We start from the raw sequence: 109,218 nt of genomic DNA on the forward strand, positions 1-109,218 counted from the left end.
TATTTCGGTCTTCGCCAAGCCGCCTTGAAGGATTACGATTTAAGTAAACCACACGAATCTGCTGATAATTCTCTTCTAATTCAGAGAGAATCGTAGTGGTGGAATCAACCGAACCTCCATCCACAACAATAATTTCGAATCGATTATCGACTTGATTCAGTATCGATAGCAATGACTCACGAACCGTATTTTCCATATCTAAGCAACAAACAGTAATGGAATATTCTGGATCTATAGATGTGATTTCCATGTGAAGGTAATTGGTACGGAAGTATTTTGATGATTCGAAAACAAGCGTGAGTATGGTTGGAAGGGGTGCGATGGTAATCTCTCTTGACACGGAACTTAAATGGGGCTATCATGGATTTCCTACGAGAAAGACATGGGAAAGCAGTGGAGAAGAAATTAGGAGGAAGGTAAGCCGATTATTGGATATGTTTAGTGAATTGGACGTTCCAGCCACATGGGCAATTGTTGGCCACTTATTTTTAGATAGTTGTAATGGAGAACATGAGAATATGCCGAAGCCGGAGTATAAGAATCGATCTGGGGACTGGTATGACGAAGATCCTGGAGGTGATTTTGATGAATCAAGCTGCTATTTCGCCCCAGATATCGTAGATAGAATACACTCATCAAACCAAAGCCACGAGATTGGTTCACACACCTTCTCACATATTCTATGTCAAGAAGATGGAATCAGTGCTGGCGTGGTAAAAGAAGAGATTCAAGCGTGTATAGAGATAGCGAGACGCAAAGGAATTGAGATTAGCTCATTAGTATTCCCCCGAAACCAAGTTAATTTCATAGATGAGGTTGGGGAGACAGGCATAGTTGCCTATCGAGGGGTCTCCCCCGAAGAAAGTCTCCGAGACAAAAGGTTTGGAAGATATCGGTCGTTTCTCCGTTATATTCGAAGAAAATCTGCTCCTGTAGTTAAACCAGTGAAAAGGGGACAAGGAATTTGGGAGATCCCAGCTTCACAATATCTTCAAGAAGATCCCGGTCCGAAAGTTGCAAATTGGGGAAGAAGGCGTCACCCTAGAGTCACGCGGGCTATGAAATCGATACGTAAGGCAAAACAGGCAGGCGGAGTATATCACGTGTGGTCTCATCCTCAAGATTTTACTGAGGAAAGCTTTCAAGATTTAAATAATATTATAGAATATGCCAATAACATTTCTCTCCCTGTAATCACAATGAGAGAGGTAATAAACCAGTACCGATAAAATAGTCGCTGAGTACCATGGAGATACCCGTCAGCGAGGATATCAGAAAGAAACTAAAAGAACGTGCACAAAAGAAGGGATTCAGCAGTACCGAAGAGTATTGCTCAGAGATACTGAGAACAGTAATCTTGGAATTAGATAATGAGAAGCATGATCAGAAAGTACAGCAGAGGTTAGAAGATTTGGGATACCTTTAGAGCGGGCTGTCCCTCGCAATATTACGAATGCGAGCGATTTCAGTAATATATTCATAACTATCAGTATATTCGATATCACGATTTGCGAGACCAGATTCAGGAGAAAAAACGTCTTTCCGTACACAACCATCCATGTCAGACGGGATAGGATTCCCGTATAGATGAAGTATTGTCGGAGTGAGATCTAAGATCGAGAGTCCATCAATAGAGCCGCTCCGGAAACTGGGCCCAAGTGCGGCGAACAATCCATTCCGCTTGTTCTCCGCTCTCCAATTACCATCCGAGGGATTAGAAAATATTTCATTTCTTCCGATTCCGCCCTGAATGTGTACACCCGGTGTTTGATTAATACATAAATCAGGGGCTTCATCAAGATAGGGTCCAGAATAGATATCTTCACCTTTAACCACCTCTTTTGCCACAGCGGTCCCAGAAGGCCCACGAATATCAGTTAGTTCATCAATTAGTTTTTCCCGAATTATGTGGTACTCTTTCGAGTCCTTAGGGGCATTTATATAAACAGGCCCTTGCCCACTTGCGAGGGCAAGAGTGTCAGTCCAATTAATGTGGTTGGTTTTTTGTCCACGTTTAAGTTCTCCCTGTTCATCAGGTAATGAATTCAGAAGACGATCTGGAGCGAGATTTCTAGCTAAGTTTCCAACACCGACAGAATCAACAAATTTCCCAATTCGTTCTCGCGATAGGCCTAGCTCTTGTAATTTGGACGAGATTCCAGTGTTGACTGAAAGATAACCATTGTTCGCAAGCCATGTGTTGATATGAAATACTGTGTCTATTTTGGTAGAACCATGGTCACTCATAAGGATAACATCTGTTTCATCATCAAGAAATTCACCAATATGATTGTCAATTATTTTCCACCCTTTCAAAGTATCTTCAGATCTCCAGAGGAAGTGCTGAAGAACATTTATATAAAAAGTGGTTACTTGCAGGAAGGATAAGTCGTACTCATCGGCTAATAGTTTCGCAGCACGGAATCGAGAGTCAATCACATCATATATTTCAGATAAAGACTCTGAGTCACGAGGATTTATACGGTGTTCTGGCATGACGCGATAGTCCAGTTTACGGTCCAATAACTTCTCAACTTCAGGAGGAGAGGCATATCCGGTATTATCTCCATCAGGAGCCCCAGAGACCACAAATCCATTTATTGATTTCGGTGGATGAGTAGTAGGAACACCAATAACCCCAACAGGGGAATCCTGGGCCAAAATCTCCCATAATTCAATCGTATTGTGTTTTCTATCTTCAGGGTAATACACTCGTTTCTCATCAAGGTCGATATTCTCCCACCAAAAAATCCCAAACTTTCCCGGGTTCTTTCCGGTAGAGTAAGCTTTCCAGTTTGGGGACGTTACCGGTGGTAGAACAGACTCAAGATCGCTAGTCAGACCCGATTCGAATATTCTTTGAAGGTTTGGTAGTTCTCCAGCATCAATCCAAGGTTCAAGAATCTCAAAGTGAGCACCATCCAGGCCAACAACAACTGTATTAGGGGAACTCATGATCTGGCAATATGGGTTAGAAAGGTAGTAATGTTTTTGCATGCATAAGAGGAACGGTATAGCGCAGATCTGCCACTAAGTCCAGATAGACCATAATTGCCTCACAACAATTCCTAAGTCGTACCAGAAATCCTGCTTCCGGATATACTCAAGATCGTACCGTAATTTCTGCTCGGGTTCTTCACTGGACACACCGTTAATCTGCGCCAACCCCGTTAGGCCCGGTTTGACGAACCATCGTTTACGCCAAGCCCCAACGTCTCCCTCCAAAACCTCCTCTTCATCGGTCCACGCGGCTCTTGGCCCGACGACGCTCATGTCGCCGACGAGGATTGACCAGAGCTGTGGGATTTCGTCGAGGTGCGTCGACCGGATGAAGCGACCGACACGAGTTACGCGGTCTTCATCCTCGCCGGGGTCGACGTCTTCACTCTCGGGGACCATACTCCGGAATTTGTACACCGTAAACGTCTCGCCGAATTCGGCAGTGCGTTCCTGACTGTACAACACGGGACCGGGTGAGTCCACCTTAATCGCGACGGCGACGACCACCATCACGGGAAGCGCACAGAGCAACGCGAATCCTGCGAACAGAACGTCGAACAGCCGCTTCACGATTCGTTCCTGCCAGTCCCAGGGTTCGAGGTCGACGTCGACGAGGTCCCCGTCGGCACTCGGGGCAGTGAGTACACTATCCGTGTGATTCCGATGCACCTTCACGTCGACGCCGTGGTCGTGACAGTCGGCAAGGGCAGTGAAGAACTCCCCGCGAGATGGTTCGCTGAAGGCGAAGATGGCGGTGTCGACGTCGTGGTCGACAAGGATCTCCCCGAGGGACCGGAGGTCGCCGAGGACGGGGAGCATGCCGAGGGGATGTCCGCCGTCGGCGATCGCGGGTGGGGCGTCGGTGTCGACGTTGTAGGCGCTGGGTGGGGAGACGAAGCCGATGAGGGGGAGGTCGGTGGTTTCGATGATGTCGTGGATCTCCTGGGCGTCGTCGCCGACGACGATGGCGCGCGCCTCGCCGTCGCGGGGGCGGCGGCGGAGCGCGACGAACCACGCGGGGACGGCGATGAAGGTCACGAGGCCGAGGACGATGAGGGTGGCGCGCGGGAGGCGGTAGGAGTAGTCGAAGTACCCGAGGGTGGCGAGCGCGAGAAGCCCCGAGAGGGTGCGACGCGAGGCGAGCGTGAGCGTGTCGAGGACGCGTCGCGGGCGAGGTTTGAACAGCGGGGTGAGGGCGACGAGGAACGCGCCGACGCAGATGACCGCGGACACGACGGCATCGGTACCCGAAAGAACCTGTGGCCGGAGGCGCGCCAGGACGGGAACGGCGTCCGTCACGGCTGCTTGGACCGCCGCGTGGTTCGCGAGGAGGAACGCGAGGAGGACTACGGCGACAGTACCAGACACGCTCGCGAGCCGGTACCGCGTATTCGACGCCATCGAACTACACCTCAGTATGACGACGGCCAGCATAAGGCCTTTGACGTGCACATCCGCCCAACGCGAAACGGAGTCCACTCCGCCGTAAACGAGGGGGCCACGAGCGTCGAACTCTGACGCCCACCGAGCGTCCGGGGGTGAGAGACGTCGACGCCACATTCATGGGCGAATAGGGTGACGAGTCAGTGCACGAGACATGTCCACGGTACTGGTCGTCGTCGGCGTCGTCCTCCTGTTCGTCGCGGCGTTCGCTGGGGTGTACGGTCGACGGCAGCATCGAAAGAGCGCGCTAGTCGAAGGGACCGAGACGACGTCTGTCCGGGACATCGACGAGGAGGGGCGCGTGGAGGTGAAGGGGACCGTGCGCGCGGAGGAGGGGTTCGAGTCACCGATTGCGGGTGAGCGGAGCGTGCTCTCGGCGTGGGAGGTCGAGGAGTGGGACGAGCGCGGGGGGTCCGAGATGTGGGAGACGCGCGCCGCGGGCGTGTACGCGACGCCGTTCGAAGTCGATGACGGGACGGACAGCGTTCGCGTCGACGTCGGTAGTCACGTGGACGATGCGTCGTCGGGGACGGGAATCGACGATGTCCAGGTGGGCGTCGTCGACGTCGACCGATTCCTCTCGAACGGCGTGGCCGTCGACGGGGTGCACGCAGCCCTTGAGGGTTTCTCCGTCGAGGCGAGCGTGCCACCGGACGCGGAGCCGCCCGAGCGAATCGCGGCGTTCGTTCGCGGCGAGACGAGCGTCGAGACACAGACGAATTCGATCACGAACGTCCTGGACGTCGGGACTGTGCACGGCGAGCGACGGTACTACGAGGGCACGCTCACGCCGGGCGACGAGATCTACCTCCTCGGGGAGGTTCGCGCCGCCGAGAACGCGACGTACCCGTTGAAGCCCGACGACGTCACCGTCGCGCCGCCCGACGACGGCCACCTCATCGTCTCGGACGAATCCGAAGCCGAGCTCGTCGACTCCTTCGGGCAGTACACGTACGCGTATGCGGGAGCCGCCGTCGCGGCCGTCGCCGGCGCTATCGCGCTCGCCATCGGAGCCGGCGTCGTATAACTGGAGGATTCGCCGGGCCGCCTCTCGTCGAGCGCTACGAGTCGCGGACGAGGGGTTCGTACCAGTCGCGGTTGGCTTGGTACCAGTCGATGAACTCGCTGACGCCCTCGCGAATCGAATGAGTGGCTTCGTAGCCGATGCGGTCGTGGGCTTTCGAGACGTCGGCGTGCGTGTGTTCGGCGTCGGCGTCGTTGCGCTCGGCGTACTCGATGTCGAGCTCGGGGGCGAGTTGGTCGCGGATCTCGGTGGCGAGTTCGTTGATGGAGATGTTGTCCGTGCTTCCGATGTTCATGATTTCGCCGTCGGCGCTGTCGTCGTCGAGGAGGGTGTCGTTGGCGCGGACGATGTCGTCGATGTAGGTGAAGTCACGGGTCTGTTCGCCGCTCCCGTAGACGACGGGGGGTTCGTCGTTCACGCAGCGCGAGACGAAGTTCGAGATCGCCATGTTGGGGCGCATCCGCGGGCCGTAGACGGTGAAGTAGCGAAGCGCCACTGTGGGAAGCCCGTAAATCTCGTTGTAGACGCGCGTATATTGCTCGCCGGCGAGTTTGGAGACGCCGTACGGGCTCACTGGCGTCGTGGGGTGGTCTTCGTCGTAGGGGAGGTACTCGGGCTTCCCGTACACCGAGGAAGAGGACGCGACGACGACGCGTTCGATGCCCGTGTCGCGGGCGGCGTCGAGGACGTTGAGCGTGCCGTCGACGTTGATGCTGTTCGGCTTCCGTGGGTTGTCGACGCTCGTTCGCACGCCCGCCTGCGCGGCCTCGTGGAAGACGTAGTCGACGTCTTCGACGAGGTCGTAGACGAGGTCCTCGTCGCGCACGTCGCCCTCGACGAGCTCGTACGAGCCCTCGGTCTCCTCGGCCGCCTCGCGGGCGACTTCGACGTTGTGCTCTTTCAGCTGGACGTTGTAGTACGGGTCGAAGTTATCGACGACGACGACGTCGTGGCCCTCCCGCACGAAGTGCTCGGCGAGATGCCCGCCGATGAAGCCAGCACCGCCAGTGACGAGAATGCTCATTACACGATACCGCCCGCGGGAAGGGTAAAAAGACACCGGAGCACGTGCTACTGGAAAGCCAATCACTCCGCAAACGACCGCCTCCGTGCACTCGCCGCAACGGCTTAAGGCCCGCATCGAGTAGACTCAGCGCAGACACGGCGTCCGGCAGCGATTCCGCAACCCCGTTGACGATGAAGGCCGTCAGGTTAGCTCGACGAGCGCTATCAAGCCGCCGAGAGCGACGGGGAGCGCCGCGAGATCGCGCTAGACTAGAGATGGGGGAGCTTGATGGACGCCGCCACGCCGACATCGACGCGGCGCTCGAAGACGGATACCTACAGACGCCTTATTCTGCGGCGCGCGCCGTCCCTTCGAGGCGTTCTTCGGCTTCTTCCTGGTCTTCGGGGTAGCCGACGTCGATGCGCCAGCCCTTCATCCGGATGGCGTCGATGGTGCGGCCGCTCTGAATCAACAGGTCGATGGCCTCGGAGATTTCGTACTCGCCGCGGTTCGACGGCTGGACGAGGTGGCAGGCGTGGAAGATCGCGGGCGTGAACGTGTAGAATCCGGTCATGACGAGGTTCGACGGCGGGTCGTCGGGTTTCTCGACGACGTCCGTGATTTCGCCGTACTTGTTCGTCACGCAGACGCCGTAGCGACTCGCCTCCTCGTAGGGGACTTCCTCGACGAGGAACGCCGCGTCGGCGCGCTCTTCTTCCTGTCGACGCACGACGTCTTCGAGGTTGGCGTCGAAGATGTTGTCGCCGAGCATGAGCATGAAGTCGTCGTCGATGTACTCCTCGACGGTGAGGAGGGCGTGCGCGAGCCCCTTCTGCTCGCGCTGGTGCGCGTAGGTGATGGGGATGCCCTGGAACTCATCGCCGTAGTGCTCGATGATCTTCTCCTTCATGTAGCCGACGACGACGACGAACTCGTCAGCGCCGAGGTCGGCGAGCTGCTCGAAGCAGTGCGTGAGAATCGGCTTCCCGGCGACCTCCACCATTCCCTTCGGTTTGTCCTCCGTGAGGGGGCGGAGTCGCGTTCCTTCGCCAGCCGCGAGGACGACAGCCTGCATACGGGGACCGAACGCACCGAGTGCTAAATACCTTGTACTCTCTCAGACTCGACGCATCGACACACGCTCGGGTCGAAGAGCGGGCTACTTCTCGCGAGTCTCAGGTGGTTCGAGAACGGACGCGATTGCCCGCCCAACCCGAGTCTGCGCGAGACGCGCTCCCTGCCGACCGACCCAGACGAATCCCGAATGGAGCGTCGACCCCATCCAGATCGGGTGGAGTTTCTCGACGACGAAATCGAGGAGTCGGATGAATGGTCCGACAGTGTAGGTTTCGCGGAGGTCGATGACGATGACTTCGGGTTCGGGTTCCGCGGTCAGCCACTGGTAGAGCGCGGACTGCTTCGTCACGGCGGCGACCGCGCTCGCCCACCGATTCAGCGTCGAGACGATGACGGAGCTGGCGATGATGCGTTGGATCACGGACTGCCATCGGTGCTCGCTCATAGCGTTCTCACAGTGCGGTGACGGTCGCGCGAATCGTTATCGTGCCGAGGTCGAGCGTTACGGTGCTCCCCTGCTGGATGGGCTGTCCTTTGAACTGGGTGGTGCTCGCGGTTTCGCGGACCCGCAGGGTCGCCTGCATGGTGACGGTCTTCTTTCGGGGGTTGTCGCGGAGGTAGACGTTCCCGTCCTGACTCACGAGCACCATCTCGGTCGGCTGCACGGACACGGAGTCGATCGTCGCGATGGCTTCACCATCGAACTGTTCGACCATGCCCTCGTGGATGCTGTTCGCGGTCTCGGGGTTCACGTCTTCCAGTTGCAGTGTGACCGAGCGAGTGGCCTCCGTCCCGGCCTGCTGAGCGGCGTTCGTCCGAACCACTTTGCCCGAGAACTCGTAGGAGTCAGTGCGGAACGGGAGGGTCGCGCCGTCCTCGACGACCGTGCCCGCGAACCGGGGAGTGGAGGAGCGCTCGTAGGTCACGTAGGAGACGCCGACGTAGACCGTGTTGACGCTCGGGTTGTCCGTACCGTAGACGGAGACGGATTCGACGGTCCCGAGCGTCCGGTTGTTCACGGTGTACGTGTCGCCGACGTCGATATCCGCGGCAGCCTCAGACGGAACGGTGCTTCGGAGCACAACCTGCGTCTCCGTGAGCGGGAGTTCCGACCCGGCGTCGCTCACGCTCACGATGTTGCCAGCGACCCGGTACTGGGGCGTGGTGAGCGTGAGTTCGCGATTGATTCGGAGTGGCTCGCCGGCGAACTCGAACGGCGACGTCCCGGCGACGTCTTCGAGGGCGACGCGAGCGAGGACGTGCTGGTTCCCGTTCACTTCGGTGGCGTAGACGTCGGTGATGGTGAGTTCCGATTGGCCGCCGAAGGAGATGTTCTCCCCGGGCTCAACGAGGCTCGCGACGTAATCGGGGTGCGTGCCGAGGTCGAGCGTCGCGTACTGAGTCGTCGTCTCCGGTTCCTCCGGCGCGGGCGCAGGACGCAAGACGAACGACGCGCCCGCGACGACGACGGCGAGGACTAACAGAACGACGAGGGCGTCGATAACGTTAACAACGCCGAACAGATTCCCGTCCTCGTCAATGACCTTCATAGCTGTGTGAACCGCTCTTGTTCGAGATGCTCTGACCAAATATTTAAAAAGTGTGCTTCAGCCTGCGTGTTCGACGGATTCCTCATGAACCGCCATGGGACACACGTTCCGTAGGAAGGCGGCTCGCCATCAGATCATTGACTCAGGGATATCAGCCAGACTGGCTCTGTAGAGAACCCGCAGCTACGAACAGGCTAGGTGGGTCTAATCGCTCGGTATCGCGGGCTCGTCTGACGCTCTCGCGTCAATCGCTGTGACCACCGGACTATACAACAAATTGCACCACCAATAGAATTATTAAATTACACCTGGTAGTCTCCTGTATGAACGACGCTCCCGGAGTTGAACGCTGGAAGGAGCACCAGAGCGCGTTCGACCGCGTGCGCTCCATCGCCGTCACGGTCTCCGAGCCGAGATCGGCGGACTGGATAGCCGAGCAAGCCCACGTCGCGGGGAACACTGCCCGCGACCATCTCCAGCGTCTCGTCGAGATGAACGTTCTCCAGACCAGTAGCGGGGAGACCGCGACCCGCTACGCGCCTGACCCGCTCTACACGCGCATGCAGGCGCTTCGGGATCTCCTCGACAGTCGCGACCGCGACGACCTGCTCGAACTACGCAGTGACCTGCAGGAACAGATCGAGGATTGGCAATCCACGTACGACGTAGACAGCCCCGACGACCTCCGCGAGCAAGCCGCACGCACGGACACTGCTGAGCAGACGCGCGAGCTGCGACACACCGCCAACGACTGGGAAATTGTCGCGTATCGGCGGCGGCTCGTCGAGGACGCCATCGAACACTACTCCGACTACGCGGGGAGTGCCCCCGCTCCCGCCTGACGCGATGGTCGCGTTCGACGGCGGTTACGACCCCGGTGAAGCCTCACACACGGTCCTGCTCGAACTCCGTCGCACAGTTACACGCCATCCTGTCGTCCAGCATGCCAGCGGCGAGCCGCCCGGCCAGTTCAGCCGCGTTGTCGCGACACTCGACCCGGTTGTTCTCGGGAGCAGCGCGGACGAGGGAACGCTCACGATTCGGTGGTACGCGGGTGAAACCGCTGCTTCTGAGCCGGAGTTTGCCTTCCACTACAGCGACTCCTCGGGATTCGACTGCGGCTGGCACTACGAACCCAACCCGCACGTCGAAGGGCGGGCGCACTATCAGGAACGCTCGACACCCGATGACGACTACGTCTATGAGGAGATAGCGTTCAGCAGCCTACAGCCGATCCGTCTCCTCTGGGAAATCCTCGAGCGGCTCGAAGACCGACAGAGAGACCACTGAACGCATCGTTTCGTGATCGAGAGATGTGAACCGTCTCGGCGTTAGTGGTTCGAGACGCGGAGCGTCTCGTCAACTCACTCCGTGGCAACTTCTGTTTCAACTGCGGAAGCGAGAAGGCGGCCCCCGTCATCCCCTCCGTCGAAGGCGACGAGATCGCGAAACCATCCTGATCACACTGGCTCTGGCTGGTTCGACGTCGAGACGTGGATCTGAATATCGGGTGTTAGGCGTGAGTGCTCGTGAGTTCGTCGTAGAAGGCGACGGAGAAGACGAGGAAGAAGGTGCTGGCGACGCCCATGAAGAGGGTGAGGACGAGGGCGACGGCGACGAGTGCGGGGAGGGAGAGCGTGGGGAGGCCGATGCCGGCCGCAGCCTGGGGGGAGAGGAGGAGGCTGGCAGCGCCGTAGATGGCTCCGACGAGGAGGCCGAAGACGAGGACGAGCACCATGTAGCCGATGGTGGTGAGGACGTTGGCGCGGACGACGCGGTAGCTGTGTTTGAGGCCGTCGACAGAGCCGTGGCCGTCGACGACGATTGCCTGCGCGTAGAACTGGATGAAGAACGCGAAGACGAGGTAGATGAGGAGGAAGAGGAGGGCGACGACGGCGACGATGGCGATGACGATGGTGTTCGTGCTCGCGAACCCGAGGACGAAGCCGACGCCGCCGATAATGACGAAGGCGAACCCGAGGACGAAGTTCACGGCGAGGATGATGAGGTAGGCGACGAGGAGGGAGACGTAGTTATCCCTGCCGTACTCGACGAAGTGAGAGAGATTGCTCGGGTAGCCGCTGAGGGAGTCGTGGGCCATCCCGATCATCCCTCCCTGGACGAAGGGAATCACGACGAGGAAGGCGAGTGAGAGGACGAGCGAGTAGACCGAGGAGACGAGCGGGTTCGTCGACTGGAGGGCGAGCTGTGGGGCCTGCAAGAGAAAGAGGAGACTCATCGGGATGAAGAGGGCTGGTGAGCGGGCGAGCGCGCTGGGCGACCGACGGATTGCTTGGAGGACCGTCATAATCGAGCCAACACGATACCACGACTTAACAGTGAGTGAGAGACCGTACCACGGAACACGCGTTTCGGACGGAAACGGCTGTTTGAGTCTCCCGAAGGCACTTATTCGTCCGACGGGCACGAGCGAGGTATGGCCGGAGAGTTCATCATCATCCTCCTCTTCATCGTCTTCGTCGTCGTCCTCCCGCTCTGGACGTACAGCGACGCCGCCGAGAACAGCACGCAACCCGCGTTCCTCTGGGCGCTCGTCGTCTTCCTCGCCCCCCTGCTCGGCCTCCTCCTCTACGTCCTCCTCGGTCGGAACAGATGACCAGCGCTGTCGAGGCTGCGCGTCTCAGTCGCTCTCAGTGATCGCCTGCTGGGTCTCGTCGAGGAGGGTGCGAACGCGTTCGGCGAGGTCGCCACGACGGGGGACGCCTCTTCTACGCCTCTGTCGTGGCTTCGAGTTCGTCGAAGAGCTCGCGGACGAGCGCTTCGACCTCGTCTCGAATCCGTGCGGCCTCTTCGACTGATCGGCCGTCGGGGTCGTCGAGGTCCCAGTCGCGGTTCTCGCCCGCCCAGCCCGCGGGGCAGACGTCGTCGGCCGAGCAGCCCATCGTGATGACGATGTCGCTGCGCTGAATCTCCTCGAACGTCACTTCGCGGGGCGTTCGGTTCGCGATGTCGATGCCGACGGCGGCCATGGCGTCGACGACCTCCGGGTGGACGTGATCCGCCGGGTCGGTCCCTCCAGTGACGAGTTCGACCTCGTCTCCGAGGTGTCGCTCGGTGCGTTCGCGTTCGGCGAAGGCGGAGGCCATCTGAGAGCGGCCAGCGTTCTGCACGCAGACGAGAGCGACGGTGGTCGTCATCGGGCGACCTCCGAGCGAGCGTGCAGAGCAAGCGAGACTCGTCTCGCCCAGTTCTGCACGCAGACGAGAGCGACGGTGGTCGTCATCGGGCGACCTCCGAGCGAGCGTGCAGAGCAAGCGAGACTCGTCTCGCCCAGTTCTGCACGCAGACGAGAGCGACGGTGGTTTTCTCGGGCATGGTTAGTCGGTGGTGGTGTAGGTGGGGGTGGTCGTTTCGGCGTCGAAGAGCCGGGTCTTGGTCGCGAGGGCGACGCGGACGAGCGCGAGCATGACGGGGACTTCGATGAGGGGGCCGACGACGGTGGCGAGGGCGACGTTGCTGCCGATGCCGAAGACGGCGACGGCGACGGCGATGGCGAGCTCGAAGTTGTTCGAGGAGGCGGTGAAGGCGAGGCTCACGCTCTCGGTGTAGTCGAAGCCGAGGAGCGCGCTGACGCCGTAGGCGGCGGCCCAGAGGACGACGAAGAAGACGAGGAGGGGGATGGCGATGAGGACGATCTGGCCGGGGTTAGAGATGATGTAGTCGCCTTTGAGCGCGAACATCACGACGACCGTGAAGAGGAGGCCGAGGAGGCCGAGCGGGCCGATGCGGGGGATGAACCGCTCGTAGTAGGTGTCGCGGCCGACGGTGCGGAACGCGACTTGTTGGGTGAGGTAGCCGAGGAGGAGCGGCAGGCCGAGGAAGACGAAGACCATCTGGGCGATCAACACCGTCGAGACGTCGATGCCGCCGCCGCGGAGGACGGTGAGGAAGAAGAACGCGTAGGGGACGAAGAGCGCGATCTGGAGGAGGCTGTTGACGCCGACGCAGACCGCACACATCTCCTGGTTGCCGGCGGCGAGCTCGTTCCAGACGAGTACCATCGCGATGCAGGGCGCGATGCCGACGATGACGAGGCCGGTGACGAACTCGGGGTGGCCGCCGAGGAAGAAGACGGCGAGCCCGTACATGAGGAACGGGGCGATGAGCCAGTTGAAGACGAGGGTCAGCCCGATTTCCTTTCGGGCCGTGCGGGTGACGCGCGGGATGCGCTCGTAGTCGATCTCCGCCATGATCGGGAAGATCATCACGAAGAGGCCGAGGGCGATGGGGAGACTCGTCCCGTGGAACGTGATCGCGTTCAGCGCGTCGGCGACGCCCGGGACGAATCGACCGAGCGCGACGCCGACCACCATCGCGAGACCGATCCAGAGCGTCAGATACCGGTCGAGCACGCCGAGGTCGTCGCTCACGCGAGCCACCTCCCGTCGTGGGCGTGAGTGAGTCGGGCCGACGGTTCGACGCGAATCACGCGTCCGCCCTCCGGTCGTCGGCGGTCGCGAGGAGGTCGTCGGTCAGCGGGGTCGTCGAGTAGTACCGCCAGTTGCCGTCCTTGCGGCGGGTGACGAGACCCGCCTCGACGAGGTCGGCGAGGGCGTGACTGACGGCGCTCTCGCTGACGTCGACGAGGGGTTCGAGCTCGCAGACGCAGAGCTCGTTACCGGCGACTGAGAGGGCGCGGGCGAGGCGGTAGCGCGTCTCGTTCCCGAGAACAGCGAAGACGGGACGGGCACCGTCGTCGGCGAACGCTGTGTCGGCGAGGTCGTTCAGTTCGTCGAGGCGCTGCTCGACGTCGGAGTCACAGCAGTCCCCTAGTTGGTCCGCGAGGAGACGGCGAATGCGGTCAGGAGTCGTCGCCATTACCTGCAGTTGAATCCTCATTCACATAGCTTCTGCGAATTGAATGCGAGTTCAGATACGGTGCTGGCAACGGATCGCACCGCGCAAAAAGCGAGAGAGACGTGATTCGACGGCGTCGACAGGGGCTCAAAAGCCCCAGCGGAGGCCGGACATCGTGCCGAGGACGGCGATCATGAGGACGAGTTCGACCAGGCTCAGCATCCCGTACTTCTTGTTGAGGGAGGCGAGTCGCTCGTGGTCGGTGTCGTCGGCGGCGATTTCGTCGAACATCCCGGCGGTGAAGGTGTGGAGCGGGCCGAATCCGAGGACGAGCAGCGCGATTGCGAGGACGAGCGCGGCCCACAGTGAGAGCGACGGGGCCGCCCAGAGCCCCATCATGCTCGCGAGGCCGATACCGGAGGCGATGACGCCGACCGAGACTGGTTCCATGAGGAGGTTCATCTTCGGGACGAAGCCCCCGGCGAACTCGGCGTTCGCCTCCTCGGAGAGACCCCCCATCACGGGGCCGAGGACGGCCGCGCCGAGCACGGCGGTCCCGAACCAGAACGCCCCGAGGAACAGATGGACCGTGAACAGCACCCGAGAGTCCCCGGAGAGATACCCGAGAACCGGGAGTAGGAGTGGGACGGCGATTGCGCCGACGGCGAACGGCCGAGAGGCCGCGTCCACCATCAGCCGGTAGCGTTCGCGACGGTTCGACGGGCGTCGTGCATCAGCTAACGCCATGCGGTCTCCCCCTTCATCACGGGCGGACCAACTAATGTCACCCGGATAAATGGACGGGGTGGTTAGCGTCGTTGGCCCAGTCAGAAGAACGAGCGGATTGGTTGCGCATCAGTTCGGAGACGCTTCCAGCGCGCGGCCTTAGAGGTCGCGGGCCTGGACGGTCTTGCGGCCGTTGGCGTCGGCGCGTTCCGCGGCGTCCTCGATGAGTTCCTCGACTTCCTCGTCGAGCGCGTCGTAGAAGTCGCCGGCGACGTTCTTCTCTTCCAGTGCGTCCTTGACTGCGGCTTTGACCACGAGGTTTGCCATACGGGATGTCGTTCACCCGTTCGTCACTTATACTTGACTACCGAGTCGGCCGAAATCCGCCCGCCCATGGCGGTTCGCGCGCCTCGAATCCGGAACGACCTGCGAGAGTGAGGAGCAGTGCGCGCGGAGAAGCGACCACAGACGACCGGGTGTGTACACGATTGCTCGGCCGCGAGGCGTCGAGTGGTTAGTCCGCGTGCTCGGGCCGTCCGCGCTCCCCACCGCTCGTGAGTGCGCCTCGAATATCCCGACCGGTTCGGCGGAGGAGGCGCTGGACGCTCCGTCGGCGTTTCGCGAAGAGGACACCGGCGAGGACGAGGTAGAGGACGGTGTACGCGTAGAGGACGGTGATGCTGAGCGCCGTCGCCGTCGCCTCGGGATACGTCTGGATGAGGGAGAACTCGGCAAGGACCTGAGAGGCGAAGAGCGCGAGGAGGAGGAGGGCTTCGCGGGCGCTGATGGAGAAGTTCGCGAGAATCGCGATGGCGAAGAGGCTCTGAGCGGCCGTGATCCAGATCTCGGCGGCCTGTTTCGCGTCGAACGCGAGCGTGCCGATGCTCCCGAGGGAGATGGAGTAGACGACGGCGAGCGTCCCGATAAGGAGCGTCCACTGGTTGAGTTTCGAGGAGATGAGCGCGTTGAATCCCGCCGTCGAGCGCGCCTTGTTCACGAGGTAGGCGACGACGATGAGTTCCGGGCTCTCGGAGGCGAGCGGGGCGAGCCACTGAATCATGAAGAACTCGGGGACGCCGTACTGGAGGCCGACCTGTTCGAGGCCTTCGGCGAACGGGTGGACGGCGGTGAAGATGACCGCGCCCGAGAACACGAAGCCGGCGAGCACGACGGCGGCACGCGGGAGCTTCGGGAGGCCCTGGAAGTACGCGGGGACGCTGCCGTGGGCGTCGGGTTCCTCGACGTCGCCGCGAATGATGACGAGGATGTAGAGGACGTAGAGCCCGACGAGAACGAGGGTGTCGAGCGGGCCGATGCCGCCGCTGAGCGGGACGAGGAAGGCGAACGCCGTGGCGGCGAGTAAGAAGGTGATTTCGAGGGAGATGCCGCGGTCCAGAGTGACGGCGTCCGCGAGGAATCCCTCGCGTCGTTCGACTGCGGAGTCGTGGGTTCGGGCGGCGCGATAGATGCTGAACAGGGCGATACCGGCCCACCCGAGGCCGATGAGGATGCGGTTCGCGCCCGTCATGTTCGCGACGGCGAGGTTCGCCGCCTGCGCCGAGCCCTGTCCGGCCTCCCACGCGTAGAGGGCGTCGACGGCGTACTCGGGCGCGACGGCGAGCACCGCGAGCACCGCAATCGCGAACGCCTGCGGCACGTCTTTCTCCGCGGTTTCCGCCGCCCACGCGAGGATGAACGCCGCCCCGAGAATACTGAGCCCGGCGACGGCGACCGCCGCGGCCGGCGTGATGTTCTCACCCGGATGAACGGCTCCATAGCCGCCGTAAGTCCCGAACACCCACAGCCAGGGCACGGTGAGCAGTAGCGTGACGGCGACCGGAACCAACGGGTGGCGGAGTCGAGAACGCATCGTCTACCAGAACCCCCGCGCGCCCCACGGATAACTCACAAGATACCGGCCAACCGACCGGAATCGACCGGCAGAAGACGCAGAAGCCCGTATCCGCCCGTTAGCGGCCTGCGTCGAATTTCACGGGCGAGAGCGCGCAGGATCGCCGAAAACCACCGGTACGGGGGGTATCGGTGATTCCGTCGAGAAGTCGGCGTGTCAGTCGTCGACGACCTCGACGTCGGCGTCTCCCGCGTTCCGCTTCACGCTCTCGATACCGCGCTCGACGCCCTGTTTCGACTGATAGCCCTCGCCGCTATCCGCGATGATCTTCCCGTTCGACGCGACGAGTCGCCACCGCCACTCGCCCGCTGCATCCTCGAACACTTCGAACGTGGCCATATTCGACACGTCGGCCGCCTCCGACTTACAACTACGCCCTCGTCGACGAGGCGTGCGTCCTCGTGTCGCCGAGGCGATGCTTCGAAGTGGACGGGCGAGAGATCTGGGCGTATGGATGCCTCGCGGCGTCACGCCCTCCAGGTCGCTGGCGCAACGGCGCTCACCGCGCTCGCCGGTTGTTCGGCGAACAGCGCACTCGACGCGTCTGAGCCGGAGACGACGTACACGCTCTCCACCGACTCGGTCGACCGGTCCCCAATCGAACACGCGCTCTACGAACCCGGCGACGACGCCCTCTTCGGCGAGCCGGAACGCACGGCGCTCGACGCCATTCTCCCCGACGGGCGGCACACGACGTACGGCTACCAGCCGCTTCCGGACGACGCCTACGTCGAAGACGACGGCACGTACTATCAGACGAAGCACGTCGTCACCGGGCGAGAGCGTATCGAGCGCCCGCTCGTTCGCGCTGACCCGGTTCCAGAGCAGGAAATCCCGGCCGATGCACTCTCCCTCGACTCGCTCAACCGGCCGAGCGCGCGGGTCGTGAAAATCCTCCACGGCCACAGCCAGTCCGGGGGGCGAACGGCGGGCGACCTCCTTCGCGGCGACGCCTACGTCCTCCGACGGCCCGCGGAACTCGACAGCGAACTCGCCTCGGGCGACGTCGACGGTCGCGTCGTCAGGCTGACCGAAGACGGCCCGTGGGCCTACCGCCTGCACGTGACCCGCGAATCACTCGCTGAGACCGCTTACACCGCCTTCGCCCTCGCTCTCACCGACTCTCGAACCCGCTTCCGAGACATCGTGTTCGCCTCCCGAATCGATACGACGCTCGCTCCAGCAGACCTCTCCGCGGCCGCACGAGACGACCTCACGCAAGCGATTACCGAGGGAACGTACCGTGAGACCGCCGCGCTATCTGACGGGTTCGGCGAGCTCCTGACCGCACTCGACCTCGGCCGCGAATCGACGAACGGCCGGCTCCTCTGGTACCAGAACCGGCTCTACCGGTACGGCCTCTACGTCGACGACGCGAAGTGATCAGACGGGCGAGCGGCTTTCGATCCAGCCGCCGAGGTCGCCGCCGAGCGTCCCGGTCGCCGCTGCGACGAAGCCGATGAAGCCGAGGAAGAGAACGGCAGTCGCGGCCGCCATCCCGAGGCCGGAGACACCGTAGGTTTGCGTGAAGTACCCGGTCGGGGTCGAGAGCGAGGCGACGGCGGGTAGCACGGCGAGCGTTGCGGCAGCAACGCCAGCGGAGCGACTCCGTCCGCCGTGGCGACGAGCGAGGAATCCGGCGAGAAAGCTCGCGGCGAAGACGACACCGAGCGAGTAGGACGTACGTTCCGCGGCGGTCAGAATCCGGTGTGTCTGGAGAGCGAACCCGAAGAGCCCGCCGAGCGCTGCGGCTCTCACCGACGGGTCGTCGCTCAACGCCCGGAGCGTGCGCAGGTCCACAGTAGGAGAGGTGACGGGAGCGGACGTGAAAAGCTTCACCCAGCGGTCGAGGAGGGACGAGCGTCAGAGGGCGTCTCCGCGTCTCACCGTAGAAGGGCTCAACGGCGGACGAGTTCGGAGTCGACGTACGCGGCGAGAGAGACGCGCGTTTCGGCGACGACATCGCGGTCGGTTGTCGCGCGGCCGTAGCGGGTGCCGGCGATGGTGGCGAAGACGTGTTCGGCGACGCGTGTCGTGTCGACGTCGCGGAAGACGCCGTCGTCGACGCCGCGTTGGATGATGTCGCGTATCGTGGCGGCGATCTTCTCGTCGAGGCGCGTGAACTGCTCGCGGAACGCGTCGTTCGAGACCGCTTGTGCGCGGAGAACGACGAGCACCGTGAAGATCCGGTGCGGTTTCTCGTCCTCGCGGAGCGGGAGGAGTTTCTCGACGAGGTGATCGAGGTCGGCCTTCGGGTCGTCGCCGAACTCCGTGTCGATGCTGCGTTCGAACCGGTCGATGGTGTAGTCGAGGAGCGCGACGAGCAAGTCGTCCTTCGAGTCGTAGTAGTAGTAGGTCGCCGCTTTCGACTTATCGAGTTCGTCGGCGATACGCGCCATCGAGAGGTCCGCGTACCCGTAGGAGAGGAGCGCCTGATAGGTCGCCTGCATGATCTCCTCCTCGGCGTCGCTCCACTTCTCCGCCGACGGAGGCGTCGACGTCATCGTCCCCCCACAGGACGGACTCCGCGCGCCTCGAACGCTGCTCGCTCCGAAACCCGAACCATACTGGGAGTAGGGATTCGGGAAGGATATGACCTTTGTCTACGTCGTTCGGCGAGCATCGCCGACACGACCTCCATCACCGCGACTACCGCCGTCGCCTTCCTGTTTGAAGCGGGGCTGGTGAACGCAGAGAAAAACGAAAGAGAACGCGTGAGAGGCGGTTCAGTCGCGGCGCAGCCAGATGAAGCCGCCGATGAGGAGGCCGGCGAGGATGACCGCGCCACCGCCGATGGGGAGGAGGGGGAGTGAGTCGGACTCGGCGATGCGAATCGGGACCGTGTAGTCCATCGTCTGGCGCGTCACGCCGTTCGGCTCCTCGTACGTGACGACCATGTCCAGCGGGTAGGTCGTCCCGCCGGAGGTGGCGGAGGCGCTGACGGCGTACGTGACGGTCTTCGTCTCACCGGGTGCGAGCGTCTCGATGTGGCTCGTGCGGTAGTTGCTCTCGATGGGACGCTGGAAGTACTGCGTCTCGAAGACGATGCTCGGCCGGATGTTGTGCACCGTCTCCTCGCCGTTGTTCGTCACTTGGAGGGTGAGGGGCGTCCAGTCGGAGCCCTTCGGCGTGTCGCCGCGTGTGCCGGACGGAACCGTGCCGACCGCAGTGATGTCGAACTGGTTCTCGTGCGGGGCGACCGGGACGGCGACGGTGTGCCCGTCGCTCGGGTAGCGGTCGCCGTAGTCGTTGTCGTAGTTGACGGTGAAGGTGAGCGGGAGCGAGCTCACGTTCGCGGTCTTCGGGATCGACCCGCCGTTGAACGCGAAGTGCACGGACTCGCCCGCATCGAGTTCACCCAGCGCGTACTGCTGCTGGTCGAACGTCGCGTCCGTCCCCTTCGCCGAGAGGGCGAGCGTCGCGTTGCTGACCCGCTCGGAGCCGTCGTTCACGACGGTGCCGGTGAGCGTTCCGTCCTTGCGGCCGATCCGGAGCGAGGCGTCGACGTTCCGGATCGAGAACGTCTGTTTCGGCTGCGGTCGGAGCGTCGAGACGAGGCGGTTCGACTGGCGCGTGACGCCGTCCGCGTCGTCGAACTCGACGCTGACCGGCACGGAGTAGTTGTGGACGCCGGTCGTATCGGCGACCGCGGCGCTGTAGGTGAGCGTCTTGGTCTCGTTCGGCTCCCAGCGACTCACCGTGGTCGTCGCGGTCTGACCGGATGCGCCGAAGGAAACGTCCGTCGACTGCGAGGCGACTTTCACGACCGCGTTCTTCGCGACTTCGGAGCCCGTGTTCTTCATCGTGACCGAATACTCACCGCGCTGTGCGACGTTCACGTCCGTCCGCGTGTCGACGACTTCGAACGCCGCGCGGTCGGTGACGACGACGGGAATGTTGAACGTCTCCACGTTGTCGTCGTTCTCGTAGCGCAGGTTCTCGCGGCCCTGCTGGTAGTAGACGTCGGAGGTGTGGTCGTAGTGCGCGGTGACCTTGAGGTGGTAGGTCCCGGGCTCCGTCCCCTCAGGTACCGTCACCTCGATGGGGTACGGACCGTTCGAGCCCATGCGGACGGTCCCCGCGGGGTAGTGGTCGGTGTGGACCTCGATCGGCGTCCCGTTGTCGTCGACGTCGAGGGACACCGAGCGGGCGATCTGGACGCGTTGTTCGTACGCGGTCGGGCCACCGCGGTCGAGGTCACCGTTGTTCTGGATGTAGAGGCTGATGGTGTCCTCGGTGCCCGGAACGAACTCGTTGTTCGTCGCCGTGCCGGTGAGTGACGGTCCACCGGAGACGTGTTCGACGGCCGCGACGATACCGGGCGCGGCGCTGAAGAGGAGCAGTGCGATTACCGCTGTCGTTGCGATTTTCGTGTGTTTCATGTCGTGTTGTGGTTAGTCGCTGGTCGGTTGCGTGCCGGTGCTCTCGGAGCCGTCCTCCTCCATCGCTTCGACGTTCGACTGCTCGGACAGCCGAAGCTCGGGGATGAGGATGGCGATGAGGAAGGCGACGACGAGGACGGGAATGACAGAATAAAACATCTTGTCCATGCTCAGCGAGACGGCGCGGATGACTTCCTCACGGAGGACGCGACTGACCTGTGGCGTGTGCAGGGAGACGGGGCCGAGCGACCCGCGGCTCTGTGCGCGCCCCGTGATGCGGACCATCCGACTGCTGAGTTCGTTGCTGTAGATAGAGCCGAAGACGGCGACGCCGAGGCCGCCCGCGAGCGAGCGGAGGTAGGAGAGCGTCGTGGTGACCGACCCGAGGTCGGCGGGGCCGACGGCGTTCTGCGCGGCCGTCGTGAGCACGGGCATGATCATCCCGAAGCCCGCGCCGGTGATGGCGAGATACCCGGCGAGCACGCGGAAGGACGTCCCGCCGTGGATGGTGGAGAGGAAGAAGAACCCGACGCCGGCGAGCACCGACCCGACGACGGGGAACGGCTTGTACCGGCCGGTTCGGGTGAGGAGTTGGCCGATGACGAAGGACATGCCGGTCATGCCGAGAATCATCGGCGCGAGCAGGACGCCCGCGTAGGTCGCGGACACCCCGCGCGTGTACTGGAGGAACGTCGGGACGTAGGAGATGACGAGGAGGCGGCCGACGCCGGCCGTGAAGCTGAGGCCGAGACAGCCCGCGACCACCGGGTTTCGGAAGAGGTGGAGGGGGAGAATCGGCTCGTCGACCGAGTACTCCTGGAAGAGGAAGAGCGCGATCGCCATTATCGTGGCGAACGCGAGCGTGAGGATCTGCCAGGAGAGCCACTCGTAGTCGGAGCCGCCCCACTCGGAGAGGAAGACGATGCCGACGGTCGTGACGAGGAGGAGACAGACGCCGAGCACGTCGATGGTGTGGTCCTCGTCGGGAATCGGGAGGTCGAGTGTCGGCTCGATGACCGCGAGCGACGCGAGCCCGATGGGGAGGTTGATGAGGAAGATGAGCCGCCACGTGTAGTGGTCGGAGAGCCATCCGCCGAGGAGGGGGCCGCCGACGTTCGAGAGCCCCATCAGGATGACGAGGAAGCTGACGTACTTCCCGCGTTCGCGCGGGCTGAAGAGGTCGCCGATGATGGTCATCGCGAGCGAGATGAGACCGCCGCCGCCGATGCCCTGAAGCGCGCGGAAGAGCGTGAGCTGCGTGACGTCCTGTGCGACGCCGCAGAGCCCCGAGCCGACGAGGAACGCGAGGATCGCGAACTCGAAGAGTCCCTTCCGGCCGTACATGTCGCTCAGTCGGCCGTAGAGCGGCATCGTCGCCGCCATGGTGATGAGGTAGGACGTGACGATCCACGTGATCTTGTCCGTGCCCGCGCCGAGTTCGTTGAGGATTTTCGGGAGCGCGGCGGAGACGATGGTCTGGTCGAGCGCCGCCATCAGCACGGCGAGCATGATGCCGATGAGGATGACGAGTCGTTCGCGTCCGATACCGTCGTCCTGTGTCTCACTCATGGCGTCGACGTCCGGGCGGTGAACCGTGGGTGACTGGGAGTGTGACGATACATACGACCTACTGGCTGAGCACCGGGTCGTGTGACGCGGCCCGCAGCGGGCTTTCCACCCCGTTTACTGGCCGTGAGTGGTCGTGAGCCCGCGTCGTACGGTCCGTTCGTGCGTTGCGCTGTCCGCACCACGCGACGGCGTCGGAGCCGGCCGGTGTCTCAGGTGGGGCCTGCGGCGCTCCGGAGTGCCGTGGCGGCGTGGAGAGCGCGTGTTGATCTGGTGGTGCCACGGTTTTAACGAACGTTCAATCAGTCATATGGCTTTTGAAACGGTGATCTCGAGTGAGGATCGCCGAATCCGCGCACAGACCCCGTTAGACGCCTCATCGATAGGTCAAAGGGATTCTTCACCGAACACTCTCCACTGAGAGATAGCCGTTCACTCCCGCTGGACGGCGGTGCGCGTTCCGGGATTTTTCTACCGCTCGGTTAGTAGTGTGGTCGCCTCGGGTGGCCGTCGCGGGGACGCGGCGCTGTGAGAGCGGCGTGCCACCAGAAGGGACGAGGAGGAGAGAGACGGGAGCGGCGGAGAACGACTCGGCGCTGGCGAGGTCGTTTCGCGTTCAGCCCTCGGTGAGTTCGTCGTCGTAGAGGCGGTACTGGAGGGCCTGGCGGATGTGGCGTTCGACCGGCTCGGAGTCGTTCTTCCGGAGCGCGCGCCGGAGGTGTTCTTCGACACTCAGTTCATCGGGGCTATCCGACGTCATGCGCGGGAGTTGTTTTGTCCGGGATAAAGTCGTTCGCAGCGTTCTCAGGGAGTGAAGCAACGGCGAATCGGTGTAACGCACCGAGACACGGGACCCGCGTCGTTCGGCGCGGTTTCGAAGGGAAACCGTGGCGGGGTCGTCGACGACGGTGGCGTCGAGGAGGGGTTCAGTAGCGGGTTTTGCCGGGTCAGTCGCGCGGGCGGGGAGCGTTGGTGGCGTGAGGGCTTCGAAAACGTTTATAGGTAGAGCGCAGTACGATACATCGAAGATACCGTTCGAGCGTTCGCTCTCGCGCGGCTATCGACTTATCGTCCCGACCTCTCGACACCGGGGAGCGTTCGACCTCCCGGTGTGGCGGGTTCGGGCAGTGTAACTCATGAGTACGACCCCACTCGAACGCGTTCGAGCCGACATTGAGGCTGAGACTCCCGACGACATCGACATCTCCAGGGTGACCTTCGAGGGCCCGGAGCTCATCATCTACAGCAGCACGCCGGAGAAGTTCGCGGCGCGGAGCGGGCTCATCGGCGAGCTCGCCGGAACAGTGAGAAAGCGCATCACGGTGCGTCCGGCGGAGGGCGCGCAGGCGAGTCCGGCGGAGGCGAAGCCGAAGATCGTGGAGATGATTCCGGAGGACGCGGGCATCACGAACCTCCAGTTCTACCCGGAGACCGGGGAAGTGCTCATCGAGGCGGAGAAACCCGGACTCGTTATCGGGCGGCACGCGAGCACGCTGCGCGACATCCAGCAGGAGGTCGGGTGGACGCCGGAGGTGCTGCGGACGCCGCCGATGGAGTCCTCGACGGTCGACAACGTCCGGAAGTTCCTCTTGGAGAACCGCGACGAGCGCCGGGAGTTCCTCGAGCGGACGGGCGAGCAGATTCACCGCGAGCCGATGCACGAGACGGACTACGTCCGAATCACGACGCTCGGCTGCTGTCGCGAAGTCGGGCGCGCGAGCTTCATCCTCAACACGCCCGAGTCCCGCATTCTCGTCGACTGCGGCGACAAACCCGGCGCGGAGGGCGAAGTCCCCTACCTCCAGTTGGAGGAGGCGAACCCGATCGCGAACCTCGACGCGGTCGTGCTCACGCACGCGCACCTCGACCACTCCGCGCTCCTCCCGCTCCTCTTCAAGTACGGCTACGACGGCCCCGTCTACACGACGCAGGCGACGCGCGACCTGATGGGCCTCCTCCAGCTCGACTACCTCGACGTCGCCTCGAAGGAGGGGCGGACGCCGCCCTACGAGTCCGAGATGGTCAGAGAGGAGCTCAAGCACACGATTCCGCTCGACTACGGCGACGTGACGGACATCGCGCCCGACGTGAAACTCACGTTCCACAACGCCGGGCACATCCTCGGGAGCGCGGTGTGTCACTTCCACGTCGGCGACGGCTTCCACAACGTCGTCTTCAGCGGCGACATCCACTACGAGGACACCCGCCTCTTCAACGGCGCGGTGAACGACTTCCCGCGCGCCGAGACGCTCGTCATGGAGTCCACGTACGGGAAGCGGAACGACCACCAGACCGACCAGGAGGAGTCCGAAGAGAAACTCCTCGACCTCATCCAAGAGACGCACGACGAGGGCGGGCAGGTCGTCATCCCCGCGTTCGCCGTCGGCCGCAGTCAGGAGCTCATGCTCGTCCTGGAGGAGGCGATGCGGGAGGGGGAGATTCCGACGATGCCCATCTACCTCGACGGGATGATTCGGGAGGCGACGGCGATTCACACGGCGTATCCAGAGTTCCTCCGTGACGGTCTCCGAGACCGCATCCTCCACGAGGACGAGAACCCCTTCCTCGCCGACCAGTTCCAGCAGGTCGACGGCGGGCGGGAGATGCGCGAGGACATCGCGGGCGACGACCCCTGCGTCATCCTCTCCACGTCCGGGATGGTCACCGGCGGCCCCATCATGGGGTGGCTGGAACTCCTCGGCGGCGACCCGGAGAACACGATGATCTTCGTCGGCTACCAGGCGCAGGGGACGCTCGGGCGGAGCATTCAGAGCGGGCGACGAGAGATCCCGTTCAGCGACCGCGGCAGCCGCACCAAGCAGTTGACGCTGCGGTTCGACGTCGAGTCCGTCAGCGGGTTCTCCGGGCACGCCGACCGCGGCGGCCTGATGGGGTTCGTCGAGACGATGCATCCGCGCCCGGAGAAGATCCTGTGCGTTCACGGCGACGAGGACGCCACCGACCAGTTCTCCTCGGCGCTCTACCAGGAGTTCAACGTCCGGACGCACGCCCCGAAGAACACCGAGACCTTCCGCCTCGACTAGCGGGTGACGGGTTCGGCGAACCGAACGTTTTCCGCGCGCGACCCCCGATTTTCGCGTATGGCTCTCGACGGAATCCGTGAGCGCGTGGTCTTTCTCGGGGGGAAAGCCGTCGGCGTCGACTGCCCGCACTGCTCGTTCGCGGGGCGCGACGCGCCGCTCGACCCGGGCGTGTTCGACGCAGTCACCTGCCCGGAGTGCGGCGGCGTCGTGCTCACCGAAGCGGAAAAAGCCGAGCTTCGGCGAGCCGGGAAGCTCTAGCTCAGGAGTGGAGGTCGGGGTGGCACTGGTCGAGCGCCTCGTGAACGGCGTCGCGGCGGCCGAGGAGCGTGAGGTGGTCGCCGTGTTCGAGCGTGTGCTCGGGTTTCGGGAGTTCGGAGTTGCCGTCGCGGCTGACGAGCGCGACGAGGACGCCGTCCGGGAGTTCCTGGTCGAGGTCGGCGATGGTCTTCCCGATGAGGGCGTCGGCGGTGACCTCGATCTCTTGGACGTCGCCGCTGCGGCCGAGTTCCGTCATCCACTCGGAGAGCGCGGGGCGCTCGATGGCGTTGTCCATCGACTGCGCGATGGAGTCGTCGGCGGCGATGGCGCGGACGCCGAGGTCCTCGAAGGCGGCGGCGTTCCGCGCGTTGTTCACGCGGGAGATGACAGAGTCGACGCCGAACTCGGACTTGCCGAGTTGCGCGACGAGGAGGTTCGCGTCGTCGTCTTCGGTCGCGGCGGCGACGATTTTCGCGTTCTCCGCGCCGGCCGCGCGCAAGACGCCGGTGTCCGTGCCGTCGCCGTGGTGGACGGTGAACCCCTCGTTCCGCGCGACTTCGACCTGTGATTGGTCGGCGTCGATGAGAATGACGTTTTCGCCACGGTCCTCCAGTCGTTTGGCGAGGCCTTGACCGACACGGCCCGCGCCGACGATGATAACGCGCATTGGGAGTATGTTGAGTGCTTCCGCGATGTGTCTGGCGAACCCGCCCTGCAGGACGACCGTCGAGAGAATGACGAGGAAGACGGTGCCGACGAGCGTCGTCGCCGCGGCCGGGTTCGTCGCTTGGAGTTCGAGCGCGAAGAGCGTCGCGACCGAGGCGGGAATGATGCCGCGGGGGCCGACGGCGCTCATGAAGACGCGCTCGTTGAACGTGAACCGCTGGCCGTGCGTGCTGAGGAGCACGGCGACGGGACGGATCACGAGAATGACGGCGGCGACGACGGCGACGCCGCCGAGGCCGAGCGTGAGGAGGTCGTCGAAGGAGAGGAGGGAGGCGAGCGAGATGAAGACGAAGGAGAGGACGATGAGCGTGATGTCGCCTTTGAACGACTCGATCTCTTCCTCGTAGGGGAGGTCGGCGTTCCCGAGGAGGAGACCGGCGACCGCGGTCGCGGCGATGCCGGCCTCGGAGGCGAGCGTCTGCGCGATGACGTAGGTCGCGAGCGCGCCGACGAGGATGACGAGGCGGGAGTGCCGGACGGCGTTCGACGCGGAGAAGTTCAGATTCGTGAGCGCGTACCAGAGAACGCCGGCGGCGAGCGCGCCGACGAGCACGCCGATGCCGAGTCGGGAGAAGAACGCCTCGACGAGGAAGGCGGGGCTGGTGTTGCCGGTGAGGACGATTTCGAACACCGCGATGGCGAGGAGCGCGGCGGTGACGTCGTTGATGATACCCTCCGTCTCCAGGGCCGCGCCGACGCGGTCCCTGACGGGGACGACGTCGAGGATGGGCGCGATGACGGTCGGCCCGGTGGCGATGAGGAGCGCGGAGATGAGGAAGGCGAGCGGCCACGACGCGCCGAGCGCGAAGTGCACGGTCACCGCGGTCCCGAGGAGCACGACGGCGGCACCGACCGTCACGAGCCGGAAGGTCTCGCGCGGCGTCTGCCGGAGCTTCGAGAGCTTCAGGTGGAACGCGCCTTCGAAGATGATAATCGCGACCGAGAGGCCGACGATGGCCGAGAGCGGGTCGGGGCCGCCGAACGCGGACAGCCCGACGAGGCCGAGGCCCTCCGGGCCGACGATGATGCCGGAGGCGATGAGGAAGAGGACGCTCGGAATCTGGAAGCGGTCGGCGAGGAGCTGGGAGAGGACGCCGAGGCCGAGGATGACGACGACGACGCTGAGGATGCCGGTCGCGCTCATCGGGGCGGCCCTCCGTGCGGCAGGCTGCCGGGCAGCGAGGTGCGGTGCGTCCGCGCGCGGTCCGGCGTGCGCCGAACGCGTGCCGCCTCACGCGACTCGCGGCCGAGCGACCGGCGGGCGTCGAGGCGGCGCGCGAGCCGCGATTTGTGGGGTGATTGTGTGTGGCGTCCGTTCGAGCTGGGTCGGCGTGTGAATCGGCGATTGTGAGGCATTGTGATCGGTGAGAAGACGAGGGGGCGACGAGTCAGTCGCGCGTCGGCTCTTCGAGCCGGCCGAGCGAGGCGTCGTCGCTCACGCCGGTCGAGGCGGCGAGCGTGCCGGTTTCGTCGGAACCCTCGAACCCCATGTATATGTTATACGTATCCTACTGGTTAAGCTTACTCCCTCTGGTCGACGGTTACCCGGCGGCCGTCGCCGGAATCGTCGATGCGGACGAGCGTATCGACGGTCGAGCGAATCGCCTCCAGCGACGCGCTCGAACACCGGTCCACGTCGAGCGTGAACACCTGCGGCGTCGTCTCCAGCTGGCGGCGGCAGAGCGCCAGAAGGCGGGAGACGGCCCGAACGGAGGTCTCGGCGAGGAGCTCCTCCAGCGAGTGAACGACGAGCGTCGAGTCGCCGTCGAAGCGTGCGATGACGTCGTCCACGGTGAGGAAGAGGGAGGTGTAGTCGCGGACGGTCGGGAGCGAATGGACGGGCGTCGCCGCGTACGGGTCGCTGTCGGCCGCGTCCTCGACGTCCACCTGGACGACGCCGAGGCGGCTGTCGGCGAGCAGCCGGTCGAAGTCCCGCGCGACGCGGTCGGCCGAATAGTCGGTAGAGACGACACAACACCCCGTCGCCGGTCGGAGTTCGTAGCCCGCGAGGAAGGCGAGGCCGACGTCCCACGCGTACGAGCGGTCGTCCGCGGCGACGACGAGCTGGCCGGGCGGGCGCTCCAGGTGCCGTTCGAGATACTCCGCGTCGTGGAACGCGCGCCGCGTGAACTCGCCGCGACTCGTCTCCGAGCGGGGGCGAACGTCGGAATCGTGACCGTGAGAGGCGGCCGTCGGGCGGTTTCGGGACACGAGAAATCGGGGAACGGCGGGACCGTTCCCCCACAGGACGACTCGACCGATGTCGGCGGACGGCGCGGCGCGGAGCCACGCGCTCGCGTGCGTCCAGCCGACCCCGATAGCTCGTGGCTGACCACGACGCCATCGGACGGGGTACATTCCCAGCGGACCGGGAATTGACTGCGTGTACGAACGCCGACGAGTTAACTCTTTCCCACCAATCGGAATTTGATTCCGATATTCGACGTCGAACCGACAAAATACACCGATTAATTGGCTGTTCGTCCACAAATGAGGAGATGGAGTGCTCAATGTCCGAGCGTCGTCGTCGAGTGGTCGTTAGACGACGCTGACCGCGCCGTGGAAGAGGCCGATGGTGATGAGGAGGCGGCCGAGGCTGCCGACGAAGGTGGCGACGGCGAATTTGACGTAGCTGCGTTCGAGGATGGCGAAGGCGTAGATGGAGACGGTGTCGGGGAAGAACGGCACGCAGAGCGCGATAGCGAGGCCGCCGTAGCCGTACCGCTGGGCGAGACTGACCGAGCGGCGTTCGGACCACGCGAGGACGTTCCAGCGCGAGCGGCGGAGCCACCGAGTGATGGGGCCGGACTCCTTGACTTCCTGGCCGATGTGGAAGGCGAAGACGCTGCCGGCGGCTTTCCCGAGCGCGCTGACGAGCATGACGGTGGCGAGGTTACCGTTCCCGCCGAGGCCGACATCGATGGGGGCGAGGAGGACGACTTCGCTGGGGCCGGGGAGGGCGAAGGCGATGAGGAAGGAGTAGCCGAGGACGAGGCCGAGGCCGGGCCAGCCGGTCGCGGACTCGACGAGCGCCCGGAGGCCGCCGAAGAGGGAGGCGACGTCGACGCCGAGGGCGGAGGGGAGGAAGAGCGCGAGCATCTAGAGGCTCCGCCCCCACGTCCAGTAGGTGTCGAGGGCGTAGCGATAGAAGCCGCTGACGACGATGGCGGCGGCGTTCGCGGGGAGGTAGGTGATGCCGCGCAGTTCGACGAGGGCGGCGAGCACGGCGAGCTGGATGGGGACGGCGGTGCCGCGGACGAGGTTCGTCTTCGCGAGCCCGCGGAGGTACTCGTAGGTCCCGGAGTGTCGGACGGCCCGGAACGTCCACGCGTTGTTGAGGACGTAGGAGAGGACGATGGTGAACTCGATGGCGAGCACCGCGCCGACGAGGTAGTCGAGGCCGCCGGCCTCGATGAGCGCCCAGAGGACGACCATCTGGACGCCGGCGGTGAAGATGCCGACGAGGACGAAGCGGCGGAGCTGCTGTGAGAACGTCCCGTCGTAGAGGTAGCGGAGGAGTCGCTGGACCATCTAGCGGTACCCCAGCGCTTCGAGGCGCGCTTCGAGGTCGGCGTCGGTCGAGGCGGCCGCCGCGTCCGCGCCGTGGCGGCGAATCCGGTCGGCGTGCTCGGCGGCGATGGCGCGGAAGGAGTCGATGCGTCGGGCTTCCTCGGGCGTCGGATTCGCGGCGCGGTCGGCCTGCTGGTCGGGGTCGGACGGCCGGTGGTAGAGCGCTTCGTCACCGTTCGCCGTGTTCCGGATGTACGTCCAGTCGTGGTCGCGGACGCTGACGAGGAGGTCGCCGTCGTCGAGCGAGCGCGGGATGGGCTGGAGGGTGACGTCGTCGCCGCGGACGGCGACGGAGACCACGGGCGCTTCGCTCGGGGTGTCGCCGGCGACGACGGTGGGGACGAGGGAGTTCCCGCGCCACGCGTCGGGCGCGCGGACGTCGAGGAGGTCGGCGACGGTGGGCGGGACGGCGTCGAGGCCGACGTGCTGGTCGACGCGCCGGGCGTCGGCACCGGGGACGTCGACGATGAGGGGGACGTTGATGAGTTCGTCGTAGAGCTTCGGGTAGTGGGCGAGGTGGCCGTGTTCCTGGAACTCTTCGCCGTGGTCGCCGGCGACGACGACCGCGGTGTCGTCGCGGACGCCGGTCTCGGCGAGGGTGTCGAGGAGGCGGCCGACGCTGGCGTCGACCTGGCGGGCGGCGGCCTGATAGAGGGTGCGGAGTTCGGCGAGCGTGCGGTCGTTGACGCTGAGGCCGAGGCCCGTGCGGGTGTGGGCGTGGAGCATTCGATGCGTGCCGAAGCGGCCGTCGGAGACCTCGCGGATGTAGCGGGGCGCGGGGACGTACGGAGTGTGGGTGTCCATGTAGTGCACCCAGAGGAAGAACGGCTCGGTGGCGTTCTCGACGAACTCGGTGGCGGCGTGTTCGACGTCGAACATCCGGGAGGCGTCGAGGAAGGGGCGTTCGTCGGTGTCGCCGCGGAGGCGCGCGCCGAGGCGGCGGGCGGGCGTGCCGGCGAGCTGGAGCCAGGCTTCGACGGTCGGGTGGGTCGCGAGGAAGCGACTGTAGAGGCCGCTGCCGACGCGCGTGACGAAGGAGTCGAAGGTATCGAATCCGTCGTCGTACCCCCAGTGGCGAGTGAGGAAGCCGTTCGCGGCGTTAAAACCACCGGTAGCGATGCCGGCGTCGGAGAGTTCGCGGGCGAGCGTCGGCGACTCGGTGACGCCGATGCTGCCGGTGTCGGCGAACACGGGGCGTGACGCGAGAATCGACGGGAAGGAGAAGGGCGTCCAGTTCCCGTTCGCGAAGGCGTTCTCGAAGACGGTCCCGCGTTCGGCGAGACCGTCGATGACTGGCGTGTGTCGGTCCGCGTCGTACGCGCCGACGGCGTCGGCGCGGAGCGAGTCGACGGTCACCAGCACGACGTTCGAGGGGGTGGCTCCAGACATGGTGAACACGGTTCGGGGCAGCGCGCTGCCCGAGAGTCCGTTCGATTATTGTCGATACTAGCCGCTCAGTCAGACTTAGCGGTTGTGGTGAGCCGTCTAGTCGCCGACAGAACCCGGTCGCGCCGGCGAGCGCGACGCCCCCACGTCGACCGCGAGCGTGACCGAGAACGCGCACGATCACCAGTCGAGTTATTAATTCTCTCGCTGAGAGTGGCAATCTTTGGCAGTACTGGCGGCGAGCGTAGCAGTCGAGTTAATAACGGTGGTGCGTCTAGAGACACGTAATGAGCCCCACGGGTCCGAGAACGAAGCGCGACCGCCGGGGGCACGACGCCGCGGACGCGGAAACGGTGACCGTGCGGCTGACCGTGCCCGACATGGACTGTGCGTCCTGCGCGGGGAAGGTCGAGAGCAGCCTGGAGCGCGTGCCGGGCGTCGTCGAGTACGAGACGCGGCCGACGACGGGCCGCGTCGTCGTGACCTCCGACGCCGAATCGACCGACGAAGCCGGCGTCGTCGCCGCTATCGAAGGCGCGGGCTACGACGTCGTCGGCACGGACGGCGACGGCGAGCGCGACGACGGTCACGGGCACGACCACGGGTCGGGCGCGGGGAGCGTGTGGCGGAGCACGCGCGCGACCGAGACCGCGGTCAGCGGCGTGCTGCTCGGGTTCGGCCTCCTCTCCGAGTTCGTGCTCGCGGGGGCGAATCCGCCGGTCGCGAGCCTCCTCGGTGAGCCGATTCACCTCGCGGACGCCTTCTTCCTCGTCGCGGTCGCCGTCGGCGGGCAGGCCATCTTCCGGAACGGCTACTACTCCGCGAAGAACCGCAACCTCGACATCGACCTCCTGATGTCCGTCGCCATCGCCGGCGCGCTCGCGGCGAGCCTCGCGTTCGGGGAGGCGCTCTACTTCGAGGCCGCGACGCTCGCCGTCCTGTTCAGCGTCGCCGAGCTCCTAGAGCGCGCGTCGATGGACCGCGCCCGCGACTCCCTCCGGGAGCTGATGGACCTCTCGCCGGACGAGGCGACGGTGAAACGCGATGGCGGCACGGAGACCGTCCCCGTCGAAACCGTCGCGGTCGGCGACGTCATCGCGGTGAAGCCCGGGGAGAAGATTCCGATGGACGGCGTCGTCGTCGGCGGCGAGAGCGCCGTCAATCAAGCGCCCATCACGGGCGAGTCCATCCCGGTCGACAAAGCCGTCGACGACGACGTCTACGCCGGCACAGTCAACGAATCGGGCTACCTCGAAATCGAAGTGACCGCGGAGTCCGGCGACGACACGCTGTCGCGCATCGTGACGATGATCGAAGGCGCACAGTCGGCGCAGACCGAGCGCGAGCAGTTCGTCGAGCGCTTCGCGGACTACTACACGCCGGTCGTCGTCGCGTTCGCCGTGGTCGTCACGCTCGCCAGCCCCGCCGTCCTCGGCGTGGCGTGGTCCGAAGCGGTCGTGTACGGGCTGACGCTCCTCGTGCTCGCCTGCCCGTGTGCGTTCGTCATCGCCACGCCCGTGTCGGTGGTGTCGGGCGTGACGAGCGCCGCGAAGAACGGCGTGCTCATCAAGGGCGGGAAGTACCTGGAGGCCGCCGGCGACGTCGACGCCGTCGCGTTCGATAAGACGGGGACGCTCACGACGGGCGAACTCACCGTGACGGACGTCGTCCCGCTCAACGGGAACACCGAGGCGGACGTCCTGCGGTGTGCGCGCGGCCTGGAGAAGCGCAGCGAACACCCCATCGGGGAGGCCATCGTGGCGCGCGCCGACACCGCCGCCGTCGCGGACCCCGAAGTCGACGCGTTCGAGAGCATCACCGGGAAGGGCGTTCGCGCGGACCTCGCCGGAGAGACGCACTACGCGGGGAAGCCCGGGCTCTTCGCGGACCTCGGGTTCGACCTCTCGCACGTCCACGCGACGACCGACGGCGGCGTCGTGACGCGCACCACCCAGCAGCTCTGTGAGCGCCACGACTGCCTCGACCTCCTCGCCGAGACGGTCCCCGACCTCCAAGCCGAGGGGAAGACGGTCGTGCTCGTCGGCACGGAAGACGAGCTCGAGGGCGTCATCGCGGTCGCCGACGAAGTCCGCGAGGAAGCGAAACGAACCATCGAGCGCCTGAAGGCGGCGGGCGTCGAGCGGACCGTGATGCTCACGGGCGACAACGCCCGCACGGCGAAGGTCATCGCCGAGCGGGTCGGCGTCGACGACTACCACGCCGAACTCCTCCCCGAGGCGAAAGTCGACGCCGTCGAAGCGCTCGTCGCCGAACACGACGGCGTCGCGATGGTCGGCGATGGCATCAACGACGCGCCCGCGATGGCGACGGCCACCGTCGGCATCGCCATGGGCGCGGCCGGCACCGACACCGCGCTCGAAACCGCGGACGTCGCCCTCATGAGCGACGACCTCTCGAAGCTCCCTTACCTCTACGAACTCGCCGACACGGCGAACGGCGTCATCAGGCAGAACGTCGCCGCGAGCCTCCTCGTCAAAGCCGGCCTCGCGCTCGCCGTCCCCTTCGGCTACGTCCCCATCTGGCTCGCCGTGCTCGCCGGCGACGCCGGCATGACCGTCGGCGTCACGGCGAACGCCATGCGGCTCTCCCGAATCCGCGCCGAGGAGTGAGCACGGGGAGAGTCGACTCGGGGAGACCGAAGCCGTCTCCGACTTTTCGGAAGCCACTCCCCCTGCAGTGAGGAGCCTGTACGGGGAGAGGCCGTCGGGAGTTCCCGGAGTACCGGGACAGGGACGGCGGGCGGCGGATCGACTTCGACGACTACGTGGCGGACATCGAGTCGCTGACGGGCAGCTCTCTCGCGCCGGACCCGAGTGACGGAGAAGCGTACCGCGCGAGCGCGTTCTCGTCCACGCGAGAGGTCGAGGCGGTCGCCGCGTGCCTCGACGAGCGCGCGGGAGACGCAGGCGACTGAGCGCCCACGGCGGCGCGGTTCTCGAAGGGACGCGCGACGCGTCGACAGCTACTGGCGAGCGTGGCGCGCGAGGGACTGACGGCTCTCCGCGAATCGGCTAGGTGTGCGAGAGTGCGTCAGTCGGCGGCCTGGCCGCCGTCGACGGGGAGCGTGTGGCCGGTGATGTAGGAGGCGTCGTCGGAGGCGAGGAAGGCGGCGACGCCGGCCATCTCCTCGGGTTCGGCGGCGCGCCCCATGGGGATGTCCGTCATCGCGGAGGTGTCGAAGGGGAGGGTGCTCGGGTCGGCGTTCCCGCCCTTCGAGTTCGCCTGGATGTTCGTGTTCGTCGGGCCGGGCGCGATGGCGTTCACGCGAATTCCCCGACTCGCGTACTCCAGGGCGACGGACTTGGTGAGGCCGACGACGCCGTGTTTGCTCGCCGAGTAGCTCGCGAGCCCGCCCATCCCGACGAGCCCGGCCTCGGAGGCGGTGTTGACGATGACCCCGCTCCCCTGGTCTTCCATGACGGGGAGTTCGGCCTTCAGACACGCCCAGACGCCCTTGAGGTTGATGTCGAGGAGGCGGTCCCAGTTCTCGTCGGTGATGTCGGTGGCTTCGGCGAAGCCGGTGAGGATGCCGGCGTTGTTGTGCGCGATGTCGAGGCTGCCGTAGGTGTCGACGGCGACGTCGACCATGTTCTCGACGGCGGCGGTGTCGGAGACGTCGACGGCGACGAACACGGCGTCGCCGCCCGCGTCCTCCACGAGGTCGACGGTCTCTCGGCCCGCTTCTTCGGCGACGTCGGCGACGACGACGCTCGCGCCTTCCTCGGCGAAGCGGAGCGCCGACGCCCGGCCGATACCCGACCCCCCACCGGTTACGACTGCCGTCTTCCCGTCGAATCCGTACATGATTGTCTCTCAACGAGTGGGACGCGGTCGGGGGAGATAGCCGTTCGCATCAAGTCGCTGTCCAAAGCGCCGAGAGCAGACGGGCGAAGAGAGTCAAGGAAAGTGACGGAGCGTGGAGTCGTGGACTCGGTGGGTTTTTCGCTCGGAGACGCGAACTAGCTCGGTATGCGAACGCGGACCGCCGTCGCCGTTCTCGTCGTGATGCTCGCGCTCGGCGGCGTCGCCGCGTACGGGCTGACGCAGGGGCCGTCGGGCTCGCTCTCGACGGAGTGGGTGTCGGATACGTCGCGGGCGAACGAGGTGAACCACCACCCGCTCGCGGTCGGCACGCTCGACGGCGAGCCGCTCGTCGTCGCGCCCGTGAGTTCCGTCGCCGGGCCAGACGCGAAATGTTCGTTCGTCGCGTTCGACGCGACGGGCGCGACGCGGTGGACGCACGACGTCGACGAGTCGGCGTGCGCGATTCACGGCATCGGCGACGTCGAACTGGCGGACGCGACCGGCGACGGCACGGTCGACGTGCTCGCGCCGACGACCGAGGAAGTCCTCTACGCCCTCGACGCGCGAGACGGGAGCGTGACGTGGACGGCGAACCTCACCGCCTACGGCTACGCCGGGCCGACCGTTCTCACCGACCCGGAGCGAGTCGTCGTCCAGCCCGACACGGCGGGCGTCGTCTTCGGCTTCGACGAGAACGGCTCCACCCTGTGGCGGCACGACCTCGACGAGTACGTCTCGGCGGACACGCGGAGCGTGACGCTCGGCGACGGGCGGCGGGGCGTGGCGGTGGGGTCGAGCGGGCACGTGACGGTCTTCGACGCGAACGGGACGGTCGTCTGGCAGGACGCGGCGCGGGCGACGTGGCTCGAAACCGCGGAAATAGACGGGGAGCGGAGTCTCGTCGCGTCCGGCGGGTCGTCGGTGACAGTCTTCTCGGTGAACGGGACGGAGCGCTGGGAGCGAGATGGGTTCAAACGGCCGGCGCTCCACGACGTCGTGGACGGCGACGGCGACGGGGTGAAGGAGCTCTACCTCGGGAGCGGCGGGGATACGGTCGCGGCGCTGAACGCGCGGACGGGGGAGACGGAGTGGGAGACGACGCTGTCGACGGACGCGAACATCCTCCCTGCGCCGGTGGTCGGCGACCTGGACGGCGACGGCGAGACGGAGGTGGTGGCGGCGACGAACGACGGCGTCGTACACGTCCTCGACGCGGAGAGCGGGGAAGTGATGGCGTCGAGCGAGCGCGACGTGAGCGTCTGGGTGCATCCGACGCTCGCCGACCTCGACGGCGACGGACAGGACGAGATTCTGGTGATGTACGGGGACGGGCGAGTGGTCGCGCTCTCCTACGAGGGAGACCGATGAGCGGGCCGCCGACCGCGGCGACTCCGCTCCTCAACGCCGTGCTCCTCGCGTGCCTCCTGCTCAGCGGCGGGGTTCTCGTGCTCTCACTGGTCGCGTACGCGCGGCGGCGAACGCGCTCCATCCTCCTCCTCGTCGCGGCGTTCGCGGCGCTCTGCGCGCACTCGCTCGTCGCCGTGCTCATGCTCGCCGGCGTCGTCACCGAGAGCACCCACCACCTCGCCGAGCACACACTCGTCCTCGTGCAGTCCGGGCTCGTGCTCGCCGCCGTCTACTACGCGCGCACCGTCGAGCGCGCCGCGGACGAATGAGTCGACCTTAGTAGGACGAATCCGAAGCGTGGAGTACTAGCGATGGTCGTGACAGGAGGCGGGCGGCGATGACGGAGCAGCGGCCGCGTATCGAGTCGTACGTCGCCGAGCATCCGGGAGTCCACTTCTCGGCGCTCGCGGACGCGCTCGACCTCGCGAACGGCCAGGCGCAGTACCACCTCCACCGCCTCGTCAAAACGGACGAAGTCGAGCGCGCGGAGTTCTACGGGCGCACGCACTACTACCCGCCCGACTGCCCGTCGTGGGACCGCGCCGCGCTCGCGCTCGCCCGCCGCGAGACCGCGCGAGACGTCCTGCTCGTGCTCCTCGACGGCCCCGCGTCGCCGAGCGACGTGGCGGCGCGAATCGACGTCGCGCGGAGCACGCTCGAACACCACCTCGACCACCTCACCACGCACGACATCGTGCGGAAGGACCGCGGCGACGCGGGCCGCGTGACGCTCCGCCTCGTCCACCCCGACGAGACGCGGCGCGTGCTGGAGACCGTCGACCCCTCGCTCGCGGAGCGGTTCGTCGACCGGTTCATCCGCCTCGTCGACAACGCCCTCGACCCATGACGCCCGCGCGGAGCGCGTCGGCGCGCGTCCCGCGACTCGCCGCCCTCCTCCTCGCGCTTCTCGCCGGGCTCGTCGTCACCGTACAGCCGGTGTCGGCGCACGCGCTCTCGGGCACGCGGTTCGACGCGCCCGTTCCGCTCACCCTCCTCTACGCGGCCGCCGCCGTCACCGTCCTCGTCACCGCGCTCGCCGCGACGCGCCTCGTCACCACCGACGCCCGCGAGCGGACCAGAAAGCTGCTCTCTCCGCGCGCGACCCGCGTCCTCGTTCGCGGCGCGCAAGCCCTCGCCCTCCTCGTCTTCGCCGTCGCCCTCGCCCAGGGCCTCACCGGCCGCCAGGTCCGCGCGGAGAACGTCGCCACCCTCCTCGCGTGGGCCGTCGTCTTCGACGGTCTCGCCCTCCTCGCCGCCCTCCTCGGCTCCCCCTGGCGCGTCCTCGCCCCCTGGACCGCTATCTACGACGGCCTCGCCGCCCTCGAAGGCCGCGACCCCACACTCCTGAACGTCGACGCCGACCCGTCCGCCGAACCGGGTCAGCGCGTCCGCCTCGCCAGCTGGCCCGCCCTCGTCGCCTTTTTGCTTCTCATCGGGGTGTTCGAGAACCTCACCGTCCTCCCCGAGTCGCCCGCGCGAACGGCGGTCCTCCTCGCCGCCTACGCCCTCGTGATGCTCGGCGGCCTCCTCCTCGTCGGCCGCGACTGGCTCGCGCACGCCGACCCCATCGGCGTCTTCCTCGACCTCGTCGCCCGCGTCGCGCCCCTTCGCGTTGCCCGCGACGACGACGGCGCGCTCGCCGCCACCCTCCGCGCGCCCTGGACGGCGACGAGCGAGCCCGTCGCCTCGCTCGGCCGCGTCGCCTTCGTCGTCGCCGCCGTCTACACCATCAGCTTCGACGGCTTCACCTCGACGCCCGCCTTCCGCGGCCTCCTCTTCTGGAGTACCGACGTTCCGGAGATTCCCTACGGCGTCGCCGGCGTCGCCCTCTACCTCCTCGGCTTCGCGCTCTTCCTCGCCGTCTTCGCGCTCACCGCCCGCGCCGCCGACGCCCTCGGCGGCCGGAGCGACACGCGCGCCGCCGCGCGACGCCTCGCCCCCACCGTCCTCCCCATCGCCGTCGCCTACGAGTTCGCCCACTACGGCGCGTACGTCACCACGAGCGCCGCCCGCCTCCTCGAAGTCGCCCTCGCCGGCGTCGGCTACGCCCTCGAACTCGCGCCGCTCGCGGGCGTGAGCGTGCAGGCCTACTGGACGTTCGAAGTCCTCGTCATCGTCCTCGGACACGTCGTCGCCGTCCTCGCCGCCCACCGCGCCGCGCTCGCCCGCTACGACGCCAGCGCGCGCCGCGCCCACCTCCCCCTCACCGTCCTCATGGTCGCCTACACCGTCGTCTCACTCTGGATCATCTCCCAGCCCGTCGTCGCCTGATCAGTCGTCGGCGGCGTCGCCCATCATCGCCAGCACTTCCTCGCGAGAGACGAGTTCGTCGTCGCCCGTGCGGAGTTCGTGCTCGCTCGCCGCGATCTGTTTCCAGCCTTCACGGGAGAACTCGGGGTGTTTGACCGCATCGCGCGCGGCGTACCGGAGGAACTCGCTCCGGGAGTTGAATCCCTGCTCCTCCCAGGTCGCGTCGATATCGTCTAAGAACGCCTGCGTGAGGCGGAGATTAATCTGGACGGTCTCCGGTCCGTCGTCGCCGGATGGACTCTCTGCACCGGACATGATATACAGGTGCTTTACGCGCGCATATTGATAAGCGTTCCCTCGACCTCGACGCTGAGCACAACGAGCGGTCAGAGAGTTCGCGCTCAGGTGAGCGGCTGGTAGTAGGGGAGTTCGAAGTGTGGGACGTGGACGCCGAGGAGGGCGAGGCTGTGGGCGATGGGCATCCAGGCGAGGAGGAGGAAGGCAAGGCCGAGCGCGCGGTGGAGGCGGGTTCGGGTGGCGGCGTCGACGGAGCCGAGGACGGTGGCGTAGAGGAAGACGGCGGGGACGGTGCCGAGGCCGAGGGCGGCGAGGGCGACGACGCCGGTGAGCGGGTCGCCGCGGGCGAGGGCGTAGAGGAAGGCGGGATAGATGAGGGGACAGGGGAGGAGGCCGTGGAGGAGGCCGAGACCCACAATCCGGGAGGAGCCGGCCCAGGCGTCGACGCGCGTGGAGAGGGTGGCGACGTGGCGGTCGAGGGGCGTGGAGACGTGACCGAGAAGGCCGGGGCGGCCGGAGAGGTAGGCGAGACCCGTGGAGAGGACGAAGCCGCCGACGAGGAGGCCGGTGACGGCGCGGAGCCCGGTGCCGGCGGCGAGGACGACGTCGACGGTCGAGTAGGCGGTCGCGCCGAGGAGGCCGAAGAGGCCGCCGATGGCGGCGTAGCTGGCGGTGCGGCCGAGGTTGAAGAGCGCGTGTTGGCGGAGTTCGAACCAGGTGGGGGCCGAGTCGTCGGTGGCGAACTGGCGGGTGTAGGCGGTGACGAGGGGGCCGCACATCCCGATGCAGTGCGCGCCGCCGAAGACGCCGATGAGGAGGAAGACGCCGAGTTCGACGCGACCGGCGGTGAGCGCGCCGCCCGCGTGGAGCGGGAGGAAGAGCGGGGAGAACGCGGAGGACGGCGGGAGCGAAGAGAACGCGAAGAGCGGCGGGGCGAGCGGGGGTGTCACTCGCCGAGGGTTCGGTCGGGCATCTCGATGAAGGCGGTTTCGTAGCCTTCGTGGCGGGCGAACTGGGGCGGGGTGTCGACGTGGAGGGTGACCGCTCGCGGGGGTGCGTCGAGGACGACGCCGTAGTGGGAGCCGAGGGCGGGGTCGAGGGTTTCGGTGAGGTCGCGGGTCTCACCAGCGATGGTGGCGGAGAGGCCCATGCGGGGGAGCGGGTAGCGGTTGTAGGGCGTTCGGGGGGAGACAGCGAGGTAGGACTGTGAGTCGCTTCCGCCGAAGCGGGTGGCGTCGTCGAGGACGGTGGCGACGACGACGGCGTCGCCGGTGCTGGCGGAGCCGAGAGCAGTGCCGGGGAGCGCGGACGGCGCGGGGGCGCGACTGCTGGGGAGCATCCCCATCTCCATGTGGTCGACCGCGCCGCGCGTCCCCTGCTTCTCGGAGAGGCGAGTGAAGGAGACCTCGTTGAGCTTTCTGGTGCTGTAGTCGAGGGTGAAGTCGAAGGAGAGCGACGGCGGGTTTCGGAGCGCGCCGGTACGGCGAGTAGCGGGTTCGCCGACGTCGACCGTGACGTCGTAGGTGCCGTCCCCGGGGAGGGAGACGTTGTCGCCGAAGTGCCAGCCCATCGGCTGGGAGAGCATCGGCCACGGGCGATTCGACACGACCTCCTCGCCGTCGCGCATGGCGGTGACGTTCAAGCTGACGTCGGTGAGCATCCGCCCGGACGCTGCGTGCCAGACGACGGGCATGACGTGCATCGTGTCGTCGTCGGCGATTTCGACCGTATTCGTGTGGGTGCCGGTGAGGAGCCAGAAGCGATGCGGGTAGGTGTAGGCGAACGCGCAGGCGTACCCGGATGCTTTCGCCATGCCGCTCATCTGCATTCCTTCGACGTGCGTCGGGTAGTAGACGGCGTCCGGGCGGTCCTCGACGAGCGGCGGGGCGGCGCGCTGGCTCGGTCGGAGGTCGAAGAGGTCCGTGCAGCCGGCGAGGCCGGCCGCGCCCGCGGCGGAGAGCGCGCCGAGGAGTCGGCGTCTACGCATCGAGACCCTCCGGAGTGGGGAGCGCGCGAATCGAGCGGGGCGGAACGAGGTAGTTGCCTCGGTGCGTGACGTCGATGTACTGGAGGATGCCGTTGTTGTTGCGCTGGCCGACGGGCGTGGACTCGGCGAGGTCGGTGCCGTTCATCGCTTCGCGCGTCCGCACGAACTCGTCGATGGTGCGCTGGAAGGAGAGGAAGTGGAGGCCGGCGTGACCGCCGTCGGTGGAGTCGAAGTCGCGGCGGAGGAGGAGCGGGCGGTCGTTCTCGCGGAGACTGAACAGCTTCTGGGCGTGGCCGACGAGGCCGTCTTCGTTCGCGGCGTCTTCGGCGGGTTTGGCCTGGTCCATCGCCGCGTCAGTGCCGAGGTTGTCGCCGACGCCGTCGACGACGCCGTGTTTCGCGTGGTAGGGGGCGAACATCTTGCCGACGCGCTGGTAGCGGTCGTCCTGCTCGTACCACTGCCCGAGGTCGAGCGTCATGTGGGAGGCGTGGAGGGTCGTGCCGCCCGCGAAGGCCCCCTCGGGGATGGTGACGCGGTCCTCGGGGGCCTGCGTCTGCCGGTAGTCGGATTTGAACCCCATGTAGAGCGGGGCGTCCTCGGGAACGGGCTCGGAGTCGGGGACGCCGTCGACGTCCTGGTGGGCGGCGGGCTGGCCCGCGCCCTTGAAGCCCGTGCGCCGCGTCGCGACCGAGAACACCTCGGTGAGCGCGCCCGCGACGTCGACGCCGTTCAGCGTCTCCGCCTCGCCAGTGAGGGCTTCCTCGGCGGCGAGGAGGACGTGGCCGTGGTCGCTCGCCAGGTAGAGCACCGCGTCGGGCGTGTCGAGGACGGGGTCCTCGAAGGACGCCAACGCCTCGGGCGCGGGAAGCTCGACGCCCGATAGTTCGGCGTCGAAGCGCTCGAAGTACGCGGGCGAGTACGCCATCGCCGAGAGCAACCCAGTATTACTCCACGCGTACGCCCGGTCGAGCGTCCCGAGCGCGTTTGCGACGGTCTCCCGTTCTCCCTGCGTCGGCGTGCCGTCGCCGTCGTAGTCGAAGAGTAAGAGGAGGCGGTGCGTCGGCGGCGCGGCGTTCCCCGCGTCGTCCCGCGCGAGAGAGTCGCCCCACGCGTGCTGGCGCTCGGGAACGCTCGAAACGTCCCCCGTCGGCACGTCCGGATTCTCCGTCCGGTCCAGACACGCAGAAAGCGCGCTCGCGCCCCCGATGGCGACCGCGGCCTTCACGAACGACCGCCGGTCGAGCCCCTTTCCCCGATGCATATACACACTGCTTCGAGACGGCCCCGTTACGGCGTTCTGGTACACCCATCGAACAGAGCGAAAACAAATATCCAGCACCATAGATATATGTTCTATCCGCCCGTAGCTAGTAGTATGTCCGAGAGGGGGAACGAGAACACACAGTCGTCGATGACACGCGGAGAGCGCGTCCGCGCAGCAGCCCGCACGCTACGTACGCCCCGGACCGCCTCTTGGGTCGCCGACGAGACCGGCGTCTCAGTCAAGACCGCCCAGAAGTACCTCGACCAGCTCGTCGAAGACAACGTCCTGCGGCGAATCGAACAGGGCGACCAGACGTGCTACTGCGTCGATCAGCTCATGGCGACCTATCGCGAAATCGCCGCCCTCCAGCGTGAACACGACCGGGAAGCGCTTACGTCCGCGCTCGAATCCATGCGTGAGAAGATTACGGAGTGGCAGGTCTCGTACGACGTCGAAACCCCGGGCGAGCTCCGTGCGAGTATCGCCGACCTCGACGACGCCGAGGAAATCGAAACGCGCCGAGAGACGGCCGCCGAGTGGGAGCACCTCGACGAGCGCATCCCCGTCGTTCGCGCCGCCCTCACCGAGTACGACTGGGCGAGCGAGCACGACACAATCCCTGTCTGATGGGGCTCTCCGGGACAATCGACACCTCGGTCTACGAAGGGGTCAAAGACATCCTGCAGCGAGATCCACGGATTACGCGCGTCACGTATGAGCCTGACAGTATCGTCAAGCGGTTCCTCCGCGCGAAAATCGACCCATCCCGAGTCAGTCCACCGACCGGACCCGAACCACCGACGCTTGACGTCGAGTGGCGCTTCACCTCGAACGACGAACAGTACCGGATTCACTACGCAGACCCGAACACCGGATTCACCTGCGGGTGGCATCGCGACGACGACCACCCTGCACTCGGCCCGGTTCACTTCCAGTACGAGAGCGCACGCAGCGAGTCGAGCGACCACCAGCGCGCTCAGTTCGAGAACGCCGTCCCGACGGAGGTACTCTGGACCGCACTCGACCGCCTGTTCGACGAGAAAATTCCGGAGCTCGCGCAAAGCTGACGAGCGTTCACAGCCGACGAACCCGATTCTCAGATGTCGGAGAGAGCCGTTTCGACGCGTGCACCAGAACCGTGTAGGCGGCAGCACAGAAAGTGTCCGTATGAGCGATGTCTCTCGCGGTCGCGGGGGAGGGGAGTTCGATGGGTAGGCCGCGGCCGGCGTCACGACTGCTCGCGCTCGCCGGCCTCGGTATCGTGCTCCTGAGTGGCGTGCCGACGGCGGCGGCGCACGGCGGCGGCCACTACCTGCCGGGCGTCCACCAGTGGTACGCGCTCGTCCCGCTCCTCGGCGGGCTCGGCGTCGTCGCCGCGGGCGTCTTCCTGCGACGCAGCGACTACGCCGTCGGCGTCGGCCGGCTCCTCACCGTCGTCTTCTTCGGACTGGTCGTCGCCGCGTTCGGCGCGGTCGCGCTCGTCCAGCTCTCGCCCGTGCTCTCCCTCAACGTGAGCCAGCGACCGCTCACGTCCGAGACGCTCACGGCGTTCCGCCTCATCGCCGGCGTCGCCGTCATCGCCGGGAGTTTCGCTGTCGGCCGCCTCCGCTGGCCGGAGCGACCGCGCTACGCCGTCCTCGGCGTCCTCCTCGGCGCGTGGGTCGTCTACCCCGCCGCCTTCGACAACCTCGGCCTCCAATCCTCGGTGAATCCCGCGGGCTACGTCCTCTTCGCGAGCGTGCTCGCCGGCGTCGCCTACATCGCCTACCGGGACGCGCGCCACGCGCTCGCCGCGCTCGCCGCGGACCCGCTCGCGCGACGCTTCGGCGTCGCCGTCGGCCTCCTCGCCGCCGTCTTCTTCATGTTCTCTGCGGGCATCCTCATCATCTTCCCCGACCCCACTGGAAACATCTCGTGGGCGCACTCCTTCGTCCGCGTCCTCCCGGTCAAAGACCCGCTCGTCTACTGGCCCGCCGTCGAGTTCTGGTTCCCCAGCCTCCCCCTCACCGGCTACCTCTCTCTCGGCATGATGGCGCTCGTCCTCTCGCTCGCCGCGCTCGTCGGCGTCAACGCCGCCATCGTCGCCTACCAGTGGCACTGCCGGGACGACGCCGGATTCAACGGCGCGGCCGGCGCGGCCGCCATCGCCGCGCCGAACGCCTGCTGTTGTTGCGGCCCCGTCCTCTCCCAGCTCGCCGTCGTCGCCCTCGGCCCCACGGCCGCGATGCCCTTCTACTGGCTCTTCATCGACGTCTCCTCGCCCTTCGGCGTGCTCTTCTTCGCCGCGAGCTTCGCGCTCCTCCTCGGGAACCTCGTCCGCTTCGCGAACGCCGTCACGCCCACCGTCGCCGACGCCGCACCGAACGCCGCGGACGCGCCAGCCTGAGTCGAAACCCGCGGGCGTCGCCTCCTCACCAACCACTATGCGCGTTCTCGTCGACGTGCCGGTATGGACGTGCTCCTGCTAGGTGCGAGCGGCCGAATCGGCGTACGAACTGCCAGCGAACTCACCGCGCGCGACCACTCCGTCACGGGCGTCTCTCGAAGCGGAACCATCGACGGCGTCGACGACGAGGAGGTCGTTCCCATCGCCGGCGACGCCACGAGCGCGAGCGACATCGCGAAGCTCGCCACCGCGCACGACGCCGTCGTGTCGACGCTCGGCCCGAGCGGCGACGAGAACCCCGACGTCCTCGTCGAGATGATGAACGCCGTCATCGACGGTCTCCGCACCGCGTCAGTCGACCGACTCGTCTGGACGGGCGGCGCAGGCGGCCTCAACGTCGCCCCCGAAACCAAACTCGTCGACACCGACGAGTTCCCCGAGGAGTGGGAGCCGCTCGCGCGCGCCGCCATCGACGCCTACGGCGTCCTCGAAGACGCCGACGACCTCCGGTGGACGTATCTCGCGCCCGCCGCGGTCATCGAGCCCGGCGAACGCACCGGCGACTACCGCACGAACGAAGGCGAACTCGTCACCGACGACGACGGCGACAGCTACGTCTCCATGGAGGACTTCGCCATCGCGCTCGCCGACGAACTCGAAACCGGCGACGCCATCCACACGTACACCGGCGTCGGCTACTGACCGCGCGCTACAGCCCTTCCACGGGAACGCGAAACCACACGCTGAACCACGAGCCCGTGACGAGCGAGAGAGCGCGGTCGACTACTCCGTCTGCGTCTCGGTGAGACCTTGGAGGTCGTACTCGTTCCCGGTGGCGACTTCGAGGAGGTCTTCGAGGAAGCCCGCGAGCTCGGGGAGAACGCGGACGAGGCCGAGCGTGATGGCGACGAGAACGACGAGTGAGAGCGACTGGGCGATGATGCGGTCGGCGACGATGTAGGAGACCATGTACTGGTCGACGCCGAAGACCGGGCGGATGAGAGCCTGGAAGAACGGCCCGGCGAACCACTGCTCGCCGTTCGAGAGCGCGATGAACGCGACGCGGAGGACGTTCAGCGCGTAGATGATGGGGATGGCGACGCCGAACGCGATGGCGCGGCGGCGGAGCGGCGCGTCGACGGCCGCGATGAGCCCCGTCACCACCGCCATACTCCCGACGCCCGTGCACGCGAGGAGCACCGTCGTCACGTAGCGCTGCTCGGGCGTCACCATCAGGAAGCTATCGTTCGGGATGTTGTACGTGATGATCTCGGGGTCGTAGCCGAGCGTGTGCAGGATCCAGTCGACGTGCGCGACGATGGCGTGCACGCCGACGACGTGCAGGTAGCGTACCGTCAGGAAGGGCAGGTAGACGATACCCATGACCGCGATCGCCTTCTGCAGCGTCGCCATCCCGTTCCGGCCGTTGTACGCGAGGTACGCCGCGTAGAGACAGCCCGGAACGGCGAGCGCGCTCAACACGCCCTCGATGGGCGACGCCTGCACGAACGCGAAATGGTCGATCAGCAGGCCCCAGAACACCGCGAAGGACGCCCAGGCCGCAACCGACACGTAGCGAGCGACCGCCTCACGTCGACCCGCGAGCACCACCGAACCCACGAACAACGCGATGACGACCCACGCGAGCCGGTCAGTCAACGCGAGAGACATTGCCCGATTCTTCGCGCCGTACCCGGAAAGCGATGACGGTCACCGCCCGATCGGCGTCGACACTGTCGGCGCACGGAACGCCACCGCCTCATTCCCTGAATGTCCCGTCGAATTCGGCGACGTCCTCGGCCGATTCAGCGCATCCGACACCGAATCGCCGATACGGACGCTGGAGTCGACAGCGAGCGATACAGGAGTAACGGACCGTGGGACGCCGAACCCGTGAACTCGAACCAGCCCGTCTCTCATCACGACGACACTCGGGCCTCTGCCGAAGCCAAGCGGTGTCGTGTCTACTGCCGCCGTCCGATAAGCATGACGAGTACGAGTGCCATTAGGCCTGCTGTAACCTCGAAACCGGGTGTCGTCGTGCTCGTGGTCGTATCACTCGTGGTTGTATCCCTCGTGGTCTCGGTCGACGTCGACGTTGTCTCCGCTTCCTCCGTGGTGCTCTCGTTCGCCAGACTCACAGCCGTCTCATTGGGCGTCTGTTTCGTTCCGTTCGCAGTGAAGTTTACCGTTCCCACGCTCTGATTCGTCACGTTCACCGTCTGATTCGTCGCATTCACCGTCTGATTCGTCGCGTTCACCGTCAGATTGGTGGTCGTCGTTTGATCGCTATGATGGCTGGAGCTGCCGCTATTTCCGTTACCGTGGTCGTCTTCCTCGTTTCCGTCCGTCGAATCGGTCTCGGTTCCATCACCCCACGACTCAGGATGGAGAGCCTTCGCGAGGGTCGTAATCGGCTGAACGACGCGGGGTGCAGGCTGGTTCAAATAGTTGTTATCGAGAACCACAACGTTCCCGTTCTTCACCGCGTCAGTGCTGTTGTACGCCGAAGTTTTCGGAACAGACGGATTCTGACTATTCCGTACGATCCACTCGGGGTTCTGCTGAACAATGACCTCACTACTAATCTCCTTGTATCCAGTGATTCCTGCCTCAGCGGCGACGTTCGTCCCGCCAGCGAGCGTGATGATGTTATCGATGAACGTCTCGCTCCCGGCAGTGTACCCGTAGAAGGTGTAGAGGACGCCTGGCCGGTCAGTTCCGGAGGTCGCTTCATCGACGGTGGCGAGCCGAGATTCCATCGTGGAAACGGTCTCACTCGCTCCGTCGCAGTTCCCGGTGAGGCGGCCCGTCGCGTGAGTTTGCTCCTTGATATCCGCGATACTCTCCGCGGCCTCATAGTGGTAAACGGTAAGTCCGGAGTCACGGAGCGTACCCACGGTCTCGTCTGAAATCGTATCAGGGGCGAGGACCAAGTCTGGTTCGAGGGAGACGACCTTCTCTTGGTCGACATAGCTCATCCCGGATCCGGACACGTCTGCTTTCTCGCTCGCGCCGTCAAGATAACTCGCAGATCCCGTCACCCCCACAACGCGGTCCGCAGCACCAATCTCCCAGACAATCTGCGCCGCACTCGGACTAAGCGTCACAATACGTTCCGGGGGCGTATCCATCGTGACGACCGTTCCTGTCGCATCGGTCTCCGAGACCGGATACTCACAGGTCGTCTCAATCGGGCTTGCCCCGCTAGATGTCGTCGTCGACGTCGTTGTCGTCGATGACGTACTGGTCGTCGTCGTTGACGTCGATGTCGTCGTTGACGTCGTTGTCGATGACGTGCTGGTCGTCGTCGTCGATGTCGTCGTCGTGGTCGTTGTCGTTGCAGTGTTCCCCGCCGCGGCAACGGGCCCAGCGGTAACCGCTTCCGGTCCACTTGCGCCTGTCGCTCCGACCGAACCAGTGATTCCCCCACTGAACACTGAGCCAATGACCACGAAGGCGAGAAGAAGGGCTCTAAGTCTCACATCTCTACGAGAGACTTGATAAACAAAAGTTTATCTAAGACAAGTTTAGTTGTGGGTCGGGTTTGAGAGACTCAATAACGGAGTATCGCCACGCAAGCGGAGTGCTGCAGTGCTCACTCCCGGGTTTTCGGTGACCCATTCAGAGGCACGGCATCGCAGGAGCTAACGCTGCTCGGTGTAGCGCGCCAAAGAAAAACCGAAGCCGCGTGTGACCGCTATCGGCGGTCAGTCGTAGTTAGTTTAGTTGTCGCGGCGGAGCGCGATGAGCGCAGCGCCGAGGAGCGCGATGAGACCAACAGCAACGCCGAAGCCGGGCGTGCTGGTAGACGTCGTCGTGGACGTCGACGTCGTGCCGCTGGACGTCGTCGTCGTGGACGTCGTCGTGGACGTCGTCGTGGACGTCGTCGTGGACGTCGTCGTGGACGTCGTGGTCGTGCTCGTGCTCGTGCCAGCGTCTTCAACTACCATACCGTCAACGTCGTCAACGTCCTCGGAGAGGGCGTTGATGGAGACGGTGAAGTTGGTGCCGACCTGCGTGTCGCTGAAGTCGAAGTCGCCGGCGAAGGTGCCGTCAGCGGTCGCGTTGACGGAGGAGTCCGTCTTGATGAACGGGTTCTGGTCAGAGTCCGACTGCGCGCGGATCGTGAACTCGTTGCCAGGCGCCCAGTTCGTCGTACCGCTGATGGTCTGGTTCGCTGCGGGCTCGACAACGATCGTGTCGTTGTCGTTCGTGTCGAAGGACGTGTCAGCGTCTTCGACGCTGAAGTCCGTGTTAACGTGCTTGAGCTTCTTGGAGATCTTGCTCTCCTTCGGGATCGTGACGTTAACTTCGTACTCGTCTTCAACTTCGACGTCGTTGCCACCGTCGAACGTCTCAGCGGTGGACGGTTTGAACGCGACGAAGAGCGAGTTGTTCTTCTGGTCAACGACGGTGTTCGCAGTAGCCGTGACGTTGATGACCTTGTTAGGCGCGTTCGGAGCGGGGTTCGTCTGCGTGACGTTGATGACGAACTCGCTGTTCGTCACGTCAAGCTCGCTGCCACCGTTGGAAGTTGCCTGAAGGTCCTGAAGGTCCTTGCTTTCGAGCGCGCCGAAGAAGCCGCTACCTTCGATCTGAAGGACGACGAGGTCGCTCGTGGATTCGTCCTCAACCTTCGTGATGGAGGAGTCCTCGACGAGCGTCTCGTTGTCGATCGCCGAGTAGACGTCGGCCTTCTCGTCGAGCGTGGTGTCGCTCGCAGTCGTCCACGTCGTGACACCCGTCAGGGAGCTGGACTGGACGAACAGGGAGCCGAGTGCGTCGGGCGAGTCGAACGTGTTGTTGTAGTCGTCGATGTCGTTAGCGTCGGTGCTCGTGTTGGTAGTGACGCCAATGTCGTAGCCGTCACTGCTGGTCGCGAGGAGACCATCGAGGTCGCCCTCCTCGTAGACGTTCGAGAGCTTGTCGTCGCTCGTGACGGAAAGGACGTCGCCACCGCTGGTGGACAGGTTCTGCGGGTCGTCACCAGCGTTGTAGGTGTTGAACTGGACGTACACCTTGCCGTCATCGTTGTCGTCGACGATCGTACCGGCGATCTTGTAGTTCGCGTCATCGGAACCGACCGAGACGTGAGCGGTGTCCGTATTCTGCAGGTTGACCGTGATGTTCGCGACGTCACCCTGACCGACCGTGTAGGTGCTCGGGCTGAGGCTGACCTTCTCGTCGCCAGCTTTCTTCACGTTGAGCGTGTCCATGTCCTCAGCGGACGTGTCGGTCACGTCGAACGTGAAGTTGTGTTCGCCCGTCGGCGTCTTCGGGCTGGAGTCCTGCGCGTTCAGCGTGTAGGAGACGTCGTTGCTACCGGAGATGACGAGGATGTCATCGCTGGAGTACTGGTCCTCGGTGACGTCCGAGTACGCGCTGCTCGGGAAGAGGTTTTCGAGGTCAGTGTAGTCCATTCCGCTCGCGGAGACGTTAACCGCGTAGTCACCGCGGTTGGAGTCGAGATCGAGGTCGACCGTCTCTCCACGCGTGACGTTGTCGCTGTCGAAGGACGCGGAGAAGGACTGGGTTGCGACCTCCCAGGTCGTGGCACCAGCGTTACTGAAGGTGGAGCCAGCGCTCCCGCCCGAGATCTGGACGTATTCGCCGTTAGGAGCTTCGATGACGTAGTCACCGTCGAGTTCGGACGTGCCAAGGACGTAGACACCGTCGTCACCCGTGGTGAACTGGGTCGCCAGGCCGCCGACGACCTCGTCGCCAGCGTCGTAGCTACGAACCTCGTAGGTGGCGTCAGCCTGACCGCTGAAGTAGAGGTCCTGGCCCTGCCAGAACGTCGTGTTCGTGTCGAGCTTGTCGTCGAACTCGTAGTCGCCCTGGTTCGGCGCGTTGACCGAGATGGAGCCGAGCTGAGCGTTGTTCACGTCGTCACCGTTCTGGTCGGTGATGTCAGCCGTGATAGCAACGTTCGTGTCAGTGTTCACGTTGGGGTACTGAATCGTGGCACCCTCAACGGTGATGTCGGCGTCGACGTTGGAGCTAGAAGGCTGAACCTCGAAAGCGATGTCGCCATTGTTGGTGACGAAGCCGCTCTTGGAGGTGCCAATGCTGGAGGCGATGTTATTCACGCTCGTGAACTCAGCACCGTTGCTGAGCGAAAGCGTGACGTTAACCGTGCCACCGCTATTGGCGCTGTTCAGATTCGGTGCTGTGAATGCGATATCGTGCGTCACCGACGCTCCAGAGTTAACGGGAGCAGACGGGCTGATGTTGACATCCGTCGGAGAGTTCGCAGCAGCGGCGCCACCGGAGAAGGCGACGACGCCCGCGAAGACGGACACAACCATCAGCGCGGTGAGGAACACCGCACGCGTTTTGGTATTAGTGTCGTTTGTCATTGTTGAGTTCTGGTTCGACGTCCACGTTGGTCGCGCTCGACCGCACGAGCGATACTGAACGCTTCAGTCATGGGTAGGGGTACATCACAATCAACAGTAGTCACGGGTAAATACTTTGTGCAGGGATTCGGCGCGAAACGCCCGAAATCGTGCGAAAGAGACCCACACGCGTGATTGGGTGTGAATCGGGTTCTGCGTCGGCCTCAGCGGGCCAGGAGACGCAATTACCGAGTTCGGTTGGCGAGTGATTTCGACGTCGAAGTTCCTGTAAGAATCGTCGGGGAGACGGGTTCTGTCGTCCGTGCGCGCACAGAACCCTGCGGGTTCGAGTCAGCGGTAGATGACGAGGTAGGTGATGATGAAGATGAGGGCGGCGACGCCGACGACGTTCTCTGGGGTGAAGGTCCAGTAGCCGGCGTAGTCCGCGCCGTAGACGACGACGGTGGCGTAGATGGTGGAGAGGACGAGGTTGAGGAGGAAGTGGACGCGGCGGTCGCCGGACTGAGCCATAGGGCGAGAATACGGGCAGGGAGAGTTAAAGCTACCTCCGGCTGGCGCGCGGGCTGTCACCGAGGTGTGGGGTGTGGCGCTCGCGGACGCGAACGGTGAGGGCGTGTTCGGTGGTGTCGTCGACGAGGAGGGCGTCGCCAGTGTCACGGGGGAGTCGGTGGAGGGCGGTTTCGTCGAGGGTGGCGGGGGCGATGTCGCGGAGTGCCTGGCGGTCGGCGCGACTGGAGAGGTGGTGGGCGAGGAGGAGGTCGGCTTGCGCGCCGGCGACAGGGGGGAGCGTGCTGGGGCGTTGGGTGGCGAGGACGAGGCTGACGCCGGGTGCGCGCCCGCGCGTGAGGAGGCTGTGGAGGGCGGGGGCGGCGGTGCCGCGAAAGGGGACGTGGGCTTCGTCGACGAGGAGCCAGGGGAGGCGGTCGAGGTCGGTGGTGACGGCGTGCTCGTAGAGGGCGCGGGCGAGTGCGCCGACGACGGCGTCGCGGGCGGCGGGGGCGAGGCGCGTGCAGTCGAGGACCGTCACGGCAGAACCGAGAACGTCACCGAGGGCGGCGTCGGCGTCGAAAATGTTCCAGTCGGCGGCGAGCGCGAGGTGGTTCCGTGCCGCGCGAACCCCGGGCGCGTCGGGTCTGTCGCGTGCGGCGAGGAACGACCGCATCTCGTGGAGCGAGTCGGCGTCGCTGGCGGCGCGCCAGACGAGCGAGCCTGCAGAGGAGTCGGTGTCGAGGCCGAGGAGTTCGGGCCACTGCGCGGGCGGGACGGCGCTCGCGGGAATCCGGGGTTCGATAGTGCGGGCGGAAACGCCGTCGGGGAGGCCGCAGAGCGCGCCGAGCGGGTCGACGACGACGCCGGTGACGTCGCTCGCGCGTGCGAGACCTTCAGCGATAACCCCGAGCGTGTGGGATTTCCCCGTGCCCCGTTTCCCGAGGACGAGCGCGGCGTGCGGTCGGTCGAGGTCCAGCCCGACGGGCGCGCCGGCGGAGCCGTCCCGCGCGAGGTAGTGGCCGAGCCGAACGCTCGGCCCGTGCTCGTCCGCGTGCCGTCCGATGACGTCCATAGCGGAGAGTCGCCGCGCGCTCTCGTTTGAACCTTCGTGCGAGCGTTCAAATACGAACGGGCGGCCAGTCCGGGTCATGGACCTCAGACTCAGCGAACTCCGCGGCGACGAGCGCGCCATCGAGGGTCTCCCCGTGCGGCTCGTGGTGGCGTTCGTCGTCGGCGTCGCCTGCCTCTCCGTGATGCTCAACCTCGTCTCGGGCGTGAACACGCTCGCGGCGAGCGAACTCGGCGCGCAGCCGACGCCCGACGTCGTCCACCCCGGGAGTCGGGAGCTCGACGTCCGCGCCGTCGACGCGAACGGCGACCCCGTCGCGGGCGTCACGGTCGTCCTCAAACCCGGGACCGCCCGCCTCGACGACGGCATCGCCGTCGCGAAGACGAACGAGAACGGCGTCGCGTCCCTCGATGTCACACCGCGACTCCGCGCGAACCAACAGGAGGGAACGCTCGACGTCACACTCAAGCCGCCGAGCGGCTCCTACACCGACAACCGACAGAACACGGGCGTGCTCGTCGTCGAGGGGTAGGTCACTCCACTCCTCGTGGAGGCGTTCGACTCGCTCCCGAACCCGGTCGAGGACGGTGAACAACACGTCGAGATAATGTGGGTCGAGCGGCGACGGTTCGGCGTCGCCGGCATCGGGCGGCGGATGGAAATGCGTGCGCGGTGCGGTCGTCTTCGGATGCCGGTCCCACCGACACTGGAAGCGACCGTCGTCGTCTCGCTCTTCGACGTAGTGAACGGAGTAGTCGCCGGCGTCGAACCAGCGAATGTCGAGCCGGGCGGCCGTGACGGAGGTCGAATACGCACCAGCAGTGAGCGAAACGCGGAGAACACGGGGGGAAAGATTCGACGGGTCGAACGCCCAGTCGTCGACGAGTGGGTGAGTCGCGGCGCGCTGGGCGAGCGTCTGGAGTGTCGGGACGTCGAGGCGGCCCTCGGGGAGGGCGTCGGTGTCGTCGGACATCCGGGGTCGCTATGCGGACGCCGATTCGCCGGTTCGGCCGTCGGCGTCCCGCTCGGCCCGATGAATCGCTTGCTGGAGGATTTCGAGGTGGTCGCGGACGCTCCGCCAGCGAGTCAACGCGTCCCACCGGTCGTGAACGTCTTCGTGGTCGATATCCTCGAATGTCGCCGGCGAAATTGCGTCGGGGCTCGGGGCGTCGAAGCGGTCTTGGAACGACTGGTCTTCCGCAAGTAGCGCATCGACTTCCTCACGGAGGTCTGCCGTGGAGTGTTCGCGTGCGAGCGTTTCGATGCGTTTCCAGCGGAAGTAGGAGTCGTTACGCCGGTATTCGGCGGGACGAGTACCGCGGCGTTCGGCGATTCCCATTTCGACGAGCTGCGTCAACGCCGAGCGCGCACCGTCCGTCGAGCAGTCGGCGCGCTCGCCGATCGTTTTCGCGCTCGCGAAGTCGGTCGTTCCGGTGACGACGTCGTACGCTGGAACGTGGTTCGATTCGCGTCCCACCGCGCCCGCGCACCGTCACCCGTCTCTGTCCCGTCACTCATACGCGGATAGTCGGCGGCTATGTCGATATATCGTTCTCCCGGTCGTAAGATATCTGCTTAGAGCGCGAGTCGTCGAGGGGCGTCAGTCCCAGTCGATCCAGTCGTGCTCCCAGCCGGGGCGTTTCTCCATGGCGCGTTCGGCGTGCTCGACGTCCTCGCGGTGGGTTCGGTTGCGGATCGGGACGCCGGTTTGTTCGCCGTCGACGAGGAGCGGGGCGAAGGTGGCGGGGCCGCGGTCGTCCACTCGCGTGCCCGCGCGGTCGTAGACTGCGAGCGTCTGCTCGCCCGCCCCGTCTCCGGTCGGGAGGACGAGTCGGCCGTCGTCGGTGAGCTGGCGGCGGAGGCGGTCGGGCGGGGCGACGGCGGCGGCTTCGACGAGGATGCGGTCGAAGGGCGCGTAGGCGTCGAGGCCCTCCGCGCCGTCACCCTGGTCGACGAGGACGCCGCCGTACCCGGCCGTATCGAGGTTGGTTCGGGCGTCGTAGACGAGTCGGCGAGAGATATCGATTGCGTGTACGTGTCTCGGGCTCGTGAGTTCCGCGGCGACGGCGGCGGTGTAGCCGACGCCCGCGCCGACGACGAGCACCGAGTCGTCCTCGCGGACGTCGAGCGCCTCGAAGAGCCGCCCGACCGTCGCCGGGGACAGCACGCGCGTTCCCTGGTGTTCGAAGGAGCGGTCCGCGTACGCGCGGTGCGGGACGTCCGTCTCGACGAACTCGTGGCGCGGGACCGACCGCATCGCGTCGCCGAGTGTTCGAGAGCGGACGACCCGCTTCGTGTCGTGTTCGAGGCTCGCGACCATGTCCTCTCGCACCGCCGCGTACTCCATACCGTCTCTCAGAGCTACAGCGTCTTGAAGGCTACCCGACCGTGGAGCGGCAGAAATATAGAGAGGAGAGAGCGGCGTGTCAGGACTTCAGGGCGTGCTCAGGGGTAGATGAGGACGGTGCCGAATTCGGTTTCGATGACGGCGACTTCCTCGCCGGACTGCGCGCGGAACTCCTCGTCGATGGTGACCCAGTCGGCGTCGAGTTCGAACTCCTGGCCGTCGTTCTCGACGGTGATCGTATCTCCTGTGTCTTTCTGGGCTTGGATGACGCTCGGGTCGGCCTCTTGGAGGGCTTGGATGACGAGGCCGGCGTCGCCGCGGAACTCGGGGCCGATCTCGGACTCGTCCGCGTCGACGTCGACGGGTTCGAGTTCGACGTCGGGGCGGCCGTCGGCGACGCGGACGGGCGCGTTGATGGTCTCGGAGAGGTCGTAGGTGTCGACGCTCGGGGCGTCGGGGAAGTCGAAGTAGACCTCGACGCGTTCGAGGTCGGCGTTGAGCGGGTAGCCGTTCGCGGACTTCCACGCGCGGACTTCGCTCGCGGTCTCCGCGATGTAGTCGCCTCGCGCTTCGGCGTCCTCGTCGTGGTAGTCGAGGGCGGGCCAGTCGGCGTTGTGGACGCTGCCGTCTGCGCCGGGGAGGTAGGTCCAGATCTCGTCGGTGAGGTGGGGGCTGAACGCGGAGAGCATGCGGACGCTCGCGGACACGGCGGTGTAGAGCGTGTAGCGGGCGGCGTCGCGCTCGCCGGGCCGACCGTTGTAGAGGCGTCCCTTGGCGAGTTCGACGTAGTCGTCCGCGAGGTCGTCCCAGACGAACTCGCGGAGTTCGCGGAGCGCGGCGTCGAAGCGGTAGGCGTCCATCTCGGCTTCGACGGTGCTGGCGACGCGGGAGAGCTTGGAGAGGATCCACTTGTCGGCGTCGCGGAACGCGGGGTTCTCGATGTCTGGGGTGTCCTCGTCGAAGTGGCCGCTCGCGAACTTGAAGATGTTCCAGAGCTTCGTGAGGAAGCGAGAGGCGGATTTCGCTTCCTTCCACTGGAACTGGACGTCCGCGCCGGGCTGTCCGCCGATGGCGAGCGCCTGACGGACGGCGTCGGCGGAGTACTCCTCGACGGCTTCGTCGGGCGCGACGACGTTCCCGCGACTCTTACTCATCTTATTTCCATCAGGACCGAAGACCATGCCGTTGACGAGGATGGTCTCCCAGGGCGGCTGTTCGGTGAGGCCACCCGTCCGCAGGAGGGTGTAGAACGCCCAGGTGCGGATGATGTCGTGGCCCTGCGGGCGGAGGCTGACGGGGTCGAAGTCGTCGAGGTCGACGTCGCCGGGCCAGCCGGAGATGTGGAGCGGCGTGATGGAGGAGTCCATCCAGGTGTCCATGACGTCGGTCTCGCCGGTCCACTCGGCGCTCCCGCATTCGGGGCAGTCGCCGACTGCGGGCGGTTCCTCGGTCGGGTCGACGGGGGTCTCCTCAGAGTCCGCGATGTGCCAGTGCCCGCAGTCCTCGCACTGCCAGGCGGGGATGGGGGTGGCGAAGACGCGCTGGCGGGAGATGACCCAGTCCCAGTCCATGCCCTCCGTCCACTCGACGAGGCGGGCGTGCATGTGGTCGGGAATCCACTCCACGTCGTCGGCGAGGTCGAGGACGCCCTCCTTGTCGACTTCGACGAACCACTGGTCCTTCGAGAGGATCTCGATGGGCGTATCGCAGCGCCAGCACGCGCCGACGGACTGCTCGGTGGGTTCGGTGTCGTTCAGGTAGCCCTCGTCGTCGAGGTCGGCGGCGATGGCCTCTTTCGCTTCGTCGATGGTGAGGCCGGCGTACTCGCCCGCACCGTCGTCGAGGTGGCCGTCCTCGGTGAAGACGGCGCGGAGGTCGAGGTCGTACTCCGCCCACCACGTCACGTCCTGTTTGTCCCCGAAGGTACAGATCATGACCGCGCCGGAGCCGAAGTCGGGGTCGACCTCGTCGTCCGTGATGAGTTCGACCTCGTGCCCGAAGAGCGGCACCTCGAACGTGTCGCCTTCGCGGCCCTCGTAGCGCTCGTCGTCGGGGTGGACGGCCATCGCCACGCAGGCGGCCATGAGCTCGGGGCGCGTCGTCGCGATTTCGACGTCGTCGTTCCCGACGCCCGGGAACGTCACGTAGTGGAGCGTCCCCTCGCGCTCGATGGGTTCGACCTCGGCGTCCGCGATGGCGGTCTCGCAGCGCGGACACCAATTAACCGGGTGTTCGTCCCGGTAGACGGCGTCGCGGTCCGCCATCTCCACGAAGGACTCCTGGGTCTTCCCCCAGTAGTCGGCGTCCATCGTGCGGTACTCGGCGTTCCAGTCCTGACTGAACCCGAGCTCCCGCATCGTCTCCTTCATCGACGCGATCTGCGCCTCCGTGTGCTCGACGCACATCTCGCGGAACTCGTCGCGCGGGACGTCCGTCCGCTGAATACCGTGGTTCTCCTCGACTTTCACTTCGGTCGGGAGGCCGTGGCAGTCCCAGCCCTGCGGGAAGAGGACGTCGTCGCCCTGGAGGCGGTGGAAGCGCGCCGCGAAGTCGATGTAACTCCAGCCGAGCGCGTGCCCGATGTGGAGTTCCCCCGTCGGGTACGGCGGCGGCGTGTCGATGATGTACTGGGTGTCCGGGTCGGTCTCGCCGTCGAAGGCGTAGACGTCGCTGTTCTGCCAGTCGTCCTGGAGTCGAGGCTCGAGTTCGTCGGGTTCGTAGGCGTCGGGAACGTCAGTCATGGATTGTCGTGGTCGTCGCTGTCGGTCGTGTCGCGGGTCGTGGCGCGCGTGAGAAACGGACGTACAGTGTTCCGATGACTCGGTCGTCGCGTCGAGTCGGAGCGGGGGTTACACACGTACTACGGCGGCAGCGACGCACATACCCGCAGGGTCGACTGGCGCGCGTAAAAAACTTCCCGTCCGACCCGTTCGTTTAGGCCTGCCGAAAAACCGGTGGCTATATGGTGTTTAGGGCAACCTAAACGAGTATGGACCGACGGACCTTCCTCGGCGTCGGCGGCGCGGCGCTCGGCGCGACGCTCGCCGGCTGCTCGGGCAGCGGCGGCGACACCACGACTAGCTCGACCACCAGCCAGACGACGACCACGACCACGCAGACCACGACGGAAGACGCCTCGTACACCGTCTCGATGGCCCCGATGGGCGACGTCACCTTCGACAGCGTCCCCGAGACCTGGGTCGCGAACAACGGGAGCTACGCCGACATGGGCGTCGCCCTCGGCGTCGACGAGCCGAAGGCGCTCTGGCTCGCGAACCGCTGGCACACGAACTACTACGACGGTATCGACGGCGTCTCCGCCGACAAGAGCGACACCATCTCTCTCTATCAGGACGGCGTGTCGAAGGAGCGCTACTACGCCCTCGACGCCGACGTCCACGTGCAGGACCCGAACTTCCTGATGAACCGCTTCAAGGGCTGGTCGGAGGCCGACGTCGACGAGGTCGCGGAGAACATCGCGCCGTTCTTCGGGAACGCCAGCTTCTCTCGGACCTACTCCTGGCACGAGGACTACCAGTACTACACGCTCTACGAGGCCTTCGAGAAGGTCGCCCAGCTCTTCCAGCGCACCGACCGCTACGAGGCGTTCGCGAGCCTCCACGAGGACGTCCAGTCGAACCTCGACTTCGTCCCGACGAGCGAGTCGGAGCGCCCGCGCGTCGCTATCCTCTGGCCGACGTCGAGCGAACCGACCTCCTTCTACCCGTACCTCGTCGGCGACGGCACGAGCTACAAGCAGTGGCGCGACCTGAACGTCCGCGACGCGCTCGCCGAAACCGACGTCCAGGACTTCCACTCCGGCCGCGGCGAAGTCGACTACGAGACCCTGCTCAAAGTCGACCCCGACGTCCTCCTCCTCCGCGCCAACGAGTCCAAGACCGCCGCCGAGTTCGAGGACTCCGTCGTCGCCTTCATGGAAGAACACGAGACGGCGAGCGAACTCACCGCCGTGAAGAACGGCGACGTCTACCGCGGCGGCCCGCTCTACCAGGGCCCCATCGCGAACCTCGTCCTCACCGAGCGCGGCGCACAGCAGCTCTACGGCGTCGAAGACGAGCTCTTCGACCGCGGGCGCGTCGCCGACATCGTCAGCGGCGACATCTAACCACCGGCCGTGTCGCCGTGACCCGGTCGGCGGGCGGCGACGCTCCCACGACAGGCCCCTGCATGCGTCTTCGTTCTCCGACCGCAATGGATTTAGGTAGCCCTAAACGATATAGTGGTGATGGACGTGGCGTCGCGAACACCAGAGACTCGACCGCGGAGGACACCGTGACCTCCGAAGAGACGAGTACCGCGACACGCGACGGCCACCCCTTCGTCGACCCGCGGAACCAGCGCCTCGCCGGTCTCGTCGTCGGCAGCACGCTCATCGTACTCGTCGGCGCATTCATTCAGGTGTCACAGGGCTCCTACGGGACGCCCTTCGGCGTCACCTACCACGTGCTCACGAACCCGCACATCCTCTTCAACCCGGACGTCTGGGCGGCCTTCTTCACCGGGAGCGACCTCCCCGAGTGGTTCAGCCGGGACGCCCTCATCATCTGGAGCCTCCGGATGCCGCGCGTCTTCGTCGCCGCGCTCGTCGGTGTCAACCTCGCGATCTCCGGCGCGATCTTCCAGGCAATCACGCGGAACGAGCTCGCGAGCCCGTACGTGCTCGGCGTCTCCGGCGGCGCGGGCCTCGCCGTCCTCGTCACGCTCGTCTTCTTCGCGAGCGCGACCTACGTCCTCCCGTTCGCCGCCGCGGTCGGCGGCGCGCTCGCCTTCCTCCTCGTCTACGCCATCGCCTGGAAGCGCGGCACGAGTCCCGTTCGCCTCGTCCTCGCCGGCGTCGTCGTCGCCACCGTCTTCCAATCCCTCCAAACGGGATTATTCTACTTCCTCGACAGCACCGGCGCGGTGAAGACCGCAATCGCGTGGACGACCGGCTCGCTCACCGGCGTCGGCTGGCAGCAGGTCCGCCTCGTCGCCCTCCCGACGCTCATCGTTCTCCCCGTCGCCGTCGCCGCTGCCCGCCACCTCAACGTCCTCCTCCTCGGCGAGAAGACCGCGCGCTCCCTCGGCATGAGCGTCGAACGCATCCGCTTCGGCCTCTCCGGCCTCGCCATCCTCGCCGCGGCCGCCGCCGTCTCCGTCGCCGGCCTCGTCGGCTTCGTCGGCCTCGTCGTCCCCCACGTCGTCCGCACCGTCGTCGGGAGCGACTACAAACGCCTCGTCGTCGGCTGCATCTTCGCCGGCCCCGCCCTCATGGTCGCCGCCGACGTCATCGCCCGCCTCGCCCTCAACCCCGTCCAGGTCCCCGTCGGCGTCGTCACCGGCGTCATCGGCGGCCCCTACTTCCTCTACCTCATGCGACGCCACGAAGACTTCAGCGCCCTCTAACCACCCATGTCACAGACCCAACCCAACACCACGGACGACGCGCACTACGAACCTTCGTCGAACGCCGCGAGCACGCCGTCGGAGTCTGACGCGAAACTCCACGCGAACGACCTCCAACTCGGCTATCCCGGCCTCGACGAACCCGTCATCGACACCGAGACGCTCGTCATCCCGGAAGGCGAAGTCACGGCGCTCGTCGGCCCGAACGGCAGCGGGAAGAGTACGCTACTGAAGTCGCTCGCCCGCCACCTCGAACCCGAAGCCGGCGACGTCCTCCTCGACGGCCGCGAGCTCGCCGACTTCGGGTCGAAGGAGTTCGCCCGCGAGCTCGGCATGCTCGCCCAGCAGAACACCGCCCCCGAGGGCATCACCGTCGAGGAGCTCATCCACCACGGGCGCTACCCACACAAGGGCTTCTTCGACGGGCGAACGGAAGAAGACGAGACGGCCGTGGAGCGCGCGCTCGAACTCGCGGGCGTCACTCACCTCCGCGACGTCGAAATCGGGAGCCTCTCCGGTGGCCAGCGCCAGCTCGTCTGGATCGCGATGGCGCTCGCCCAGGAGACCGAAACCCTCCTCCTCGACGAGCCCACGACCTACCTCGACCTCCGCCACCAGCTTCAGGTGATGGACGTCATTCGCACGCTCAACGAGGAGCGCGGCGTCACCGTCTGCGTCGTCCTCCACGACATCACGCAGGCCGCGCGGTTCGCCGACTACCTCGTCGCCCTCCAGGACGGCGACGTCTACGACTGGGGTCGCCCCGAAGACGTCGTCTCCGAGCAGCTCCTCGCCGAGGTCTTCGGTGTCGAAGCCGCCGTCGAGTACGGCGCGGAACCCACCATCACGCCGAAGCGCGCGCTCGACGACTGAGCGCGCCGGGCTCACCGGTCGTCCGGGTGTTCGCCCGCGAAACCCCTCGTTCTCGTCCTGTTTCGACGCGTACAAACCCCGGTTTCTCGACTAGCCGGTATCGTGTCCGCCGATCAGGAGAGCGTCTTCGACGAGTACCGCGAGTCGGTCGACCGGCCGCTCTACCGACTCTTCACGGCGTACGGCCGCGACGTCTGGGAGTGGTTCGCGCTGGGGATGGTGGCGAACGTCGTCGCGCGCGTCGGGAGCCTCCTCCCGCCGCTCGTGCTCGGCGCGGCGCTCGACAGCATCTTCACCGGGGACTCACCCTACACACTCCCGCTCGTTCCCGCGAGCTGGCTCCCCGCGACCGACCCCGCGCAGTTCCGCTTCTCAGTCATCGTCATCACGGGCGCGTTCGTCTCGACGGCCGTGTTCACGTGGGTGTACGGCGTCGCCGCGAACACTTTCGCCCACCGCGTGATGCACGAGGTCCGCACGGACTCCTTCGAGAAGATGCAGAACCTCGACATGGCGTTCTTCGACGACAAACAGACGGGCGAAGTAATGAGTATTCTCAACAACGACGCGAACAACCTCGAAGTCTTCCTGGATAATGCCCTCCAGAACTCCGCGCGCCTCGTCGTCATGGCCGTCGGCGTGCTCGGCATCATGGTGTGGCTGAACGCCCAGCTCGCGCTCGTGATGCTCGTCGCCCTCCCCGTCCTCGTCGGCCTCACCGCGTGGTTCATGCGCGTCGTCGTCCCCCGCTACGCCCGCGAACGCGCGAACGTCGGCCACCTCAACACCCGCCTCGAGAACTCGCTCTCCGGTGTCGAACTCGTGAAAACCACCGGGAGCGAAGCGTACGAAGTCGGGCGCGTCCGAACCGCGTCGAAGAACCTCTACGACGCCACGATGGCCGTCCTCCGCCTGAACTTCGTCTACCGGCCGGGGATGGAGCTCGTCGCCGGCCTCGCGTTCGCCGCGACCTTCGCCATCGGCGGCTTCTGGCTCTTCGCCGGCCCGCCGCGCTTCTTCACCGGCACGCTCTCCGCCGGCGCGTTCGTCACGTTCATCCTCCTCACCCAGCGCATCGTCACGCCGCTCGCCGAAGTCTCCAACATCGTCGACCAGTACGAGAACGCGAAGGCCTCCAGCGAGCGCGTGTTCGGCCTCATGGACATCCCCGCCCGCATCCGAGACGCCGAGGACGCCACCGAACTCACGGACGTCGACGGCGACGTCGAATACGACGGCGTCACCTTCGGCTACGTCGACGAATCGCGCCGCGATTCGTCTGCCAACCAGAACGCAGAGCGTTCTGGTGAGGAGGACGAGGTCGTCCTCGAAGACGTCTCCTTCCACGCGAACCCCGGCGACACCGTCGCGCTCGTCGGCCCGACCGGAGCCGGAAAATCCACGGTCGTAAAACTCCTCCTCCGCCTCTACGACCCGAACGAGGGGAGTATTCGCCTCGACGGTCACGACCTCCGTGACGTCACCGTCGACAGCCTCCGCGACGCGGTCGGATACGTCGGGCAGGACACCTTCCTCTTCGACGGCACCGTGAGAGACAACATCCGCTACGGTCACTTCGACGCCGGCGACGACGCCGTCGTCGAGGCGGCGAAAGCCGCGGAAGCCCACGCGTTCATCCAAGAACTCCCCGACGGCTACGAGACCCGCGTCGGCGAGCGCGGGGTGAAACTCTCCGGCGGGCAGCGCCAGCGCGTCAGCATCGCCAGAACGATCCTTCAGGATCCGCCCGTGCTCGTCCTCGACGAAGCCACGAGCGCCGTCGACACCGAGACCGAACTCGCCATCCAGCACAGCCTCGACGCCCTCAGCGAAGACCGCACCACCCTCAGTATCGCCCACCGCCTCTCGACGGTGACTGACGCCGACCTCATCCTCGTCGTCGAAGACGGCCGCGTCGTCGAACGCGGCACCCACGACGCCCTCGTCGACGAAGACGGGCTCTACGCCGCGCTCTGGGACGCCCAGACCGGCGACACCCGCGCGCTCGAACAGGAACTCCTCGAGTAGGCGAACACGGAGTGTTCGCCGACCGAACGGGCGGAGAGCGGCAGCGACCCGCGAGTAGGTGGGCGAGAAGCGTCCACCTGGGGTCGAACCGGAACCCCCTTCTCGCTCCGTTCGGATTCCACGAGCATGGAACTCGGCGTCATCGGCCTCGGGCGGATGGGGCGCATCGTAGTGGACAGAGTCCTCGACGGCGGCCACGACGTGGTCGCGTTCGACATCGACGAGGACGCCGTCGCGGACGCGGCCGCCGCGGGCGCGACTCCCGCGGACTCCATCCCCGACCTCGCCGAGAAGCTCGGCGCGGAGAAACGCATCTGGCTGATGGTGCCCGCGGGCGACCCCGTGGACGCCGCGCTCGACGAACTCGACGACTACCTCGACGGGGACGACGTCGTCGTCGACGGCGGGAACTCCTACTTTCAGGACTCCGTGCGCCGCGCGGAGTTCTGTCCCGCCGCCTACCTCGACTGCGGGACTTCTGGTGGCCCCGCGGGCGCGGAACTCGGCTTCTCCCTCATGGTCGGCGGCCCCGAGTGGGCGTACGACGAACTCACGCCCGTCTTCGACGCCGTCGCCACCAACCCCAGCGGCCACGACCACATGGGGCCCGCCGGCAGCGGCCACTACGTGAAGATGGTGCACAACGGCGTCGAGTACGCGCTCATGCAGGCCTACGGCGAAGGATTCGACCTCCTCGCGAACGGGCGCTACGACCTCGACCTCGAATCTGTCGCGCGCACGTGGAACAACGGTGCGGTCATCCGCTCCTGGCTCCTCGAACTCTGCGAGGAGGCGTTCAGAGAAGAAGGGAACGACCTCGGCGACGTCGCCGACCACGTCGCCGGCGGCTCCACGGGAACGTGGACCGTCCAGGAGTCCCTCGAACAGGAAGTCGCCCTCCCCATCATCTACCAGGCGCTCGCCGAGCGCTTCGACTCCCGGAACGACGGGAAGTTCGCTCGGAGACTGGCGAATCGGCTGCGGTACGGGTTCGGGAGGCACGACGTGGTTCGGAACGACTGAGCGCTAGCGAAGGAGTGAGAACCACGTTACCGTGCGAGCGGCGGTAGCCGCGAGCACGACGTTGCTCGGAAGGAGCAACGCGACTGAGGACGCTATTGGCCGAACGCGGGGTGAACGCGACCCGAGGCGCGAGGTCGGGCGAGGAGAGGAAGCGCTCTGTGCCCTTGCGTTCACGACGGCGAGTCGCGGGGTCGCGACCGGGGTCGCCGTCGGGGTTTCGCTACCCGGGCCGCGGCGGCTGTCAGCGGATACGGGTGGCTGGCCGCGTTCTCCGGTTTGAACCTTTACCTGCGTGGTAGGCGAGAAAGCTTACGGTGGCTGGCCGAACATGGGTTCGAACGGGCGGCCGCTCCGAGGGGTACACGGCCGTCCGACGGTCACTTATTCGTATCCCACTCGCCGTACTCCAGCGTTCGCTGCACCGACTGGCGGGCTTGCGGGCCGCGTTCGCGTTCGACGAGGCGGAGCGCGAGGTCGATGCCGGCGGTGACGCCGCCCGCGGTGAGGACGTCGCCGTCGTCGACGACGCGGTCGGTGGTGAGGTCGACGTCGTACGCGGCGAGGTCGTCGCGTGCGGTGTGGTGTGTGGTCGCCGGGCGGCCGTCGAGAACGCCGGCCTCGGCGAGGAGCATCGCGCCCGTGCAGACCGACGCGACAGTCACGCGCCGCGACGCGTACTCCGCGACGACGCGGGGAATGCGGCCGTTCTCGTACTCCGACCACGCGCCCGCCGTCGACCGGTCGTTCCACCTACCGCCCGGCACGACGAGACAATCCAGTGACGGCGCGGGCCGGAGGTCGCCGTCCGTCACGACCGTCATCCCGTGACTCGCCGTCACGGTCTCCGACGCCGCCACGAGCCGCACGTCGAACCCCGCCGACTCCAAGACCTCGTACGGACCGACCGCGTCCAACTCGTCGAACCCCGGATACAGCAGGATGTCGATGAACTCCATACCCCAGCCTTCACCGCGGGGGCACGTCAACACTCCGCCGCTTCACAACCGTTTTAATCGCGGTGCGTCTACAGAGGAACGAGGGCGCGTAGCTCAGTGGACAGAGCACTTGGTTCCGGACCAAGATGTCGAGGGTTCAAATCCCTTCGCGCCCGTGCAACGAGTTTTCGAGCGGAGCGAGGAAACGAACGAACCGGCACGAAGGGATTCTGAGTCGGGGAGCAACGCGCAGCGTTGCGACCGTGGTTCAGAATCCCCGCGAGGTCGAATCCTTCGTGGCGTCGACGACGAGCAATGACCGGGAGTCGTCGGTGACGCTCTTCTGGGTGTCGCGAGCGTCTGCGGGTATAGTTAGTCTTCTAGTATATGCGTATTGTGGTCGTGGGGCGTCGAAGAGTGTGTTTTCTGGGGTCCGTGTAGAGAAGAAGTTCTAAGTTGACAGTGAGTGTAACGGGGGTATGTCTCGGGGTGACGGTCCGACGTTCGATGGCGGGGTGGGGCTCGTCGCGCTGGGTGGGGCGTTCGTCATCGTAATGCTGTGGAATCAGGTGTTCGCGCCGAGTTCGGCCGTCGACGTGGTGCAGACGGGGTACGTGGGGTTAGCGAGTCTGGTGTTGGTGCTGGGTGGGTTGTGGTTGATCTGGTCGGAGTGGCCGGCGGCGAGTCAGCGGCGGGTGTTGGGGTGGTCGCTGGTAGGCTGTGGGTTCTTGGTGGTGTTGGCGTTTCTCCAGCTGTGGGATCACGTGCGGGCGGGGACGCCGGTGAGTCGGCCGGGGATGATGGTGCTTCGGTTGGCGGTGTTCGGCTGCGTCGGCGGCGCTGCGACGGGGTTCTATCAGTCGAAGAGTCGGCGTGAGCAGGCGCGTGCGGAGGAGAACCTGGAGCGGTTCACGACGCTCTTCGAGGAAGCGCCGCTGGCGGTGGTTGCGTTGACGGGCGAGGGTGAGGTGGTGATGTGGAACGCGGCGGCGGAGTCGCTCTTCGGGTATCGCGCGTCGGAGGTCGTCGGGCGGCCGTATCCGCTCGTGCCGGGCAGGCGGTCGGAGGAGTTGGCGGAGCATCTCGGGCAGACGACGAGCGGCGAGCACCTGGAGGGGGTGCGGACGAAGCGCCGGCGGAAGGACGGGACGCTTCTTGACGTGGAGTTGTGGGCGACGCCGATATCGACGGGGGCGGGCGGCGTCGAGCTCGTCCTAGCGGTCTTCCGGGATTTGACGGCGTCGGAGATCGCGGACGAGCAGCGCTCGGTGTTACAGCGGTTGTTCCGCCACAACCTCCGGAACGACTTGACGGTCGTCCGGGGGAACGCGACGGATATCGCGGCGGAGCGGTCGACGTCGCCGACGGAGGCGGCGGATCGCATCGTCTCGGCGGCGGACCGACTGATTCAGCTCGCAGAGCACGTCGGCCGGCTGGACGCCGACGGGACGGTGCACTCGTTCGACGTCACGGTGGTGGTGGAGTCGGCGGTGACGGAGGCGCGCGAGCGCTATCCGGACGCGACGATAACTCTCGACGCGCCGGCGGAGGCGCGGGCGCAGACGGTGTCGGGTATCGAGGCGGCGTTCGTCGAGGCGCTGGAGAACGCCGTCGTGCACACGGACGACCCGTCGCCGGAGGTGGCGGTGTCGGTCGAGGAATCCGACGACGTCGTGGAGGTGCAGTTCGCGGATTCGGGGCCGGGAATCCCGGCTACGGAGTGGGAGCCGGTGGCGGGGCAGCGCGAACGCCCGCTGAGACACGCGTCGGGGCTGGGGCTCTGGATGATGCACTGGGCGGCGTCGCGCTCGGGCGGGACGCTCACGAAGGCCGACCGGTCGCCGCGCGGGACGGAGTTGACGTTCGCGCTCCCGCAGACCGCAGAGAGAGAGAGCGACGAGGCAGCGTCGCGGGCGGACGCCGAGGCGGAGTGAGCGGCGAGGGAGGGTGAGCAGCGAGGGTGGGGTGAACGGCGGGTCCGAACGTTCTTGCGCGTGCGCGGGATAGTCGCGAGTATGGACCGGAGGCGACGACGCGTGCTGGTCGGGACGGCGGGAGTGCTCGGCGCGCTCGCCGGCTGTACGGGGGGTTCGGCGTCGCTCCGGGTGGAGCGCGTGTGGTTCCCGGACGGCGGCGGCGAGAACGGTCAGTTGGCCGTGCACGCGGAAATCGCGAACCCGAGCGCGGACCGGCTGTCGGGCACGGCGTACCTCTACGCGACCGTCGACGGCGAGGAATACGTCCGGCGGGACGCGGTGTCGGTCGACCCGGGGACGAGCGTCATCGCGAGCGCGTCCTTCCCGATGGCCTACGAGGCCGCCGTGTCGGGCGACATCGGCGGACGGGCGGACGTCGTCGTAGAGTGATCGCGGAAGAGTCGCGGAGTAGTTGCGGCCGTCCCCACCGAGGGCTCGTTGGAGTCGTCGCGGGGTAGCCGCTTGAGTCGTCGCGGAGTCGTCGGGTTAGTCGACGCGTTCGCCCTGGTAGTCGCCGTCGTAGGTGTCTTCGTGGTCGGCTTCGGCGAGGACGAGTTGGGCGATGCGTGCGCCGCGTTCGAGTTCGATGTCGTGGTGGACCTGGAGGAGGCCTTCGCCTTTCCCTTCGTAGCCGGCGTCCCAGACGGCGGTGTTGAGCATGCAGGAGTTCCGGAGGAGGCTGGAGCGCGGGTAGACGAAGCCGACGTGCCCCTCGGGGATGCGGACGGTCTCGGCGTATTCGACGACGTAGCCGCCGGGTGAGAGTGAGAACACCGCGTCGTCGCCCGCGGGCTGTCGGCGCTCGCGCTCACCGATTTCCTTGCCGTCGACGCCGATGCGGCCGGTCTCGCGCTGGTCGAGGACGCCGTCGAGCGTGAGGTCGACGCCGTTCGGCTGCACCTGGTCGTCGCGGAGCTCGCCGAGCTGGCTGGCGACGTACGCGCCACTTTCGAACATACTGGGGTGGGAGGCCGCCGCGCGCTAAACATTTCGCTTCTCGCTCGCATCGGACCGACCGGGCCGCAACGGCCCGCGCCGTGGTCGACCGCGAAAGCGGCATCGTTCGCTGCCGCCTCCGACACGTCTATGCGGCGAACGCGAGAAGAACGGGACGTCCCATGACTGACTCCGCGGAGTCGTCGACGCTCCCAGCGAGAGTTGCCAGTCTCGTCGACGCCGTCGTCGCGTGGTGGCGCGGCCTCGACCGCGGCTACCAGGCGACGGTCCTCGGCGTGTGCCTGCTCGTCGCCGTCGCCCTCCTCGGGTAGATGGTTCGGCCGCGCGACCGACTCCCCGGCCTCCTCGTGCTCGTCGCGGTCGCGCTGGTCGCGTCGGGCGTCGGCGCGCTCGCCCCGATGGTGAGTCCGCTCGCGGTCTCCATTCTGCTCGGCGCGCTCGTCGCGAACACCGTCGGTCTCCCCGGTATCGCCCGCCCGGGCGTCGCGCTGCATCCGCTCCTCCTCGAAACCGGCATCGTCCTGCTCGGCGCGTCCTTCCCGCTCGGCGCGCTCCTCGGCTCCGGGCTCACCGTCGTCGCGCTCGCCGCGGCCACGGTCGCGTTCGCCGTCGCGTTCGCCGAACTCCTCTCTCGCGGCGTCTTCGACCTCGACGAGCGAACGGGGAGCACGCTCGCCGGCGGCCTCGCCATCTGCGGCGTGAGCGCCGCCGCCGCGGTCGCGGGCGCAATCGACACCGACGACTCCGCGCTCGCGTACGTCGCCGGGACCGTCCTCCTCTTCGACGCTGTGACCCTCGTCCTCTTCCCTCTCGTGGGTCACGCGGTCGGTCTCGGCGGGCGCGAGTTCGGCATCTGGGCGGGCCTCGCGATGTTCTCGACGGGTCCTGTCGCCGCCGCCGGGTTCGCCTACGGTCCGGCCGCCGGGAAGTGGGCGACCCTGACGAAGCTGGTGCGGAACGCCTTCATCGGCGTCGTCGCCCTCGGTTACGCGGTGGCGTACGGCGAGCGCGGCGACGCCTCAGTACGCGGGTTCGTGTGGACGCGCTTCCCGAAGTTCCTCCTCGGGTTCGCCGTCGTCGCCGCCGTCGCCAACGCCGGGGTTCTGACGGCCGCGAACGTCGACGTCCTCTCGCGGGTCGCGGACTGGCTGTTCGCGCTCGCGTTCGCCGGCCTCGGCTTCGACCTCGACGTCCGCGAGATGCGGGACGCCGGCGTCCGCCCCGTCGTCCTCGCCGCCGTTCACCTCGTCGTCGTCGCCGCCCTCGCCTACGTCGCCGTGACGCTCCTCGCGTAGCGAACACGCGAAGGAGAGAGAACGGAAGAGGCGATGACGTCCGAGACGGACGTGCTCGCGTAGCTGTGGAGCATCCCGGGGTGGCGTGCGAATCGGTGGCGTTCGGCGCTCTATTATTCCATCTGTGTGATTAAGGGCCATACCCTCGACCTCAAACACACCGGATTTATAATCGTAGAAGGGTGAGTTTCAGACGCTATGGGAAAGACGATCACCGAGAAAATCCTCGACGACCACCTCGTTGAGGGCGAACTCGAGCCCGGCGAGGAGATCGGGATCGAGATCGACCAGGTCCTTTCGCAGGACACCACGGGTACGATGGTCTGGCTGCAGTTCGAGGCGCTCGGCCTCGACGACGTGCAGACCGAGCTGGCGGCGCAGTACTGCGACCACCAGACGTACCAGTTCGACTTCAAGAACACGGACGACCACCGCTTCCTGCGCTCCGCGGCGGGCACCTACGGTGCGTACTTCTCCCGACCGGGTAACGGCATCTGCCACCAGGTCCATAAGGAGAACTTCGCCGCGCCCGGGAAGACCCTCCTCGGCTCCGACAGCCACACGCCGACGCCCGGCGGCCTCGGCGAGCTCGCCATCGGTGCCGGTGGCCTCGACATCGCCGTCGCCATGGGTGGCGGCGCGTACTACGTCGAGATGCCGGAGATCGTGAACGTCCAGCTCGAAGGCGAACTCCCCGAGTGGGCGACCGCGAAGGACATCGCACTCGAGATGCTGCGTCGCCTCACGGTCAAGGGCGGCGTCGGCAAGATCTTCGAGTACACCGGCGAGGGCGCAGAGTCCCTCACCATCCCCGAGCGCACCACCATCACGAACCTCGGGACGGAGCTCGGCGCGACCTCCTCCATCTTCGGGACGGACGAGAAGACGAAGGACTGGCTCTCGCGCATCGGCCGCGAGGACGAGTACGTCGAGCTCTCCGCCGACGACGACGCGGAGTACGCCGACACCATCACCGTCGACCTCTCCGAGCTCGAGCCGCTCATCGCGAAGCCGTCGATGCCGGACAACGTCGTCCCCGTCCGCGAGGTCGCGGGCCAGGACGTCGAGCAGGTCATGGTCGGCTCCTGCACGAACGGCGCGTACGAGGACATCCTCCCGGCCGCGAAGATGGTCGAGGACCGCGAAATCGCGCGCCACACCGAGATGATCGTCGCGCCCGGCTCCAAGCAGGCCAGCGAGATGCTCGCCCGCGAGGGCTGGACGGCCGAACTGATGGCCGCCGGCGTCAACTTCTCCGAGGCGACCTGCGGGGCGTGTATCGGCATCGGTCACGTCCCCGCCTCCGACTCCGTCTCGCTGCGTACCTTCAACCGGAACTTCGAAGGTCGCTCCGGCATCGAGGACGACTCCGTCTTCCTCTGCTCGCCGGAAGTCGCCGCCGCCGCCGCCATCAAGGGCGAAATCGTCGACCCGCGCGACCTCGCCGACGAACTCGGCGACCTCGAGGCCCCCGGCCTCGAGATGGGCTCGACGTACAGCGCCGGCATGGGTCAGGACGACCCCGACATCATCAGCCCCGAGGAGGCCATCGACGACGAGCTCATCAAGGGCCCGAACATCGGTGACGTCCCGCTGAAGGACGAGCTCGACTCGGACATCGAAGGTCCCGCCCTCCTGAAGATGGAGGACAACATCACGACGGACCACATCATCCCGGCGACGTCCGACATCCTCAAGTACCGCTCGAACATCGAGAAGCTCTCGGACTTCACGCTCTCGCGTGTCGACGAGACCTTCTCGCAGCGCGCGAAGGACTCCGACGGCGGGTTCCTCGTCGCCGGCGAGAACTACGGGCAGGGCTCCTCGCGTGAGCACGCGGCCCTCTGTCCGATGTACCTCGGTATCGAGGGCGTTCTCGCGCAGTCCTTCGCCCGCATCCACAAGGCGAACCTGTTCAACTTCGGCCTCGTCCCGCTCACCATCGACGAGGACACCTACGCGAAGATCGACCAGGGCGACAACGTCGAGATCGTCGACGACGTCGCGGAAGGCGTCCGCTCCGGCAAGGAGACCTTCACCGTGCGCGTGAACGACGACTGGGAGGCCGAGGCCCACCTCGACGCCTCCGAGCGCGAACGCCGCATTCTCGCCGCCGGCGGCAAGCTCTCCCTCACGAAGCAGCAGTACGAGGAAGACGGCAGCAGCGGCGCGACGCCCGCGGACGACTAAGCAACCTTCTCCCGCACCCGCGGTTCTTTTTCGCCACGCCCACCAGCCGCAGGTACACGCCCGCTATATCGTATATTCTCGTCGTTGAGCGATAATCTAACGGTGTTCGTATCATTCTGAAAAACGGATATGGGCCGTAGGTTACATATCCTCCTGGCTGCTACGACCGGCACGTGACGGCCACGCAGCGGTTCGAGCACGGGGGAATCCGGCAAGCCGTTCGCGGTGACCTACTGGACATCTTCCGCATCGAGAAGACGGTGTTCGAACAGCCGTGGCCGTTCTCGGCGTTCGAGCGCTATCTCGGCGAACCCGGGTTCTTAGTCGCCGAGGGGAACAGCACGGCCGACCCGACGGCGGGGAACGCCGGCGCGGAGAACATCGCGGGCTACACGGTCTGCGACACCATTCCGAGCCACGGCCGCCCGCTCGGCCACGTGAAGGACCTCGCCGTCCACCCCGACCGACAGGGAGAGGGGCTCGGGCGCGCGCTCCTCGAACGCGGCCTCGCCGTGCTCGCCGCGCAGAACGTCCGCTCCGTCAAACTCGAAGTGCGCCGGTCCAACCAGGCCGCGCTCTCCCTCTACCGCGACCACGGCTTCGAATACCTCCGGACGCTCCCGCGCTACTACTCCGACGGCGAGGACGCGTTCGTGATGATCTGCCGGCTCCCGAACCGCGACTGATTCAAAGCTCGCGTGCGTGGGTCCGGATAGTTATGGGATTCGCGTGTCCGGTCTGTGACGAGCACGTCCCCGACGCCGAGCACCTCGCGGACCACCTCGCGTTCGCGGCGGTGACGGGCGACAGTGAGCACGACGAGTGGCTGGACGAGCACGCGCCGGGCTGGGAGGACGCCGGCACCGAGGCGCTCGCGCCGCGCGTCACCGAGCACGCCGACGAGGTGGCGTTCGAGGTGACGACGGAGCCGGCGCACGACCACGAGCACGAGCACGGCCACGACTCCGGGCTGCCGGGCGACACGCGCGGCGACGTGGCGCTCGACGCGGAAGCCCAACAGATTCTCGAAGAGGCCGCGGAGATGACGCAGCAGATGTACCCAGAAGGCGAGAAGGGCGGAGAAGCCGGCGACGACGAGGACGGGGACGGCGATGAGGACGCGGAAGCCGGGGCGGAAAGCGAAGACGAGTAGGGCGTTCGGGTTCGAAGCACGAGCATGAGTGAGACGCAGGGGTTGCTCGCGCCGGCGACGCCGAGTGACGTCGAGGACGCGTACGTGGACGTCGGGCCGGTTGCGCAGACGGTGACGCGCGAGGTGGCGAAGGCCATGGCGTTCGATAAGGCGGAGTACGACGAGCGCGTGACGAGCGACGTCGTGGAGACGGCGCGCGACGCGCTCTTCGCCGGCCTCCTCGAAGTCGAAACCGGGACGACGGCGGAGTTCGAGGCGTGGCGCGACGCCCACGACGACTACGAGGTGGAGTGGAACGGGAGCGAGGACGTCGACGGCGTCGCCTGGCACGTCGTCCCCTTCGAGGACACCGTCGTCGCCGCGTCCTACCAGAACGAAGCGGACGCCGCCGTGAGCACGCTCCGCCGAATCGCCTTCGGGAAGTATTATCGTCCCGTCCTGTAGAGTCGAACGAGCGAAGTAGCGGCGGCGAGACACCGCGCGTATGGACCCTCGCGACTGGGACTGGCCGGTCCTCGAATCGAGCGCCGAGTACGAGACCGGCTGGTACACGGGCGGCTACGACCGCGTCGAACAACCCGACGGCACGGAGAAGAACTACTACTGGGCGGACCTCCCCGACGCCGTCGTCGTCGTCGCGAGGAAGGGCGAAGCAGTCGTCTTCATCGAGCAGTACCGCCCCCCGATTCGTGAGCACTGCCTCGAACTGGTCGCGGGCATCGTCGAAGAAGGCGAGTCGTACGAGGAGGCGGCGCTCCGCGAACTCCGCGAGGAGACGGGGTACGAGGCGGCGAACCCCGAGCTGCTCCAGACGTTCAACGTCGCGACGGGCGTGCTCCGCCACGAGCGCGGCATCGTCGTCGCCGACGTCACCGGGGAGAGCGAGGACGGCCGCGCGCTCGACACCAACGAGTTCATCGAGGTGACGGAGCGCCCCGCGGACGAGGCGCTCGCCGCCGCGCGCGAGCAGCCGGCGAACGACGCCACCATCGAGGGCCTCCTGCTCGCGCGGGCCGACGGCTACCTCTAACACCGCCAGCGTCGGGCTTATCCCTCCGAATCTCCACACTCCGGGTATGGACGGCGAAATCACGCCCGAGGAAGTGAACGCCCTCACCGTGGGCGAGGACGTGCGCGTCGTGGACATCCGGATGCCGGGCGCGTACCAGCGCGGCCACATCCCCGGGAGCGAGAACATCCCCTTCCAGCAGCTCCCGCAGCGCGTCGGCGACCTCGACGGCGCGTCCCACGTCGTCACCGTCTGCCCGCACGGCAAGTCGAGCGTGCAGGCCGCGAACCTCGTCGCGTCCTACGACGGCCTCGACGACGACGCCCGCGTCCAGAGCATGCAGGGCGGCCTCTCCGCCTGGGAGTACGACCTCGAAACCCCAGAGCAGCGCGACGAAGGCCCGAGCGCGCCCGAGTCGCCCTTCTGAGCGCACACTAAGACCGGTTTTCCGTCGCTCTTCGGTCGTGAGCGACGCGTGCGTCCCGAGCGTGCTCGTCGCGCGAGCGGGTCGCTACGTAGCGTGGCGTTCGCGAAAAGTCCGAGCCGATGTGGCGTGGAAGTCGGTTAGGCGACGTTGAATCCCTTCTCGCGGAGGAACCCCTCGACGCGCCCGGAGTGATTCCCCTGGAGTTCGATCTCGCCGTCCTCGACCGTGCCGCCGCAGGCGAACTTGGATTTGAGGTCCGAGGAGAGACTGTCGAGGTCGACGTCCTTCGGGTCGAGGCCTTCGATAACGGTGACTTCCTTGCCGTAGCGTCGCTCGTCGATGCGGATGCTCACCTGCTGGGACTCTTTCGCGACGTCTTCGCAGACGCAGAGTTCCTGGGGCAATCCGCACGTCGAGCACGTTTCTGCCATTTCAGCCTGAACGTTGGCGGTCTGGGTTGAAAAGCGTTCTCCCCCGGGGGTTCACCACCAGTCAGGCACGGGGAGGCGGGTGTGGGCGGCGACGAACGCGCGAGCCTGCCGGGCGGCGGCGCGTGCGGCGTCGTCGTCGAGGCCGGTGCCGTAGCGGGCGCGTTCGCGGGCGGCGGCGACGGCGCGCACCGAGTCGGGGGCGCGGACGGCGTCGAGGTAGGCGCGGACGGTCTCGCCGTCGCGGCGCGGCCGGTAGGTGCGTTCGAGTACGTACTCGACGCGGGCGAACGCGCCGATGGCGACGTCCTCGGGCGAGCCGGTGAGGCGGCGGCGCAGCCAGACGGCGCGCGCGACGCGCCCCGGGAGGCCGCTGTACTGGAGCGCGCCGACCAGCCCGCCGCCCAAGAGCCCCCAGAGCGCGAGCGTGCCGGGCGGCGGGAGCGTGACCCCGCCCGCGCCGCTCGCGGCCGTGGTGCCCGTGGCGGTGGAGTTGTTCGCGGCGTCGCGGACGCCCTCGAGGCCGCCGGGGAGACCGGTCGTGGTGGCGTTCGGCGGCGTCGTCGCGGTGTCGGTCGTCGCAGTCTCGCTCGACGCGTCGGGCGTCGTCGTGGTCGTGGTCGTAGCGGTGTCGCTGCCGAGCGCGTCGACGTTCTCCGTGCCGTTCTCGCGGGCGGTTTCGAGGCGGTCGGTTTCGGCGGTCTGCCGCGGGCCGCCGGGCGTCGGGTCGAAGCGCACCCAGCCGTACTCGGGGAAGTACGCCTCCACCCACGCGTGGGAGTCGTAGCCGCGGACGACCCACTGGTTCGCGTCGACCTGCTGGCCGGACGTGTAGCCGACGGCGAACCGCGCGGGGATGCCCTGCGTGCGGAGCATCGTCACCATCGACGTCGCGTAGTACGTGCAGTAGCCCGTGGCGTCGTCGCTCAGGACGAAGTAGTTCACGAGGTTTCCGCGCGGGTTGGGCGCGTCGAGGTCGTACTCGCGGTTCGCGGCGAGCCACGACTCGATGGCGCGCGCCTTCCCGTACGGCGTCTCCGCGTCCGCCGTGACGTTCGCGGTGACTCGGGCGACCGCGGGGTCCGTCGTCTCGGGGACCTGGAGGTAGTTCTCGGCGACGTCCTCGGGGTAGTCGGTTCCCGCGGCGCGGAGCTGGGCGGGCGTGGCGTTCACGCGCTCGCTCTCCACGCGGTAGGTCGTCGGCGGGTCGGTGTCTTCGTCGGGGCGGAGGTTCCCGAAGCGCGTGACCGAGTAGTCGATGCCGTCGACGTCGACGGGTTCGGCGGCCGCGGGGAGCGCGTCGGCGGACCGCCGGAGCGTGATAGTCTGTTCGAGGGATTCTTCGGGGCCGGGCGGCCCGCGGAGCGAGCCGCCTTCGCTCGCGCCCGTCTGGAGCCAGCTCGTCCCCGTGAAGCGGTCGTAGGACGCGACCCGGTAGTACGGCGGGTCGCTCGCGGGCGTACAGGTGAACTCGTTCGTGCCGTTCACGGCCCGGCATCGGTAGTCGTAGCCGTCGAGGGACGCGACGAAGTTGACTTTCGGGGAGAGGCGGATGCGGCCGCCGACGGCGACGTGGTCGTCGGGCGCGGACAGGTCGGTGGTCGGCGTCGGCGGGGTGACGAGCGGCGTGCCCGCCCCACCAGGAACGGCGGTGACGACGGCGGGCGCGAGGACGCAGACGGCGACGCCGGCGGCGAGGAGTTGCGCTTGGCGTTTCCCGCCGCCGCCGTGATCGGCGATGCGGCCGCAGGCGACGGCGAGGAGCGCGGCGACCGTGCCGACGAGCGTCGCGACCGCGCCCGCGTCACCCGTGAGGACGAAGAATCCGAGCATGCCGCCGGCGACGAGCGCCGCGGCGGAGTAGTTCCGTCGGAAGCCGAAGTACCACGTGAGAAAGAGCGGCGCGGGCGTGACGGCGGTCGCCCACGCGCCGGCCTCGACGAGCCGGTAGATGGAGAAGCCGGTGAGGAGCGCGAGCGTGTCGGTCGTGACGCTCGTCGGCGTGAGCGAGTCCCGAATCGCCTCGGGGATGACGAGGAGGTAGACGGCGAACCCGGCGAGCAGAACGACGACGCCGAGCGCGAGGGCCTGCGGGCCGCTGAGGTCGCGGAGGAGCCACGCGAGCGCGAGCGCGCCGCCGGCGGCGAGCGCGAGCGTGGAGACGCCGCCGACGACGGAGACGACGCCGAGCGCGACGGCGACCCACGACGCGGAGACGGCGGCGAGCGCGGCGAGCGCACCCACACGGTAGGCCGTGGTCGTCACGCCGCCACCTCCGCGGTGGCAACCATCTCGGGCGTCACGCCGCCACCTCCGACGAGTCTGTCGTCTCGTCGGGCGCGCCGACGACTTCGCCGTAGCGTCGCGTCATGCCGGCCGCGGTGACGGTGACGTGGCCGCCGTCGGCGGGCGCGTTCACCGCGACGTCCGCGGGGTCGGTGGGGTCGCGGCGGACGGTGCCGCCGTCGAAGCGCGCGAGCGCGTCGAGGACGCGGCGGCGGTGGTCGTCGCCGCGCGCGGCCGAGAGGCGGGTCGTCGGCGTGTGGAGGGCGACGTCGACGCCGTGGTCGAGGCAGAAGACGGCGATGCTCGCGGCGGCCTCCGCGGCGCTGTCGACCCGCGGTCCGTCGGCGCTCACCGCGATAGTGACGGCGTTCGTCGCGCCCTCGCCCGCGTACGTCGTGACGACGAGGTCGCCGTCGCGTTTCGCGGACACGCGCCAGTTCACGTCGCGGAGGGAGTCGCCGGCGCGGTACTCGCGGAGCGAGTCGAACTGCCCGCGCTCGTCGGTCAGGCCGACGTAGCCCGCGAGGAGCGACGCCGTCTCGTGGAGTCGGTGGACGCGCGGCTGTACGAGCACGGTCCCCTCGTTCCGCACGGAGAACGACCGCGTCCAGAGGCCGAGCGGGTCGGACGCCGTCACGAGCGTCGGCCCCACGGTGTGTTCGCCGCGCTCGTCGAACGTCACGGCGCGCGTCGCCTCGCGGCCGTCCGCGACCGTCTCCAGCGTGCTCGCGCCCCGGATACCGTCGAGCGGGTCGACGACCGATACCGTCGGTTCGCCCGATTGCTCGACGGAGAGCGAGAGCACGTGGCTGTCGCCGCGGCGCACCGTCTCCGGGACGCGGCGGTAGACGGACGGTCTGTCGAGCCGGCGGACGTAGACGAACGCGCCGGCGAGGACGACGAAGAGCGGGACGGCGACGGCGTTCAGCGTCCGCCCGCCGAACAGCCAGCCGGCGGCGAGCGCGGCGACGGCGAACACGAGGACCGCGACGCCGCGGCGCGTCAGCGTGGTCTGCATCCGGTGTTACTCCGGGCGGACGCGGTCGAGCGCGCGCTCGACGACCTGTTCGGCCGCGGGCCCGCCGACGCGCCCGCCTTCGTCCGCGCGGACGCGGTGCGTGAGAACCGACGACGCTTCCGTCTGGACGTCGTCCGGGAGGACGTAGTCGCGGCCGCCGAGGAGCGCGCGGCCCTGCGCGGCGTGCAAGAGCGCGATGGACGCGCGCGTGCTGACGCCGAGCGCGGCGTGCTCGCGGGTGTCGGCGGCGAGCCGCGCGACGTAGTCCCGGACGGGCTCGGCGACCGTCACCGACGCGGCGGTCGCGCGGAGCCGGCGGAGCGTCGGGACGTCCATCACGGCTTCGACCTCGCGAACGGGGTGGTCGCCGGCGACGCGGCTGAGGATTTCGCGCTCCTCCGCCACCGACGGGTAGCCGAGCGAGAGCTGCTTCGTGAACCGGTCGATCTCGGCGAGCGGCAGGTCGTACGTCCGGTCTCGCTCGACGGCGTTCATCGTCGCGATGACGATGAACGGGTCGGGGAGCGGGTACGTCGTCCCGTCCGCCGTCACTTGTCCTTCCTCCATCGCCTCCAAGAGGGCGGCCTGCGTCTTCGGCGGCGCGCGGTTGATTTCGTCCGCGAGCACGACGTTCCCGAAGACGGGGCCTTCGCGGAAGTCGAACTCGCCGGTGGACTCGTCGAAGACGTGCGTCCCGGTCACGTCGCCCGGCAGGAGGTCCGGAGTGAACTGCACGCGCCCGAAGGAGCCGGAGACGGATTTCGCGACGGTGCGTGCGAGCATCGTCTTCCCCGTGCCCGGGACGTCCTCCAGGAGAACGTGCCCACGGCCGAGAACCGCGACGACGAGGTGTTCGATCGGCGTTCGCTTCCCGACGATAACGGTTTCGACGTTATCGACGAGGCGGGCGGCGAGGTCCGCGGCCTCGTCTGTGGAAAGTACACCCCGCTCGACGGCGGCTTCGGTGGTTGCGTCAGTCATGTGGGCGTCCGGCTAGTAGCGAGCTATTGGCCGCCGGCGAACGAAAGCCTGTTGGTGGTTCACACCCGCCACTGCTTGCAGTCGCCGCAGACGAGTCCGTTCTCGTCGCGGAACCGCCGCGGCACGCGGTCGCCGCACGCCTCGCAGGGCGCGCCCGTAGGGTCGAACGCGTACGTCGCCGCGGGCGGCGATGGCGTCGATACCTCCCCCTCGAACTCGGTGAGTCGCGCGTCCTCGGTCACACCCACACCCGGGCGCGCCGACCGCATAAATCCCACAGGGACTAAGCCCTCGCCGCCGTAAGCGCGGGTATGCTCCCACTGCAACTCGACCCGACGACGCTCTTCGCCGACCCCATCGCCGCCGTCCTCCTCCTCAGCGGGGCCGTTATCACGGGCTTCACGGTACTCGCCGGCGCGTACCTGACGCTCGGCGCGGTCGGCGACCTCGTCACGTCGAACGGCGCATAAGCCCTAGAAGGCGTCGCCGAGCAGGTCGACGGCGGTCGCGCGGTCGGGGCCGAGCGGCGAGCCCGCGACGACGCCGTCGAGATGTTCGCGCAGCGCCGCGATTCGCGCTTCCACTTCTTCGGGCGTGCCAGCGATGCTGAACGCGTCGAGCATCGCGTCGCTCACCGCGTCGAACGCGTCCGTGAACGCGCCCGCTTCGATGGCGTCGCCGATGTCGCTCGCGCGCTCGCGGTCGATGCCGTGCCGGTCGAGCACCGGCGGTTCCGCGCCCGCCGCGATGAACGCGACCGGCGGCCGCGCGGCCTCGCGCGCCGCCGCGCCGTCCTCGGCGACGCTCACCGACGCGAACGCCGCCGACGTGAACTCGCTCGGCTCCTCGCGCTCGGCGCGGCCTTCGGCGATGCGGTCGGCCGCCCACGCCGCGTCGTCCGGGTGGCTCGCGTTCACAAGCACGCCGTCCGCGCGCTTCCCCGCCATCCGCAGCATGTGCGGGCCCTGCCCGCCGACGAACACCGGCACGTCGCCGACCGCGTAGTTCAACCCCGCGTCCCGCGCGGTGAACGTCCCGTCGTGGTCCACGCGCTCGCCCGCCCAGAGGTCGCGCGCCACCTCGAACGACTCCAGCACGCGGCGGAGCGGGCGCTCGCGCTCCACCCCGAGATTCTGCAGCGTCGACGCGTCGCCCGCCCCCACGCCGAACACCGCACGCCCGCCGGAGAGCTCGTCGAGCGTCGCCACCTGCGACGCGAGTTTCACCGGGTGAGTCTCGTAGGGGTTCGCGACACCCGGGCCGAGTCGAATTGACTCGGTGGCTGCGGCCGCCCGCGTCAACGCCGCGAACGGGTCGCGGTTGTTGTAGTGGCAGGACGCGAAGACGTGGTCGAAGCCCGCGGCCTCCGCGCGAGCCGCGAGGGCGGCGACCTCCTCGACCGGCACCTCCGGCGTGAGTTCGACGCCCTTCATCGGTCGAACTCCCACTCGCGGAGCGCCTGCCGCACGAAGTCGCCGTCGAGTTCCCGAAAGAGGTTGTCGCTCCCGTCGTGGTCGCCGAAGGCCCAGTCCCGCACGACGACGACGGGGTCGCCGCCGTCGCCCTCCCCAGTGACGAGGTTCGCCGCCGACGCCAGTTCGTCCACGACGGATTCGACGGTGACGGCGAGTTCGTGGCCGTCGCGGTCCGTCTCTCCGCGCCAATCCCGGGATGCGGAGATACCCGCCCAGCCGATGGCGACGCCGCGCTGGCCGTGGCGGAACGGCCGCCCGCACGTGTCGGTCACGACCACGGCGACGTCCGCGTCGATTCCCTCCCGGATTCGTTCGGCGCTCTCCGACGGGCGCTCGGGGAGGAGGAGGAGATCCGCGCCGCCGGTGTTCGACCGGTCGATACCGGCGTTCACGCCGACGTGTCCGAACCGCGTCTCCGTGAGGAGGAACGGCGCTTCGATGGCGAGCTCCATCGACTCCTCTAACACGGCTTGGGCGAACCGCGGGTCCTTCTCGTCGCCCGTAACCTCCTCGAGGCGCGCGGCGATCTCGCGGGCGCGCGGGCTCGGCGGGAAGTCGTCGAGGGCGTACGCGCGGCCCTCCGCCTTCGAGACGACGGTGCTGGCGACGCAGAGTACGTCGCCGTCGTGGACGTCCCCGTGCTCCTCGATGAGCGCGGCGAGGTCGTCGCCAGCGTCGATTTCGGGGAGCCCGGGAACCGCGTTCACGTACATACTCGTGGGTCGCTGGCCGCGTTGAAGAGCGCCGCGGTAGCGGACGATCTGACGCCGGTCGCCGACAGGTGGAAGGCGGCGCGTAGCGACCAGGCGAGTATGGACGAAGTGCACGTCGTCACGTGCTTCCTCCGGAGCGGCGTCGACGTCCTCCTCCTCAAGCGGAGCGAGCGCGTCGGCTCCTACCGCGGGCGGTGGGGCGCGCCTGCCGGACACGCCGAGGGCCGACCGGACGAGCAGGCGTGGCGAGAGATCGCGGAGGAGACGGGGCTCGCGGACGCCTGCGAGCGCGTCCGCGTCGGCGACCCCTTCGACGTCGTCGACGAAGACCGGGGAACGCGGTGGGTCGTCCACCCGTATCTCTTCGACTGCGCGCGCCGGGACGTCGAGCCGAACGAGGAGACGACCGAGTGGGCGTGGGCGCAGCCGACGGCCATCCGCGACCGCGAGACCGTCCCGGACCTCTGGCGGTCGTGGCGGGCGGTCGCGCCGACGGTCGAATCCGTCGCCGACGACGACACGCACGGCTCGGCGTACGTCTCCCTGCGCGCGGTCGAAGTGCTCCGCGACGCCGCCGCCGAGGGCGCGGGAAGAGCGCGGCTCGAAGCGCTGGCGCGAGACCTCCTCGACGCGAAGCCGGGGATGGCGGCGGTGCGGAACCGCGTGAACCGCGTGCTGAGCGAGGCGGCGGGCGGGAAGGCGGACGCGCGGGCGGTCGCGGAGCGCACGCTCGACGCGGCCGTCGACGCCGACGGGCGCGCCGCCGACCGAGCGCGCGACCTCGTCGCGGGCGAGCGAGTCGTGACGCTCTCCCGGTCAGGAACCGTCCTCGACGCGCTCACCGGGGAGCCGGGACCGGCGTCCGTCGTCGTCGCGGAGTCACGGCCGGCGTGCGAGGGCGTCGGCGTGGCGGAGGCGCTCGCGGACGCCGGCGTCGACGTCGCTCTCACGACGGACGCAAACCTCCCCGGGGTCGTCGCCGGCGCGGACGTCGTGCTCGTCGGCGCGGACACTGTTCTCCCCGACGGGCGCGTGCTGAACAAGGTCGGGACGCGGGCGGCGGCGCTCGCCGCCGAGCGCGAGGACGCCGCGTGCTACGCGGTCTGCGCGCGCGACAAGGTCAGTCCCAACGCCGACGTCCACGTCGAATCCGGTGACTCCGCGGCTGTCTACGACGGCGAGCGCGACGTCGCCGTCGAGAACCCCCTCTTCGACGTCGCGCCGGCGGACTGCGTGACCGGCGTCGTCACCGAGGACGGCGTGCTCGACGCGACCGCCGTCGGCGAGGTCGCCGGCGCGTTCCGGTCGCTCGCGGCCTGGCAGGACGAGCAGGACGACGCACAGGAGTGACCGCGGGCGGGGCGTCGTCCGTTCCGAACCGGACCGCCCGCGGCTGTCAGTCAGCGCACGCCACTGGGTCGCCGCGTCCTCCGAGATGAACGTTCGGAAAGGCCTATGGACGCGGGCGGTCTCCTCCCGGTAGGGCGGCGGTGACGAGGAGTTACCCCCACCGAGCCCCTTCTGACGAGGAACTCCAGACCGAGTCGCCCTTTCGCAAGATTGAATCAGCGATACGCGGTAGCGACAGCCGTGAACATCGAGCATCTCGGCGTACACGACTCAATCAGCGCCGTCTTCCCCCCGGAACGCCTCGTGGACGCGCTCGCCTCCGTCGACCCGAACGTCTCCATCGTGCGTGACGGCGAGTACGACGACATCGACGCCGTCGTGACGTTCGCGCACGACGACGCCTACTTCGGGCAGGTCGAGTGGGTGCACTGCGCTCGCGCGGGCTACGACGACTTCCCCGTCGAGCGGTTCGAGGAGACCGGGACGATACTGACGAACTCGTCGGGCATCCACGGGGCGAGCGTCGGCGAGACCGCGGTCGGGATGATGCTCTCGCTCGCGCGCTGCCTCCACGTCGCCCGGGACGCGCAGAACCGCGGCGAGTGGTCGCGGCCGGAGTGGGACCGCCCGTTCACGCTCTTCGACCAGCGCGTCACCGTCGTCGGCCTCGGCACGCTCGGACAGGGCATCGCGCGGCGCGCCGACGGCCTCGGAATGCGCGTTTCGGGCGTTCGCCGCACGCCCGCGCGCCCCCCGCACGTCCGCGAAGTCTACACGCCCGTCGACCTCCACGACGCCATCGCGGACGCGAAGTTCGTCGCGCTCACCACGCCGCTCACGGAGGAGACAGCGCACATGTTCGGCGCGGAGGAGTTCGACGTCATGCGCGACGACGCCTACCTCGTGAACGTCGCGCGCGGCGGCGTCGTCGACCAGGACGCGCTCGTCGACGCGCTCGAAAGCGGGGACATCGCCGGCGCGGGCCTCGACGTCTTCGAAGAAGAACCCCTCCCCGAATCCTCGCCGCTCTGGGAGATGGACGACGTCGTCGTCACCCCGCACGTCGGCGCGGCGGACAGGAACTACTACCAGGACATCGCGGCGCTCGTCCGGCAGAACGTCCTGCACGCGAGCGCGGACGAGGAGTTCGTCAACCGCGTCGCGTAGGCTGAACGGGGAATTAGGCCTTCGGGAGGCGGACGTGGAAGGCCGCGCCGCCGCCGTCGCCGGCCGCGTCGCGGTTCTCCGCCCAGACTTCGCCGCCGAAGCCGTCGACGAGGCGGCGAACGAGGAACAACCCCATTCCCGTCCCGCCGCTCTCCAGTCCCTTCTCGCCTTCCGCGAAGAGCCGCCGCGACAGCTCCTCGGGGAGGCCGGGGCCGTTGTCGGCGACGGTGACGACGACGCTCTCTGATTCGTCGGCGACGCTGATTTCGACCGACGGCGACGGGTCGTCGTTGTGCTGGACGGCGTTGTTGAGGAGGTTCCGGAAGACGGACGCGAGCATCTCGTTCCCCGCGACCTCGACGTCCGGAATCTCACCGTCGACGGAGAAGGACGCTTCCGGGAAGGATTCGCGGCGGAGCGAGATTTCGGTTTCGAGGACGTACCGGAGCGGCGTCGGCTTCACCGCCATCGCGTCGCCGTTCGTCACGGTCTCGACGTAGTCGCGGACGCTGTTCGTCAGGTCGACGACCTGCTCGCCGCTCGCGAGAATCTTCTCGAGGTACTCCACGCCCGTCTCGTCTACGTGGTCTTCGAGGAGTTCCGCCCACCCGAGGATGATGGTCATGTCGTTTCGGATGTCGTGGCGGACGACGCGGTTCAGCGTCTCCAGTTTCGCCGCCGTCTCCTCGATGCGCGACTGGTACTCTTTCATCTCCGTGATGTCGGACGCGACGCCGATCTGCGCGGTCACGTCGCCGTCGGCGTCGCGCTCCCACGAGATCTGATCGCGAATCCACCGGACGTCGCCGCCCCGCGTCACGAGCCGGTAGTCGATACTGTCCGCCGCGTGGTCGGCCTGGAGGCGGCGCAGCTCGTCGAGGACGAACTCGCGGTCGTCCGGGTGGATTGCGTCCTCGAAGCGCGTCGGGTCGCTCGTCCACTCCTCGGGCGTGTAGCCCGTGATTTCCTCGATGGTGTCGTTGACGTACGTCGTGTCGAGCGTCACCGGGTCGGCGCGGTAGACGATTGCGGACACCCCCTCGGTGAGCGACTGGAACCGCCGTCGTTCGGCTTCCAGTTCGGCTTCGCGGCGTTTCCGCTCCGTGATGTCGCGCGTGCTGACGACGAATCCGTCGACGGCGGACTCCGGATAGACGCTCCCCGTGGACTCCACCCACACCCAGGTGTCGCCGCCGCGGGCGAACCGGTACTCCACCGGCTCGATGACGTCCTCGGAGTCGTCGAGCACGCGCTCGAACGCCGTCCACACCCGCTCGCGGTCGTCCGGGTGGATGGAGTCGAAGGCGTTCGTATCGACGAGGTCGTCCGGCTCGTAGCCGAGCACGCGCTCGACGCTCGGGCTGACGTAGCGAATCGTCCCGTCCATCGCCAACACGGAGACGACGTCTGACGTATACCGGATGAGTGACTCGTACTTCTCGCCCTCGCTCTCGTTCATTCGGTTAGAGACATCTACTCTAGCCGGAGCACGCCGATAAGTATGCCGCTGACCCGGTTCAGATAGCTAACAGATACGGCGGTGCGACGAGCGCTCGCCGCGTGTCAGAAGAACTTCTTCAGGTCGTCGCGCTTCGCGGCTTCGAGGTGCGCGCGCACCGCCTGTTCGAGCGGCTCGATCTGCCCCTGCTTCGCCGTAATCGGCGCGATAGTGTCCTGCCACTGCTTCCACGGCGGCAACAGCCCGAAGCGGTCCGCGACGTCGTCGAGGCGCTCGTCCGCGTCGTCGACTTTATCCATCTTGTTCACCGCGAGCACCGCGGGAATGTCGAGCTCACGCAGGAGGTGGTAGAGTTCGACCGTGTGCGGGATCTCCTCCTCGTTCGTGTGCCGGTCGATGATGTCGATGGCGGCCTTCCCGTCGAGGACGACGACGCCCGCGAGAACGTTCGGCGCGTGCTCCTCGAGATACCGCACGATGTTCGTCTTAATCTGCTCTCGCTGCTCGCCCGGCACGCCCGACATAAACCCGAACCCCGGGAGGTCCGTGACGACGAAATCCTCGCTCGCCCAGTCGTAGTGGTTCGGGCTGCGCGTCACGCCGGGCTTCCCGCCCGTGTTGAACTGGTGGCCCGTAATCTCGCGCATCAGCGTCGACTTCCCCACGTTGGACCGGCCGAGGAGAACGACTTCCGCGTCCCGGTCGGGACGGTTCTCGAACATACCTCTCGTAGCGCGCCAGAGAGGGTAGGCGTTACGCTCTCCGCGAAGAGACCGAGCGTCGCGTTAGCTCGCGTCGTACGTCACCGTCACCGTCGCCGTCACCGAGACCGGCCCCGGCGAGAACGACGTCGACGCACCGCCGCTGTCCGCCGACGCGTACGTCACCGGCGACGGCGTGTGACTCGACGTCGACACCGACCGCACGCCCGTCACCGTCAGCCCGCCCGCCTCAGCGACGACGTCCGCGTCAGCACGCGCGTTCTCCATCGCCGCCCGGAGCGCCTCCGCGCGGAGGTCCGCCCGCGCCTCGTCGCTCAGCGTGAACTGCACGCTCGACACCCGGTTCGCGCCGTTCGACGTCGCGAGGTCGACGATTTCACCCGCGCGCTCCGTCCCGTTGAGCGTCACGCGGAACGCGTGCACCGCGCGGTACTCGCTCGTCGACCCGTCCGACCGCGAGACTTCGTGCAGCGAGTAGTAACTCGTCACGACCGCGTCCGACGGAATCCCCGCCTCCGTCAGCGCCGCCGTCAGCGAACTCGCGTTCGCCGCCACGCGCTCACGCGCCGTCTCCGCGTCGTCAGCCGTCGCCGTCACCGCCAGCGACACCACCGCCTGGTCCGGCGCGGCCGACACCGACCCCGTCCCCGACGTCGTCACCGTCTGCGACGCCGACGCGTTCGCGCTCGACCCGTCCGCAATCCCGCCGACACACCCCGCCGACACGACTGCCACAGCAACCACTACCAGTGCAATCGACCGCCGAGAGAGTCTCGATACCATACCCGACTACTCGGCCCCACGCGGCATCAACCTCTCGCGGACACAAACCGCTACTTGACTCTCACCACGCCCGCGAACCCGCACTCAACACCGGCCCGCCCCGCCGTCGCTGCTCCGACCGTGCCCGCGCGAACACGGTGCGTCCCGCTGGCTCGTCGTTTACGCGGTCGCGCTGGCCCGCGTGTCGCTCCCGCTCGCCCTAACGCGGATTCTCGCGCGAGTGCTAACGAGTACGAGCAGCACGTCGCGGAACGCGACGGAACGAGCGAGCGCCGCAGGCGCGAGCAGGGAGGAACTTGTTCCGACCGTGCTCACTCCTCCCTGCGGTCGTCGTTCCGAACCGCGTCGTCCGAACGCTTTTCTCGCCGCCACGAGTCGGTGAGATAGTGCGACTCGTTCAGGTCACGATTCCCGCCGGGAAGCGGCGGGCGATACTCGGCGAGCTCGACGACGAGGGCATCGACTACGTCGTCACGGACGAGACGAGCGGCCGCGAGTACACGGGCGTCGTCTACTTCCCGCTGCCGACGGGCGCGGTGGAGGACGTGCTGTCGAAGCTCCGGGAGGTCGGCGTCGACGACCAGGCGTACACGGTCGTGTTGGACGCGGAGACGGTGGTGTCGCGGAAGTTCGACGCGCTGGAAGCGGACTACGCGGAGGAGGAAGGGACGGACGAACGCATCGCGCGCGAGGAGTTGCGGACGCGGGCCGAAGACCTCGCGTCCTCCCGTGTAGTGTACTCGGTGATGACGGTGGTGTCGGCGGTCATCGCAACGGCGGGGCTCCTCCTCGACTCGCCGGCGACGGTGGTCGGGTCGATGGTCATCGCGCCGCTCATCGGGCCGGCGATGGCGGCGTCCGTCGGGACGGTCATCGACGAGCGCGACCTCTTCCGGCGGGGCGTGCGGATGCAGGCGCTCGGCGTCGCGCTCGCCGTTCTCTCGTCGGCGGTGTTCGCGTTCGGGATACGCCACCTCTACCTCGTGCCGCCGGGCATCGATCCGACGACGCTGACGCAAGTGAGAGAGCGGCTCGCGCCGGATTTCCTGTCGCTCGTCGTCGCGCTCGGCGCGGGGGTGGCGGGCGTGGTGAGCCTCGCGACCGGCGTGTCGACGGCGCTCGTCGGCGTCATGATCGCCGTGGCGCTCATCCCGCCCGCGGCCACGGTCGGCATCGGCATCGCGTTCGGGATGCCGGCGGTCGCGCTCGGCTCCGGCGTCCTCGTCGCCGTCAACATCCTCTCCATCAACCTCGCCGCGCTCGTCGTCCTCTGGTACGCCGGCTACCGCCCCGAGTCCTGGTTCCGCGAGTCGGAGGCGCGGAAGACGACGGTGAAGCGCGTCGCCGTGCTCGCCGTCGCCATCGCCGTGCTCTCCGTCTTCCTCGGCGGCGTCACGTACGCGAGCTACCAGCACGCGCAGTTCGAGGAATCCGTCACCACCGGCATCAACGGCGCGCTCGCCGACGGCGAGTACGAGAACCTCAACCTCCGCACGCTCGACGTCGAGTACGAGCAGCCGCTGACGCCGCTCTCCTCTCCGGTGAGCGTGCACGTCGTCGTCGGCCGACCCGCCGACGCCGCGTACGCCGGCCTCGCCGAGCGCATCCACGAGGTCATCGAGGACCGAACCGGCCACGACGTCGCCGTCGAAGTCGAGTTCGTCGAAACCCAACACGCGAGCTGAAGCCACCGGAGAGCTGGAAGAACCGGGAAACGACAGGAGCGGAGAGAAGCGGAGAGATCGAGAGGGCGGAGAGGGGGAAGCAGGAGGGAGAGAACGGGGAGCAGCGGCGCGGCGCGCGTCGCGGAGTCGTGGTTACTCTTTCCGGGAGGGCGGGAGGTCGGCTTCGAAGCCGATGGCGTCGACGGCGGCGTCGAGGACGGTGTCGAGGTTCTCGTCGTTCTCGATGCTCATGTAGTAGTCGGCGGCGGTATCGGTCGAGAGGTCGCTCTTGTTGCAGACGGTGATGACGGGGACGTCGTCGAAGATGGCCTCGATATCGTTCAGGAGCGCCTGCTGGTCTTCGAGTTCGTAGCCGCAGGTCTCGGAGGCGTCGATGAAGAAGAGGACGGCGTCGGCGAGATGCGTGATGGCGGAGACCGCCTGGTTCTCGATGTCGTTGCGTTCGTCGGCCGGCCGGTCGAGGAGGCCGGGGGTGTCGACGAGCTGGTAGCGGATGTGGTCGCGCTCGACGTGGCCGACCCGGACCTCCTTAGTAGTAAACGGGTAGGACGCGGTCTCGTTGCGGGCGTTCGTGAGCGTGTTCACGAACGAGGATTTCCCGACGTTCGGGTAGCCGGCGACGACGATGGCGGGTTCGTCGGGGCGGATGTCCGGGAACTTGTTGAGGTCGTTGCGGACGTCGTTCAGGAACTGGAGGTCGTCGGCGACCTCGTCCATCACGGAGCCCATGCGGGCGAACCCCTGCTTGCGGACCTTCCGCGCGGCGTCGAGGTCGCCGCGGGGGAGTTTCCCCTGGTAGTCGCGGCCGAGTTCCTTCGTCTTCCGGGACGCCCACGCGACCTCGCTCAGGCTCGCGCGGATGTCGTCGACGCCCGCGACCGCGTCCGCGAGCTCGTAGTAGAACGGGTCGACCTCGTCGAAGTCCGGCCACGCCGTCACGACGTTCATCAGGTTGTCCGAGAGAATGTTCGACGACGTCTGCAGCATCGACTGCTGGGCCTCCAAGCCCGATTTCGCTCGCCCCGCTCGCGCCGCCCGCGAGAACGCCTTGTCGAGGAGCTCGTCGGACGTCGGCGTAGTGGGGAGGTCCTCGAAAATCATACTCGTATCCAGGAGTGCGGGACGTAAAAGGGCGTTTATCCGGTCGCGAGGCGGCGACGCGTGCGGCGACACGCGCGGCGACGACCAGTCGGGCTAGCTCGTGAACTCGAGAATCGCCCCGTCGTCCCCGACGGTGACGATGCGTTCGCGGCCGCCGATGGCGTAGAGCGAGGTTTCGCGGTCCGTCTCGAACTCGCGCCAGCCGCTCTCGTCGTAGGCGTGAACGCGGCCGTTCTCGGTGACGACGAGCACCTGGTCGCCGCGCGTCGCGAGGTCCATCACGGTGTCGTTCGCGAGCTCGTACGCCGTCCAGTCGTCGCCGTCGGGGACGTAGACGGCGTCCTCGCTCCCGAAGAACACGCCGTCGGTCGTCGCGACGGCGACGGCGAGGAGGTCCGGGCTCTCGATACCGACGTCCTCCCAGCCGTACTCGCCGCGGACGTACGCGACGCCGTTCTCCGACGTGACGACGGGGCGACCGGGCGCGTAGACGACGTCGTAGAGCGTCTCGCCGTCGCCGGGAACGTCGCGCTCCCACGCCCAGTCGTCGCCGTCGGGCGTGCCGTGGTGGACGACGCCGTCGTCGTCGACCGCCCAGACGACCTCGCGGCCCGCCGGCCCGGCGACCGCGAGACTCCGGAAGTCCGCCGTTCCCGAGGGAATCGCGTACGCGTGCGTCTCCTCGTTCCCGACGTCCCAGTAGCCCGCCGTGCCGTCCTCGCCGGCGACCCAGACGCGCCGCCCGTCGTCGGTCGGTGCCGCGGCGTAGAGCGTGTCACCGTCGTACGCGCCGTGCGTGACGACGCGCCACTCGCCGTCGCGCGGGCTGACGATGGTGCCGTCGTCCCCGACGGCCGCGAGGACGCCGCGTCCGGCGGCGACGTCGCGCAGTGCCTCGCCGGTCACGGCGGCCGCGACCGAGCGGAACGCTCGTCCGTGCATACCCACCGAGTACGCCGTCACGCCCGATAAAGGACCGCGTCCACCGAGAGAATCAGTGTTCGACGATGGTTCCTTCGTCGCCGACCGCGACGACGTGGTCGCGGGCGACGACGGCGTTCAGCGCGACGTCGACGTCGACGTCGACGGTCGACCAGTCGCCGTTCGTCCGGTGGAGGAGGTCGCCGTCGCCGGTCGTCGCGAACACCTGGTCGCCGCGCGACCCGAGGTTCGTCACGGTGTCCTCGGCGACGTGCTCGGCCGTCCAGCCGTCCTCGGTCGGCGCGTAGACGTACTCGTCGCTCCCGAAGAAGGGGCCGTCGCCCGTCGCCGCGACGGACGTGAGCGCGTCGACCGCGCCGACGCCGAGGTCCTGCCAGCCGTCGTCCGTGTGGACGAACGCCGTGCCGTCCTCCGCCGTCGCGACCGGGACGCCCGGCGCGTACTTGATGTCCGTGAAGCTCGCGTCCGACCCCGGCATGTCCTGCTCCCACTCCCACGCCGCTTCCTCCTCGCCCGTCGGCGAGCCGTGGTAGATGGTGCCGTTGTCGTCGACCGCCCAGACGACCTCCTGGTCGGCCGGCCCGGAGACCGCGACGCTCCGGTAGTCGTGTTCGTCCGCCGTAATCTCGTACTCGACCGTCTCCTCCGCGTCCGCGTCGAAGTAACCGGCAGCGCCGCTGCCGCCCGCGAACCAGACGCGTTTCCCGTCGTCCGTCGCCGACGTCCCGTAGAGGGTGTTCCCGCCGTCGAACTCCTTCTCGACGGGCTCCCAGGTGCGCTGACGCCGCACCACGAGGCCGTCCTCTCCGACCGCGAACACGCCGCTCTTCGAGACGGTGACGTCGTGGAACGCCGCATCCACGGGGATGTCTTCGACCACGCTGAACTCCTTCCCGTTCATACACGCATTCGACAGCCTCCACTCGTATAAATGCCGGCACTGACGGGGAGAAAAAAACGGGCGGCGAAGGGCGGGACGCGCTACCGACGCCGCGCGAGTTCGTCCAGCAGGTCGTCGACGTCCACGTCCGCCATCGACAGCGTCACGAGGAGGTGGTAGACGAGGTCCGCGGACTCAGCCGCGAGCTCCGCGTCCTCGCCGTCTTTCGCCGCGAGGATGACCTCCGTCGCCTCCTCGCCGACCTTCTCCAACACCGCGTTCACGCCTTTCTCGTGCGTGAACAGAGAAGTCGTATACGACCCCTCGGGGAGGTTCGCTTTTCTGTCTTCGATGACGTCGAAGAGCTCGCGCAGTACCTCGTCCGCGCTCTCCCGGTCGCCCTCGCCACCGCTGTGCCCCTCGCCGCCGCCGTCAGCGTTCTCGCCGGCGTCGTCGAAGTCGTCGCTCATAGCGCCACCTCGCGGATGTCATCGAAGTCGTCGAACTCCTCCCGCGGCCGCCGCGCCGACTCGAAGACCTCCACGGCGACCTCGATGGGCGCGTCCGTCCGCGAGACCAGCGCGAGCGCGTCGCTCGGCCGCGAGTCCACGACCGTCGCCTCGCGGGGCGTGTCGAGGTGGAGGTCCGCGAAGAACGTCCCCGACTCCTCGCGCGTGACGACCGCGCGCCGCACCCGCCCGCCGAGTTCTTCGACGACGTCGAGAAAGAGGTCGTGCGTGAGCGGCCGGCCGACGTCCATCGCGTCCACGCCGCGCGCGATGCTCAACGCCTCCTCGAACCCGATGAATATCGGAACGACGTCCGTCTCGTGCCCGACGTCGACGAGCACGACCGGCATCGGACCGCTCTCGGAGCCCGCGACGCGCACGCTCTCCACCGACGCCTCGAGGAACTCTCGCGCCTCGCTCGCGTCCTCCTCGCGCTCGTCGACCGCGTCGCCGTCCCCGCCGTCGGACGCGCTCACGCCGACGCCCCCGGCTCCGCGAAGAACGCGAGGTCGTGGATTCGTGAGTCCGCCGTCAGCTCGGGGTGGAACGAGGTGCCGACGACGTTCCCGTCCCGCACCGCCACCGGCCGGTCGTCCCACTCGGCGAGCACCGCCACGTCGTCGCCGACCGCGTCGATGGCCGGCGCGCGGATGAACACCGCCGGGAACGGCTCGTCTAAGCCCGTCACGTCCAGCGGCGCTTCGAAGGAGTCCTTCTGCCGGCCGAACGCGTTCCGGTCCACCGACACGTCGAGGACGTCCAGCGTCTCCACGCGGTCGTCCTTCGCGTCCCGCGACGCCACGATGAGCCCCGCACACGTCGCCAGCACGGGCTTCCCGGACTCCGCGAACGCCCGGATCTCCTCGTCGATACCCTCGCGCGACAGCAGGCGCGAAATCGCCGTCGACTCCCCGCCCGGGAGCAAGAGCAGGTCGCAGGACGGCACCGCTCCCGCCTCCCGAATCTCCACGACCTCGGCCTCCCGGCCGTGGTTCGCCGCCGCGCGCCGAATCGCGTCCGCGTGCTCCGACACGTCGCCCTGCACCGCGACGACGCCCGCTTTCACAGTCATACCCAACGCTTGGGCGTCACCCGCTAAAAACGTGGAGATTCCACATCCGCCGTGCTTCCGTCGGGCGCGCGGAGCGCTACGCCGTGGCGGTTTCGTCCTCGGAGAACGAGTGGAAGCACCGGAAACACCGATAGTACTTCTCGACGCTCCCGCTCTCGGTTCGCGGGTAGCCGTGGGTTCGCAGTCGAACCACGAGGAACGCGCTCCCACACTCCGGACAGGGAGGCGTGCCGAACATACTGGAACTGTGGGCGCGGACCGCGTTATCGCTTGGGGTGGCTGCGCTGTCGGGTGACGAGCAGCGTATCGGGCGATTTCAAAGCCGCGCGACGGGACGTCCGCGTGTGACGCGAGAGTACGATAAACTCGTCCGCGACGGAATTCCCGGCATCATCGAGGAGGAGGGGGAGACGCCGGTGACGCACGTCGCCGACGGCGACGAGTACGAAGACCGCCTGCTCGACGAGGAAGCCGCCGAGTACCGAGAGAGCGGCGACGTCGAAGAACTCGCCGACGTCCTCGAAGTCGTCCACGCGCTCCGCGACCTCGAAGGCCGCTCGCGCGACGAGCTCGAAACAATGCGGGCGGAGAAGGCCGAAGAACGAGGGCGGTTCAGCGAGGGAGTCGTCCTCGAACGCGTCGAAGACGACTAATCAGACCACAGCGACGGAGAGCAACCGGACGAGGCGTCAAGGAGAGGTGAGTGACCACGACAAGCATCCGCGAGCGAACGGTTCGAAGTCCGCGCGAACGGAGTGAGTGCGGGCAAGCGGGACCGGAGGTCCCGCCAAGAACCTGAGCAGGGTGGGACGCTTTGCGTCCCGCTTGCTGTACGGGCGACTCACGGGTCGCCCGTACAACGAAGCGGTTCACCGCGACGAACAGAGTGAGTCGCGGGCCGACGACTGAGGGACCGCAGGGACCGGAGGAGGAGCGCTTTCGGTGCAGATCTTTATCGAGCGGGTCGCCGTGCGACCCGCTCGCAATAAAAAGGTGCGTTAGAAAACCTCGCGCTGGCAGCTGCCGCAGAGGGTTTCCTCTTTGAGGTCGACTTCGCGGACGGTGGGGGAGAAGCTCATGGCGCAGCGGGAGTTGTCGCAGTGTTCGAGGCCGAGGGTGTGGCCGATTTCGTGGACGACTTCCTTTCTCACTCGGTCGGCGAAGATGTCTTCTTGAGGTTTCTGCGAGAGGCCGCCGTCGGAGGAGGTGTTGAGGCGGTGGGTGGAGACGACGCAGCCGCGGCCGTCGAGGTAGGCGAGGCCGAAGACGTAGTTGCGGCGTCGGTAGTAGAGGTCGACGGGGGTGAGGGCGATGGTGCGGTCGCCGCCGCCTTCGCGGGCGGCGAGGTCGATGAAGGCTTCGGCGCGGTATTGGCCGCGGGCGTCGTCGTAGGCGTCTCGGGGGAGCGGTTGGTCTCCGGCGACGGAGACGTCGCAGTCGTAGATGGTGCGCAGTCCCGCGGAGGCCTCGCGTTTGACGGTGGCGGGGACGTCTCCGATAGGGACGATGTCGACGCGCATGGGAAGGCGTATGCTGTCCCGACGCATAAACACCACGGCGTGTCAAGGGCTCAGAGGGTCAGTGCGGTGCTCGCGGCGTACGAGTCACTCGTGGAGGTCGGGGTGGGTGAGCGCGCCGAGTTGGCTGGCGAGCTCGCGGAGCGCGGGTGTCGCGTGGTGGCGACGGACGTCGTTGAGCGCGAGGTCCCCGCGGGCGTCGAGTTCGTCGTGGACGACGTGACCGACCCCGACCTGTCGGTGTATCGCGGCGCGGACGCGGTGTACGCGCGCCGCGTGCCGCCGGAGCTCCAGCGGTCGGTCCTCGCGGTCGCGCGCGAGGTGGACGCGGCGTGTCTGTTCACGACCCTCGGCGGCGACCCGGTCGTCGTCGACGCGCGGCCGGTGACGGTCGCCGAGGGAACGGTGTACGTCGCGCGGGAGTAGGGCGGTGAGACCGTAACCGACTACCCGTTCGGGGCGGAGGGAGAGAGTATGAACGTTGACGCCGTGGTGCTCGACGTGGACGGCGTGCTCGTGGACGTCGCGGACTCCTATCGGCGGGCGATTGTCGAGTCGATCGACGTCGTCTACGGCGACACCATCGAGAAGGCGGAGATACAGCTGTTCAAGGACGCTGGCGGGTTCAACAACGACTGGGCGCTGACGGACGCCGCGGCGCTCTTCGTGCTCGCCGACCGGGACGGCCTCGCGATGGGCATCGAGGAGTTCACCGCGGAGATCGAGAAGCGCGGAGGCGGCCTCGACGCCGCGGAAGCCGTCGTTGACGCCGCGCTCGACGACGACGCCGCGGCGCGCGTGTTCGACGCGTGGGACCCGACGGAGCTCCGTGAAGTCTTCCAGGCGCTCTATCTCGGAAGCGAGCGCTACGTCGAACTCGAAGGCGCGGAGCCGCCCATCGACGCGCCCGGCTTCATCGCCGAGGAACCCATCATCCTGGAGGGCTCGACGATTGACGCGCTCGCCGAGTTCTGCGTCTGCGTGCTCACCGGCCGCCCCGAGGCGGAAGCCGAGTTCGCGCTCGACCGCGTCGGCCTCGACGTCCCCCCGGAGCGCCGATTCACGATGGACGACTGGGAGGAAGGAAAACCCCACCCGCGCGCGCTCGTCGCGCTCGCCGACCGCTGCGACGCCGACTCGGTCGCGTTCGTCGGCGACACCCTCGACGACATCGAGACGACCGTGAACGCCCGCGACGCCGACCCCGACACCGACTACTACGCCGTCGGCGTCCTCACCGGCGGCCTCACCGGCGACGAGGGCCGCGAGAAGTACGACGCCGCCGGCGCGGACGTCGTTCTCGACTCCGTGAACGACCTCCCCGACATCCTCGAGTAAACAGCAAGTCTCGACCGGTTCGGCAGACGAGAGAGTCGACGGCCGTGCGGCCACCAGTATTTTTCTCGCTGCGTTTCAGGCCACGTGTATGGTCGACGTGAGAATGCGACTGTTGAAGCAGGATAGTGGCCCCGTGAGCGTCGAAGTCGACGACGAGTGGGAGCACGAGCTCGACTTGGCGGGCGTCGACGAGGAGCCGGGCGGGCTGCACGGGCGGGCGCGCGACCGCGCGGCCGACGACGTCCTCTACCGGTTCGTCACGCCGGACGGCGAGGAGACGCCGGTCTACCTCGAACGCCGGCACGCGCGGGACGCCGCGGAGACGAAGCCCGGCGAGGTGAAGCCGGAGGCCGGCGACTGGGAGCGGCTCGGCGAAGTCACCGACGTCGCCGTCGAGACGAACATCGGCTGACCCGACGTCCGGCCGTCGCCTCGGTTCCGGTGCGCGTCCGACGGCGGTTCGGTTTCTCCGCCGGGGGACGCCGGCAGTTCTTGGAGTCGCCCCGGCGTTCCCGCGGCGTTCTCCGGTCGCACAACGCTTATTCGCCAGCCACCACTCTCGGCGAGTATGCGAATCGCGTTACTCGGCGGCACCGGCGACATCGGCGAAGGCCTCGCGCTCCGCTGGGCCTACGACACGAATCACGAGGTCGTCGTCGGCTCCCGCGACCCGGACAAAGCCCGCGCGAAAGCCGAGGAGTACGAGACCGAACTCGACTCCCGCGGCGTCGACTGCAAGATCACGGGCTTCGAGAACGAGATGGCGGCCGACCGCGCCGACGTCGTCGTCTTCGCCGTCCCGCCCTACCACATCCGCGGCGTCATCGAGGACGTCGCCGGCGTGCTCGACGACGACACCATCGTCGTCACGCCCGCCGTCGGCATGAACCGCGACGACGACGGCATGCATTACTCCCCGCCGAACGTGGGGAGCGTCACCGCGCTCGTCCGCGACACCGTCCCCGACGCCGTCCCCGTCGTCGGCGCGTTCCACAACCTCGCCGCCGACCGCCTCGCCAACCTCGACGTCGAGCTCGCCCTCGACACCCTCGTCGTCGGCGACGACCTCGACGCCAAGGACATCGTCGTCCGCCTCGCCACCGACATCGACGGCCTCACTGTCCACGACGCCGGCGGCATCGCCAACGCCCCCGAAGTCGAATCCCTCACTCCGCTCCTCATCAACCTCGCGATGAACAACGACGGCCTCCACGACGTCGGCATCACCTTCCACTGACGGCGTCGGCGACGGCGGGGGTTTTCTCCACGATATCGACGCCGGACGCGCCGAGCACGCGACACATCGGCTCCTCGCCGACCGCGCCGGCGTCGACGACAGCGTGGCGCGCGGTCACGGCGAACGCCTTCGAGTCCGCGGCGACGCCCGCGCCGCCGCCGGTGTCGGTCCCGGCGACCGTCAGCGCCACCGGTCGCGCCATCAGTCGTCCGCGGGCGCGGGGTTCGTCCCGGGGAGCGAGACGGTCGGGGCGTCGACGCCGAGCTCGTCGAGGGCGGCCTGCGCGGCGGCCTTCCCGGAGACGAGCATCGCGCCGAACGTCGGTCCCATCCGGGTGAGGCCGTGCGTCGTTGCGGTCGCGAGGCCGGCGGCGACGAGGCCGTCGTGGACGCGGCCCGTGTGTTCGACGACGCGGTCCTCGGAGTCCGCGACCCACATGGAGTCGTGACCGGGAGAGTCGTGGCCGGGCGCGCCGTACTCGCCGTCCGCCGTCTGGTCCATGCCGGTGTTGTGCTCGCTCGCGTGCTCGATTCCGGGCGCGTCGAGGACGCCGCGCTCCTGGAGTTTCGAGACGACGACGGCCTCGTGGCCGGTGGCGTCGATGACGAGGTCGCTCTCCGCGGCAATCGGGTCGACGCACGTGAGCTCTCGCGGGAGCGCGTGCACCGGCGTCCAGTTCATCACGACGCCGGCGACGCGGTGGCCGTCGCGGACGACGACGTCCGTGAACTCCGTCATGTTCTGGATCTTCACGCCGGCGTCACACGCCGCTCGGATGAGCGCAGAGCAGGCGTGGGGGCCGTCGGCGACGTGGAGTCCGGGCGTCTCCTCGGCCTCTTCGTAGGGGACGTCGAGGTCGTCGAGGATCTCCTCGGCGGGTTCGCGAACGGTGAGTTTGTTCATGAGGAAGCCGCCGAGCCAGAATCCGCCGCCGAGGTAGTTGTTCTTCTCGACGATCATCGTGTCGACGCCGCGGTCGGCGAGTTCCTTCGCCGCCGTCAGCCCGGAGGGACCGCCGCCGACGACGATGACGTCCGTGTCGGTGAAGTCGAGGAACTCGTCGCTCCACGATTCCGTGATCGCGTTCGTGACCTGTGCTTCGTCCGCCTGAGTGAAGCCGTCGAACCGCATACCAGCTAGTGTTACAACCCAGTAGTTAAATCTTGGCGTCGCGAGAGCGCACCCGCTGCTCGTCGAGTGATTGCGACCGAGAAGCCACGGAGAACCGAGAGCGGGAGCTACGCGGGCGGGATTACGGGAGAACGACAGTCGAGCAGTCGGTTTCTAGGCTCCGGCCTGTTTCAGCGCGTCTTCGAGTTTCTCGCGCTGGGTGACGCCGACGAAGCGTTCGACGACGCCGTCGTCGTTCTCGACGACGATAGTGGGGATGGAGCGGACCTGGTACTCGTTGGCGACGTCCTGCTCTTCGTCGACGTCGATTTTCTCGAAGGAGACGGAGCCCTCGTAGTCCTCTTCGAGCTCTTCGAGAATCGGGTCTTGCGTCTTGCAGGGACCACACCAGTCGGCGTAGAAGTCCTTCAGGGTGACCGTCATGGTTCTACTTCCTCTAGGCTTCGCTGGTGGGATAAGGGTTTCCGACGGGACGCTGCTTGCCGGGGTCGGGTCGAAAGGTTTACGCGGCGCGAGCGGGCAGTAGACGGTATGAGCAAGGGCCAGAACTCCGGCGGGCTGATGTCGAGCGCCGGCCTCGTCCGTTACTTCGACTCCGAGGACCCGAACGCGCTGCGTATCGACCCGCGAACCATCGTCGCGTTCGGCGCGTTCTTCGGGCTGCTCGTCCTCCTCCTCACCGCCCTCGCTTGACATCCCCCTCGCCCTTCAGGGCGGGGCTTTCCCCTTTATTCTCCGTGATTCTCTGGTGACGCGAGCGGCGTCCGCTTACGGCGACCAGCGGCGGAATCGTCGCTCGCGGGGCGTGGCCACGGGACGGACTATCTCGGAAGTGTTATCCGTGGGTGGGCACTTCGATGTGGTATGGCAAAAGGTAAAGTTGATTTCTTCAACGACACCGGCGGCTACGGTTTCATCGAAACGGACGACGCGGACGAGGACGTCTTCTTCCACATGGAAGACATCGGCGGCCCGGACCTCGAGGAAGGGCAGGAAGTCGAGTTCGAGATCGAGGACGCCCCCAAGGGCCCTCGCGCGAAGAACCTCGAGCGCCTGTAAGCGCGTTTTAAACTAATTACCTTCTTTCGACGCCACACCGAACAGCGACGCGTCCGCCCGTAGAAGGGGACGGGCGAGTCGTCGACGAGCGACGGCGTCGTCGCTCGCAGCGTGATACGATGCGAGCACGGTGAACGACAGGGAGCGGCGACAGCCACCGCGGAGCGCGAGCGTCTCAGTGGCGCTCGCGCTCCCCGGTAGAATCCACACAGAACGTGTCGCGTCCGTCAGGGCGCGACCCTGGCGGACGTGAAGAGGGCGAGGCGAAGCGCTCGGAGGCGCGTTCGCCGAGGGTTTTCTACTGCGTGTAGTAGTATTCGCCGTCGCGTTTCTGCTGTTTGTCCTTCTGGCTGCCGGGTTTGTTGATGCGGGGGCGGCCGAGGTTCTCGTCGCGGCGGAAGGTGACGTCGAGGTTGGCGAGGAACTCGTTCATGCCGGCGCGCATCTCTTTCGGGTCCGTCGCGTGGCCGTGGTGGGCGGGTTCGCCGTCGAAGACCATGAGGCGGTCGGCGAGGAGGTCGATGGTGTAGATGTCGTGGTCGATGACCATGACGGTGGCCTCGTGGTTCTCGGCGTAGCGGCGGACGGCGCGCGTCGCGAGGACGCGCTGTTCGACGTCGAGGTGGGCCGAGGGTTCGTCGAGGAGGTAGAGGTCGGCGTCCTTCGAGAGCGTCGCGGCGATGGCGACGCGCTGGCGCTCCCCGCCGGAGAGCTCGGTGAGGTTCTGCTCCATGATGCGCTCCAGCTGGAGGGGCTGGGCGATTTCGGTGTTCCAGTAGGAGGAGCCGAAGTCCTCGGTGATGGAGGAGAGGAAGGCGTCGACGCGGATTGGCTGGTCGGCCTCGACGTACTGGGGTTTGTAGGCGATGTCGAGGTCGAGGTCGAAGTCGCCGGCCTCGGATTGGACGTCGAGGTCCGCTTCCCCGTCCGTTCCGTCGGGTTCGAGTTCACCCGTGAGGAGTTTCGCGAAGGTGGATTTCCCGATGCCGTTCGGACCGACGATGCCGAGCACCTCGTTGCGGTTGATTTCGCCGGCGTCGACCTCGAGGGCGAACTCGCCCTCGCCGTAGGACTTCGTCATCGCGGGGTACTCCACGAGGGTCTCGGACTCCGTGCTGGGTCGGGGCGCGTGCGCTTCGAACTCGATGGCTTCCGGGCGGATCCGCATGTTCTCGGCGTCGAGATACCCCCGGAGGTATTCGTTGATGCCGTTCTTCACGGACTTCGGCGAGGTGACGACACCGTACGCGGAGGGTTCACCGTAGGCGACGTGGAGGCTGTCGGCGACGAGGTCGAGGATGGCGAGGTCGTGTTCGACGACGAGCATCGCGCGGTCTTCCTCCTCGGCGAGTTCGTGGATGAGGCGCGCGGCGGTGACGCGCTGCCCGATGTCGAGGTAGGGCGTGATCTCGTCGAGGAAGTAGAAGTCGGCGTCCCGAGCGAGGGTGGCGGCGAGGGCGACGCGCTGGAGTTCGCCGCCGGAGAGGTTCTCGATGGACTGCTCCATGACGGGGCGGAGCGAGAGGCGTTCGACGAGCTCGTCGAGCGCGTCGCGTTCGTCCGTCGCTTCGAGGAGCTGGCGGGTGTTCCCGTCGAAGGATTCGGGAATCTGGTCGACGTACTGCGGTTTCCGCGCGACGTCGATGTCGCCGTCGCGCACGCCTTCGAGGTAGTTCTGGAGCTCCGTACCGCGGAACTGGTCGATGACTTCCTCCCAGGACGGCTCGTCGCCGTGGCGGCCGAGGTTCGGCGTGATTTCGCCCGCGAGAATCTTCACGGCCGTACTTTTCCCGATGCCGTTCGGGCCGAGGAGGCCCGTGACCTTCCCGGATTCCGGGATGGGGAGGCCGTAGAGGGAGAAGGCGTTCTCGCCGTAGCGGTGGGTCGGCGACTCGTCCAGCTCCTCCGGGAGGTTGATGATCTCGATGGCGTCGAACGGGCATTTCTCGACGCAGATCCCGCAGGTCTCGCCGAGACAGATCTCCTCGGAGATCTGGACCTGGTCGGGGCCGCCCTCGAAGGGCTCGTCCTCGTCGTAGATCTCGCCGCGCGTCTGGATGCACTCCTTTCCCGTTCTGTTCGGCGGGCAGTAGTTCGCGCACTCGTAGTTACAGCGGTCGGGCGAACACCTGTCGAGGTCGACGACCGCGATGCTGTCCCCGGCCATCGTTAGAGGGAGACGTTACTCGTCAGGAGGATGCCCCACGTCACGAACCAGAGAGAGAACGTCATGAACGCGGTGTAGAGGTGGTCTTTCGCCGAGAAGTCGTCGACGTCGACGCCGAGCACGCGAACGACGCCGAGGTTGAGGAGGAACGCGCCGACGACCACCACGGCACCGGTCGTGTCCGTGGCGCTCGACGCGAGCGCGCTCGTCACCAGCCCCGCAGCCACGCCGGTGAGGCAGGCGACGGTCGTCACCGTCACCCCCCGCCGGTGGGATTGGCGGCGGTCTGCGGTCTCAGTCATGCGTAGAGGTCCTCGCCGCGCGCTCAAAAGCAGTTCGCTTCCCCGCCGAGACGCGTCGAGTCGCGCGGGCCGTGCGAGCATCTCCCGCACCTTTATGCTGATGTAGTGTTTCGATTCGTAACGATGGGAAGCGAGTCAGAGCACGCCCTCGAGGACCTCCCGCCGAGCGCGAAACTCGTCTACAAGGTTCTGGAGTACGACGGCCCGAAGACCCAGAAAGGCATCGTCGAGGAGTCCATGCTGTCCGCGCGAACGGTCAGGTACGCCCTCGAACGCCTCGAAAACCGCGACGTCGTCGACGAGGACATCTACTTCGCCGACGCCCGACAGAGCCTCTACCGCCTCACCGCGGGCGAGGAGGGCGAGGACGTCGAAGCCGAGACGGAAACCGCACACTAATCGAGCTCGACCGAGTCGCCGACGCCGACCGCGAACGCGTCCGCGCCGCGGCCTCTATTCGCTGCTAACTCCGCGTAGCCGTGGCTCCCGACCGTCACGAGCCGGTCGCCCGCGTCGACGTTCGCGTACGCGGGTTCGACGGGCGCGCGCGTCCCGTTCACCGAGACGGCGTCGCGACCGTCGAGGAAGCCACCGGGGATGTTCGTGATGGCGTTCCCGAAGTCGTCGACGACGAGGACTTCGCCCCACGCGCGGTCGTCGCCGACGTCGGGTTCCGGGAAGGCGAGGTCGACGGCGTCGTCGATTCGTGAGATAGCGTCGACCTCGTAGAGGGCCGCCGCGCCTCGTTCGTGGATTTCGGCGGCGGCGGGCGCGAAGACGTCGCGGCCGTGGAACGTCGTGCTCTCGGTCGCGTCGTCCGCGTAGTGGTACTCGTAGCACTCGACGTCCGCCGCACCGCCGTCGGCGAGCGCGCGGGCCGCGGGGCGGACGAGGCCGTTGTCGGGCGCGACGAGGACGTGGTCGCCGGCGCGGACGACGAGCGCGCGGCGGTCCGTGCCGACGCCGGGGTCGACGACGGCGAGGTGGACGGCGGGCGGGAACTGAGGGAGCGTCTCGCGCAGCCAGAACGCGGCGGTGCGGACGTCCTGTCTCGGGAAGTCGTGGGCGACGTCGACGAGTCGTGCGTCCGTGCGCTGGAGGATGACGCCCTTCATCGCGGCCGGGTAGGGCGTCCCGAAGTCGCTCGCGAGCGTGAGCATAGTCGCGACTCAGGGGCGCGAGAGGCTTCGGGTTTCGGAAAGCGAGCCGCTCAGAAGAGGCCGCCGGAGACGAGCGCGAGGGCGGTGACGACGACGGGGAGGAGGATGGCCGGCCACACGGACTGGTTCATGCTGTCGCGTCGGTACTGCATCTCGGCGTTGACCTGCTCGGGTGTCATTACACACTCGTAGGCCCGCCGGTACTGTAAGTATTGTGAGGTTCGAGATACCATGGGCGCAGTACACACGCTCCTGCGGCCGTGATACCGCGACTCACGACATTCTCGTCTACATAGAGGATGTGTCTCACGGGGTGGCGTGACAGGGCGCATGGGCGTCACTGCAGTTGATGGAGAAATCGCGAAACGACGGGGAAGGGAGGAAGGCGAGTGCGACGGGGCTCAGACGAGGACGGCGTCGTCGGGGCGGAAGCCGAGGGTCGCGGTCGCGCGTTCCTCGGGGGGGGCGTCGGTGGTGACGACGACGTCGCGGTCGTCCCAGGCGGCGTGGACGGTGGTGCGTGCGCCCTGGAACTCCGCGGTCCCCACAGTGACCTCGAACTGGTTCGCGTCGACGGCGACGTCGAGGTGTTCGGGGCGGACGCAGACGGTGACAGCGTCGCCGACCGAGGCGTCGCGGTCGGAGCGCACGCGGAAGGCGTGGTCGTCGACGGCGACCGTGACGGTTTGGCCGCCCTCGTCCGGCGCGTCGACGGCGGTGACGGTGCCGTCGAAGAGGTTGTTCTCGCCGACGAAGGACGCGACGAATCGCGTCTCGGGCGCGCGATAGACCTCGCGGGGCGTGCCGACCTGTTCGACGCGGCCGCCGTGCATGACGGCGACGCGGTCCGAGACCGCGAGCGCCTCCGCCTGGTCGTGTGTCACGTAGACGGTCGTCACGCCGAGGTCGCGCTGAATCTCCTTGACGTTGCGGCGGAGGCGGTCGCGGAGGCGCGCGTCGAGCGCGCTCATCGGCTCGTCGAGCAGGAGGAGGTCCGGGCCGGGCGCGAGGGCGCGGGCGAGCGCGACGCGTTGCTGTTGACCGCCGGAGAGTTCGCCGGGGTCGCGCTCTTCGAACCCCGCGAGGTCGACGAGGTCGAGGAGGTCGGCGACGCGCTCCGCTTCCGTCGACCCGTCGGGGGGGTCGTGGAACCGCAGGCCGTAGGCGACGTTCTCCGCGACGGTCATGTGTTCGAAGAGCGCGTACTGCTGGAAGACGAGGCCGACCCCGCGCTCCTCGACGGGGACGCCGGCGACGTCCGCGCCGTCGAACCGAATCGTGCCCCGCGTCGGGGGTTCGAGGCCCGCGATGGCGCGGAGCGTCGTCGTCTTCCCACAGCCCGAGGGGCCGACGAGCGAGAAGAACTCGCCGTCTCGGACGCTGAGCGAAACGTCGTCGAGCGCGGTCGCTCCGTCGAACTCTTTCGAGACCCCGTCGACGTCGACGCTACCCACGCGAACCCACCGTCATTACCCGGTTGTTCAACGTGGTGGTCAATAGGCGCGTCGGTTACAATCCGACCCGAGCGACAGCCGGGTCGGTCCCGGGGCGACCCGAGCGGCAGCCGGATCGGTTGACGGGCCTCCGACGCGACGGCCGGATTAGTCGCAGAACACCGATGCGACGGCCGGAATGGCCGGAGGAACGGCGAGAAGGCGCGTGTTGGTTACTGCACCGAGACGGTGATCATGTGTTCGCGGTCGATAGCGCGTTCGAGTTCTTCGGCGATGGCGCTCCCGCGGGAGACCTTGATCTCGCCGCCGCGACCGACGGTCGCGGTGAAGAGGTATTCGCCGTCCGCCTGGACTTCCACTGTTTGGCCGGGTTCGGCGTTGTCGACGGGGACGATGATGTGCCGCGAGGTGATCTCGGGGGTCGCGATGTCGCCCTCCCGGGCGCTCCCGCCGGCCCCGCTCGAACTCCCGCCGCGCGACTCGGTCGTCCCGCTACTGGCGTTTCCCGGGTATTCGTCGAGCGTGCGGACGTCGATGCTGACGCCGAGGCGGTTCTCGATGTCGGAGATGCGGCCGCCGCCCTTCCCGATGACGTGGCTGATGTCGCTCTCCGAGACGTAGACGATGGCTCTGTTGCCGCCCTGAATCTCGACCTCGACGGGGCCGCGCGTCGCGGCCTGAATCTCGCGTTCGATCTCGTTCTTCGCGAGCTTGTCGACGCCGGACTCCTGCGTGCCGCCGCTCTCCTCGTCGAGCGGGACGGTGACGACCTGGCGGTTGAACGTGTAGATCTCGTAGGCCGGTTTCCCGGTCTCGAAGTCGGCCACCTGGATGACGGGGCGCGCGAGGTCCTCCTCCATGAGGCCCTCGGGCACCTTCACCTCCGTCTTCACGTCGTAGACCGTCTCGATGTCACCGGCTTCGATATACACCACAGTGTCGACGATCTGCGGAATCATGCCGAGCTCGACGCGGCCGACGAGGCGCTGGAGCGCGTCGATGGGTCGCGTCGCGTGCACGACGCCGATCATGCCGACGCCGGCGAGTCGCATGTCCGCGAAGACCTCGAAGTCGTCCGTCTTCCGGACTTCGTCGTAGATGGTGTAGTCCGGGCGGACCATGAGGAGGGAGTCCGCGGTGTTCTCCATGGAGCCGCCGAGTTCCGTGTACTGCGTGATGCGCTCGTCGACCTGGAGGTCGCGCGGCTTCTCCATCGTCTTCACGACCTGGTCGTGGCCCGCGAGGAACTCCGCCACCGCCTGTCCGAACGTGGATTTCCCCGCGCCCGGCGCGCCGGCGATGAGGACCCCGCGGTCGCGTTCGAGGAGGCGTTCTTCGAGTTCGCCCGCGAACGAGTAGTCGTCCATCGTCGTCTTCACGACCGGGCGCACGGCCGTGATTTCGTAGCCGTCCGCGAACGGCGGCTCCGCGATGGCGATACGCATATCGCGGACCTGCGCGATGGTCATCCCGCGCTCTCTGAGCTCGATGAACGCGTCGTCGTCGCGCTTCGCGACGTCCATGATCTCCGACGCGAACTCCTTCAGCTCCGCCACGGTGAGTTCGGCGTCACCGACCGGCTCGTAGTGGACGTCGCCGACGCTCCCGCGTTTCGCCATCGGCACGACGCCCTCGCGGAGGTGGACGCTCATCGTCTCGTCGTCGAAGAACTCCTCGACGGCGAGCGCGCCGCGCTCGCGCTCCCTCGGTTCGAGGTATTCGACGTCGATCTGCTTCGCCTCCGCGACCTCCGCCTGCACGATGTCGCTCGTCACGAACGTCGCGCCCTCCGCCTGCGCGATGTCGCGGATGAGGGCGTCGATAGCGCCCGCGGCCGCCCGCTCGATGTCCGGCTCGGTCGCGCGCTCGCCGACGTACCGGAGTTCGATCTCTCCGTCGTCCGCGAGCTCCGCGAGCCGCTGGAGCTCCGAGAGGGCGTCCCAGCCGATCTCTCTCCCACTGTTCGCCTGCGCCTCGACTTCGCCGACGACGGCTTCCGGAACGATAACCGTGGCCCCGGCGTACTCGCCGCTCTCCACCAGCTCGGAGATGCGGCCGTCGACGACCACGCTCGTGTCCGGGACGATCTTCATACGTCCGCCCTAACGGCGGGGCACGCAAAAGGCTACCTTCTTCAGCGAGCCGTGGCGTCTCTCGGTCGGTTCGACCGAACCCGTATCCGATATTCCGCCGTATCTGTTCGTATGAGCACTGGGCGTGAGATTCGGCTCGTCGAGGAGGACGACGGGTGGTGGTCCGCAATCGACGAGGCAGCCGGGGTCGCCAGTCAGGGGGAGACCCGCCGGGAGGCGCTCGCGGATCTCGACGAGGCCGTCGCGGTGACCGAAGACGCTCGCACGGACGACACGCCGGCTCCGGAGCCGGACGCCCCGTGGTTCGACGACGAGTAAATGGTTTCGCGTGATGTCTCTGGGCGAGACATCGTCGCAGTTCTCCAGGCGTTCGGCTACCGTCACGACCGGACCCGTGGTGACCACGCAGTCTTGAAGTACACGCACCCGGAGACGGGTGAGAAGCGGACAGTGACTGTTCCGCCCCACGACCGCGTCCGTATCGGGACGCTGCAGGGCATCGCCGAGCAGTGCGGCGCGAACGATTTCCGGGAGTGGTGCCGGTGGATCGACGAACACCGCTGAGCGGGACCGACAGCCGAGTCAGTCCTGCGTCGGAGTCGTTTCTTCGTCGTCGGCGTCGTAGTCGTCGACGTCGACCTGGCTCGTGCGTTCGGTGGCGCGCTCGATGAACTCCTCGGGGAGTTCGTCGATTTCGCCCGCTTGGACGCCCCAGAGGTTCGCGTAGAGGCCGTCCTCGGCGAGGAGGGCTTCGTGGCTGCCGTGCTCGACGATGCGGCCGTCCTCTAACACGACGATCTGGTCGGCGTCCTTGATCGTGGAGAGGCGGTGGGCGATGGAGAAGGTGGTGCGGTTCTCCGTGAGTTCGTCGAGGCTGCGCTGGATGAGCATCTCCGTCTCGGTGTCGACGTCGCTCGTCGCCTCGTCGAGGATGAGGATGTCGGGGTCTTTCAGGATGGCGCGCGCGATGTCGATGCGCTGGCGCTGCCCGCCCGAGAGTTTCACCCCTCTCTCGCCGACCATCGTGTCGTAGCCGTCCGGGAGGTTCGTGATGAACTCGTGGGCTTCCGCGGCCTTCGCCGCCTCGACGATGTCCTCCTTCTCCGCGTCGAACGTCCCGTACCGGATGTTGTCCTCGACGGTGCCGTAGAAGAGGAAGGTGTCCTGACTCACGTAGCCGACGGCCTGCCGGAGGCTCGGCAGCGTCACGTTCCGGATGTCCTGCCCGTCGATGCGGATGTCGCCCTCGTCGGGGTCGTACATCCGCAAGAGGAGCTTCAACACCGTCGACTTCCCCGCGCCCGTCGGGCCGACGAGCGCGAGCGTGTCCCCGCCCGGCACCTCGAAGGAGACGTCCTCGATGATGGCCTCGTCGTCGTACCCGAACGTGACGTCGTCGTAGACGACTTTGCCGTCTTCGACGTCGAGTTCCTGCGCGTTCGGGTCCTCGACGATTCGGGAGGGCTGGTCCATCAGTCCGAAGATGCGCTCGCTCGACGCCCGCGCCCGCTGATACATGTTGATGATCTGCCCGAACTGCGCCATCGGCCAGATGAACTGCTGGCTGAGCTGGATGAAGATGACGAAATCCCCGATGGAGAGCGAGCCCGCGAGGCCGAACGGTCCGCCGAAGACCGCCCAGTAACCGCCGACGAAGAAGGTGAGGACGAAGCCGACGCCGGAGATGATGCGGAGCGCCGGGAAGAAGCGGATGCGAATCCGAATCGCCCCCCAGTTCGCGTCGAAGTAGCCCTGGCTCACGTCCTCGACGCGCTCGCCCTCGAAGTCCTCCGTGTTCGAGGTCTTGATGACCTGGATGCCGCCGAGGTTGTTCTCCAGCCGCGAGTTCATCTGCCCCACGGAGGAGCGGACGTCCTGGTACTCCGGCTGGATGTTCTTCACGAACCGGTAGGTGAACCAGGCGATGACGGGGACGGGAAGCATCGTGATGATGGCGAGCTTCCAGTTGATGGTGAAGAGGACGACGGCGACGGCGAGCACCATCACGCTGAGCCGGAACGCCGAGTTCATCCCGTCGTTCAGGAAGCGCTCCAGGCGATTCACGTCGTTCGAGAGGATGGACATCATCTCGCCCGTCTGCTTCGACGCGAAGAAATCCATGTTCAGCCGCTGCATCTTGTCGTACGTGTCCGTCCGCACCGCGTGCTGGATGTGCTGGCTGAACGAGTTCCACCCCCAGTTCCGCAGCCAGTGGAAGCCCGCGCCGACGAGGAACGCACCGGCGATGACCACGGCGGCGACGACGAGTTCACCCTGCCGCGTCGCCGGCTGGACGGACGCCGGGAGGAACCCGAAGAACGTCCCATCCTGATTGAGGATTGTGTCGATGGCGTACCCGAGCATCAACATCGGTACGAGGTCCAAGACCCGCGCGAAGATGCTCGCGAGAACACCGGTCGCGAACGCTTTCTTGTTGTCGGACCCGTATTCGAGGAACAGCCGCTTCATGGCCTGTCCGGACTCCTCCCGGACGTCCTCGAAGGGGTCGTCGTCAGACCCGAAACTCATACGCTAGGCGATTGACAGCCTGTAACAAAAGGATTCCTACGTTTCGAAACATGCTAGCGCGGGCCGTAGATGGCCGTCACGCGGTCGCCGGCGTCGACGCCGCGCGCCGACGCCCACCCCCGAGGCACCTCCAACACCCACTTCGCCCGCCCGCGGTACTTCTCGTACGGCGGTTCTTCGGTCGCCGCGTGATGGATGACCGTAATCCGGCCGTCAG

119 protein-coding genes, 1 tRNA gene and 1 pseudogene (2 of these 121 running past the window's edge) are annotated in these 109,218 nt (G+C 67.0%); 51 read left to right on the forward strand and 70 right to left on the reverse strand.

Going from position 1 to position 109,218, the window contains the following annotated elements; genetic code table 11:
- Positions 1–250, reverse strand: the 5' portion of a protein-coding gene (locus IEY26_RS13870) for a glycosyltransferase (protein ID WP_188979981.1). Its footprint begins 614 nt before the window's first position; the window shows 250 of its 864 coding nt (coding positions 1–250); the start codon lies at positions 248–250; the stop codon falls past the left edge of the window.
- Between the two features lie 52 nt (positions 251–302).
- On the opposite strand from IEY26_RS13870, the gene IEY26_RS13875 reads away from it, so the two are divergent.
- Both IEY26_RS13875 and IEY26_RS13880 read left to right on the forward strand, forming a co-directional pair.
- Positions 303–1,229 (forward strand): polysaccharide deacetylase family protein, encoded by a 927-nt coding sequence (locus IEY26_RS13875; protein ID WP_188979983.1) that lies wholly within the window; start codon positions 303–305, stop codon positions 1,227–1,229.
- Between the two features lie 17 nt (positions 1,230–1,246).
- On the forward strand, positions 1,247–1,426 hold the full coding sequence (locus tag IEY26_RS13880; RefSeq protein ID WP_188979984.1) for a hypothetical protein: 180 nt from the start codon (positions 1,247–1,249) through the stop codon (positions 1,424–1,426).
- Here IEY26_RS13880 and IEY26_RS13885 read toward each other — a convergent pair.
- Together IEY26_RS13885 and IEY26_RS13890 are read right to left on the reverse strand one after the other, a co-directional pair.
- Positions 1,423–2,955 carry an alkaline phosphatase family protein gene (locus tag IEY26_RS13885; protein ID WP_188979986.1) on the reverse strand — a complete coding sequence of 511 codons (1,533 nt, stop codon included), beginning with the start codon at positions 2,953–2,955 and terminating at the stop codon, positions 1,423–1,425. The genes IEY26_RS13880 and IEY26_RS13885 overlap by 4 nt on opposite strands.
- Positions 2,956–3,030: 75 nt before the next feature.
- The gene (locus tag IEY26_RS13890; protein ID WP_188979988.1) at positions 3,031–4,401 is read right to left on the reverse strand and encodes a sugar transferase; all 1,371 of its coding nucleotides are present in this window, start codon (positions 4,399–4,401) and stop codon (positions 3,031–3,033) included.
- A 196-nt stretch (positions 4,402–4,597) separates the two neighbouring features.
- Between IEY26_RS13890 and IEY26_RS13895 the strand changes: the two genes are divergently transcribed.
- The gene (locus tag IEY26_RS13895; RefSeq protein ID WP_188979990.1) at positions 4,598–5,470 is read left to right on the forward strand and encodes a GIDE domain-containing protein; all 873 of its coding nucleotides are present in this window, start codon (positions 4,598–4,600) and stop codon (positions 5,468–5,470) included.
- A gap of 34 nt (positions 5,471–5,504) precedes the next feature.
- On the opposite strand, the gene IEY26_RS13900 is transcribed toward IEY26_RS13895, so the two are convergent.
- The 4 genes from IEY26_RS13900 to IEY26_RS13915 form a co-directional block, all read right to left on the reverse strand.
- The gene (locus IEY26_RS13900; protein WP_188979992.1) at positions 5,505–6,491 is read right to left on the reverse strand and encodes a GDP-mannose 4,6-dehydratase; all 987 of its coding nucleotides are present in this window, start codon (positions 6,489–6,491) and stop codon (positions 5,505–5,507) included.
- A 328-nt stretch (positions 6,492–6,819) separates the two neighbouring features.
- Positions 6,820–7,548 carry a UTP--glucose-1-phosphate uridylyltransferase AglF gene (aglF, locus tag IEY26_RS13905; RefSeq protein ID WP_188979994.1) on the reverse strand — a complete coding sequence of 243 codons (729 nt, stop codon included), beginning with the start codon at positions 7,546–7,548 and terminating at the stop codon, positions 6,820–6,822.
- A gap of 84 nt (positions 7,549–7,632) precedes the next feature.
- Complete coding sequence (locus IEY26_RS13910; RefSeq protein WP_188980346.1) at positions 7,633–7,995, reverse strand: hypothetical protein; 363 nt, start codon at positions 7,993–7,995, stop codon at positions 7,633–7,635.
- 7 nt (positions 7,996–8,002) lie between these two features.
- Positions 8,003–9,100 (reverse strand): DUF4330 family protein, encoded by a 1,098-nt coding sequence (locus IEY26_RS13915; RefSeq protein WP_188979996.1) that lies wholly within the window; start codon positions 9,098–9,100, stop codon positions 8,003–8,005.
- A gap of 323 nt (positions 9,101–9,423) precedes the next feature.
- On the opposite strand from IEY26_RS13915, the gene IEY26_RS13920 reads away from it, so the two are divergent.
- A complete protein-coding gene (locus IEY26_RS13920; protein WP_188979998.1) occupies positions 9,424–9,942 on the forward strand; it encodes a DUF7342 family protein in 519 nt (172 codons plus the stop codon).
- A 4-nt stretch (positions 9,943–9,946) separates the two neighbouring features.
- A complete protein-coding gene (locus tag IEY26_RS13925; RefSeq protein ID WP_188980000.1) occupies positions 9,947–10,390 on the forward strand; it encodes a hypothetical protein in 444 nt (147 codons plus the stop codon).
- A gap of 223 nt (positions 10,391–10,613) precedes the next feature.
- Here the strand turns inward: IEY26_RS13925 and IEY26_RS13930 are convergent, their stop codons facing one another.
- The gene (locus tag IEY26_RS13930) at positions 10,614–11,408 is read right to left on the reverse strand and encodes a DUF7847 domain-containing protein (RefSeq protein WP_229774145.1); all 795 of its coding nucleotides are present in this window, start codon (positions 11,406–11,408) and stop codon (positions 10,614–10,616) included.
- 129 nt (positions 11,409–11,537) lie between these two features.
- On the opposite strand from IEY26_RS13930, the gene IEY26_RS13935 reads away from it, so the two are divergent.
- Positions 11,538–11,717, forward strand: coding sequence for a PLDc N-terminal domain-containing protein (locus IEY26_RS13935; RefSeq protein ID WP_188980002.1), 180 nt, complete (start codon positions 11,538–11,540; stop codon positions 11,715–11,717).
- A 112-nt stretch (positions 11,718–11,829) separates the two neighbouring features.
- Here the strand turns inward: IEY26_RS13935 and IEY26_RS13940 are convergent, their stop codons facing one another.
- The 7 genes from IEY26_RS13940 to IEY26_RS13970 all read right to left on the reverse strand — a co-directional run bounded on the left by IEY26_RS13940 (position 11,830) and on the right by IEY26_RS13970 (position 16,895).
- Entirely contained in the window at positions 11,830–12,258 is a 429-nt protein-coding gene (locus IEY26_RS13940; protein WP_188980004.1) for an arsenate-mycothiol transferase ArsC, read from the reverse strand.
- A gap of 180 nt (positions 12,259–12,438) precedes the next feature.
- Positions 12,439–13,491: an ACR3 family arsenite efflux transporter gene (gene arsB / locus IEY26_RS13945; protein ID WP_188980006.1), complete on the reverse strand. Its 1,053-nt coding sequence runs from the start codon at positions 13,489–13,491 to the stop codon at positions 12,439–12,441.
- Positions 13,492–13,546: 55 nt separating this feature from the next.
- Positions 13,547–13,939 carry an ArsR/SmtB family transcription factor gene (locus IEY26_RS13950; protein WP_188980007.1) on the reverse strand — a complete coding sequence of 131 codons (393 nt, stop codon included), beginning with the start codon at positions 13,937–13,939 and terminating at the stop codon, positions 13,547–13,549.
- Positions 13,940–14,065: 126 nt separating this feature from the next.
- Entirely contained in the window at positions 14,066–14,665 is a 600-nt protein-coding gene (locus tag IEY26_RS13955) for a hypothetical protein (RefSeq protein ID WP_188980008.1), read from the reverse strand.
- A 138-nt stretch (positions 14,666–14,803) separates the two neighbouring features.
- Positions 14,804–14,971, reverse strand: a complete 168-nt coding sequence (locus IEY26_RS13960; protein ID WP_188980009.1) for a DUF1931 domain-containing protein — start codon at positions 14,969–14,971, stop codon at positions 14,804–14,806.
- Positions 14,972–15,158: 187 nt separating this feature from the next.
- Positions 15,159–16,514: a sodium:calcium antiporter gene (locus IEY26_RS13965; protein ID WP_188980010.1), complete on the reverse strand. Its 1,356-nt coding sequence runs from the start codon at positions 16,512–16,514 to the stop codon at positions 15,159–15,161.
- 198 nt (positions 16,515–16,712) lie between these two features.
- Positions 16,713–16,895 (reverse strand): HVO_2922 family protein, encoded by a 183-nt coding sequence (locus IEY26_RS13970; protein ID WP_188980011.1) that lies wholly within the window; start codon positions 16,893–16,895, stop codon positions 16,713–16,715.
- A 111-nt stretch (positions 16,896–17,006) separates the two neighbouring features.
- Here IEY26_RS13970 and IEY26_RS17510 point away from each other — a divergent pair, with 111 nt between their 5' ends.
- Complete coding sequence (locus IEY26_RS17510; protein ID WP_229774146.1) at positions 17,007–17,939, forward strand: hypothetical protein; 933 nt, start codon at positions 17,007–17,009, stop codon at positions 17,937–17,939.
- Here the strand turns inward: IEY26_RS17510 and IEY26_RS13980 are convergent, their stop codons facing one another.
- The 5 genes from IEY26_RS13980 to IEY26_RS14000 form a co-directional block, all read right to left on the reverse strand.
- A complete protein-coding gene (locus IEY26_RS13980; protein WP_188980012.1) occupies positions 17,940–18,356 on the reverse strand; it encodes a DUF5518 domain-containing protein in 417 nt (138 codons plus the stop codon). It abuts the gene before it with no gap.
- Between the two features lie 98 nt (positions 18,357–18,454).
- Positions 18,455–19,060, reverse strand: a complete 606-nt coding sequence (locus IEY26_RS13985) for a TetR/AcrR family transcriptional regulator (RefSeq protein ID WP_188980013.1) — start codon at positions 19,058–19,060, stop codon at positions 18,455–18,457.
- Positions 19,061–19,282: 222 nt separating this feature from the next.
- Positions 19,283–20,938, reverse strand: coding sequence for a COG1361 S-layer family protein (locus IEY26_RS13990; RefSeq protein WP_188980015.1), 1,656 nt, complete (start codon positions 20,936–20,938; stop codon positions 19,283–19,285).
- 12 nt (positions 20,939–20,950) lie between these two features.
- Positions 20,951–22,507: an MDR family MFS transporter gene (locus IEY26_RS13995; protein WP_188980017.1), complete on the reverse strand. Its 1,557-nt coding sequence runs from the start codon at positions 22,505–22,507 to the stop codon at positions 20,951–20,953.
- A gap of 613 nt (positions 22,508–23,120) precedes the next feature.
- Positions 23,121–23,264 (reverse strand): hypothetical protein, encoded by a 144-nt coding sequence (locus tag IEY26_RS14000; protein ID WP_188980019.1) that lies wholly within the window; start codon positions 23,262–23,264, stop codon positions 23,121–23,123.
- A gap of 376 nt (positions 23,265–23,640) precedes the next feature.
- On the opposite strand from IEY26_RS14000, the gene IEY26_RS14005 reads away from it, so the two are divergent.
- Both IEY26_RS14005 and IEY26_RS14010 read left to right on the forward strand, forming a co-directional pair.
- Positions 23,641–25,548 (forward strand): beta-CASP ribonuclease aCPSF1, encoded by a 1,908-nt coding sequence (locus IEY26_RS14005; RefSeq protein WP_188980021.1) that lies wholly within the window; start codon positions 23,641–23,643, stop codon positions 25,546–25,548.
- Between the two features lie 57 nt (positions 25,549–25,605).
- Positions 25,606–25,806 (forward strand): hypothetical protein, encoded by a 201-nt coding sequence (locus IEY26_RS14010; RefSeq protein WP_188980023.1) that lies wholly within the window; start codon positions 25,606–25,608, stop codon positions 25,804–25,806.
- Between the two features lies 1 nt (position 25,807).
- On the opposite strand, the gene IEY26_RS14015 is transcribed toward IEY26_RS14010, so the two are convergent.
- The 5 genes from IEY26_RS14015 to IEY26_RS14035 form a co-directional block, all read right to left on the reverse strand.
- Positions 25,808–27,676, reverse strand: a complete 1,869-nt coding sequence (locus IEY26_RS14015; RefSeq protein WP_188980025.1) for a cation:proton antiporter domain-containing protein — start codon at positions 27,674–27,676, stop codon at positions 25,808–25,810.
- A 377-nt stretch (positions 27,677–28,053) separates the two neighbouring features.
- Positions 28,054–28,743: a hypothetical protein gene (locus tag IEY26_RS14020; RefSeq protein WP_188980026.1), complete on the reverse strand. Its 690-nt coding sequence runs from the start codon at positions 28,741–28,743 to the stop codon at positions 28,054–28,056.
- Between the two features lie 327 nt (positions 28,744–29,070).
- The gene (locus IEY26_RS14025; protein WP_188980028.1) at positions 29,071–29,631 is read right to left on the reverse strand and encodes a YqaA family protein; all 561 of its coding nucleotides are present in this window, start codon (positions 29,629–29,631) and stop codon (positions 29,071–29,073) included.
- Positions 29,632–30,063, reverse strand: coding sequence for a GtrA family protein (locus IEY26_RS14030; RefSeq protein WP_188980030.1), 432 nt, complete (start codon positions 30,061–30,063; stop codon positions 29,632–29,634). It lies immediately after the preceding gene.
- Complete coding sequence (locus tag IEY26_RS14035; RefSeq protein WP_188980032.1) at positions 30,064–31,491, reverse strand: sulfatase; 1,428 nt, start codon at positions 31,489–31,491, stop codon at positions 30,064–30,066. It abuts the gene before it with no gap.
- Positions 31,492–31,775: 284 nt separating this feature from the next.
- On the opposite strand from IEY26_RS14035, the gene IEY26_RS14040 reads away from it, so the two are divergent.
- Together IEY26_RS14040 and IEY26_RS14045 are read left to right on the forward strand one after the other, a co-directional pair.
- The gene (locus IEY26_RS14040; RefSeq protein ID WP_188980033.1) at positions 31,776–34,118 is read left to right on the forward strand and encodes a heavy metal translocating P-type ATPase; all 2,343 of its coding nucleotides are present in this window, start codon (positions 31,776–31,778) and stop codon (positions 34,116–34,118) included.
- Positions 34,119–34,273: 155 nt separating this feature from the next.
- Positions 34,274–34,423 (forward strand): hypothetical protein, encoded by a 150-nt coding sequence (locus tag IEY26_RS14045; RefSeq protein WP_188980035.1) that lies wholly within the window; start codon positions 34,274–34,276, stop codon positions 34,421–34,423.
- Between the two features lie 116 nt (positions 34,424–34,539).
- Here IEY26_RS14045 and IEY26_RS14050 read toward each other — a convergent pair whose 3' ends face one another.
- Complete coding sequence (locus tag IEY26_RS14050; RefSeq protein WP_188980037.1) at positions 34,540–35,313, reverse strand: SDR family NAD(P)-dependent oxidoreductase; 774 nt, start codon at positions 35,311–35,313, stop codon at positions 34,540–34,542.
- A 165-nt stretch (positions 35,314–35,478) separates the two neighbouring features.
- Between IEY26_RS14050 and IEY26_RS14055 the strand changes: the two genes are divergently transcribed.
- The 4 genes from IEY26_RS14055 to IEY26_RS14070 all read left to right on the forward strand — a co-directional run bounded on the left by IEY26_RS14055 (position 35,479) and on the right by IEY26_RS14070 (position 38,991).
- A complete protein-coding gene (locus IEY26_RS14055; protein WP_188980039.1) occupies positions 35,479–36,681 on the forward strand; it encodes an outer membrane protein assembly factor BamB family protein in 1,203 nt (400 codons plus the stop codon).
- Positions 36,678–36,989 (forward strand): DUF7471 family protein, encoded by a 312-nt coding sequence (locus IEY26_RS14060; protein WP_188980041.1) that lies wholly within the window; start codon positions 36,678–36,680, stop codon positions 36,987–36,989. The genes IEY26_RS14055 and IEY26_RS14060 overlap by 4 nt, the downstream gene beginning before the upstream one ends.
- A gap of 68 nt (positions 36,990–37,057) precedes the next feature.
- A complete protein-coding gene (locus IEY26_RS14065) occupies positions 37,058–37,567 on the forward strand; it encodes a winged helix-turn-helix transcriptional regulator (protein WP_188980042.1) in 510 nt (169 codons plus the stop codon).
- Positions 37,564–38,991, forward strand: a complete 1,428-nt coding sequence (locus tag IEY26_RS14070; RefSeq protein ID WP_188980044.1) for a hypothetical protein — start codon at positions 37,564–37,566, stop codon at positions 38,989–38,991. Before IEY26_RS14065 ends, IEY26_RS14070 begins: the two co-directional genes overlap by 4 nt.
- Here the strand turns inward: IEY26_RS14070 and IEY26_RS14075 are convergent, their stop codons facing one another.
- The 4 genes from IEY26_RS14075 to IEY26_RS14090 form a co-directional block, all read right to left on the reverse strand.
- Positions 38,992–39,285 (reverse strand): ribbon-helix-helix domain-containing protein, encoded by a 294-nt coding sequence (locus tag IEY26_RS14075; RefSeq protein WP_188980046.1) that lies wholly within the window; start codon positions 39,283–39,285, stop codon positions 38,992–38,994. It abuts the gene before it with no gap.
- 86 nt (positions 39,286–39,371) lie between these two features.
- On the reverse strand, positions 39,372–40,217 hold the full coding sequence (locus IEY26_RS14080; protein ID WP_188980048.1) for a sulfite exporter TauE/SafE family protein: 846 nt from the start codon (positions 40,215–40,217) through the stop codon (positions 39,372–39,374).
- A complete protein-coding gene (locus IEY26_RS14085) occupies positions 40,214–41,254 on the reverse strand; it encodes an iron transporter (protein ID WP_188980050.1) in 1,041 nt (346 codons plus the stop codon). The genes IEY26_RS14080 and IEY26_RS14085 overlap by 4 nt, the downstream gene beginning before the upstream one ends.
- Positions 41,247–42,515 (reverse strand): DUF7405 family protein, encoded by a 1,269-nt coding sequence (locus IEY26_RS14090; protein ID WP_188980052.1) that lies wholly within the window; start codon positions 42,513–42,515, stop codon positions 41,247–41,249. The genes IEY26_RS14085 and IEY26_RS14090 overlap by 8 nt, the downstream gene beginning before the upstream one ends.
- A gap of 114 nt (positions 42,516–42,629) precedes the next feature.
- Here IEY26_RS14090 and IEY26_RS14095 point away from each other — a divergent pair, with 114 nt between their 5' ends.
- The 4 genes from IEY26_RS14095 to IEY26_RS14110 all read left to right on the forward strand — a co-directional run bounded on the left by IEY26_RS14095 (position 42,630) and on the right by IEY26_RS14110 (position 45,606).
- Complete coding sequence (locus tag IEY26_RS14095) at positions 42,630–43,145, forward strand: DUF7342 family protein (protein WP_229774147.1); 516 nt, start codon at positions 42,630–42,632, stop codon at positions 43,143–43,145.
- Positions 43,145–43,585, forward strand: a complete 441-nt coding sequence (locus tag IEY26_RS14100) for a hypothetical protein (RefSeq protein WP_188980054.1) — start codon at positions 43,145–43,147, stop codon at positions 43,583–43,585. Before IEY26_RS14095 ends, IEY26_RS14100 begins: the two co-directional genes overlap by 1 nt.
- Before the next feature lie 140 nt (positions 43,586–43,725).
- Positions 43,726–44,904, forward strand: coding sequence for a hypothetical protein (locus IEY26_RS14105; RefSeq protein ID WP_229774148.1), 1,179 nt, complete (start codon positions 43,726–43,728; stop codon positions 44,902–44,904).
- Positions 44,905–44,967: 63 nt separating this feature from the next.
- Positions 44,968–45,606 (forward strand): NAD(P)-dependent oxidoreductase, encoded by a 639-nt coding sequence (locus IEY26_RS14110; RefSeq protein WP_188980058.1) that lies wholly within the window; start codon positions 44,968–44,970, stop codon positions 45,604–45,606.
- 81 nt (positions 45,607–45,687) lie between these two features.
- Here the strand turns inward: IEY26_RS14110 and artA are convergent, their stop codons facing one another.
- Entirely contained in the window at positions 45,688–46,575 is an 888-nt protein-coding gene (gene artA / locus IEY26_RS14115; RefSeq protein WP_188980060.1) for an archaeosortase A, read from the reverse strand.
- Between the two features lie 293 nt (positions 46,576–46,868).
- Complete coding sequence (locus tag IEY26_RS14120) at positions 46,869–48,038, reverse strand: PGF-CTERM-anchored ABC transporter substrate-binding protein (RefSeq protein ID WP_229774149.1); 1,170 nt, start codon at positions 48,036–48,038, stop codon at positions 46,869–46,871.
- Position 48,039: 1 nt separating this feature from the next.
- Here IEY26_RS14120 and IEY26_RS17515 point away from each other — a divergent pair, with 1 nt between their 5' ends.
- A complete protein-coding gene (locus IEY26_RS17515; protein WP_229774150.1) occupies positions 48,040–48,408 on the forward strand; it encodes a hypothetical protein in 369 nt (122 codons plus the stop codon).
- A gap of 221 nt (positions 48,409–48,629) precedes the next feature.
- On the opposite strand, the gene IEY26_RS14125 is transcribed toward IEY26_RS17515, so the two are convergent.
- The 4 genes and pseudogenes from IEY26_RS14125 to IEY26_RS14135 form a co-directional block, all read right to left on the reverse strand.
- A complete protein-coding gene (locus tag IEY26_RS14125; RefSeq protein ID WP_229774151.1) occupies positions 48,630–50,852 on the reverse strand; it encodes a DUF7827 domain-containing protein in 2,223 nt (740 codons plus the stop codon).
- 345 nt (positions 50,853–51,197) lie between these two features.
- Positions 51,198–51,266 (reverse strand): annotated as a pseudogene (locus IEY26_RS17805) (surface glycoprotein); the annotation flags it as partial.
- Positions 51,267–51,596: 330 nt separating this feature from the next.
- On the reverse strand, positions 51,597–51,776 hold the full coding sequence (locus IEY26_RS14130; protein ID WP_188980067.1) for a hypothetical protein: 180 nt from the start codon (positions 51,774–51,776) through the stop codon (positions 51,597–51,599).
- Positions 51,777–51,807: 31 nt separating this feature from the next.
- Positions 51,808–52,827, reverse strand: coding sequence for an ATP-binding protein (locus IEY26_RS14135; protein WP_188980069.1), 1,020 nt, complete (start codon positions 52,825–52,827; stop codon positions 51,808–51,810).
- Positions 52,828–52,903: 76 nt separating this feature from the next.
- On the opposite strand from IEY26_RS14135, the gene IEY26_RS14140 reads away from it, so the two are divergent.
- Positions 52,904–53,356: a DUF7382 domain-containing protein gene (locus IEY26_RS14140; RefSeq protein WP_188980071.1), complete on the forward strand. Its 453-nt coding sequence runs from the start codon at positions 52,904–52,906 to the stop codon at positions 53,354–53,356.
- Between the two features lie 450 nt (positions 53,357–53,806).
- Here the strand turns inward: IEY26_RS14140 and IEY26_RS17840 are convergent, their stop codons facing one another.
- The 3 genes from IEY26_RS17840 to IEY26_RS14155 all read right to left on the reverse strand — a co-directional run bounded on the left by IEY26_RS17840 (position 53,807) and on the right by IEY26_RS14155 (position 57,912).
- The gene (locus IEY26_RS17840) at positions 53,807–54,301 is read right to left on the reverse strand and encodes a DUF7342 family protein (RefSeq protein WP_449405269.1); all 495 of its coding nucleotides are present in this window, start codon (positions 54,299–54,301) and stop codon (positions 53,807–53,809) included.
- 123 nt (positions 54,302–54,424) lie between these two features.
- Positions 54,425–55,171, reverse strand: coding sequence for a protein-L-isoaspartate O-methyltransferase family protein (locus IEY26_RS14150; RefSeq protein ID WP_188980075.1), 747 nt, complete (start codon positions 55,169–55,171; stop codon positions 54,425–54,427).
- Between the two features lie 98 nt (positions 55,172–55,269).
- Complete coding sequence (locus IEY26_RS14155; RefSeq protein ID WP_188980077.1) at positions 55,270–57,912, reverse strand: valine--tRNA ligase; 2,643 nt, start codon at positions 57,910–57,912, stop codon at positions 55,270–55,272.
- Between the two features lie 248 nt (positions 57,913–58,160).
- On the opposite strand from IEY26_RS14155, the gene IEY26_RS14160 reads away from it, so the two are divergent.
- The 5 genes from IEY26_RS14160 to gnd all read left to right on the forward strand — a co-directional run bounded on the left by IEY26_RS14160 (position 58,161) and on the right by gnd (position 64,501).
- Positions 58,161–59,297, forward strand: a complete 1,137-nt coding sequence (locus tag IEY26_RS14160) for an ABC transporter substrate-binding protein (protein WP_188980079.1) — start codon at positions 58,161–58,163, stop codon at positions 59,295–59,297.
- Between the two features lie 167 nt (positions 59,298–59,464).
- A complete protein-coding gene (locus IEY26_RS14165; RefSeq protein ID WP_229774153.1) occupies positions 59,465–60,577 on the forward strand; it encodes a FecCD family ABC transporter permease in 1,113 nt (370 codons plus the stop codon).
- Positions 60,578–60,583: 6 nt separating this feature from the next.
- Positions 60,584–61,450, forward strand: a complete 867-nt coding sequence (locus IEY26_RS14170; RefSeq protein WP_188980082.1) for an ABC transporter ATP-binding protein — start codon at positions 60,584–60,586, stop codon at positions 61,448–61,450.
- Positions 61,451–61,552: 102 nt separating this feature from the next.
- Positions 61,553–63,478, forward strand: a complete 1,926-nt coding sequence (locus tag IEY26_RS14175) for an ABC transporter ATP-binding protein (protein WP_188980084.1) — start codon at positions 61,553–61,555, stop codon at positions 63,476–63,478.
- A 126-nt stretch (positions 63,479–63,604) separates the two neighbouring features.
- Positions 63,605–64,501 (forward strand): phosphogluconate dehydrogenase (NAD(+)-dependent, decarboxylating), encoded by an 897-nt coding sequence (gnd, locus tag IEY26_RS14180; RefSeq protein ID WP_188980086.1) that lies wholly within the window; start codon positions 63,605–63,607, stop codon positions 64,499–64,501.
- Positions 64,502–64,878: 377 nt separating this feature from the next.
- Here the strand turns inward: gnd and IEY26_RS14185 are convergent, their stop codons facing one another.
- Complete coding sequence (locus IEY26_RS14185) at positions 64,879–65,457, reverse strand: DJ-1/PfpI family protein (protein WP_188980088.1); 579 nt, start codon at positions 65,455–65,457, stop codon at positions 64,879–64,881.
- Between the two features lie 82 nt (positions 65,458–65,539).
- On the opposite strand from IEY26_RS14185, the gene IEY26_RS14190 reads away from it, so the two are divergent.
- From IEY26_RS14190 to IEY26_RS14200, 3 genes are all read left to right on the forward strand, one after another.
- Positions 65,540–65,612 (forward strand) — tRNA-Arg (locus IEY26_RS14190).
- Positions 65,613–65,915: 303 nt separating this feature from the next.
- The gene (locus tag IEY26_RS17750; RefSeq protein WP_188980090.1) at positions 65,916–67,370 is read left to right on the forward strand and encodes a PAS domain S-box protein; all 1,455 of its coding nucleotides are present in this window, start codon (positions 65,916–65,918) and stop codon (positions 67,368–67,370) included.
- Between the two features lie 81 nt (positions 67,371–67,451).
- Positions 67,452–67,802 (forward strand): hypothetical protein, encoded by a 351-nt coding sequence (locus IEY26_RS14200; RefSeq protein ID WP_188980092.1) that lies wholly within the window; start codon positions 67,452–67,454, stop codon positions 67,800–67,802.
- Between the two features lie 96 nt (positions 67,803–67,898).
- On the opposite strand, the gene IEY26_RS14205 is transcribed toward IEY26_RS14200, so the two are convergent.
- Positions 67,899–68,369 (reverse strand): deoxyuridine 5'-triphosphate nucleotidohydrolase, encoded by a 471-nt coding sequence (locus tag IEY26_RS14205; RefSeq protein ID WP_188980094.1) that lies wholly within the window; start codon positions 68,367–68,369, stop codon positions 67,899–67,901.
- A gap of 161 nt (positions 68,370–68,530) precedes the next feature.
- Here IEY26_RS14205 and IEY26_RS14210 point away from each other — a divergent pair, with 161 nt between their 5' ends.
- The 8 genes from IEY26_RS14210 (at position 68,531) to IEY26_RS14245 (ending at position 74,443) form a co-directional block, all read left to right on the forward strand.
- Positions 68,531–68,680, forward strand: a complete 150-nt coding sequence (locus IEY26_RS14210) for a hypothetical protein (RefSeq protein ID WP_188980096.1) — start codon at positions 68,531–68,533, stop codon at positions 68,678–68,680.
- Positions 68,681–69,664: a YeiH family protein gene (locus IEY26_RS14215; protein ID WP_188980098.1), complete on the forward strand. Its 984-nt coding sequence runs from the start codon at positions 68,681–68,683 to the stop codon at positions 69,662–69,664. It begins immediately after the preceding gene.
- Between the two features lie 198 nt (positions 69,665–69,862).
- Entirely contained in the window at positions 69,863–71,854 is a 1,992-nt protein-coding gene (locus IEY26_RS14220; RefSeq protein ID WP_188980099.1) for an aconitate hydratase, read from the forward strand.
- Positions 71,855–72,027: 173 nt separating this feature from the next.
- Positions 72,028–72,540 (forward strand): GNAT family N-acetyltransferase, encoded by a 513-nt coding sequence (locus IEY26_RS14225; protein WP_188980101.1) that lies wholly within the window; start codon positions 72,028–72,030, stop codon positions 72,538–72,540.
- A 32-nt stretch (positions 72,541–72,572) separates the two neighbouring features.
- Entirely contained in the window at positions 72,573–73,007 is a 435-nt protein-coding gene (locus IEY26_RS14230; protein WP_188980103.1) for a DUF5810 domain-containing protein, read from the forward strand.
- Between the two features lie 24 nt (positions 73,008–73,031).
- The gene (locus IEY26_RS14235; protein ID WP_188980105.1) at positions 73,032–73,451 is read left to right on the forward strand and encodes a DUF5809 family protein; all 420 of its coding nucleotides are present in this window, start codon (positions 73,032–73,034) and stop codon (positions 73,449–73,451) included.
- 40 nt (positions 73,452–73,491) lie between these two features.
- Positions 73,492–74,037, forward strand: a complete 546-nt coding sequence (locus tag IEY26_RS14240) for an NUDIX hydrolase (protein WP_188980107.1) — start codon at positions 73,492–73,494, stop codon at positions 74,035–74,037.
- 46 nt (positions 74,038–74,083) lie between these two features.
- Positions 74,084–74,443: a rhodanese-like domain-containing protein gene (locus IEY26_RS14245; protein WP_188980109.1), complete on the forward strand. Its 360-nt coding sequence runs from the start codon at positions 74,084–74,086 to the stop codon at positions 74,441–74,443.
- Between the two features lie 137 nt (positions 74,444–74,580).
- Here IEY26_RS14245 and yciH read toward each other — a convergent pair whose 3' ends face one another.
- The 5 genes from yciH to IEY26_RS14270 are packed head-to-tail and all read right to left on the reverse strand — an operon-like array spanning position 74,581 to position 79,398.
- Entirely contained in the window at positions 74,581–74,874 is a 294-nt protein-coding gene (gene yciH / locus IEY26_RS14250; protein ID WP_188980111.1) for a stress response translation initiation inhibitor YciH, read from the reverse strand.
- Between the two features lie 51 nt (positions 74,875–74,925).
- A complete protein-coding gene (locus tag IEY26_RS14255) occupies positions 74,926–77,136 on the reverse strand; it encodes a transglutaminase family protein (protein WP_188980113.1) in 2,211 nt (736 codons plus the stop codon).
- 34 nt (positions 77,137–77,170) lie between these two features.
- A complete protein-coding gene (locus tag IEY26_RS14260; protein WP_188980115.1) occupies positions 77,171–78,175 on the reverse strand; it encodes a DUF58 domain-containing protein in 1,005 nt (334 codons plus the stop codon).
- 6 nt (positions 78,176–78,181) lie between these two features.
- The gene (locus tag IEY26_RS14265) at positions 78,182–79,156 is read right to left on the reverse strand and encodes an AAA family ATPase (protein ID WP_188980117.1); all 975 of its coding nucleotides are present in this window, start codon (positions 79,154–79,156) and stop codon (positions 78,182–78,184) included.
- Positions 79,157–79,215: 59 nt separating this feature from the next.
- Positions 79,216–79,398 (reverse strand): DUF7573 domain-containing protein, encoded by a 183-nt coding sequence (locus IEY26_RS14270; protein ID WP_188980119.1) that lies wholly within the window; start codon positions 79,396–79,398, stop codon positions 79,216–79,218.
- Positions 79,399–79,467: 69 nt separating this feature from the next.
- Here IEY26_RS14270 and IEY26_RS14275 point away from each other — a divergent pair, with 69 nt between their 5' ends.
- On the forward strand, positions 79,468–79,626 hold the full coding sequence (locus IEY26_RS14275) for a hypothetical protein (RefSeq protein WP_188980121.1): 159 nt from the start codon (positions 79,468–79,470) through the stop codon (positions 79,624–79,626).
- A 3-nt stretch (positions 79,627–79,629) separates the two neighbouring features.
- On the opposite strand, the gene IEY26_RS14280 is transcribed toward IEY26_RS14275, so the two are convergent.
- Entirely contained in the window at positions 79,630–80,589 is a 960-nt protein-coding gene (locus tag IEY26_RS14280; protein ID WP_188980123.1) for a 5,10-methylenetetrahydromethanopterin reductase, read from the reverse strand.
- Positions 80,586–81,344, reverse strand: coding sequence for a coenzyme F420-0:L-glutamate ligase (locus IEY26_RS14285; protein WP_188980125.1), 759 nt, complete (start codon positions 81,342–81,344; stop codon positions 80,586–80,588). The genes IEY26_RS14280 and IEY26_RS14285 overlap by 4 nt, the downstream gene beginning before the upstream one ends.
- A 99-nt stretch (positions 81,345–81,443) precedes the next feature.
- Here IEY26_RS14285 and IEY26_RS14290 point away from each other — a divergent pair, with 99 nt between their 5' ends.
- Both IEY26_RS14290 and ddh read left to right on the forward strand, forming a co-directional pair.
- On the forward strand, positions 81,444–82,694 hold the full coding sequence (locus IEY26_RS14290) for an NUDIX domain-containing protein (RefSeq protein ID WP_188980127.1): 1,251 nt from the start codon (positions 81,444–81,446) through the stop codon (positions 82,692–82,694).
- 240 nt (positions 82,695–82,934) lie between these two features.
- Positions 82,935–83,861, forward strand: a complete 927-nt coding sequence (ddh, locus tag IEY26_RS14295; protein ID WP_188980128.1) for a D-2-hydroxyacid dehydrogenase — start codon at positions 82,935–82,937, stop codon at positions 83,859–83,861.
- Positions 83,862–83,874: 13 nt separating this feature from the next.
- Here ddh and IEY26_RS14300 read toward each other — a convergent pair whose 3' ends face one another.
- The 3 genes from IEY26_RS14300 to IEY26_RS14310 all read right to left on the reverse strand — a co-directional run bounded on the left by IEY26_RS14300 (position 83,875) and on the right by IEY26_RS14310 (position 86,825).
- Positions 83,875–85,320: a PAS domain-containing sensor histidine kinase gene (locus IEY26_RS14300; RefSeq protein ID WP_188980129.1), complete on the reverse strand. Its 1,446-nt coding sequence runs from the start codon at positions 85,318–85,320 to the stop codon at positions 83,875–83,877.
- A 104-nt stretch (positions 85,321–85,424) separates the two neighbouring features.
- Positions 85,425–86,042, reverse strand: coding sequence for a GTP-binding protein EngB (engB, locus tag IEY26_RS14305; protein ID WP_188980130.1), 618 nt, complete (start codon positions 86,040–86,042; stop codon positions 85,425–85,427).
- A 63-nt stretch (positions 86,043–86,105) separates the two neighbouring features.
- Positions 86,106–86,825 carry an SIMPL domain-containing protein gene (locus IEY26_RS14310; RefSeq protein WP_188980131.1) on the reverse strand — a complete coding sequence of 240 codons (720 nt, stop codon included), beginning with the start codon at positions 86,823–86,825 and terminating at the stop codon, positions 86,106–86,108.
- 386 nt (positions 86,826–87,211) lie between these two features.
- On the opposite strand from IEY26_RS14310, the gene IEY26_RS14315 reads away from it, so the two are divergent.
- A complete protein-coding gene (locus IEY26_RS14315; protein WP_188980133.1) occupies positions 87,212–88,510 on the forward strand; it encodes a TIGR00341 family protein in 1,299 nt (432 codons plus the stop codon).
- A 132-nt stretch (positions 88,511–88,642) separates the two neighbouring features.
- Here IEY26_RS14315 and IEY26_RS14320 read toward each other — a convergent pair whose 3' ends face one another.
- From IEY26_RS14320 to IEY26_RS14350, 7 genes are all read right to left on the reverse strand, one after another.
- Complete coding sequence (locus IEY26_RS14320; RefSeq protein WP_188980134.1) at positions 88,643–89,611, reverse strand: NOG1 family protein; 969 nt, start codon at positions 89,609–89,611, stop codon at positions 88,643–88,645.
- A gap of 93 nt (positions 89,612–89,704) precedes the next feature.
- Positions 89,705–90,553 carry a WD40 repeat domain-containing protein gene (locus IEY26_RS14325; protein ID WP_188980137.1) on the reverse strand — a complete coding sequence of 283 codons (849 nt, stop codon included), beginning with the start codon at positions 90,551–90,553 and terminating at the stop codon, positions 89,705–89,707.
- Positions 90,554–90,605: 52 nt separating this feature from the next.
- Entirely contained in the window at positions 90,606–91,454 is an 849-nt protein-coding gene (locus IEY26_RS14330) for a hypothetical protein (protein WP_188980139.1), read from the reverse strand.
- Positions 91,455–91,534: 80 nt separating this feature from the next.
- Positions 91,535–91,903, reverse strand: coding sequence for a phosphoribosyl-ATP diphosphatase (hisE, locus tag IEY26_RS14335; protein ID WP_188980141.1), 369 nt, complete (start codon positions 91,901–91,903; stop codon positions 91,535–91,537).
- A complete protein-coding gene (locus tag IEY26_RS14340) occupies positions 91,900–92,292 on the reverse strand; it encodes a bifunctional nuclease family protein (protein WP_188980334.1) in 393 nt (130 codons plus the stop codon). The genes hisE and IEY26_RS14340 overlap by 4 nt, the downstream gene beginning before the upstream one ends.
- A 122-nt stretch (positions 92,293–92,414) precedes the next feature.
- Positions 92,415–93,014 carry a pyridoxal 5'-phosphate synthase glutaminase subunit PdxT gene (pdxT, locus tag IEY26_RS14345; protein ID WP_188980143.1) on the reverse strand — a complete coding sequence of 200 codons (600 nt, stop codon included), beginning with the start codon at positions 93,012–93,014 and terminating at the stop codon, positions 92,415–92,417.
- A 76-nt stretch (positions 93,015–93,090) separates the two neighbouring features.
- On the reverse strand, positions 93,091–93,252 hold the full coding sequence (locus tag IEY26_RS14350; protein ID WP_188980145.1) for a hypothetical protein: 162 nt from the start codon (positions 93,250–93,252) through the stop codon (positions 93,091–93,093).
- A 106-nt stretch (positions 93,253–93,358) separates the two neighbouring features.
- On the opposite strand from IEY26_RS14350, the gene IEY26_RS14355 reads away from it, so the two are divergent.
- A complete protein-coding gene (locus IEY26_RS14355) occupies positions 93,359–93,667 on the forward strand; it encodes a nucleoside triphosphate pyrophosphohydrolase (protein WP_188980147.1) in 309 nt (102 codons plus the stop codon).
- A gap of 345 nt (positions 93,668–94,012) precedes the next feature.
- Here the strand turns inward: IEY26_RS14355 and IEY26_RS14360 are convergent, their stop codons facing one another.
- Positions 94,013–94,534, reverse strand: coding sequence for an archaemetzincin family Zn-dependent metalloprotease (locus IEY26_RS14360; protein ID WP_188980149.1), 522 nt, complete (start codon positions 94,532–94,534; stop codon positions 94,013–94,015).
- A gap of 39 nt (positions 94,535–94,573) precedes the next feature.
- Between IEY26_RS14360 and IEY26_RS14365 the strand changes: the two genes are divergently transcribed.
- The 4 genes from IEY26_RS14365 (at position 94,574) to npdG (ending at position 97,106) form a co-directional block, all read left to right on the forward strand.
- A complete protein-coding gene (locus IEY26_RS14365) occupies positions 94,574–94,957 on the forward strand; it encodes a UPF0146 family protein (protein ID WP_188980151.1) in 384 nt (127 codons plus the stop codon).
- 48 nt (positions 94,958–95,005) lie between these two features.
- The gene (locus tag IEY26_RS14370; RefSeq protein WP_188980153.1) at positions 95,006–95,869 is read left to right on the forward strand and encodes a TIGR01548 family HAD-type hydrolase; all 864 of its coding nucleotides are present in this window, start codon (positions 95,006–95,008) and stop codon (positions 95,867–95,869) included.
- Between the two features lie 88 nt (positions 95,870–95,957).
- Positions 95,958–96,281 carry a hypothetical protein gene (locus IEY26_RS14375; RefSeq protein WP_188980155.1) on the forward strand — a complete coding sequence of 108 codons (324 nt, stop codon included), beginning with the start codon at positions 95,958–95,960 and terminating at the stop codon, positions 96,279–96,281.
- Between the two features lie 156 nt (positions 96,282–96,437).
- Entirely contained in the window at positions 96,438–97,106 is a 669-nt protein-coding gene (gene npdG, locus IEY26_RS14380) for an NADPH-dependent F420 reductase (RefSeq protein WP_188980156.1), read from the forward strand.
- Here npdG and IEY26_RS14385 read toward each other — a convergent pair.
- The 3 genes from IEY26_RS14385 to trxA form a co-directional block, all read right to left on the reverse strand.
- A complete protein-coding gene (locus tag IEY26_RS14385) occupies positions 97,093–97,308 on the reverse strand; it encodes a hypothetical protein (protein ID WP_188980158.1) in 216 nt (71 codons plus the stop codon). The genes npdG and IEY26_RS14385 overlap by 14 nt on opposite strands.
- A complete protein-coding gene (locus IEY26_RS14390; RefSeq protein ID WP_188980160.1) occupies positions 97,308–98,237 on the reverse strand; it encodes a sulfide-dependent adenosine diphosphate thiazole synthase in 930 nt (309 codons plus the stop codon). The genes IEY26_RS14385 and IEY26_RS14390 overlap by 1 nt, the downstream gene beginning before the upstream one ends.
- A 153-nt stretch (positions 98,238–98,390) precedes the next feature.
- Positions 98,391–98,660, reverse strand: coding sequence for a thioredoxin (gene trxA, locus IEY26_RS14395; protein WP_188980162.1), 270 nt, complete (start codon positions 98,658–98,660; stop codon positions 98,391–98,393).
- Between the two features lie 108 nt (positions 98,661–98,768).
- On the opposite strand from trxA, the gene IEY26_RS14400 reads away from it, so the two are divergent.
- Together IEY26_RS14400 and IEY26_RS14405 are read left to right on the forward strand one after the other, a co-directional pair.
- Positions 98,769–98,930 carry a preprotein translocase subunit Sec61beta gene (locus IEY26_RS14400; protein WP_188980164.1) on the forward strand — a complete coding sequence of 54 codons (162 nt, stop codon included), beginning with the start codon at positions 98,769–98,771 and terminating at the stop codon, positions 98,928–98,930.
- A 171-nt stretch (positions 98,931–99,101) separates the two neighbouring features.
- Complete coding sequence (locus tag IEY26_RS14405) at positions 99,102–99,296, forward strand: cold-shock protein (protein WP_188980166.1); 195 nt, start codon at positions 99,102–99,104, stop codon at positions 99,294–99,296.
- Between the two features lie 298 nt (positions 99,297–99,594).
- On the opposite strand, the gene IEY26_RS14410 is transcribed toward IEY26_RS14405, so the two are convergent.
- Positions 99,595–101,463, reverse strand: coding sequence for a ribosome biogenesis/translation initiation ATPase RLI (locus IEY26_RS14410; protein WP_188980168.1), 1,869 nt, complete (start codon positions 101,461–101,463; stop codon positions 99,595–99,597).
- A 2-nt stretch (positions 101,464–101,465) separates the two neighbouring features.
- On the reverse strand, positions 101,466–101,765 hold the full coding sequence (locus IEY26_RS14415; protein ID WP_188980170.1) for an EMC6-like membrane protein: 300 nt from the start codon (positions 101,763–101,765) through the stop codon (positions 101,466–101,468).
- Between the two features lie 123 nt (positions 101,766–101,888).
- On the opposite strand from IEY26_RS14415, the gene IEY26_RS14420 reads away from it, so the two are divergent.
- Complete coding sequence (locus tag IEY26_RS14420) at positions 101,889–102,164, forward strand: winged helix DNA-binding protein (RefSeq protein WP_188980173.1); 276 nt, start codon at positions 101,889–101,891, stop codon at positions 102,162–102,164.
- Here IEY26_RS14420 and IEY26_RS14425 read toward each other — a convergent pair.
- From IEY26_RS14425 to IEY26_RS14435, 4 genes are all read right to left on the reverse strand, one after another.
- Complete coding sequence (locus IEY26_RS14425; RefSeq protein WP_188980175.1) at positions 102,161–102,925, reverse strand: SAM hydrolase/SAM-dependent halogenase family protein; 765 nt, start codon at positions 102,923–102,925, stop codon at positions 102,161–102,163. The two genes, IEY26_RS14420 and IEY26_RS14425, sit on opposite strands and share 4 nt — an antisense overlap.
- 50 nt (positions 102,926–102,975) lie before the next feature.
- A complete protein-coding gene (locus IEY26_RS17685; RefSeq protein WP_268239814.1) occupies positions 102,976–103,104 on the reverse strand; it encodes a hypothetical protein in 129 nt (42 codons plus the stop codon).
- Between the two features lie 222 nt (positions 103,105–103,326).
- A complete protein-coding gene (locus IEY26_RS14430) occupies positions 103,327–104,379 on the reverse strand; it encodes an ABC transporter ATP-binding protein (protein WP_188980177.1) in 1,053 nt (350 codons plus the stop codon).
- A gap of 212 nt (positions 104,380–104,591) precedes the next feature.
- A complete protein-coding gene (locus tag IEY26_RS14435; RefSeq protein ID WP_188980179.1) occupies positions 104,592–106,472 on the reverse strand; it encodes a PINc/VapC family ATPase in 1,881 nt (626 codons plus the stop codon).
- 111 nt (positions 106,473–106,583) lie between these two features.
- Between IEY26_RS14435 and IEY26_RS14440 the strand changes: the two genes are divergently transcribed.
- Together IEY26_RS14440 and IEY26_RS14445 are read left to right on the forward strand one after the other, a co-directional pair.
- The gene (locus IEY26_RS14440) at positions 106,584–106,790 is read left to right on the forward strand and encodes a type II toxin-antitoxin system HicB family antitoxin (protein WP_188980181.1); all 207 of its coding nucleotides are present in this window, start codon (positions 106,584–106,586) and stop codon (positions 106,788–106,790) included.
- A complete protein-coding gene (locus tag IEY26_RS14445; protein WP_188980183.1) occupies positions 106,791–107,036 on the forward strand; it encodes a type II toxin-antitoxin system HicA family toxin in 246 nt (81 codons plus the stop codon).
- A gap of 18 nt (positions 107,037–107,054) precedes the next feature.
- On the opposite strand, the gene IEY26_RS14450 is transcribed toward IEY26_RS14445, so the two are convergent.
- Positions 107,055–109,001 (reverse strand): ABC transporter ATP-binding protein, encoded by a 1,947-nt coding sequence (locus tag IEY26_RS14450; protein WP_188980185.1) that lies wholly within the window; start codon positions 108,999–109,001, stop codon positions 107,055–107,057.
- 53 nt (positions 109,002–109,054) lie between these two features.
- On the reverse strand, positions 109,055–109,218 hold the end of the coding sequence (locus tag IEY26_RS14455; RefSeq protein WP_188980187.1) for a DUF192 domain-containing protein. The gene runs 313 nt beyond the window's last position; only the last 164 of its 477 coding nucleotides appear in the window; its start codon lies off the right edge, out of view; it ends in the stop codon at positions 109,055–109,057.

Source organism: Halocalculus aciditolerans (assembly GCF_014647475.1).
GTDB classification, from domain to species: Archaea; Halobacteriota; Halobacteria; order Halobacteriales; family Halobacteriaceae; genus Halocalculus; species Halocalculus aciditolerans.

Bases quoted from the DNA above. Each gene is read 5' to 3' on its own strand.
- IEY26_RS13875 (WP_188979983.1), top strand. From the start codon at position 303: ATGGTTGGAAGGGGTGCGATGGTAATCTCTCTTGACACGGAACTTAAA.
- IEY26_RS13880 (WP_188979984.1), top strand. From the start codon at position 1,247: ATGGAGATACCCGTCAGCGAGGATATCAGAAAGAAACTAAAAGAACGT.
- IEY26_RS13885 (WP_188979986.1), bottom strand. From the start codon at position 2,955: ATGAGTTCCCCTAATACAGTTGTTGTTGGCCTGGATGGTGCTCACTTT.
- IEY26_RS13890 (WP_188979988.1), bottom strand. From the start codon at position 4,401: ATGGCGTCGAATACGCGGTACCGGCTCGCGAGCGTGTCTGGTACTGTC.
- IEY26_RS13895 (WP_188979990.1), top strand. From the start codon at position 4,598: ATGTCCACGGTACTGGTCGTCGTCGGCGTCGTCCTCCTGTTCGTCGCG.
- IEY26_RS13900 (WP_188979992.1), bottom strand. From the start codon at position 6,491: ATGAGCATTCTCGTCACTGGCGGTGCTGGCTTCATCGGCGGGCATCTC.
- aglF (WP_188979994.1), bottom strand. From the start codon at position 7,548: ATGCAGGCTGTCGTCCTCGCGGCTGGCGAAGGAACGCGACTCCGCCCC.
- IEY26_RS13910 (WP_188980346.1), bottom strand. From the start codon at position 7,995: ATGAGCGAGCACCGATGGCAGTCCGTGATCCAACGCATCATCGCCAGC.
- IEY26_RS13915 (WP_188979996.1), bottom strand. From the start codon at position 9,100: ATGAAGGTCATTGACGAGGACGGGAATCTGTTCGGCGTTGTTAACGTT.
- IEY26_RS13920 (WP_188979998.1), top strand. From the start codon at position 9,424: ATGAACGACGCTCCCGGAGTTGAACGCTGGAAGGAGCACCAGAGCGCG.
- IEY26_RS13925 (WP_188980000.1), top strand. From the start codon at position 9,947: ATGGTCGCGTTCGACGGCGGTTACGACCCCGGTGAAGCCTCACACACG.
- IEY26_RS13930 (WP_229774145.1), bottom strand. From the start codon at position 11,408: ATGACGGTCCTCCAAGCAATCCGTCGGTCGCCCAGCGCGCTCGCCCGC.
- IEY26_RS13935 (WP_188980002.1), top strand. From the start codon at position 11,538: ATGGCCGGAGAGTTCATCATCATCCTCCTCTTCATCGTCTTCGTCGTC.
- IEY26_RS13940 (WP_188980004.1), bottom strand. From the start codon at position 12,258: ATGACGACCACCGTCGCTCTCGTCTGCGTGCAGAACGCTGGCCGCTCT.
- IEY26_RS13950 (WP_188980007.1), bottom strand. From the start codon at position 13,939: ATGGCGACGACTCCTGACCGCATTCGCCGTCTCCTCGCGGACCAACTA.
- IEY26_RS13955 (WP_188980008.1), bottom strand. From the start codon at position 14,665: ATGGCGTTAGCTGATGCACGACGCCCGTCGAACCGTCGCGAACGCTAC.
- IEY26_RS13960 (WP_188980009.1), bottom strand. From the start codon at position 14,971: ATGGCAAACCTCGTGGTCAAAGCCGCAGTCAAGGACGCACTGGAAGAG.
- IEY26_RS13965 (WP_188980010.1), bottom strand. From the start codon at position 16,514: ATGCGTTCTCGACTCCGCCACCCGTTGGTTCCGGTCGCCGTCACGCTA.
- IEY26_RS13970 (WP_188980011.1), bottom strand. From the start codon at position 16,895: ATGGCCACGTTCGAAGTGTTCGAGGATGCAGCGGGCGAGTGGCGGTGG.
- IEY26_RS17510 (WP_229774146.1), top strand. From the start codon at position 17,007: ATGGATGCCTCGCGGCGTCACGCCCTCCAGGTCGCTGGCGCAACGGCG.
- IEY26_RS13985 (WP_188980013.1), bottom strand. From the start codon at position 19,060: ATGACGTCGACGCCTCCGTCGGCGGAGAAGTGGAGCGACGCCGAGGAG.
- IEY26_RS13990 (WP_188980015.1), bottom strand. From the start codon at position 20,938: ATGAAACACACGAAAATCGCAACGACAGCGGTAATCGCACTGCTCCTC.
- IEY26_RS13995 (WP_188980017.1), bottom strand. From the start codon at position 22,507: ATGAGTGAGACACAGGACGACGGTATCGGACGCGAACGACTCGTCATC.
- IEY26_RS14000 (WP_188980019.1), bottom strand. From the start codon at position 23,264: ATGACGTCGGATAGCCCCGATGAACTGAGTGTCGAAGAACACCTCCGG.
- IEY26_RS14005 (WP_188980021.1), top strand. From the start codon at position 23,641: ATGAGTACGACCCCACTCGAACGCGTTCGAGCCGACATTGAGGCTGAG.
- IEY26_RS14010 (WP_188980023.1), top strand. From the start codon at position 25,606: ATGGCTCTCGACGGAATCCGTGAGCGCGTGGTCTTTCTCGGGGGGAAA.
- IEY26_RS14015 (WP_188980025.1), bottom strand. From the start codon at position 27,676: ATGAGCGCGACCGGCATCCTCAGCGTCGTCGTCGTCATCCTCGGCCTC.
- IEY26_RS14025 (WP_188980028.1), bottom strand. From the start codon at position 29,631: ATGCTCGCGCTCTTCCTCCCCTCCGCCCTCGGCGTCGACGTCGCCTCC.
- IEY26_RS14030 (WP_188980030.1), bottom strand. From the start codon at position 30,063: ATGGTCCAGCGACTCCTCCGCTACCTCTACGACGGGACGTTCTCACAG.
- IEY26_RS14035 (WP_188980032.1), bottom strand. From the start codon at position 31,491: ATGTCTGGAGCCACCCCCTCGAACGTCGTGCTGGTGACCGTCGACTCG.
- IEY26_RS14040 (WP_188980033.1), top strand. From the start codon at position 31,776: ATGAGCCCCACGGGTCCGAGAACGAAGCGCGACCGCCGGGGGCACGAC.
- IEY26_RS14050 (WP_188980037.1), bottom strand. From the start codon at position 35,313: ATGTACGGATTCGACGGGAAGACGGCAGTCGTAACCGGTGGGGGGTCG.
- IEY26_RS14055 (WP_188980039.1), top strand. From the start codon at position 35,479: ATGCGAACGCGGACCGCCGTCGCCGTTCTCGTCGTGATGCTCGCGCTC.
- IEY26_RS14060 (WP_188980041.1), top strand. From the start codon at position 36,678: ATGAGCGGGCCGCCGACCGCGGCGACTCCGCTCCTCAACGCCGTGCTC.
- IEY26_RS14065 (WP_188980042.1), top strand. From the start codon at position 37,058: ATGACGGAGCAGCGGCCGCGTATCGAGTCGTACGTCGCCGAGCATCCG.
- IEY26_RS14070 (WP_188980044.1), top strand. From the start codon at position 37,564: ATGACGCCCGCGCGGAGCGCGTCGGCGCGCGTCCCGCGACTCGCCGCC.
- IEY26_RS14075 (WP_188980046.1), bottom strand. From the start codon at position 39,285: ATGTCCGGTGCAGAGAGTCCATCCGGCGACGACGGACCGGAGACCGTC.
- IEY26_RS14085 (WP_188980050.1), bottom strand. From the start codon at position 41,254: ATGCGTAGACGCCGACTCCTCGGCGCGCTCTCCGCCGCGGGCGCGGCC.
- IEY26_RS14090 (WP_188980052.1), bottom strand. From the start codon at position 42,515: ATGCATCGGGGAAAGGGGCTCGACCGGCGGTCGTTCGTGAAGGCCGCG.
- IEY26_RS14095 (WP_229774147.1), top strand. From the start codon at position 42,630: ATGTCCGAGAGGGGGAACGAGAACACACAGTCGTCGATGACACGCGGA.
- IEY26_RS14100 (WP_188980054.1), top strand. From the start codon at position 43,145: ATGGGGCTCTCCGGGACAATCGACACCTCGGTCTACGAAGGGGTCAAA.
- IEY26_RS14105 (WP_229774148.1), top strand. From the start codon at position 43,726: ATGGGTAGGCCGCGGCCGGCGTCACGACTGCTCGCGCTCGCCGGCCTC.
- IEY26_RS14110 (WP_188980058.1), top strand. From the start codon at position 44,968: ATGGACGTGCTCCTGCTAGGTGCGAGCGGCCGAATCGGCGTACGAACT.
- artA (WP_188980060.1), bottom strand. From the start codon at position 46,575: ATGTCTCTCGCGTTGACTGACCGGCTCGCGTGGGTCGTCATCGCGTTG.
- IEY26_RS14120 (WP_229774149.1), bottom strand. From the start codon at position 48,038: ATGGATACGCCCCCGGAACGTATTGTGACGCTTAGTCCGAGTGCGGCG.
- IEY26_RS14130 (WP_188980067.1), bottom strand. From the start codon at position 51,776: ATGGCTCAGTCCGGCGACCGCCGCGTCCACTTCCTCCTCAACCTCGTC.
- IEY26_RS14135 (WP_188980069.1), bottom strand. From the start codon at position 52,827: ATGGACGTCATCGGACGGCACGCGGACGAGCACGGGCCGAGCGTTCGG.
- IEY26_RS14140 (WP_188980071.1), top strand. From the start codon at position 52,904: ATGGACCTCAGACTCAGCGAACTCCGCGGCGACGAGCGCGCCATCGAG.
- IEY26_RS14150 (WP_188980075.1), bottom strand. From the start codon at position 55,171: ATGGAGTACGCGGCGGTGCGAGAGGACATGGTCGCGAGCCTCGAACAC.
- IEY26_RS14155 (WP_188980077.1), bottom strand. From the start codon at position 57,912: ATGACTGACGTTCCCGACGCCTACGAACCCGACGAACTCGAGCCTCGA.
- IEY26_RS14160 (WP_188980079.1), top strand. From the start codon at position 58,161: ATGGACCGACGGACCTTCCTCGGCGTCGGCGGCGCGGCGCTCGGCGCG.
- IEY26_RS14170 (WP_188980082.1), top strand. From the start codon at position 60,584: ATGTCACAGACCCAACCCAACACCACGGACGACGCGCACTACGAACCT.
- gnd (WP_188980086.1), top strand. From the start codon at position 63,605: ATGGAACTCGGCGTCATCGGCCTCGGGCGGATGGGGCGCATCGTAGTG.
- IEY26_RS14185 (WP_188980088.1), bottom strand. From the start codon at position 65,457: ATGGAGTTCATCGACATCCTGCTGTATCCGGGGTTCGACGAGTTGGAC.
- IEY26_RS17750 (WP_188980090.1), top strand. From the start codon at position 65,916: ATGTCTCGGGGTGACGGTCCGACGTTCGATGGCGGGGTGGGGCTCGTC.
- IEY26_RS14200 (WP_188980092.1), top strand. From the start codon at position 67,452: ATGGACCGGAGGCGACGACGCGTGCTGGTCGGGACGGCGGGAGTGCTC.
- IEY26_RS14205 (WP_188980094.1), bottom strand. From the start codon at position 68,369: ATGTTCGAAAGTGGCGCGTACGTCGCCAGCCAGCTCGGCGAGCTCCGC.
- IEY26_RS14210 (WP_188980096.1), top strand. From the start codon at position 68,531: ATGACTGACTCCGCGGAGTCGTCGACGCTCCCAGCGAGAGTTGCCAGT.
- IEY26_RS14215 (WP_188980098.1), top strand. From the start codon at position 68,681: ATGGTTCGGCCGCGCGACCGACTCCCCGGCCTCCTCGTGCTCGTCGCG.
- IEY26_RS14220 (WP_188980099.1), top strand. From the start codon at position 69,863: ATGGGAAAGACGATCACCGAGAAAATCCTCGACGACCACCTCGTTGAG.
- IEY26_RS14230 (WP_188980103.1), top strand. From the start codon at position 72,573: ATGGGATTCGCGTGTCCGGTCTGTGACGAGCACGTCCCCGACGCCGAG.
- IEY26_RS14235 (WP_188980105.1), top strand. From the start codon at position 73,032: ATGAGTGAGACGCAGGGGTTGCTCGCGCCGGCGACGCCGAGTGACGTC.
- IEY26_RS14240 (WP_188980107.1), top strand. From the start codon at position 73,492: ATGGACCCTCGCGACTGGGACTGGCCGGTCCTCGAATCGAGCGCCGAG.
- IEY26_RS14245 (WP_188980109.1), top strand. From the start codon at position 74,084: ATGGACGGCGAAATCACGCCCGAGGAAGTGAACGCCCTCACCGTGGGC.
- yciH (WP_188980111.1), bottom strand. From the start codon at position 74,874: ATGGCAGAAACGTGCTCGACGTGCGGATTGCCCCAGGAACTCTGCGTC.
- IEY26_RS14260 (WP_188980115.1), bottom strand. From the start codon at position 78,175: ATGCAGACCACGCTGACGCGCCGCGGCGTCGCGGTCCTCGTGTTCGCC.
- IEY26_RS14265 (WP_188980117.1), bottom strand. From the start codon at position 79,156: ATGACTGACGCAACCACCGAAGCCGCCGTCGAGCGGGGTGTACTTTCC.
- IEY26_RS14275 (WP_188980121.1), top strand. From the start codon at position 79,468: ATGCTCCCACTGCAACTCGACCCGACGACGCTCTTCGCCGACCCCATC.
- IEY26_RS14280 (WP_188980123.1), bottom strand. From the start codon at position 80,589: ATGAAGGGCGTCGAACTCACGCCGGAGGTGCCGGTCGAGGAGGTCGCC.
- IEY26_RS14285 (WP_188980125.1), bottom strand. From the start codon at position 81,344: ATGTACGTGAACGCGGTTCCCGGGCTCCCCGAAATCGACGCTGGCGAC.
- IEY26_RS14290 (WP_188980127.1), top strand. From the start codon at position 81,444: ATGGACGAAGTGCACGTCGTCACGTGCTTCCTCCGGAGCGGCGTCGAC.
- IEY26_RS14300 (WP_188980129.1), bottom strand. From the start codon at position 85,320: ATGAACGAGAGCGAGGGCGAGAAGTACGAGTCACTCATCCGGTATACG.
- engB (WP_188980130.1), bottom strand. From the start codon at position 86,042: ATGTTCGAGAACCGTCCCGACCGGGACGCGGAAGTCGTTCTCCTCGGC.
- IEY26_RS14310 (WP_188980131.1), bottom strand. From the start codon at position 86,825: ATGGTATCGAGACTCTCTCGGCGGTCGATTGCACTGGTAGTGGTTGCT.
- IEY26_RS14320 (WP_188980134.1), bottom strand. From the start codon at position 89,611: ATGATTTTCGAGGACCTCCCCACTACGCCGACGTCCGACGAGCTCCTC.
- IEY26_RS14325 (WP_188980137.1), bottom strand. From the start codon at position 90,553: ATGCACGGACGAGCGTTCCGCTCGGTCGCGGCCGCCGTGACCGGCGAG.
- IEY26_RS14330 (WP_188980139.1), bottom strand. From the start codon at position 91,454: ATGAACGGGAAGGAGTTCAGCGTGGTCGAAGACATCCCCGTGGATGCG.
- hisE (WP_188980141.1), bottom strand. From the start codon at position 91,903: ATGAGCGACGACTTCGACGACGCCGGCGAGAACGCTGACGGCGGCGGC.
- IEY26_RS14340 (WP_188980334.1), bottom strand. From the start codon at position 92,292: ATGCCGGTCGTGCTCGTCGACGTCGGGCACGAGACGGACGTCGTTCCG.
- pdxT (WP_188980143.1), bottom strand. From the start codon at position 93,014: ATGACTGTGAAAGCGGGCGTCGTCGCGGTGCAGGGCGACGTGTCGGAG.
- IEY26_RS14350 (WP_188980145.1), bottom strand. From the start codon at position 93,252: ATGTTCGGCACGCCTCCCTGTCCGGAGTGTGGGAGCGCGTTCCTCGTG.
- IEY26_RS14360 (WP_188980149.1), bottom strand. From the start codon at position 94,534: ATGCGCGTCGACATCGTCCCTATCGGAGACGTCCCCGCCACCGTCAAA.
- IEY26_RS14370 (WP_188980153.1), top strand. From the start codon at position 95,006: ATGAACGTTGACGCCGTGGTGCTCGACGTGGACGGCGTGCTCGTGGAC.
- IEY26_RS14375 (WP_188980155.1), top strand. From the start codon at position 95,958: ATGGTCGACGTGAGAATGCGACTGTTGAAGCAGGATAGTGGCCCCGTG.
- npdG (WP_188980156.1), top strand. From the start codon at position 96,438: ATGCGAATCGCGTTACTCGGCGGCACCGGCGACATCGGCGAAGGCCTC.
- IEY26_RS14385 (WP_188980158.1), bottom strand. From the start codon at position 97,308: ATGGCGCGACCGGTGGCGCTGACGGTCGCCGGGACCGACACCGGCGGC.
- IEY26_RS14390 (WP_188980160.1), bottom strand. From the start codon at position 98,237: ATGCGGTTCGACGGCTTCACTCAGGCGGACGAAGCACAGGTCACGAAC.
- trxA (WP_188980162.1), bottom strand. From the start codon at position 98,660: ATGACGGTCACCCTGAAGGACTTCTACGCCGACTGGTGTGGTCCCTGC.
- IEY26_RS14400 (WP_188980164.1), top strand. From the start codon at position 98,769: ATGAGCAAGGGCCAGAACTCCGGCGGGCTGATGTCGAGCGCCGGCCTC.
- IEY26_RS14405 (WP_188980166.1), top strand. From the start codon at position 99,102: ATGGCAAAAGGTAAAGTTGATTTCTTCAACGACACCGGCGGCTACGGT.
- IEY26_RS14410 (WP_188980168.1), bottom strand. From the start codon at position 101,463: ATGGCCGGGGACAGCATCGCGGTCGTCGACCTCGACAGGTGTTCGCCC.
- IEY26_RS14415 (WP_188980170.1), bottom strand. From the start codon at position 101,765: ATGACTGAGACCGCAGACCGCCGCCAATCCCACCGGCGGGGGGTGACG.
- IEY26_RS14420 (WP_188980173.1), top strand. From the start codon at position 101,889: ATGGGAAGCGAGTCAGAGCACGCCCTCGAGGACCTCCCGCCGAGCGCG.
- IEY26_RS14425 (WP_188980175.1), bottom strand. From the start codon at position 102,925: ATGCTCACGCTCGCGAGCGACTTCGGGACGCCCTACCCGGCCGCGATG.
- IEY26_RS17685 (WP_268239814.1), bottom strand. From the start codon at position 103,104: ATGACACCCGAGCAGGTCAACGCCGAGATGCAGTACCGACGCGACAGC.
- IEY26_RS14435 (WP_188980179.1), bottom strand. From the start codon at position 106,472: ATGAAGATCGTCCCGGACACGAGCGTGGTCGTCGACGGCCGCATCTCC.
- IEY26_RS14440 (WP_188980181.1), top strand. From the start codon at position 106,584: ATGAGCACTGGGCGTGAGATTCGGCTCGTCGAGGAGGACGACGGGTGG.
- IEY26_RS14445 (WP_188980183.1), top strand. From the start codon at position 106,791: ATGGTTTCGCGTGATGTCTCTGGGCGAGACATCGTCGCAGTTCTCCAG.
- IEY26_RS14450 (WP_188980185.1), bottom strand. From the start codon at position 109,001: ATGAGTTTCGGGTCTGACGACGACCCCTTCGAGGACGTCCGGGAGGAG.